Source organism: Rhodovulum sp. ES.010, from assembly GCF_900142935.1.
Classification (GTDB): Bacteria; Pseudomonadota; Alphaproteobacteria; order Rhodobacterales; family Rhodobacteraceae; genus Rhodovulum.
The window spans coordinates 397,159-508,279 of record NZ_FSRS01000001.1; the positions used below are offsets into that span (position 1 = coordinate 397,159).

Genomic DNA, 111,121 nt, shown 5'->3' on the forward strand with positions numbered 1-111,121 from the left:
TGGTGCTGGCGCTCGCGGCCAGGGCCCGGGCAAGGGGCGCGCGCCGGCCGGGCACAAGGACAAGGGGCGGCCGCGAACGACCGAGTCGGGGGCGCTGGGCGCCGCGCTACAGGCCGCGATGACCGGCAAGAAGCGGTAGGCCGCGGCGTGGATCAGGAGTCCACGGGGCCCCGATCGGCGCGCGCGCCGGCTGCTTGCCCCATGACGTAATGTCGGGTGCCCGTCATGGCTGCAAGATCGGACATCGCTGCGAGGAAGGGGGCGGCGGGATTGCCCTCGCAGATCAGCATCGCCGCGGTATGGGCGCGGCTTCGAGCGCCCCGACGCAGCGCACAGAGCACCTCCATGAAATGGCGCTCATGGGCGCAGAGCACGCGGGCGCAGCCCGGGCAATCTGGATTGGAGAAGCGGAAGCCCGAGGGGCGGGCGTGCCGCATCGCCTGCACCGCGCCGAGGATCGCCAGTGCCAACTCAGGGGCGCGGGCCCCTGCCATGCCCGGCGGAAACAGAACCTCGGCCCTGGCAAAGGCGGTGATCCAGGCCTGGCTCTTTGGGAGTGCGAAGCTCTGGAAGAAATGCCGCGCGACGGTCAGCACGGCCTGTTCGGCGGGGTCGAAGCCGGCCTTGGCGAGTATCGTATCGGAGGCGGCGAGGACGCGGTCGCAGCGCGGGCCCTTCATGCGCTACGCTCCCGGCGTGTCGGCGCGGGAGAGGCGGCCGGGTCAGCGCGGTCCGCGACCCCCGCGGGTCGGATATCACCGTCCACGCGGCATGCGCGCGCCTCGGCAGCGGGGATGTCTCTGAAAGCTGATGGTCATCGGCGTCGTCCTCCTTCGTTTCCGGGGAGGCGTCAGGCGCCGACCGACACGGCCTCGCCCGCGGCCTGCCCGAAAGATCGATGCTTCGGTCTCGGCTCGGCGCGGGCGCGTCTGGCGTGAGTTGCAAAACTCCTGACAAAAACGATAGGTTATGGCAAGTGTGCTTTTCCTTGCGCCTGTCCCGGAAGGCGCTTGAGCCGGATAGCCGCCTGTGCGGCGGCCATGCCGAGGCCGGGGACCATGGACGGAATGTCGCGGCCTACGGTTCTTGATAAAAACACTCAGGTAATGTTTGCTGGCCGGTATCCGCACCCCGAGCCGCCGCCAGGGGACTTCATGAAGCCATCCGGCGGCGTTCGTGCCGCCGTTCAGACAAAAGAGGGTTCAATGAGTTTTTCGACGCGTTTTCCGTTTGCCGCCGCTGTGGTGGCATTTGGGCTTGTGGGGGCGGCGCAGGCGCATACGCCGCTTTGCGCCTGCTATGACAACGGTGACGGCACGGTGCTGTGCGAAGGGGGCTTTTCCGACGGGTCCTCGGCGGCCGGTGTGAAGATGGTCGTGGTTGACGGTGCGGGGAGCGTGCTGGTCGAAGGCGTGATCGACGAGAACAGCGAGTTCACTTTCGACAAGCCCGGCGGCGAATACCGCGTGCTGTTCGACGCGGGCGAGGGCCACAAGATCGAGATTCCCGCCGACGAGATCTACTGAAGGAGCGCGCCGATGAGACCTCTGTTTGCTGCCGCCGCGCTTGCGGCCCTGACCGCCGGGCCGGCCGCGGCCCATTTCCAGCTGATCTACAGCCCCGACCCCAATCTCGACCGCCCGGGCGACTTGCCGCTCAAGCTGATCTTCTGGCATCCGATGGAGAACGGGCATGCCATGGGCATGGGCGCGCCGGAAGACCTCTTCTATGTCTTCAAGGGCGAGAAGATCGATCTCGGCGAGACGGTTACGCCCATCACCTTCAAGGGCGCTGAGAACGAGGCCGCTGCGTTCGAGGCCACGCTGCCGGTCAAGCGCAACGGTGATTACGTCGTCGGGCTGGTGCCGGCGCCCTATTACGAGGCGTCCGAGGACATCTACATTCAGCAGATCACCAAGGTCTTCTTCAACAAAGGCGGGATTCCGTCCGGTTGGAACGAGGCGGTCGACCTGCCGACCGAGATCGTGCCGCTGAACAAGCCAACCAACGTTCTGACGGGATCGACCTTCTCGGGGCAACTGCTGTCGGCGGGTGAACCGGTGGCAGGCGCCGAGATCGAGATCGAGTATCTCGCCGCCGAACCGGACATGGAGACCGACGCCGCGGGCGAGGCCACGGTCGGCGCGGCGCCAGGGGGTACGCTGGTCGCGATCACCGACGCGAACGGGGTCTTCACTTTCGGCATTCCGCGCGCCGGCCACTGGGGGTTTGCTGCGCTGGGATCGGGGCCGACCACCGAGCACGAGGGCAAGGAACTCAGCCAGGACGCGGTGATCTGGATCAAGGCATACGATCTGGAATGACGAGATAACCGACTCGAAGAGTCAGGAATGCAACAACAGGCAGGACCGTGCCCCCAAGGACGCGGTCCCGCCCCGAACACAAGGACGACGGATGCGACGCGGGGTCTTCGGGCACAAGGGTTTCGGCAAGTGGGGCCGGGGAGGGCGTCACGGCAAGGGGCCGGGCCGCGGCCATGGACATGGGCAAGGCCCGGGCCTCGGCTGCTGCGCGGCCTGTCCCGTCGCCGACAGCCTCAACGACTGTCCGCCCGGCACGACTTGCCGCATCCTGCGCCTGATGGGGTGCGGCGCGGTGCGCCGGCGGCTGCTGGACCTTGGCATTCGTCCGGAGCGTGAGGTCACCGTGCTGCGCAACGCACCTCTCAACGACCCGATCGAGTTGATGGTCGGCGACAGCTACATCGTGATCCGGCGGCGGGAAGCGGCGCAGATCGAGATCGCCCATGTCTGAGCGGCGCCGCGTCGCGCTGGCCGGTCAGCAGAATGCCGGCAAGTCGACGCTGTTCAATTTGCTGACCGGGCTCACGCAGCACATCGCAAACTATCCAGGGGTCACCGTCGACAAGAAGTCGGGTCGCTACGTCCACGGGGTTCGGACGTTTGAGGTGGTGGACCTGCCCGGTTGTTACTCGCTGACCTCCTATTCCCCGGAAGAGCGCGTGGCGCGCGCCTTTCTGCTGGAGGAGGCGCCTGACGCGGTCGTCAACGTGCTCGACGCCAGCAACCTGCGCCGGGGCCTGCCCTTGACCTTCCAGTTGCTCGAGATGGGCGTGCCGGTGATCGTGGCGCTGAACATGATGGACGTCGCCGAAGGCCGGGGGCTGGAGATCGACCTCGCCGCGCTGGAACGCCGGCTTTGCGTGCCAGTGGTCCCCGTTGTCGGGCGCAAGGGGCAGGGGGCCGAGGCGCTGAAAGAGGCCATCGCCGCGGCGCGTGACACCCGCCCCGCCACGCTGAACTACGGCGCGCTGGAGCCTGCAGTCGAGGAGTTGCAGGCCCTGTTGGCTGACCAGCACGCGCTGTGCGATCTCTCGGCGCGCTGGCTGGCCGTCAAGCTGCTGGAGGCGGATGCGGAGGCCGAGAATCTGCTGGCCCGGCGCCTCGACAACCCTCACCCGCTTCTCGACCGCGCCCATCGACTGCGCACGGCCCATGGCGGTGCGGAACGGACGGCCGATCGTATCGCCGCCGCGCGCGACAGTCTGGCCGCCGACATCGTGACTGGCTGCATCACCGCGACGCGGGCGGGCCATGTGCCGATGTCGGAGCGCATCGACCGGGTGCTGTTGAACCGCTTTCTCGCGCCGGTCTTCCTGGTTGCCACGGTCTGGGCGATCTACCAGCTTTCGATCGTGCAGGGCTATGAACTGACCAAGGTCACTTGGCCGCTCTTGGCGGGCTTTCGCAATCTCGCCGCGGGCGTGCTGCCCGATGCGGGCTTCCTGGTGGACCCGCAGTTGCGCTCGCTCGGGCTCTGGATGGTGGACTCCGCCAATACCCTGCTCAACTACGTGCCGATCTTTCTGATCCTCTTCGCGCTGATCGCGATCCTCGAAGATTCGGGCTACATGGCGCGGATCGCCTTCATTCTCGACCGCATCCTCAATCGGTTCGGACTGCACGGGCAGTCAACGCTGCCCTTCATCCTGGCGGGCGTCTTTGCGGGGGGCTGCGCCGTGCCGGGCGTGATGGCGACCAAGGGCATCCCCGATGCGCGCGCCCGGATGGCGACGATCCTGACCGTGCCCTTCATGAACTGCATGGCCAAGATTCCGCTCTACACGCTGCTCATCAACATCTACTTCCCCGAGACCAAGGGGTTGATGCTGTTCTACCTCTCTACGATCACGGTGATCGCGGCGCTTTTGGTGGCCAAGCTTCTGACCACTTCGGTGCTGCGCGGCCACGAGACCGCGCCTTTCGTGATGGAACTGCCGAACTACCACCTGCCGACGCTCCGGGGCGTGGCGCAGCGCGCCTTCGACCGGACATGGCTCTACATCAAGAAGGTCGGCACCGTAGTCGTGGCGATCGCCGTGGTGATTTACGTGCTTCTGCAATTCCCCGGCGTGGCCGCCGAGCGTCAGCTGGCCTACCAGGCGCGCGCCGAGACCGCCATCGCCGGCTTCTACGACGCGCTCGAGGGCAATCCGCACCGCGCCGCCGTGCCGGACCAGGCCGCGCTGGTCGACCTCGTGAACGCCTATACCGCCTACCGCGCGGCGCGGCTGAACGCCGGCGGGCGCGAGGCCGCCATGGCCATCGACGAGCGCTTCGCCGAGACCCATCCCGCCTTCGTGCCCTTTGTTCTGCGCTCCCGTGAAGCGGACGCGAAGAGGGCTGGCCGTGCCCTCAAGGACCTGGCCAACACCCGCACAACCCTTCGCCGCGAGATGCGTCAGGACAAAATCGAGTCGAGTTTCCTCGGCATGATTGGCCGCGGGCTCGAGCCGGTGACGCAGTTCGCCGATTTCGACTGGAAGATCAACGTGGCGCTACTGGCCTCGTTCGCTGCTCGGGAAAGCTCGGTCGCCACCCTGGGCGTGCTGTTCGACCAGGATGACGGGCAGAACCGCACGCTGGAGGACCGCATGGGTGCAGAGCAGGCTGCCGAAGGGCGCACCGCGCTCTCGGCTGTGGCGCTGATGCTGTTCTTCGCGCTCTATCCGCCCTGCCTCGCCACCATCATCATGGTCCGGGTTCAGACCGACAGCTACCGCTGGATGGCGTTTGCCATCGTGTTTCCGACGCTTCTGGGGCTGACGGTGGCAAGTGCGGTATTCACCGCAGGGTCGGCTCTGGCGCTTACCGGGCTGCAGACGATGACCGCGGTCTACCTGTTGGGGCTCGCGCTTCTACTGCTGGTTGCGCTGCCCAAGCCTTGGATGCGCCTGCCGGTACGATCGCCCGTGGCGGAGGATACACCATGACCGGCACGCCGGAAATCGACCTCGCCGCAGAAACCGCCCTGTCAGGCCCCGAGATCGCCCTGGTCTCGGTTGCCGTGGCACTGGCGCTCGGCTTCCTGTTCCGCGGCCTCCTGCGCCGCCGCCGAGGCGCGGCGCCCGCCTGTACTACCTGTCCTGGATGCACCAGCGGCGGCCCATGCAAGGCGGTCGTCCACGACTTCGGCGCACCGCAGGCCGACAGCCACGACTGACCGACATCGCGGGACCCTAGCCTCGGGCCGTCCATGCGTGTCTTCGCGCCGGTGAACGGCTTCGGTGGGTGCCGGGCCGAGGCATCCGTGCGCGCCGCATCGACAGGGCGCACCGGCTTGGCTACCCTGCAACAGCGTCACTTCCTGTCATGGGGCTCGCATGTCGTTCTCGAAGGCCTCCGATCTGTTGCGTCTTGCCGAAATGGCCGCGTCCCGCCACATGGGCGTCGCGTTGCAGGACATCGAGGGGGAGTTCGGGGTCGATCGGCGCACCGCGCAGCGGATGACGCGGGCGCTGGAAGACTGCTTTCCGAACGTCGAGACCCGCACCGACGAGCAGCGCCGCAAGTTCTGGACGCTCCGGGGCGAGGATGCCCGGATCATGCTTGCCCGCGGAATCCGCGACAGCGAGCTTGCGGCGGTCGAAATGGCGATCCGCCGCGCCGAGCGCGAGGGGGCCACGACCGAGGTGCAGGCGCTGTCTTCGCTGCGCGATCGGCTGCTCTCGCTCATGCCGCGCCCGCATGCGCGGCGGGCCGAGGCCGATGCCGAGGCGATGCTTGAAGCTCATGGATTCGCCTCTCGGCCGGGTCCGCGTGTACGCAGCGACCCCGCGGTTCTCGCGACCGTCAGCCAGGCCCTGAAGGCGCCGAACATGCTGACGATCTCCTATTCGGGCAAGGGGGACAACGCGCCCCGCGAACGGCTCGTCACGCCCTATGGTGTGCTCCTGGGCACGCGCCGCTACCTGGTTGCGCAAGAGGCGGGCGGCGATGGCCGAATGCGGCACTTCCGGCTCGACCGGATCGCCGCGGCCCGGCTCGAGCCGGACTCCTTCCGGCGCGATCCGGATTTCGACCTGGAAACCCATGCGGGTCGTGCTTTCGGGTCGTTCCACGCGGAGGATGAATATGGCGAAGTGGCCTGGCGTTTCGCCCCCTCGGCGGCCGGCGTGGCGCGGGACTTCGTCTTCCATCCTGACCAACGGATGAGCGGCGCGCCCGACGGGTCGCTCACCGTGCGCTTCCGCGCTTCCGGCTGGCTTGAGATGGCCTGGCATCTCTACCAGTGGGGCGACCGGGTCGAGGTGCTGGAGCCCGACGGCCTTCGACAACTCGTCGCCGGATACCGGCGCGGCGATTTCGAGGCACTGCCATGATCGATCCTGCAGAATGTCCGTTTTTGTCATCCCTCTGAGTTACATCCTTGATCTGCGGCCGCCCGGACGAGTCGCAGTTACGGGTGCTGGGGGACGAGGTCTGACGGATCGGGGCGGTCGCACCGGTCGGCCGATCCAGGCGCGGGCAAGGCCGCTGGGCGAATGACGGGAAGGGGCAACGATGTTCCGGTTTCTACACAGTTCCGATCTTCATCTGGGCAAGCCGTTCGGTCGGTTTTCGGGCGATCTGCCGGCCCTGTTGCGCGAGGCGCGCTACGGGGCGCTGGGGCGCCTGGCCGAGGCGGCGCGCCAGGGCGGCGCAAGTGCGATCCTGCTGGCGGGCGACACCTTCGATGCCGAGACGCCGGCGCCCGCGACGGTGCGCCATGCGCTACAGGCCATCGCGGCCGCCGACGACCTGACCTGGGTCATGCTGCCCGGCAATCACGACTCGCTGGCCGCGCTCGACCTGTGGCGCCGTGTGGCGGCCGACGCGCCCGCTAACCTCGTCGTGCCGACGGACGCGGAGCCGATCGTGCTCGGCGAGGCCCATGTGCTGCCCGCGCCCTGTACCGCGCGCCGCCCGGGACGGGACCTGACGGCCGCGTTCGACCGGGCCACGCCGGAGGGAAGCCTGCGCATCGGGCTCGCGCACGGGGCGGTTACCGAGTTCAGCGAGGAGGGCAATGCCGCGCTGATCCCGCCCGAGCGCGCGGATCGGTCGGGGCTCGTGTATCTCGCGCTCGGCGACTGGCACGGCCAGACGCGGATCGGGGCGCGCACCTGGTATTCCGGGACGCCCGAGGCCGACAGCTTCAAGCATGACGCGCAGCTGGCCGCGCTGCTGGTGGAGATCGCCGGGCCAGCGGCCGAACTCAAGGTGGCGCCGGTTCAAACCGGGGTCTATCGCTGGGCCTCGGCCGCCCCAGATCTGCGGGCCGACGACGATGTCGAAGCGCGGCTGGCGGCCCTGCTGCCGCCCCCGGCGGAGCGGCGCCGAACGCTGCTGCGCTTCCGGCCAACGGGCCGTTTACACCTCTGCGGCCGCACTCTCCTCGAGACCGCGGCGCGCGCGGTCGCGGACGATTTCGCATGGTTCGAACGCGACCTCTCGGGGCTGGCGGTGCAACACGACGTTACCGATCTGGACCAGATCGACCGCGCGGGCGCGCTCCGCCGCGCGGCCGAGGCGCTCTGGGCCGAGGCGGAAGCGCCGGACCTGACTGCGGAAGAACGCGCCATCGCCGAGGCCGCTTTGGCCCGGCTCTACGCCTTGGCCTCGGAGGTGGCATGAAGCTGCGCGTGCTCGCCCTGACGAATGTTCGCCGCTTTGCCGCCCAGACCGTCCGGCTGGAGGAGATCGGTGACGGCATCACCGTCTTCGCCGCTCCGAACGAAAGCGGCAAGTCTACCTTCTTCGATGCGCTGCATGCGCTGTTCTTCCAGCCGCATGGCAGCCGCGCGCGCGAGGTCCGGTCGCTGCAGCCCCATTCTGGGGGTGCGGTCACGGTTGCTGCCGAGATCGATACGGAGGACGGGCGGTTCCGTCTGGAAAAGACCTGGCTTTCGCGCAAGGGGGCCCGGGTTTTCGACGCGGCGACGGGCCGGTTGATCGCCCAGGATGACGAGGCCGAGGCTTGGATCGGGCGCGTGGTTGCGGGCGGGCTCGGTGGCCCGGCGGGGCTGTTGTGGGTTCGGCAGGGGGCGGCGGGGCTGGAACCTTCCTCCGGCGGTGCGGCCGACAAGCGTGCATGGCAGGATGCTCTTGAGGCCCGGCGTGGCCTGATGTCGACCCTTGCCGTTGAGATCGACGCGATGACCGGCGGGCGGCGGATGGATCATGTGCTGGCCGCATGCCGGGCGGAACTCTCTGATCTTGCTACCGCGACCGGGCGGCCCAGGTCGGGCGGGCCGTGGAAACAGGCCGAGGAGGCCGCCGAGGGGCTGCGCGCCGAGTGCGCGGACCTTGAGGCGAAGGTGGCGGAGCTGGGCGCGGCGCTGGCCGAGCGGCGCCGGGCCGAGGACGAGCGCGCCCGGCTCGATGCCCCCGACGAATGCGCAGCGCGCGAGGCTGCCCTGAGTGCGGCCCGCGCGCGCATGCAGGCAGCCGACGACCATGCCGAAAAGCTGTATGGCGCCGAAAGCGTGGTGCGGATTGCCATGTTGGAACGGGATGCCGCCGCGAACGGACGGGCCGGTCTCGACGCGCTGCAGGACGCCTGTGCCGCGGCCGCTGAGGCCGGTTTGGAAACCGCGCGTCAGGAAGCCGAAGCGGCCGAGGCACACCGCGCCGCACGCGAGGAGGACGCGCAGGCGGCCAAGGCTCACGCGACAGCCGAAACCGTCGTGACCGGGCTGCGCGAGAACCTTGAGGCGGCACGCAAGGCCGCCGAGGCGCGGGCCGCTGCAGGGCGCCTGGCGGAGGTACAGAGGCGGCTGGACCAGGCCGAGGCGCAGGCGCGCATTCGGGTCGAGGCGGAGGCCCGCCTGCGCGGGGCCCGCGTGGACGATTCCACACTGAGCGCCTTGGAGGCGGTCGCGTCCGAAGTCGAGCGGTTGCGAGCGCAGCGCGACGCGCTCGCCGTGACCGTTATGGCGCGGTACGAGGGTGCGATGCGGGTCGCGGTCGATGGCGCAGAACTGGCCGAGGCTCAGCCAGTAGCCCTGCATGGGACCGCGACCCTGGCCCTGCCTGGCATCGGCAGTCTGACGGTAGATACCGGCGGGCGCGGGGCGGACCGGCAAATCGCCGAGCGGCTGGCGACCGCCGAGGCGGACTTGCAGACCAATTTCGATGCGGCGGGCGTGAGGCGGCTGTCCGAGGCGCGGGCCGCGCATGCCGCGCGGGTCGACGCCGCCGGCCGGCTTCACATGGCCGAACAGGTGCTTGCGAGCCTTGCACCTAGGGGGCTCGAAGCGCTTCAGGCCGAAGTGGCGCGGTTGCGCCTTTTGGCGGATGGGGGCGCGGAAGATGTCGAACTGGATCCCGAGGCGCAGGCCGAGTCCTTGAAGGGCGCCTTGGCCGCGTTCGAGGCGGCGGCCTCGGCACGCGAGGCGGCGCGCGCGCGGCTGGGTGCGGCGGAAACGCGGCTGGCAGAGGCCCGCACCGCCAATCGGCTTGCCGAGACCCGTCGGGGGGAGGCCGAGGCGGCGCGTGGTTCGCACGAGGCCCATGCCGCGCGCCGGGCCCGGGCTGCTGGCAAGCTCGCCGCCGCGCAGGCCCGGTTGGACGCAGCGGTCGAGGCGCGCGACGCCTTGGCGGCCACGGCGCCGGACGTTGAGACCGTGTGCGCGGAGCTCGACCGGGCAGAGGGGGCAGCCCGCGCGACGGACGAGCGCATCAAGGCCCTCTCCGACCGTCTGCTGGAGCTTGACGGGCTGATCCGGGCACGGGCCGAGGACGGCGTGGAGGAACGGCTGGCCGACCTGCGCGGCCGGCTGCAGGAGGCCGAGGCGCGGGCCGACCGCTACGGCCGCGAAGCGGCGGCGCTGCAGCGCCTCGAGACCGCGTTGGAGGAGGCCCGCCGGGCGGCCCGCGACACCTATTTCGAACCCTTGAAGCGCGAGCTCCTGCCCCTGCTGACGCTGATCCATGACGAGGCCGATCTCACGCTCGATGATGCGAGCCTCTTGCCGGCGGCCCTAACACGTGACGGGCAGGAGGAGACCATGGAAATCCTCAGCGGTGGCACCGCCGAGCAAATCGCGATCCTGAGCCGCCTGGCCTTTGCCAAGCTTTTCGCGAAGGCGGGCCAGAGTGTGCCCGTCATTCTCGACGATGCGCTGGTCCACTCCGACGACGACCGGATCGAGCGGATGTTCACCGCGTTACACCGTGTCGCTGGCGACCAGCAGATCCTTGTCTTTACCTGTCGGAGCCGGGTCTTTTCCCGTCTCGGCGGCCAGGCGGCGGTCTTCAGTGCCGCTTGAGGATGGCGCCGTCGCCGAGCCATGCGCCGGAAATGCGCGCCATGCCTGTGGTGTTTGCTTAGAGCGCGTCGCATTTAATCGGCCTCATAGCCGGCCGCCTTGAAGTAGTTGTAGCATTCTTGGTCTGAGAAGAGGTCGCAGACATGGTGACCTGCCACTGATCTTTCATCCAGCCGCGACCGGAGCCCGGTTGGTGTTTACGCCAAATGGCGCGGGTTGAGCAATCGCCCGACGCGCGGAGCTCTCATCTCGCGCAGCGGGTCGGGCGATTGCGGTGGTCAGGGTCTGCGCGTAGTCAGCCGGGGTCTGATAGCCCAAGGCCGAATGGGGGCGCTCGGTGTTGTAGTCGGCGACCCAGGCGGCGATCAGGTCGCGGGCATGGGCGAGGTTACGAAACAGCGTCTCGTTCAAGAACTCGTCCCGCATCCGGCCGTTGAAGCTCTCGACAAAGCCATTCTGCATCGGCTTGCCCGGCGCGATGTAGTGCCATTCGATCCGGTTCTCGGCGCACCACTTCAGGATCGCGTTCGAGGTCAGTTCCGTCCCGTTGTCCGACACGATCATTCCCGGCTTGCCGCGACGTTCGATCAGCGCCGTCAGCTCCCGCGCGACGCGCCGGCCGGAGATCGACGTGTCCGGGATCGCGGCGAGGCATTCGCGCGTGACGTCATCGACGATGTTCAGCACCCGGAACCGCCGCCCGCACGCGAACTGGTCATGGACGAAATCCAGTGACCAACGGGCATTTGCGCGCGCCTCGACCAGGATCGGGGCGCGGGTGCCGATGGCCTTGCGCCGCGCGCGCCGCTTGCGGACGGTCAGCCCTTCCTCGCGGTAAAGCCGGTAGATACGGTTGATCCCCGAGGGCTCGCCCTCCCGCCGGAGCAGGACGAAGAGCCGCCGGTAGCCGAACCGCCGACGCTCGTTGGCAAGCTCCCGCAATCGGCCGCGCAGTTCCGTGTCGGGTGCGCGTTGCGACCGGTAGCGGATCGTCTTCCGATCCGCGCCGGCAATCTGGCACGCCCGTCGTTCCGACAGCCCGAACCGGGCCTTCAGATGCGCGACCGCCTCGCGCTTCACGACGGGCGTCACCACTTTTTTGAAACCAGCTCGCGCATCGCGGCCAGATCCAGCATCTGCTCCGCCAGCAGCTTCTTCAACTTGGCGTTCTCGTCCTCGAGCGCCTTCAGCCGTTTGGCCTCTGACACCGTCATGCCGCCGTATTTGGCTTTCCAGTTGTAGAACGTCCCCTCCGACATGCCGTGCTTGCGGCACAGATCGGCACACTTCGCCCCGGCCTCATGCTCGGCCAGGATGCCGATAATCTGCTCTTCGCTGTATCTCGTTCGCTTCATTGTCCGTCCCCTCCTTGGGTCGGACTCTAATCGCAGGTGGAGGAAAAATCCCGTGGCAGGTCATTGGTTGCAGCCTTGCCGAAGTGCCATGGCAGAAGCGCGTCGATGTCCGAGCTGGGATGGCCGGCGGCGATGGCTTCCAGGGTGGCCTTGAGCCAGGCATAAGGCTCGACGCCGTTCAGCTTGCAGGTCTCGATGACCGAGGCGAAGCGGGCCCAGGATCGACCGCCCTCGTCGTGCCCCGCGAAGAGGGCATTCTTTCTTCCGAGAGTCACCGGGCGAATTCGGTTCTCGACAGGGTTGGAGTCCATCTCGACGCGCCCGTCCCGGGTAAAGAGGACGAGGCCATCCCAGTGCTCCAGCGCGTAGGCCAGGGCCCTGCCGAGGTCGGACTTCGTCGAGATGCGGGCCGCCTGCTGTTTCAACCGTAACCACCCGGTTGGCACCGCCTACCAGCTTCCTGCGTGAGCTTCTAAGACACGTGCATAGCGACGTCGTTTGCGACGCCTCTTATGCGCGGAGGGGCGCCACGTTCCGACGCACCATATCGAGTATCGCGCCCGCCTCTCGACCTTGCGGCGCGAGATCGGCCTCGAGGGGTCACGGGACAACCGTGCCCTGCTCGCGGGCGCCGAGGGGCTGAGGACCCTGCCGATCTTCGAGAAGATCGACCTCGAGGCAGGCCAGCGGGCGATCTCTTTCACGCCATCGAAGCGCTGGATCACGCGGATCCTGCCCGGCATGAAAGTCTGGGGCCGGTTCGACATCGCGCTCATCGCCCGGTGCCGGACCCTGTTCGACATCCGCCTCTACGAGCTGATCGCGCTCCACCAGGGCAAGGTAACCCCGAGGTTCTCCCTGCCCGGGATCGATCCCCGGACAGAGGGCATGCGCTGGGAAGACAGTCGCCGGAAATGGCTCGACTCGGCGGTCCGCCTGAGCGCCATGACCGGCAACACGATGCTCTTCGGGGTCGTCGACGACGGCCGCACCCCGGGGGTGCCGGAGGTCATCGTGAAGCTCGAAAATCCGGGGACCACCTGGGAGGAGGGATGCCTCTATCGCTACGGGAAACCGGTCCGGGCGATCGAGGTCGGTCCCGGCGGCTATCGTGCACTCTCTTCCAGGGAGACGGATTCGAAGCGGGACCTCAAGCGGATCGAGCTGCCGTGAAGGCGGCAGCAGGCCAGCGGAAAAATATTTGCCCCACGCGTTTCCGGGTCCGGGGCAACGGCTCAAGGTCCTGTTCGAACCCCAAAGAGGAGACCCCGATGACCCCCATGGACGAGACGGAACCGCTGCTTGCCGCACTGGGCAAGGCGCTCGCCGACATCCAGAACCGTGTCCGGTCGACGCTCGAGGCGCAGGCCGAGGCCCACAAGGCCGAGGTCGAGCGCCTCGAGACGGCCTTGCTGGAGATGCAGGCGAGGGCCGCGGACGCGGAACAGGCGCGGCTGGAGCGCGACGCGGCGCAGGCCGAGGCACGGCTGGCGGCCGACGCGGTCGCGACGATCGCGGCCGAGCGCGACGCGCTTCAGGCCCGTCTCGACCGGGAACTGGAGACGCGGGACCGCACCCTGGCCCGGTTCCGGGCGCTTGCGGCCGAGCTTGCCGCCGCTGGCGATGCTGCGGGTGAGGGCGAGGCCCCGAGCCCCGAGACGGCGTCCGCACCGGACCGCGGGGCCGAGAGCTTGCCCGCTGCCGAAGGCCACGACGTCGACGGGGACACGCCGGAGGCGCATCCGGTGGTCGCCGTGACGCTCGACCCGGACACGGAAGAGGCCTGTGAAACGCTCGTCGCGACCGGCGTTACGCCGGATCTGGCGTCCGCCGTCCTCCATCTTGCCCGCCTCGGCCGAAGTCTCGTCGAGACGGCGGGCCGGAACCAGCGCCTGCGCGCGGGCGCCGAGCCGCCGGTCGTGACCTAGCCCGGGAAACGGTCGTGGAGCGGGGCTACGCATTCCACCGTGGGGGACTGCACAGGGGCCCTCATCGTTCGGTAAGGGGCCCAAGGTGATCTAGGTGCTTGTTGTCAGTTCGGAAAGCCGCTCGGGCTTGTTGGCCAGAAGGCGCAGCGCCGTGTCTGCAGCCTTGCTGACAAGGATGTCTCCAGCCTCGTATTTCTGGAACGCGTTCGGCCCGCCGCCAATGATGCGTCCGGCTTCGCGCTGCGAGAGACCGAGTCTCTTGCGCGCCTTCCGGATCTCTTCGGGGGTCATCAGGCCGGCCGCTCGGGCCTTCATGGTATTGATTGCCCGGTCGGAGACCTGCATGTCCTTTGCATCATGAATGCCATGATCCGCCGTGGGATCGTCGGCAGGATACCATCCTGGCAGCTCGATCGTTTCCGTCTGGGAGCGGAAGGTGAGCGTGACCGTGCGAATACCGCGCACCAGTGTCGCCCCGATCTCCGGGTGGATCCTTGTTTCCTGGGCGTCAGCCACTTCATTTCTCCTTGAAGGACGTGCAGGTGAACTCCGCGACTGTGTCCTGCACGAACTTGATGTAGATTTCATAGCCACCCGCTCGCCCGTGATAGACATCCATCCACACCCTGTGGTTCTGGTACGTCGTCATCGACTTTTAGAAATCTCTTCGTTCCAGGATCTTGATGACACGAACGATATCGGCACGGGTCATCCCCATCCCTGCCGCACCCTGAAGGGCAGAGGTCGTTATCCCCATCGTCGAGCCAGCAGATGCCTGGATCGTCTCCAGATCGTATGTCGGTTTCTTCTTTTCCACGATATGGCACCATAATGGTGTAATGTCAAGGCGTCCAAACCTCTCTCGTGGCGGGCTTGCAGACGATCGATGCGGCCTCTTCGGAGAACGGCTGCGGCTACCGCGCACTGCGGCGTCGTCATCCTGACATTGGCCATTTCGATCAGAGCGAAAATCTGGCGGTACTTTCCCATGAAGTGTTGCCCGTAGGAATACCTACGGGCAGCGCCCCGGCAACATCAGGAAGAAAGTGCTGAAGATCAAGGCTTTGCCGACAATCGGCCGGCAAGGCCATGTCAAATATGAAAACCATGTCTCCTACGGCGGAACGCGTGGGGAGCGGGGGCAGGTATCCTCGATTCCCGGAGTCGGGAACCGCCCGCCGCCGGCTGCGCGCGGCGCGCGCCGAAGCCGGCCCCGTTTTCCGGCCCGACCGTGGCCGACCAGCATGCCCTGATCCCCGGAACGGCCGCGGGCGCCCCGCTTCGGCAGGTGCACCCGGACGCGTTTTGGATCGCGATCTGCGGTCCCTAGGTCCGCGGGATGGAACGGACGTATGACACCCTCGGCGAGAGCGCCAAGCTGGCGGCGGTGCAGCCTTGCGCCGCGCTGGACCCCCCATGGGAATTCGAGATCCTGTCGCGGACCCGCGTCAGGCGGCGCTGGGGACATGGCAGCGACAGCACCCTCTGGCGGCTCGAGGCCGACGGCCTGCTGGTGCCGCGCCGGTACGGGGGGCGCCTCGGGTATACCTGGCGTGACCTGTGGGACTACGAAGGGGGACAGCCACCAGACGGCATGGACGCGGCCTATCGCGAGGATCTGGTCGGACCGGAGGCGATCGCGGCTCTCTGTCCGCTGTCGGCTGCGGCGATCCTCGCACGGGCGAAGCGCGGCGAGATCCCGTCTCGCCGGATCGGCCGGTTCGTGAAATTCGTCCCGGAGGAGGCGCGTCGGTGGCTGCGGCAGTGGCGCTGAGGGGCCGCCGCCCGGGGCCGCACGTGGCGGACGGCGCTGCCGTGCGTGAACGTTCATTCCCCCGGAACGGCCCGGAATTCCCGTCCGTTACCGAAACGCCCCTGCAGGTATATGGCCCATATCTGCGCGACCGTTCCGTTCATTTCGGGCGAATGAACGGCCGGTCGCGCGAACGAGGGCATCCGGCCCGCAACGAAAGGAAAGCCGGATGACCGGAACCCCGAAAGTCTATCTCGACACCGTCCATGCGCTGCTGCCGAGGCTCTACGGCAAGGGGTCCCTGCCGGTCTACGAGAGCGCCTTCGGGCGCATCGAACGTCTGACGAGAAAAAGACTTCGCCAGATCCCGGCAACCGAAAAGGCCTGGGCCGAGACCGCCGCCGGGATCGTCTGGGCTGGGGAGTTCACGTCCCGCGTGCCCGGGGGCGAGGCACGGGTGTTCCGGGACTGGTGCTCGCGGATCAACGGGGCGATCCGCAAGGCGCAGGCTTTCCTCGACGCGCCTGCACCGGTCGACACCGGGATCGACCTCGCCTGGGACCGCCTCCTGGCCTATGTCGCGGAGGTCGAGGGCAAGCCGGACGCGCGCGGGGAGGTCCTGCTCGCGAGCCAGACGTCGCTCTCGGTCCAGACGCTGCGCAAGCGTCTCGGCCACGTCCATCCTGCGATGGTCGATCGCGACACCGCGATCGCCGCCCTTGCCGAAACGCCGCCGGGAAAGGTCGCGAGTTTCCGCAGCGCGCTTCGCGTGTACAACAAGATGATCCGTGAGTCCGGTCGTCATCCGGGGCTGATCGGGCTCCTGCCCGAGCAGGAAATCCCGCCGCTGCCGACCTTGCGCGACGAGAAATTCGACTGGTCGGCCTGCGACCCAGGATGCGTGGACTCCGTCGACCGGGCCATCGCCCTGGCCATCCGCGGGCGCCGGCCGGGGCCCGATCGGTTCGGGGGGCGTCTGGGCGCGGACCGTCTTGCGGAGCGCCGCACGGCGCGGAAAGGCCGCACGCGTCGGGTCCGGAAACCGGACGCCGCCCGCAAGAGCCATCGGCAGGCGCTCTCCTGGCTCGCCCGCCATGGCTTTGCCTCGCGTGACGCGGTGTATGCCATGACCTCGCTGTCGGAGCTTCTCACCGCAGAGGCGGTCGAAACGGCCGCGAGGGCCTTCGCCGAGCGCTCCCGAACCGACCCGGCGCTGCGCGCGGCATCTGGGACCACGTCCCTCGGCACCTACCTGTCGTCGCTCGCTACGCTGGCGCGGGCCAACGCGTTTCCCGAGGAGGTGCTCTGGGCACTCGACGACGCACCGTATCTTCTCGGAGACGAGTATGTCGCCGCGATCGGGAACCGCGATCGGATGTCCGCCGAGCGCGAGACGTTCGTCAAGCTCCTCGATCGCGACAAGGAAACGGTGCTCGCCATCGTCCGCGGTCCGCGTGTTCTCGCGGCGGAGGCGCGGCGGCTTCTGGGGGCCTGGGACATGCTCGGCCTGCATGCGCGGTCCCGCGCGCTGCACCTGTGCATGTCGGCCGCCGCCATGGCGTTGCAGCTCACGCGCGCGCTACGCACCTTCAACGTCAACGAGATGACGATTTCCGGCGATCTGCCGGAACTTCTCCCGCCGGCAAGGGAGGGGGAAACCGCCTGGGTCGACATCGGGCGCGACCGGACGAAGAACCGCCGGGCGCTGGAGCATCCCCTGCCGGACTGGGCCTGGGAGATCCTGACACTGTGGCTGGAGCACGGCCGGCCGCGCTGGATCCAGCACAACAGCCGTGAGACGGTTGGCAACGTACGGTTCAACGCGACCGACAACGACTACCTGTTTCCGGGGGTGGCGCGCGAGGGCGCAATCAGCCGGGGGCTGTTCAACAAGGCCTGGAACCTGGGCGTCCAGGAGTTCCTCGGTCTGCGCGGGCTGACCCCGCATGTCATGCGCCACGTGGCAGCGACCATCTACCTGGCCGCTCACCCCGGCAAATACGCCGATGTGGCCTCCCTTCTCGGCGATACCGAGCGGACGGTCGAAGCCTTCTACTGCCGCGGCGCCGGGCGCGAGGCGGCGGAGCTGTTCGCCGGGGTGCTTGCCGAGCTCGACCCGCTCCTGGACCTCACCACGACGCTGAAAGGGACGGCCTGATGCCGAAAGCCAGCCGGGAAGCGCGGGCGGCCGCGATGGTCGCCCGCATGCCCCACGTGCCGCCAGCGATCGCCGCGCGCATGCAGAATGCCTTCATCGAGGCGGATTTCCCCCAGCGTGGCGTACCGACCGCGATGCAGCGCTTCTTCCGGAACCTTCATGAAACGGGAACGGCCTTCGAGGAGGTGCGCGCGGAGCATTTTGCGGCCGTCACCTCGACCCGAACAGGCTTCCGCACGCTGGTCTGGGGGCTGCGGAGCTTCGCCCCGGAGGTGCCACTGGCGGCCGCGGCACCGGTCAGGCAGGACTGGGACCGGTGGCTCAATGCCACCTACAACGCGAAGCCCCGCAGACCCCGATCCTCCACGCGCATCGGGCTCGCCCCGGAGGAGTGGCCGCCGGCCTGGCGCGCCGCGCTGCCGAAGCTCGACCAGGTGGTGCGCGTCGGAGACCAGCGGTTCAGACCGATGCGTCCGAAATCCCGCGACAACGCGGTTCAGGCGGTCGGCATGCTCTGGGCCGCGCGGGATTGGGCGGCGGGGCGCGGCATCGCCCTTGAGCCGGAGCTGACGCCCGATCTTGTCGAGGTCTTTGCACGGTTCCTGCTGGACGCGCGACGCGAAGGGCGGGGCGCGAGGGGACCGATCAGCTGGCGGAGCGCCCGGGACTACCTCGACCGGGTGCGGTGGTTCGCGCGGCGGGCGGAGTTGCTGGACGCCGCCAGCGCCGAGGTGATGGCCGAGATCCTCGGCGCCCTCTGTGACGCCGCCGAGGATGAGGAACCGCGCAAACGTCGCGCGGTTCGGGCGTTCCGGAAGCGATTCACGATCGCCGACGTGATGCACACGGCCATCCGGCTCTCGACGGAGGCCGACGCCTTGCCGGGATGCAGCGCCGAGGCGATCGGGCTGCGCCGGGACGCGATGATCCTCGCGCTTCTCGTCAACACCGCGGATCGCCAGGGCGATCTCTCGACGCATCGGATCGGGATCGAGATCGGTCGGACTGCGGATGGCCTCTGGGAGCTCGATTTCGCGCAGGGCAAGACCCGCCGGCGGAAATCCACCGGCGCGCTCTGGCCGATCACCTCCGCTCTGATCGATCATCACCTCCTTGGCGACCGGCCGAACATGTGCCTGCCGGGCCTGGTGGCGGATCTCGAAGGGGCGAACCTCGTTGCGCTCGATGCCGCGCCGATGGGGCTCTATTACCCCTCGCGGGTGCTCCAGCGCCATTTCGGTGTTTCCGGCCACCTGGTTCGAACGCTGGTCACCGATGCCGTCCGTGTGCACCGGCCGGATGCTGCCTGGGCGGCCCAGTTCCTCCTCGGCCATTCGAACCGGCAAATGCAGGAAAGCTACCGGACGGACTTTCGGGAACTGGCGGTGCTCCGGGACTACCACAGGGCGCTCGCGGCCTTGACAGCGGACACCCCGCGCAGGCCGCGTGCAGGGGGCTGAGCGGAGGCCCCGGCGTCCCGGATCCCGGGTTTGTTGCTCGCATGACACCATTCAACCGTCCTCGAAAACGGGGAACGGGCGAACCACCTTTCCGAGTTCCGGCTGGGTCGCCTCGATGTGTTGCCATGGCGAAGGTGAGACGAGACGATCCGGAAAACGGTCGCGGGCGATGCCCTGCACGCGCGGCCTCCCGGGTGAGACCGCGCGATGCAGCGCATCGCGGAAACCGAAACCCGGTCCGGTATGACCGAAATCCCCTTTTCTGCTGCCACCGACATACCGGACCCCGAAACTGCCCCGAGAAGGGAGGTGCCCGGGGGCCTGTGACGCCGTCGCACGGGGCGACGGCATGGCCGAGGAGAGCCAACCATGTCGCCAAGACAAAGGAAACCTGCCGCCCGGATGGGCGACGCGGACCTGGGAGCGGTCCGCACCTTCATCGCTGAGCACGCAGACGCCTTGCTGCATGCCAGCCGCCTTCTCGGCGGCCCGCCGGCACGACGGCGGTACGGGGCGCTGATCGGCGAGATCCGGGGCGCCACCAGGCTCACACGCCGGATGCGCCAGGGTCTCGTCGATCTGCACGCGCTGCTGACCCTGCAGAATGTGGGAGATCCCGACAGGATCGAGACCGCATGTTGCGCCGAAATCGACCCGGCGGACCCGGTGGTGGAAGACATCTGCTGCCTGGCCGACGCGCTCTGGGACCTTTTGGCCGAGATCGCGCGGGGCGCCGCGCAGGACGACCCTCCCGCGGACAGTGCGCTGGCAGCCTGACCCTCTCTTTATCCAGCCCGGCCCGCCTCGGGCCGGGACCTTGACGGCCGCGCATGGGGCGCGGTCACCAGAGAGGGAATAACCCATGAAGAACGAACGGGCTCCATCGAAGACACTGGAAGAAACCGCGGCAGACGCGATCCGCCTCGGGCGCGAGGTGGCACTGCTTGCCCGGACCCTGCGCCCGGGCTCGGATGCGCGGGAGGTCGAATTCCTGGACCGCTGCCTCGCACCGCTGCGGAACGGACAGGTCTTCGACCTCCGCCACGAAGGCGGGTTCGAGGCTGCCCTCGGTCGGCTCCGCGTCCTGCGTGACAGTGAAGAGCTTGGCCGCCACCGCGAATTCGTCGGGTTCCACGATCCCGAAGGCGACTCGGTTGGCCTCGTGCAGGAGGTCGTCGAATACAGCGATCGTGGCCGCGCGCTCTCGACCCTCGTCGACCGGCTCGAAGCGTTTCTCGACACCCGGCAGGATGTGCTCGACCGGCTCGAGGCGGAACGGCTCCTCCTCGGCCGGACCTGAGGACCCGGCCGAAGCGGCGAAAACCCCTCGGGGCGGAAGGATGCTTCCGCCCCGAACCGAGATAGTCGGCCACGTGCGGAGGCCCCCACTTGTCCTGGCCCGAAGGCGGCCCCGAAGCAGCCCTGCGGTTCTCTATCCGGCGACCACATGGAGATGGCGCACATCCGCGCTCTGCGTGCCGGCGAACGGTTTCCGGATCATCGAGATGTCGATCTCGATGGCGTCGACCACGTCGCGCAGATGCTCCAGCGTGTATCCGTCGCCACCGTAATGCGTGAAGTTCACATCCGTGATCTCGTGTCCCATGAGCACCTTGCGGACTTCGCTGTCGACGCGGTTGCGGATCATCTCGACATTGAAGGTAGTGCGGAACGCATGGTAGTCGCGCCTCCGGTCGTAGACGCCGTTGTCCGTCCGATACCGCGTGAACCGCTTGGTGAAATTCTCCGAGAGCGTCTTGCGGGTCCGGCCCCGGGTCTGGTGCGGGAAGAGGCGCACCTCGCCCTGGCGGCGCCGAAGCCTGGCGAGGTCGAGAAACCCCAGCGCGATCAGGTTCCCGTGGATCGGCACCCGGCGGCGTGCGGCCGCCGATTTCAGGCTCTGGTTGGGACCCACCTTGATGTCGAGATACGCGATCCCGTGTTCCTCGACGACATCCACGGTCCGGAGCTGGAGCGCCTCCTCCTCGCGCAACCCGCCATGAAGCGAGATCAGCGGTGCCCAGAACAGCGGGTCCCCGGGATCCTCCAGTTCCTCCTGGAAGATCGGCGTGCGGAAGAATTGCGGCAGAAGCGGCGTCCACGGCACGCGGTTGTTGTCCTCTTCCAGGATCGCGCGTTCCTTGAGCTGCTTCTTCGTCCAGATCACGCCGGTCATGTGATTCTCGGCGAGGTGGCCGAGCACGACCATGTAGCGGAGCACGCGCTGGGTGTCCTGCATGTGCCGATAGGTCGTCGCCGCCGTCAGGCGCGGCCTGCGCGCCGCCCAGAGCGCGGCCTCGATATTGCCCGCGCTGCAGCCCCTGCGACGCATGTCCGCCTCGAGCCGCTCGGTCTCGACCGCCTCGCGCCGGTCGGTTTCGGCGGCGAGCTCCGCGACGCCGAGCCGTGCGAGCTCGCCCTTGCCATGGCTCTTGGGCAGGCGCTGGAGCAGGCCGAAGGCCTCCGTGAAGCTGCGCTTTCCGAGTTCGTCGAGCCAGGGATCGCCGGTGGCGTCGACCAGGAGCTTCTTGGTGGCCCGCACGTTCGGAAGCGAGTTCCGGACGTAGCTTTCGGCGAGGACCGGGTCGGCGGTTTCCTCGGCGGCACTGGCTTTCTTGCCGGCGGCGCGCGCCTCCGCGTAGAGATCGAAGGCCTCGCTAAGGCGCAGGCGCCGCCGGGCGGGCGCGGCGGCGGCCGGCGCAACGGGCGCCGGCGGGATGGCGGGGGCGGGCGCGGGTGTCATGGTCGCGGGGATGACCGGCGCCGCCGTTGCCGTTGGCAAGAGGGACGGCGCTGCCGTCGGGCACGGCTCGGGCGCGGCTGGTGCCGCGGGGGGGCCGACGGGCCGGCCATCGCAGGCCGGGCCCGGCGCCGTGGTGACCGGGGCGTCGCCGGCGTCCTGGACGGGGGAAAGGGGCGCGACCGGGGCGGTGGTGGCGTGGGGCCGGATCTCCGGGGTCGCGGGCGCGACCGGGCCCCGGGCCCCGGGGAGCTTGTCCATCCCGGCGGTGGCGGAGCGGAAGAACCGGCAGGGCGTGTCGTAGATCCCCTGCTCGCGGCGCATGCGTTCCTCGCTGAGGTCGAGCAGGACGCGGACCGCGGTCATCGCCAGCGCCTGCCAGTCGGTGTCGTCCTCGGGCAGGGGCAGCCCGAGCCGCCGGGCGACATGGCGCAGCGGGGCACGCGCCACCTCGCGGTCGCGGAGCAGGATCGCCTGGCGCAGCGTGTCCTGGAGCGCCGCCTCGCGGTCCAGCGCGAAGGCGGCGTCCTCCGGGCTTCGGCGCGGCGCCACGGCCCGGGCCTGCTCGAAGGCCTCGAGTTCGAAGCGCACCAGCGCCGTCAGAAACCGGTCCATCAATTCCGGTGCCATCGTCCGTCCCGTCCGTCGCGTCAGGTCGAAGGCGAGGTCGGTGAGGCTGTCCAGCCGCCGGGCGCTCTCCTTCGCGTCGGGCAGGATGTGAGTTCGAAGCGAGACGACGAGAAACGATTTTCCGAAAGAAGATCTCAGGCGGGTCGGGATGCGGCGCCGCCAGTAGAATCCGGTGCGGCGTTCCTCCAGATGGGGCAGGCGGGGTCGGGGGCCCGGCATGTCGCGCGTCTCCTCTTGTGCCCAGGCTGTGCCGAGCGAAGTGACGAGTCGGTGCCGAGACCCGAAAAGAGTCGCATCAAGGCGACTCCGCGCGGGAAAATCTCAAATGAAATCAAGGGCTTGGATGAATTATGGCTCCGGCGGTAGGATTCGAACCTACGACCAATTGATTAACAGTCAACTGCTCTACCACTGAGCTACGCCGGAACGTGGAGGGGCGTATAGCAAGTCGACCGGATGGCGTCCAGAGGAATTCGCAAGGAAAATCGGGGCCGCTATCAGAGCCGGTGCCAGCGTGTTTCGACGCCGATCTCGCCTTCGGGGGCAGCTTCGGATTTATCGGCCAACTCAATGAGATGGGCCAGGACGTTGCGGGTTGCAGCGGGGAGGAGCGCGCGGGGCGTTTCGGTATAGATCGCAGCTGCGATCTGGGCTGCGGTCGCTGGTCCGGCGGCCAGGGCGTCGCGTATCTGAATGGCGCGGGTGCGTCGGTGGGCGGCCAGCGCGGAAATGCGCGCAGGCCCGTCCGCGACCGGGGCGCCGTGGCCGGGGAAGAGCACACGCTCGGGTCTTTCTGCCAGGCGATCGAGTGACGCCATGAAAGCTGCGAGGTCGCCGTCCGGGGGCGAGACCATCGTTGTTGCCCAGCCCATCACGTGATCGCCGCTGAAGAGCGCATTCGCCCACGCGAAACACAGATGGTTGCCCATGTGCCCGGGTGTGTGGAGCGCGGTCACCCGCCAGTCGTCGCCCTCTACGGTCTCGCCGTCGGCCAGCCGGATGTCGGGGCCGAACTCTCGGTCAACACCCTCTCCGCCGCCGAGGCCGGCGAGTGGGGCCAAGTCGGCCCGCCGCCCCGCCGCGCTATCGCCAAAGGCCAGCACTGGGGCGCCGGTCGCCTGCGCGAGCGGCCGCGCCAATGGCGAGTGATCCCGGTGCGAATGCGTGACCAAGATGTGGCTGACCGTCTCGCCGGGGTCGAGAGCTGCGAGGATCGCGTAGAGATGGACGGGCAGGGCGGGGCCTGGGTCGATTATCGCTACGCGGCCTTTTCCCAGAATGTAAGTATTGGTGCCCTTGAAGGTCATGGGCGACGGGTTCGGCGCAAGCACTCGGCGCAGGCCCGGCTGCACCGTCATGCAGGCGCCGGGCGCGGGATCGAAGTCTGACTGGTCGGCCATCCTGGCTTCCGTCTCGGGCGCGGGGCGGCTATGGCTTTAGCATGGCCGAGAGTTGGTTCAAACGGATGTTGCCGCGGGGACTTTATGGCCGGGCCGCGTTGATCCTGCTGGTCCCGATCGTGACGTTGCAGCTTGTCGTCTCGGTCGTGTTCATCCAGCGTCATTTCGAGGATGTCACACAGCAGATGACCCGCGCCATCGTGCTGGAGCTTGCCTATCTCGTGCAGCTCGTGGAGTCGGCGCCAGATCGCGCGGCGGCCGAGGCGCGCGTTAGGGTCGTGGCCGCACCGTTGGCGTTGGGGGCGGCGCTTCCGGGTGACCCGCCCAGGGGCGAGAGCCGGCGGTTCTACGATCTTTCGGGCAAGACGGTGACCGCAACGCTGACCGCGGGGCTGCCGGCGTTCGACGGAATTGACCTCGCCACCAGCACCCGGATCGTGCGGGTCGCGCTGGACACGTCGAAGGGACCGATGGAGGTCGTCTTCGACCGAAGCCGCGTGTCGGCCTCGAACCCGCACCAATTGCTTGTTTTGATGGTGTTTACCGGAATCCTGATGACGCTGATCGCCTATGCCTTCCTGCGAAACCAGTTGCGGCCGATTGCGCGACTCGCCAAGGCAGCCGACGCGTTCGGCAAGGGGCGCGCGGTACCTTACAAGCCCACCGGCGCAACGGAGGTGCGGGCCGCTGGGCGGGCGTTTCTCGACATGCGGGCGCGGATCGAGCGCCAGATCGAACAGCGCACGATCATGCTGTCGGGTGTGAGCCATGATCTGCGCACGCCGCTCACCCGGCTCAAGCTCGAACTGTCGATGGCCGATGAGAGCCCCGAGACCGAGGCAATGCTGCGCGATCTCGCCGACATGGAGCGGATGATCGACACTTTCCTCGAATTCGCCCGCAGCGAGGCGCTGGACGATCCGGTGCCTTGCGACCCGGCCGAGGTGCTGGACCGGGTCGCCGAGCGCGGGGGCGGGCCGGAGGGAGAGGTGCGCGTGGGGGCGGTCGCCCGCGGCGAGACGGTGCTGCTGCGCCCGCTCGCGGTGGAGCGGGCGCTCCAGAATCTTGTCACCAATGCCCTGCGCCACGGCAGCGTGGTGGAGTTGGCGCTGACGGTGCGGCCGGGTCAAGTGGTCTACAGCGTCGAGGATGACGGACCCGGCATCCCCGAAAAGCGGCGCGATCAGGCGCTTCAGCCGTTTCAGCGGCTCGACGCTGCCCGTAGTCAGGAGAAGGGGGGCGGTGTGGGTCTGGGACTGGCTATCGCCTCGGATATCGCGCGTGGGCATGGAGGGGCGCTGCGGCTGGGACGAAGCGCCCGGCTGGGCGGGCTCAAGGCGGATCTGGTGCTTGCGCGCTAGATCGAAGTCGCGGCGACCGTTCGTGTCGACAGGGCGAGCGCGTTTCACCGCTTGGGGGCGTAGCGCGCCTCGTCCTCGAAATAGGCATCGAAGCCGATCCGGCGTTTTAGTTCGGCGAACTCCATAAGCGCCGCCTCGTCCGGCGTGCCGGTCTTGAACGCTTCAAGCGTGTCCGTCATCGCCTGCATCGCGGCCGCCAGCAGCGTGAGCGGGTAGGCCGCGATCTTGTAGCCCATGGCATCCAGATCTGCCGGAGCCAGGGCGGGGGTCAGGCCGCCCTCGACGATGTTGGCCATACACGGCTTGGAGAGTTCGGCAGGAACGCGGGCCATTTCGTCCGCATCTCGGGGGGCCTCGACGAACAGAATATCGGCCCCGAGTTCCGCGAAGCGGGCGGCGCGGGCGATGGCCTCGTCCAGCCCGTGTTCGTGGCGGGCGTCCGTGCGGGCGAGGATCAGGATGTCCGCCCCTTCGACCCTGGCGTCCACCGCGGCCCGTATGCGGGCGAAGGCCTCGTCGCGGTCGACCACGGCCTTGCCCGCCACATGGCCGCAGCGTTTCGGGGACACCTGATCCTCGATCATAATGGCAGCGAACCCGGCGCCGGCGAAGCCCTGCACGGTGCGTTTCACGTTCAGCGCGTTGCCGTAGCCGGTATCGCCGTCTCCGATGACCGGGATCGAGACCGCATTGCAGATGTTTCGGCCCTGGTCGACGATTTCCCCATAGGACAGGAGCCCCGTGTCCGGCAGGCCGAGCCGCGCGGCCGCCGCCGCGAAGCCCGACATGAAGGTGAGCGGGAAGCCCGCCTGGTGGATCAGTTTCGCCGAGAGCGGGTCGAAACAGCAGGGCATCGTGAGCAGGCCCGGTTTGTCGAGAAGGGTGCGGAGGGCGTCGGCAGGAGTGGTCATTGGGCCTTACAGCTTGAACGGGATAAAGAGGGCGAGGTCGGGCCAGGCGTAGAGTATAGCCACCAGCACCAGCATCAGCGCAAGGAAGGGCAGCGTGCCGCGCGAAACGTCGACGAGGCTCGACCGCGTGACCGACTGGATGACGTAGAGGTTGAGCCCGACCGGCGGGGTGATGAGGGCGCATTCGACCATGATGACCATGAAGATGCCGAACCAGATCGGATCGAACCCCATGCCCATCGCGGCGGGCAGCAGCACCGGCGTCATGATCAGGATCATCGACAGCGCCTCGAACACGAGGCCCATCAGGAGCAGGACGAGGCAGATCACGACCACCAGACCGAGCGGCGTAGCCACCGTGTCGGCGAGGAAGGCAGAAATGTCCTGCGGGATGCGGTAGAGGGTGATCGCCTTGCCGAAGACCTTGGCCCCCGCGATGATCAGCAGGATGGCGACGGTCGTGACCATCGACTCCCATACGGCCTGCCAGAGCGCGCGCACGGAGAGGCTGCGCAGGATCAACCCGGTGATGACAAGTGCCACAGCAAAGCCGATGGCGGCGGCCTCGGTGGGGGTGAAGGCGCCTGAGTAGATGCCGGCAAGAACGACGACGGCCAGGAGGATCGAGGGCAGCGCGCGCCAGGACGCGGTGATACGCTCTGCCCGGCTGGCCCGGGGTGCCGGGTCGTAGCCGCCGAGGAACCTGGCGTGGAGCACGGCATATGCGACGAACAGGGCGATGAGCGCGAGTCCCGGGCCGACTCCGGCCATGAACAGCGCGATGACGGACTCCTCGGTGACGAAACCGTAGATGATCAGCGGGATCGAGGGCGGGATCAGGATGCCGAGCGTGCCGCCCGCGGCGAGCAGTCCGTAGACGAAACGCTTGTCGTAGCCACGTGAAATCATCTCGGGCGCGGCGACGGTACCGATTGTGGCCGCGGTGGCGACGGACGAGCCCGAGATGGCGGCGAAGATACCGCAGGAGAGAATGGTGGCGACCGCCATGCCGCCCGGCCAGTGTCCGACCCAAGCCTGCACCGCGGCATAGAGGTCGCGCCCGACGCCGCCCTTCAGGAGGATGTTCGACATTAGCAGGAACAAGGGCACCGCCAGCAAAATGAACCCGTCGAGCGTGGAGAGCACCGCCTGCGGCGCCATCATGGGCGAGAAGCCGCCCAGCCAGAGCATGCCCAGCCCAAGGGCGCCGAGCGCGAAGGCGACGGGAATGCCAGCGAGCAGGAGGCCGAACAGGAGCGCGAGCAGGATCGCGATTGTCATTCCGCCATCTCCGCGTTCTTGGGCAGGGGGCCGGTGGCCGCGCGCCAGGCATTTCCCAGCGCCGACAGGGTCAGCAGCGCAAAGCCGACGGGGATTGCCGCTTCTCGCAGCCAGGCGGGCAGGTCGAGCATGGTGCCGGTCGTTCGACCGCGCACCAGGCTGTCGATGAAGATCTCGTAGCCGAACCAAAGCACGACCACACTGAATCCCGCGACGACCAGCATGGCCAGAACCTCGAGCCAGCGCCGCAACGTCCGGGGCAAGCACTGCGTGACCGCCGTTACCCGGATATGGCGCCGTGCGGAAAGCACCCAGGGCGCGGCCAGCGGGCAGGCCCAAATCAGGCAGAGCTGGCTGAGTTCGGCCGCCCAGATCGTCGGGGCCGTAAAGAAATAGCGTGCCACCACCTCGTATGTGAGCATGGCGCCGGTGGCGACCAGCAGCAGCGCGGCGAACCGCGCAGTCAGGAGTTCCACGGCGTCGAGAAGGCGCATGGGTGGGCTTTCGGAAGGTGCGGCCCGCCGTGCGGGGCGGCGGGCCGGGATCGGGTCAGAAGGACTGGGCGGCCTCGAGCATCGTCTTGCCGGTTTCGCCTGTGCGCTCCACGAAGCCGTCATAGACGGGCTGAGACACCTCACGCCAGGCTTCCATCTCGTCCGTGGTGGGTTCGTAGATGTTCATGCCGTTCTCCTCGGCTGCGGCATAGGCGCGGGCCTCGATATTCGCCATCTCGTCGCGGACGGTATCCTCTGCCAGTTTCGCAGCGTCGGCGATGATCGCGCGGTGCTCCTCGGGCAGGCCGTTCCAGAAGTCGGTGTTCACCACCACGATGAACTCGATATCGGCGTTGTTGGTCTTGGTGATCGTGTCCATCACCTCCCAGAGCGAGCGAGACTGCACCCCTGAGACCCCGGTCATGCCGACATCGACGGTGCCGCGCTGGTAGGCGAGGTATTGTTCCGAGCCCGAAATGATCGTGGGCGCGCCGCCCGCGACGTCGACGAATTCGCCGAGCGTCTTGCCGAAGACGCGGACCTTCTTGCCTTCGAGATCGGAGGGCCCTTTGATCGGCCCGCCGTCCGACAGCATGATCGCACCGCCATAGGCCTGCCACCAGAGCACGGTGGCGCCGGTTTCGGCGATGGCGTCGTCGATGGGCTGGCGCACCGGGCTGCCCGGCGCCACGGCCCTGCGCACCTTTTCTTCGGTGTCGAACAGGAAAGGCTGGTAGAAGATGTCGACGATGGGCGCATCGCCGACATAGCGGGTTAGCGAAGCAACGCCCATCTCGATCGAGCCGGAGCCCACCGCTTGGGGCACCTCGTTGTCCTTGTAGAGCTGGGCGGAGTCGTAGATTTCCACCGCGATATCGCCGTTCGAGGCGGATTCCACCTCGTCCTTGAACAGCACCAGATTCTGACCGAGATGCGATTTCAGCGGCAACTGCAAGGTGATCCTGAGCGTCGTTTCGGCCGCTTGGGCGGCGACGGCGCCGAATGCCAGGGCGGTCGCGGACGCCGCGCCGATGACTATGCGTTTCATGGGTTCCTCCTCCCGTGTGTAGTCGTTTTTCGGGAAGGATGCAGAAACCGTCGGCCGGCACAAGCGAGAAGTGCCGCCGCAGCACCCTACGACGACACCCGTTATCCCAACGCCGGCGGATCAGGCCGCGTGCGTCTTGCGCCGCAGGCCAGACTGCACAAGGGCAGCGGAGCGGACTGGTCAGGCCCCGACCGTCATTGGGAGCGGCAATACGGTGCCGGGTTCGCCGCCCGCTATCGGGTCGTGGTTGGTGAAGGGCAGGGAAACGGAGACAGTGTCATAGTCAGTGCGCCCACTGAGCGTCTTTTTCGCCGGCATGGCCTAAGAGGCCGGAAGACCCAGGGGCGGCAGCGGCCGCATGCAAAAAGGGCCGCACCCGAAAGCGCGGCCCCATCTTGTTCTACCGGCGCGCGGATCAGTGCTGCGTGGGCGTATTCTCGTCCTCGGAAGCGGACTCCTCGCCAACCGCCTCGGCGGGGGCGTTGTCTTCGGCGGCGGCGGAGCCGATATCTTCGAAGAGTTCGGCGATCTCGAACTCTGCTGCGGCCTCTTCCTCGGCGGCGAGGTCTTGGATCGACTTGCCCGAGGCCTGAAGCTCGGCCTCTTCGGACGACCGTGCCACGTTCACCTGCAAGGTGATCTCCACCTCGGGGTGCAGCGTCACCTGCACGTCATGCAGGCCGAGTTCCTTGATCGGTCCCGACAGTGCGACCTGCTTGCGGTCGATCGAGAACCCTTCCTCGGTTGCGACGTCGGCGATGTCGCGGGTGGTCACCGACCCGTAAAGCGCCCCCGAATCGGACGCGGTGCGAATCACGACGAACTGTTTGCCATCGAGGCTTTTGGCGAGTTTCTCGGCCTCTTTCCGGGTTTCGAGGTTGCGCGCCTCGAGCTGCGCCTTCTCGGCCTCGAAGCGGGCGACGTTGGCCTCGTTCGCGCGAAGTGCCTTGCCTTGGGGCAGCAGGAAGTTGCGGGCGTAGCCGTCCTTGACCTGCACCACCTCGCCCATTTGGCCGAGCTTGGCGACGCGTTCCAGCAGGATAACTTGCATCGGTCTGCCTCCTTACTTCACGGCATAGGGCAGCAGCGCGAGGAAGCGCGCGCGCTTGATCGCACGGGCCAGTTCACGCTGCTTCTTGGACGACACGGCGGTGATGCGCGAGGGAACGATCTTGCCGCGCTCGGAAATGTAGCGCTGAAGCAGTTTCGTGTCCTTGTAGTCGATCTTGGGCGCGTTGTCGCCCGAGAAGGGGCAGACCTTGCGGCGGCGGAAAAACGGTTTTGCAGCCATGGTTTGGGCTCCTTAGCTCAGGCGGTTCAACGGCGGTCGCGACGGCCGTCGCGCTCGTCGCGCTTCTGCATCTGGATCGACGGGCCTTCGGGGTGGTCGTCGACCTTGACGGTCAGCACCCGCATCACGTCATCGTGCAGCCGCATCAGGCGCTCCATCTCCTGCACGGCCGGCGCGGGGGCGTCGGTGCGCATGAAGGCGTAGTGGCCCTTGCGGTTCTTGTTGATCTTGTAGGCCATCGTCTTGACGCCCCAGTACTCGCTGCCAACGAGCTTGCCGCCGTTATCCGCGAGGACGGTTCCGAAATGTTCGATGAGCCCTTCGGCCTGCGCGTTGGACAAATCCTGGCGCGCGATGAAGACATGCTCGTAAAGCGGCATGGTCTCTCCAGTTCTCTTTTCGGGTGCGCTTCAAAGGGCGGGGTCTTGTGGCACCTTCCGGCCCGCCCACGAGAGGCCGCACCGGTCACGTTCGGTCGGAAGGACCCGCGCCTTATACAGGTGTGCGCCGCGGATGCAAGCCTGCGGGGCGCCGCTGGCCAGTGAAGCCCGCGCCTCTGGTCTCTTGCAGTCTGCGCAGATAGGGTCGGTGGGACTTCTTCTCAGGACGTAATATAGTGCGGTTTCTTTCCGGACGACCCATCACCAAGCTGGGCCTGATGCCGCCCGCCGCACGGCCGGGCCGCGCGGGCGTCGCGCTGGCCCTGATCGTCCGCGACGAAGAGCGGCATATTGCGGAATGGGCGACCTTCCATCGCGATGCGGGTGTGGCGCGTGTTATCGCCTATGACAATGGCTGCACCGACGCGACGATCCCGCGACTGGCGCAGGCGCTGGGCGACCGGTTGACGGTGATCCCCTGGGACCAGAAGCTGACCGACGCGGGTAGCGGGCGGGAGATCCACAACCAGGTGCTGGCCTATGCCCATGCGATGCGCAATTTTGGCGGGCGGTTCCGGTGGATGGCGGCGATCGATGCCGACGAGTTCCTTGTGCCTAAGCGCGCCGAAAGCCTGGACGGTGCGCTGGCGCATCTGGACGATGTACCATCGGTGTCGTTGCCCTGGCACAACTTCGGCCGCAACGGGCATGAGGAGCCGCCGGAAGGAGGTGTTGTAGCGAACTATACGCGCCGCGCGGCCGACCCGATGAGCGGGGCGCGCGGGGTGACGAATTTCAAGACGGTGGTCGATGCGACGCGGGTGACGGCGGTGAAGGTCCACAGCGTCGAGATCGATGGCGCGGCCGTGACCTGGAACGACCGGGGCGAGAGGGCGACGCTGAGGGGGCGCTTCGACCGCGGCTTCTACTCCTCCGATCATCTGCAGCTGAACCACTACTACACGCGGTCGGAAGCCGAACTTGCCGCCAAGATCGCCCGCGGCTCGAACCAGCGTGTCGGTTCCGCCCGCCACGCCGCTCGGGTGCGCCGGAACGTCGCAAATATCGAGGCCGGCGAGGTCGAGGATCGGGCCGCGCCGGAGTTTCTTGCGCGGGTGCGCGACCGATCCGCACCTGCCGAATCCGGCGGCTTGTGAAGCCGGACCCGAGCCGATAGATCACGCGCACGGAATGGCGGAAGGGTGAAACGCATGCGGGCATTCGTGTTTCCGGGGCAGGGTGCGCAGACGATCGGCATGGGCAAGGCGCTGGCCGATGCCTATCCTCAGGCGCGCGCGGTTTTCGAGGAGGTCGACGAGGCGTTGGGCGAGGCCCTGTCGGTCCTGATATGGGAGGGCGAACAGGACGCACTGACGCTGACGCGCAACGCCCAGCCCGCGCTGATGGCGACGTCGATGGCCGCGATGGCAGCGCTGGGTGCTGAAGGCGTGACGGTGAGGTCCGCCGATTTCGTGGCCGGGCACTCTTTGGGCGAGTATTCGGCGCTTTGTGCGGCCGGGGCGATCAGCCTGGCCGATACCGCGCAACTTCTGCGTGCCCGTGGCGAGGCGATGCAGCGGGCCGTCGCTGTCGGCGAAGGGGCGATGGCCGCGATCCTGGGGCTTGACCTGGAGACCGTGCAGGGCGTTGCGCGCGAAGCGGCAGAGGGCCAGGTCGTCGAAGCGGCGAACGACAACGACCCCGGCCAGGTCGTGATCTCGGGCCACAAGCCGGCCGTCGAGCGGGCCGTGGCGGTGGCGCAGGAGCGCGGCGCAAAGCGGGCTGTCATGCTGCCGGTCTCGGCGCCGTTCCACTGTTCGCTGATGGAGCCGGCCGCGCGGGTCATGGCCGATCAATTGAAGGATGTCGCGATCGAGCCGCCTTTGGTCCCGGTCGTCGCCAATGTCCGCGCCCGTGGAGAGAGCGCCCCGGATGCGATCCGTGGCCTTCTGGTCGAGCAGGTGACCGGCATGGTGCGCTGGCGGGAGTCGATTGCCTGGATGGCCGGTGAAGGTGTCGCCGAGGTCTGGGAAGTGGGTGCGGGCAAGGCGCTGTCGGGCATGGTCCGACGGATCGCGCGCGAGGTGGCCACGCGCCAGGTCGGCACGCCCGAGGACGTGACGGCGGCTGTCGAAAGCATGAGTTGAAGAGGGGCGAGATGTTCGATCTGAGCGGGAAATGCGCGCTGGTGACCGGCGCGTCGGGGGGCATCGGCGGCGAGATCGCGCGTGCCCTGCATGGTCAGGGTGCGAAGGTGGCGCTGTCGGGAACTCGCGAGGCGCCGCTGGAGGCGCTGGCGGCGGATCTTGGCGAGCGGGCCCATGTGGTTCCCTGCGATCTGTCCGATCCCGAGGCGGTGGACGGCTTGCCCGCGCGCGCTGCCGAGGCGATGGGCGCGATGGACATTCTGGTGAACAACGCCGGCATCACCCGCGACACGTTGTTCATGCGGCTGAAGGACGAGGACTGGCAGGCGGTGATCGACCTGAACCTGACCGCGGCTATGCGGCTCTGCCGCGGTGCGCTCAGGGGCATGATGAAGGCCCGCTGGGGGCGCATCGTGAATATCACCTCGGTGGTGGGCCATTCCGGCAATCCGGGGCAGGCCAATTATTGCGCCGCCAAGGCGGGCCTTCTCGGCATGTCGAAATCGCTGGCGCAGGAGGTGGCGGCGCGGGGCATCACGGTGAACTGCGTCGCCCCGGGGTTCATCGAGACGGCGATGACCGGGAAACTGACCGACGAGCAGAAGGCGGGAATCTTGGGTGCGGTACCGGTAGGTGCGATGGGCACGCCGCACGACGTGGCGGCGGCCGTAGTCTACCTGGCCAGCGAGGAGGCCGGATATGTCACGGGCGCCAGCCTGCACGTGAACGGCGGAATGGCGATGATATAACGCCCGTCGCGGGGCAACCGGAGGCTGCGACGCGAAAGCGTTTGCCTTGCGGAAACGATATGCTATAGGCGGCCCGAGTTTGCCGGGGGACCCCCGCGACTGGCATCCCCCGCCCCCGCGGGATTGGAGCGGCACATCGTGGCCGACAGCAAAAACGGGCACGCTGCCTGAACAAATGTGAGGAACTGACATGAGCGACATCGCGGAGCGCGTGAAGAAGATCGTCGTCGAGCATCTCGGCGTCGAAGAGGACAAGGTGACCGACAACGCCTCGTTCATCGACGACCTGGGCGCCGACAGCCTGGACACGGTCGAACTGGTGATGGCCTTCGAGGAAGAGTTCGGCATCGAGATCCCGGACGACGCTGCCGAGACGATCCAGACCTTCGGCGATGCGGTGAAGTTCATCAAGGAAGCCGCCTGAGGCATCCTGATCGGACGGTTCGGAAGCGGCGCCCTCGGGCGCCGTTTTTTTGTTCGAACGGGCCCCCCTCAGAGTGCGTCAGCCAACGGCACGTTCGGCTGCGTATGTCCCTGCATCGGATATGCAAAGGCAGGTGCATCCCACTGGTGGCGGCGCAGCAACTGCTCGAACGTGGCCTGTTCCATGGGCGTGAAGAAGCTGATCCCGGCGAAATGGCTGTTCGACCACAGTACCCGGGCGGGCAGGGCGAGCCCCCCGACCTCGAATACGCAGCGGGTATGGTCGGCGATCTCTTCGCCGACGCGCAGTTTCGCGCCCTTGCGGCTGATATCGACGGCGACGCCGGCGTGCTGTCCACAAGTGGTGTGCAGGTCCGTCTTCATCCGGCAGGGATGGCGGATGTTTCGGCGTCGGTCGAGCAGCGTGAATAGCCCGGCACCCAGCGCGACGATGGCAGCGGCCGTGGTGGCGGCGCCGAGCGCCGCACCAGTTGCCAGGAGCGCGTCGCGCACGGAGTCTTGCCGCGCGTCCTCCGGCAGCTCCGACTCCGTTTCCGCCTTGGGCGGGCGCGCGGTCCAGTCGGGGTCGGCCTCGCAGGCGAGCTCGCCGATGAAGGCGCCCATGCGTATGGCGTCGGGGTGGCGCGGGTCCCGCTTTGCTGCTCGGTTTGGAAGAGGCTCGCTTGCAGGATCGACGAGGTCGATAAGTCGGGCCTTCAGCAGCACCAGATAAGCGGTGACGGTCGGCAAGTGCTGGTCGAGTTCGACTGCGCCCATAACTCGCGTGAGGCTTGTGGACTCAGCTTGCATCACGGCCCGGGCCAGGTCGAGGGGCGCGCGCTCCGCTTCGGGCCCGCCGGAACTGCGGTCAAGACTCTCGCCGGCCGCGTAGACCCAGGCCAGCCAGTCATGCAACGGGCAGGCATCGCTGGCCGGCGCGCTCTGTGCGAACGCTGCGGCGCCCATGAGCTGCGCCGACATCGCTATGGCCAGGCCAAAGGCGCAGCGAGGCCCCGCGCGCTGAGGCAGCGGGGTACAAGGGGAGCTGCTGTGTCGCATCACGTGCCCTCCCGCACCCGTGCGCAGTATCGCGCCGGCGGGTTAACCGAACCTTGCCAAGCGTGTCGTCCGACGCCGCGCCGTGCGGTCGGCGACTTGCCGAGGGATGGCAAAGCACTGTATCAGAGGCGCCGGACGAGGCCGATGGCAGGATCGAGGAGGGGCGGATGCGTCGAGTAGTGGTCACGGGCCTGGGGATGGTCTCCCCGCTGGCCTCGGGCGTCGAGGAAACCTGGAAGCGCCTGATCGAGGGGCAGTCCGGCGTCGGACCGATCACCCGGTTCGATCCGTCGCGCCTGGCGACGACCTATGCAGCGGAGATTCCCTTCGGTGACGGCGCGGAGGGCACGTTCAACCCCGACGACTGGATGGAGCCGAAGGAGCGCCGCAAGGTCGACGATTTCATACTCTACGCGATGGCCGCGGCCAGCCAGGCTGTCAGGGATTCGGGATGGAAGCCGCAGACCGACCGAGAGCGGGAGCGGACGGGAGTGATGATCGGCTCGGGGATCGGCGGCCTGCAGACCATCGCCGAAACGGCCGTCGTGATCCACGAAAAGGGGACGCGGCGGGTCTCGCCTTTCTTCATTCCGGGCTCCCTGATCAACCTCGCCTCCGGGCAGGTCTCGATCCGGTTCGGCTTCAAGGGGCCGAACCACGCGGTTGTTACGGCCTGTTCGACTGGCGCCCACGCGATCGGCGATGCGGCGCGGCTGATCCAGGTGGGAGATGCGGAGGTCATGGTCGCAGGGGGGACCGAAAGCCCGATCTGCGAGATCGGGATCGCGGGGTTCAACGCGTGCAAGGCGCTGTCGACCAAGCGCGGCAACGACCCGCAATCGGCCTCGCGGCCCTGGGACGCGGATCGCGACGGCTTCGTGATGGGCGAAGGCGCGGGCGTCGTAGTCCTGGAGGAGTACGAGCATGCCAAGGCCCGCGGCGCGACCATCTATGCCGAGGTCCTGGGATACGGGCTTTCGGGCGACGCCTATCACATCACCGCGCCCTCGGAAGATGGCGAGGGCGGGTACCGCTCCATGTCCGCCGCTCTGGAGCGGGCGGGGCTGACGCCGGGCGACGTGGATTACATCAATGCGCACGGCACGTCGACTATGGCGGATACAATCGAACTTGGCGCTGTCGAGCGGCTTCTGGGCGACGCGGTGAACAGTGCAACCATGTCCTCTACCAAGTCCTCGGTCGGGCATCTTCTGGGCGCCGCGGGCGCGGTCGAGGCAATCTTCTGCATCCTCGCGCTGCGCGACCAGGTGGCGCCGCCGACGCTCAACCTCGATCACCCGCCCGAAGGCGCGCGACTCGATCTTGCGCCCAAGGTGGCGCGGAAACGTGAGATCGGGGTGGCGCTGTCCAACTCCTTCGGCTTTGGCGGCACGAACGCGACGTTGGTGATGGGCCACGGGGACCGCTGATGTGGCGATCCGTCGCCTCCAACGCCCTGACGCTGTTCATCGCGCTGTTCCTGCTGGGGGGCGGCGTGCTGATCTGGGGGCAGCGACAGTACACGGCCCCCGGCCCGCTCACCGAGGCGATCTGTCTGCGGGTGGAGCTTGGCTCGACGATGGGGCGGGTCTCGCGGCAACTGGCCAGCGAGGATGCGATCTCGAACCCGACGATATTTCGGCTCGGCGCGCAATACACCGAGAAGGCGGCCTTGCTGAAGGCGGGTAGCTTCCTTGTCCAACCCGGCGCCTCAATGGAGGAGATCGTCGATTCGGTCACCCGCGGTGGGCGCTCGACCTGCGGCACGGAACTCAATTTCCGGGTGGGCGTGGTCAGTGCCGAGGTCGAGGTGCGGGAACTCGACCCCGGGACCAGCCGTTATGTACAAGTGTTGTCCTTCGACCCGGCGGGCGACGTGCCTCCAGAATACGCAGAGTTTCGGGACCAGCCCGACCTGCGGTTTCGCGTTACCCTGGCCGAGGGGGTCACAAGTTGGCAGGTGGTGGAAGAACTGAAGGCCGCGGATTTCCTCAAGGGCGACCTGGCCGGTCTGCCCGCCGAGGGCAGCATTGCGCCGGACAGCTATGAGATTGCCGAGGGGACGGCACGCGCCGCGCTCATCGACGAGATGCAGGCGCGACAGGCGGCGATCCTCGCGGCGCTTTGGGCAGAGCGGGCCGAGGGGCTGCCGCTGGAGAGCCCGGAGGAGGCGTTGATCCTGGCGTCCATCGTCGAGAAGGAGACCGGGGTACCGCAGGAGCGTGGCCAGGTCGCCAGCGTGTTTGTCAATCGGCTTGAGGAGGGGATCCGCCTCCAGACGGACCCGACCGTGATCTATGGCCTGACCCGCGGAAAGGAACCCTTGGGCCGGGGCATACGGCAGAGCGAGTTGCGCCGCGAAACACCGTGGAACACATATGTCATCGATGGGTTGCCGCCTACCCCAATTGCGAATCCGGGCCGGGCGGCGATTGAGGCCGCGCTGAACCCGGAAGAGACCGATTACCTGTTTTTCGTGGCCGATGGCACGGGGGGGCACGCATTTGCCGAAACCCTGACCGAGCATAATGAGAACGTCGCCCGCTGGCGCCGGATCGAGGCGGAACGCCAGGAACAGGACCAGAAGTAGTTCGTTAACTATTTGTTTAGAATAAACTTATTGACTCTGCGAGCGGTCTGAGGTATACGTTCAAGCAAGCTGGAAGAAATGGGGCTGGCGGCCCGGGGACACTCCCCGAGGCCGCTTTTTTCGTGCCCTTTCCCGCGTTGGGGGCTTCAGCAATATCAAGCAAGGATGGCATGGCGACGATAACGGCCCCGGAAGCGGGCGAAGCGGCGGCTCGGGCGGTGCTTGAGGAAGCCGAGGAGCATTTCCGGCGCACGATTCGTGCGCTGTACGAAATCATCGATGAGGTCGAGGCCGGCAAGACCGAGCGCGCCCGTGCGCTTCGGGGAGCGCTGATCGATCTCGGCAAGGCGGCCCAGACCGCGTTCGACGAGAGGTTGAGAGTTGAAAAGCGTCTCAGGGAGGAAGCCGGAACCACGCGGGACTACGCCCTCGACCTCGATGCGGCCCGTGTTGAGGTCGGGAGCCGACTGGGTCGCCTGCGCACCACCCGAGGACCAGACGGCCTTTCTAAATAGCCTGGATAACGGGGCATTGCTTGCGCTGCCCTTCCTCTTCGAGTTCTGGGCGATGCCGCATCAATTACCGCCCGAGTACGACTGGCGGGCCTGGGTTGTTATGGGCGGCCGCGGCGCGGGCAAGACGCGGGCGGGGGCGGAGTGGGTCCGCTCCGAGGTCGAGGGGCCGCGCCCCCTCGACCCCGGCCGGTCGCGCCGCGTCGCGCTGGTCGGCGAGACGCTCGACCAGGTCCGTGAGGTGATGGTGTTCGGCGACAGTGGGCTCCTGGCCTGCTCGCCGCCGGACCGTCGCCCGCGCTGGGAAGCGACGCGGCACCGGCTTATCTGGCCGAACGGGGCAATCGCGCAGACCTTTTCGGCGCATGACCCGGAGAGGCTGAGGGGCCCACAGTTCGACGCGGCCTGGGCTGATGAACTGGCAAAGTGGAAGAAGGCGGAACAGACGTGGGACATGCTGCAATTCGGGCTCAGGCTCGGGCCGTCGCCGCGGCAATGCATCACGACGACGCCGCGCAACCTTGGGATTCTGAGATCGATCTTGGCCAATCCGACGACGGTGGTGACCCACGCGCAGACCGAGGCGAACCGGGCAAACCTCGCGGCCTCGTTCCTCGAGGCGGTGCGGGCGCGCTATTCCGGCACGCGGCTCGGGCGGCAGGAGCTTGACGGGATATTGCTAGAGGAGTCCGAGGGCGCGCTCTGGTCGCTCGCAACGCTGGAGGGCGCGCGGATCGACAACGCGCCGGCTTTGGACCGGATCGTGGTCGCGGTTGACCCGCCGGTTTCGGGGCATGCCGGCTCGGACGAGTGTGGACTCGTGGTCGCAGGAGCCGTGACCAAGGGGCCGCCGCAGAACTGGGGCGCGGTGGTGCTTGAGGATGCAAGCCTTTCGGGCGTGGCGCCGACGGTTTGGGCGCAGGCCGCGATCGATGCAATGGAACGTCACGGGGCCGACCGGCTGGTGGCCGAGGTTAACCAGGGCGGCGATCTCGTCGAAACGGTCATACGCCAACTCGACCCGCTGATCCCGTTCCGCGCGTTGCATGCCTCGCGGGGCAAAGCGGCGCGGGCCGAGCCGGTAGCCGCGCTGTATGAGCAGGGCCGGGTGAAACACCTTCGCGGGCTCGACGCGCTGGAGGACCAAATGTGCCGGCTGACCGCGCGGGGCTACGATGCGCCCGGCAGTCCCGACCGCGTGGACGCTTTGGTCTGGGCGATCCACGAACTGATGATCGCCCCGGCCGCGCATTGGCGGCGTCCGCGGGTGCGGAGCCTGTAAGCACACGACGGTCGCGACGCGCGCGGCCACTGAACCTCAGAAGGCCCGGCCCCGGCACATCCGGGGTCCGGGCCTTCTTGTTGGGCCCTTGGACGGGCGGCGACAGCGAAACCGGAGGAGCTTTGCCCATGAAATTCGACATCTTCCGACGTGCGGAAAAGACCGTTCCCGAGTCCAAGGCCTCGGCCTCCGGACCCGTTATCGCCTGGGCCGGCGCAGGCCGCGTGGCCTGGAGCCCGCGCGATACGGTTTCGTTGACGCGCAATGGCTTCACCGGCAACCCGGTGGGGTTCCGCGCGGTCAAGCTGATCGCCGAGGCCGCCGCCGCCCTCCCGCTCGTCTGCCAGGATGCGGCGCGCCGGTATGAAGCGCACCCGCTGCTCAACCTGGTTGCGCGGCCCAATCCCGCCCAAGGCCGGGCCGAGCTGTTCGAGGCGCTATACGGCCAGCTTGTGTTGTCGGGCAACGGGTATCTCGAGGCCGTGGGTGCGGGCGAGGACCTGCCACTTGAGTTGCACGTGCTGCGCTCCGACCGGATGCATCTGGTGCCGGGGCGCGACGGCTGGCCCGTGGCCTACGAGTACGCGGTCGGCGGCCGAAAGCACCGGTTCGACATGACCGTAGCCGCGCCGCCGATCTGCCATATCAAGAGCTTTCATCCGCAGGATGACCATTACGGCCTTTCGCCGATGCAGGCGGCGGCGACCGCGCTCGATGTGCACAACGCGGCTTCGCGCTGGTCCAAGGCACTGCTCGACAACGCGGCGCGGCCTTCGGGCGCGATCGTCTACCGGGGGACCGATGCCGGTCAGTCCCTCAGTGACGAGCAATATGCAAGACTGCAGGACGAGATGCTGGCCCATCACCAGGGCGCGGCCAATGCCGGGCGGCCGATGCTTCTGGAAGGTGGGCTTGATTGGAAGCCGATGGGGTTCTCGCCCTCGGACATGGAGTTTCAGAAGACCAAGGAAGCGGCGGCGCGCGAAATTGCGACGGCGTTCGGAGTGCCACCAATGCTCTTAGGGATCCCGGGCGACGCGACCTATGCCAACTACCAGGAAGCCAACCGGGCATTTTACCGGCTGACCGTGTTGCCGTTGGTGGCCAAGGTCGCCGGCACGGTGGCCGATTTCCTGTCGCGCCATTCCGGCGAGGCGGTCAACCTGGCGCCCGATCTCGACAAGGTGCCGGCACTCGCCGCCGAGCGGGAAGCGCAGTGGAACCGGGTCGCCGCCGCAGATTTCCTCACGGAGGATGAGAAACGCGCCCTTCTGGGCCTGCCGAAGCGGCCGGAGGGCGCATGAAACCCCCGACCGAAAGGTCGGGTTCCCGGTTTCTCTATGCGCCCTTCGAAGTTGCGAATGCTCGGATCGATGCCAACGAGCGGGTCTGGGAGGAGCGCTGGACGGCGCTCGAGTTTCGCCTGGTCCGGATCGAGACGGCGCTCGAACGGCTGGAACGACGATTGTGGCTGACCGTCTACGGGGTCGTGGCGGTGATCTTGACGGAAGGCGTGGCGTCGCTCCTGACGTCGGCGCCGTGAAAGGGGAGTTCGCATGAACGCATATGACTGGGACATCGGGCTCGAGCGCAAGTTCTGCCCGCCGGAGGCGCCGCTTGCTTTGAACGACGGCGCGACGATCGAGGGCTATGCCTCGCTCTTCGGCGCGATCGACCATGGCGGCGACATCGTGCAGGCCGGCGCCTATGCCAGTTGCCTGACGCGGATGCTGGCCGAGGGTCGGCGGGTCAAGATGCTTTGGCAGCACGATCCGGGCGAACCCATCGGAATCTGGGACGAGGTACGCGAAGACGGCAAGGGCCTGTACGTGAAGGGCCGCCTGCTGACCGACGTGGCGCGGGCCCGGGAGGCGGCCGCGCTGATCGCGGCCGGTGCGATCGACGGACTGTCGATCGGCTATCGCACCAAGCGTGCCGAGAGAGATGCAAGCGGGCGAAGGCTCCTGTCGGAGCTCGAACTCTGGGAAGTGTCGCTGGTGACCTTTCCGATGCTTGCCGATGCGCGGGTGGGCGGCAAGGCGGAAGAACCCGCCGAGGCGCTGATGCGCGACTTGGCGGAGGCCTTCGCGGGCGCCCGTCACATTCTGGCCGAGGGCTGATCGCCGAAGGCCGCGAGGACCGATCTCAAGAAGGACAGACGAGATGATCGAGACCGAGACCAAGTCCGGCGGGCACCAGGCCCCGGCGGCGGAAGTGAAACAGGCGCTGAACTCCTTTCTGGGCGATTTCCGGGAGTTCCAGGCCGATGTGAAATCGAAACTGCAACAACAGGAAGAGCGACTGACCATGCTGGACCGTAAATCGCAAATGAACGCTGCCGCGGGCCGTCCTGCGCTGTCCCGCGCCGCCGATGTCGACGCGCCGCACAAAAAGGCCTTCGCGGCCTACCTGCGCAACGGCGACGATGACGGGCTGCGGGGGCTCGAAATGGAGGGCAAGGCGCTGGGCACCTCGGTCGCGGCCGACGGCGGCTATCTCGTCGATCCCGGGACCTCGGACACGATCAAGTCGGTGCTGCAATCGACTGCCTCGATCCGGTCGATCGCGCAGGTCGTTACCGTCGAGTCCACGTCCTACGACGTGTTGGTGGACCATTCGGATATCGGGTCGGGTTGGTCCAGCGAAACCGCCACCCAAGTCGAGACCGACACGCCCCAGATCGAGCGCGTCTCGATTCCACTGCACGAGCTTTCGGCGATGCCGAAGGCCAGCCAGCGGCTTCTGGACGACTCGGCCTTCGACATCGAGGCATGGCTGGCGTCGCGCATCGCCGACAAGTTCGCCCGCGCCGAGGCGGCGGCCTTCGTGGCAGGGGACGGTGTCGACAAGCCGATGGGCTTTCTCAGCCACCCGCAGGTTGCCGAAGCTGCTTGGTCCTGGGGCAGCCTCGGCTATGTCCCGACCGGCAGCGATGGCGATTTCGACGCGGTGGCGCCGTCGGACGCCATCCTCGACCTCGTCTACTCGCTGGGCGCGGAATACCGCGCGGGCGCCAGCCTTGTCATGAATTCGCGTACCGCCGGCGCCGTGCGCAAGATGAAGGATTCCGACGGCCGGTTCCTGTGGGCGGACGGGCTGGCGGCGGGCGAACCGGCGCGTCTGCTGGGCTATCCCGTACTCATTGCCGAGGACATGCCGGACATCGCGCCCGACGCCGCGGCGATCGCCTTCGGCAACTTTCAAGCCGGTTACACCGTCGCCGAGCGTCCTGACCTGCGCGTGCTTCGCGACCCGTTCTCGGCCAAGCCGCATGTCCTGTTCTACGCCACCAAGCGCGTGGGCGGCGACGTGAGCGACTTTGCCGCGATCAAGCTGCTGAAATTCGCGGCCTCCTGAGGTCCTGACCGAGACGTCGTCCCCGGGTGATCCCGGGGGCGGCCGGGCGCGCGCCGGGAGCCGCCGGCCTGTCCAACTGTTCCCTCCGTCGGGGCGGGGCGGACCGGCGCGCGTCACCGTGATGCGCGGGGGCCTAGCGGAGAGATGACGAGATGATGCTGATCGAGCAGACGACGGTGCCTCCCGAGGCACTGCCGCTGGAGCGTTTCAAGGCGCATTTGCGCCTCGGCACGGGTTTCACCGACGACGACGCGCAGGACTCGCTCTTGCGTGCGTTTCTGAGCGCGGCAATCGCTGCGATTGAGGCGCGCACCGCCAAGGCGCTGCTTTTGCGAAGCTTCACCTGGACTCTGAGCGCCTGGCGCGACGGAGCGCGGGAGCCGTTGCCAGTGGCGCCGGTCCGCGCAATCACCGCGCTGCGTCTGGGCGACCGAAACGGCACCACCTGCGTGTGTGACCCCGCGAGTTACCGGCTGGAGCGTGATACGCATGTCCCACGGCTCGCATCGGTCGGATTGACGCTACCCACGATTCCGACGGGCGGAACGGCGGAGGTGGATTTCGACGCCGGGTTCGGTGCCGACTGGAACGGCCTGCCCGCCGATCTCGGCCAAGCCGTCTTCCTGCTTGCGGCCCATTACCATGAGAACCGCCACGAGGCCGGGTTCGGCGACGGCCAAATGCCCTTCGGTGTGCTCGCGCTGATCGAACGCTGGCGTCGGCTTCGGCTTGGCACCGGGGGCGTAGCATGAGCCGGCCGCCAAAGCTGAATCGCCGGATGGTTCTCGAGGCGCCGGAACGGGCGCCCGATGGTGCGGGCGGCTTTCGGGAAACCTGGGTGGCCCTGGGCGTGCTCTGGGCCGAGATCAAGCCTCGCACCGGCCGGGAGAGCTCGGGTCAGGAACTCACGCTCGCGCGTGTGCCCTACCGGATCGTGGTGCGAGGTGCGCCGCAGGGGGCCGAATCCCGACCCGCACCCGGCCAGAGATTTCGTGAGGGCGGGCGGCTGTTTCACATCCGCGCGGTGACCGAGGCGGACGCGCGCGGACAGTACCTGACCTGCTTTGCCGAAGAGGAGGTTCCGGCATGAGCTACGGTGCGGCGGCCGCGCTGCAGACGGCGATCTACCAGCGGCTTTCTGGCGATGCGGCGCTTGCAGCGCTGGTGGGAACCGCAATCTACGATGTGGTGCCCGCGGGCGAGTTGCCGGCCACGTATGTCAGCCTCGGCCCCGAAGAGACCCGCGATGCCTCGGACAAGACCGGGGCGGGCGCGCTTCACCACGTGACGATCTCGGTGGTGACGGCGCAGGCGGGATTCGCCCAGGCCAAGGCGGCAGCGGGCGCGATTTCCGACGCGCTGGTGGGCGCGCCGCTTTCACTTAGCCGGGGCCGGCTGGTCGGGCTGTGGTTCGACCGGGCCCGGGCCAAGCGGGTCGGCGACAAGGACGAACGCCGGATCGACCTGCGCTTCGCGGCCCGGGTTGCGGATGATTGAAAAGAACCTAACGGAGATCACGAGATGACGGCGCAGTATGGCAAGGACCTTCTGATAAAGCTCGACATGACCGGGTCCGGTCAGTTCGAGACCATCGCGGGGCTCAGGGCCACGCGGATCAGTTTCAACGCGGAGCAGGTCGATGTGACCAGCATGGAAAGCCAGGGCGGCTGGCGTGAGTTGCTTGGCGGCGCGGGCGTGAAATCCGCGCAGATATCGGGGTCTGGGGTATTCAAAGACGAACAGACCGACGCCCGCGCACGCCAGGTTTTCTTCGATGCCGAGATTCCGAACTTCCAGCTCGTGATTCCCGATTTCGGCGTGGTCGAGGGGCTCTTTCAGGTCGGCACGCTGGAGTACTCCGGCAATCACAATGGCGAGGCAACCTATGAGCTTACCCTCGCTTCCGCCGGTGTCCTCAGCTTCACGGCGTTCTGACCATGACCAATCCGCATGCAGGCGAAGTGGCGCTGGTTATCGAGGGCGAGCGCCGGGTGATGAAGCTGACGCTGGGGGCGTTGGCCGAACTCGAGGCCGCACTCGGCGCTGACACGCTGGTGGCGCTGATCGAACGTTACGAGAACGGTGAGTTCGCCACCCGTGACGTGCTTGCCCTTCTGCTGGCGGGGCTGCGCGGTGGCGGCTGGGAGGGCTCGGCGACCGATCTTGCGCAAGCCGATATCGCCGGCGGTCCGATTGCGGCGGCGCAGGCGGCTGCGCAGTTGCTCGCGCGCGCCTTTACGTTGCCGGAGACCACCCGTGACGGGCTTTGACTGGGGTACGCTCATGCAGGCCGGCATCCGGGGGCTAGGGCTGAAGCCCGCGGAATTCTGGGGCCTGACCCCGGCCGAACTGATGCTGATGCTCGGGGCCGTTGGCGGCCCGGCGCCGATGACCCGCGCGCGTATGGAAGAACTCGCGCGTGCCTTTCCCGACCGCAAAGAGGACTGAGGACAGGCCATGGCCAAATCAGAGGATTATGAGGCCTTCGAGGACCAGATCGAGGCACTGGAAACAACGCTGGGCGGGGCTCGGGGCACCGCCGCGGCCTTCGAGCTTGAACTGGTCCGCATGCGCGAGAGCCTGACACTGACCAACCGAGAGGTAGGCGCGCTCTCGCGTTCGATCGGCCGCGGGTTGCGCAGTGCCTTCGACGGACTCGTCTTTGACGGGATGAAGCTGTCGGACGCGTTGAAAACGGTCGCCAATTCTATCGTGAATGCGACCTACTCCGCCGCGATCAAGCCGGTGCAGAACCAGTTGGGCGGTTTGATCGCGGGCGGGATCGAGGGGTTGGTGAACGCCGCCCTGCCGTTCGGCAAGGGCGGTGCCTTTACGCAGGGCCAAGTCATCCCCTTCGCGACGGGAGGGGTCGTTGACCAGGCCACGTATTTTCCAATGCGCGGCGCGACCGGGCTGATGGGCGAGGCGGGCCCCGAGGCAATCTTGCCGCTTTCGCGCGGGGCGGATGGTCGGCTCGGTGTTCGGAGCGAGGGCGGCGGGCGGCCCGTGCAGGTGGTGATGAACATCACGACGCCGGACTTGCAGGGTTTTGCCCGAAGCCAGAGCCAGGTCGCCTCCGAAATGAGCCGGCTGATCGCGCGCGGGCAACGCAATCGGTAACGAGGAGGAGGGCAAATGTCATTTCACGAAATCCGGTTTCCGGCAAATCTCAGTTTCGGCTCGCTTGGCGGGCCGGAGCGGCGGACCGAGATCGTGGCGCTGGCCAACGGGTTCGAGGAGCGGAACACGCCTTGGGAGCATGCGCGGCGCCGGTATGATGCGGGCGCCGCGATGCGCTCGCTCGACGATGTCGAGGCGCTGATCGCGTTCTTCGAGGCGCGGCGCGGCCAGCTTTATGGGTTCCGCTGGAGGGACTGGTCCGACTACAAGTCCTGCCTGCCCTCGCACGCGCCGGGAGCGGCCGACCAGACGATCGGTCACGGCGACGGGGCGACGGCAGAGTTCCAACTGGCGAAGACCTATGTCTCGGGTGACCATTCCTACCGGCGTCCGATCGCCAAGCCGGTAGCGGGCACGGTGAAGGTGGCAGTCGACGGCGCGGAACTTGTCGAAGGGGGCGGGTTCGAGGTTGATACCGCCGCCGGCATGGTCACCCTTCAGGCCGCGCCAAAGCTGGGCGCGGCGGTCACGGCCGGTTTCGAGTTCGACGTCCCGGTGCGTTTCGATACCGATCGCATCCACACCTCGGTCGCGAGCTTTCGCGCGGGTGAAGTGCCCTCTGTGCCCGTCGTGGAGGTGCGGGTCTGATGGCGATTCCCGAGGCATTCCAAAGCCACCTTACCGGCGGTGCCACGACCCTGACGCGGGCCTGGGCAATTACCCGGCGCGATGGGGTGGTGCTGGGTTTCACCGACCATGACTGTGACCTTGCCTTCGAGGGCATCACCTTTCGTGCCGAGACGGGCATGAGCGCCAAGGCGCTCAGCCAGACCACCGGGCTTTCGGTCGACAACTCGGCCGCGGTCGGTGCGCTCAGTTCCGAGGCCATCAGCGAGGACGACGTGGCCGCGGGCCACTATGACGGGGCCCACCTGCGTATCTGGCTGGTGAACTGGACGGACGTCGCCCAGCGCGTGGCGCTCTTCGACGGATCGCTGGATGAGATTACCCGCTCGGCCGGGGCATTCGAGGCGGAACTGCGAGGACAGGCCGAGGTGCTGAACCAGCCCCAGGGCCGCGTTTACCAGGCACCCTGTGGTGCGGTTCTTGGCGATGCCGCCTGCGGCTTCGATACTTCCCAGCCGGGGTTTTCCGCCGATCTTGTGCCGGATGCGGTGGAAAGCCGGCGCATCTTCCGGTTCGAGGAGTTGGCCGGATTGCAGACCCGCTGGTTCGAACATGGCCGTCTCGAGGTGTTGTCGGGGCCGGCGGCTGGTCTCTCGGGCACGATCAAGTCCGACCGCGAAGAGAACGGGGTCCGCATCGTCGAGCTCTGGTCTTCTATCCGCGGGCCGTTGTCTGCCGGCGATACGGTGCGGCTGGTCGCGGGGTGCGATCGCCGCCCCGACACCTGCCGCTGGAAGTTCAACAACTTCGAGAATTTCCGCGGCTTTCCCCACATTCCGGGCGAGGACTGGCTGATGACCTATCCGACGAGTTCGGGAGTGAATGACGGCGGGAGCCTGAAATCATGAGTGCGATTGGAAACCGGGTGGCCATGGAGGCGCGGCTGTGGATCGGCACGCCCTATCGCCACCAGGGCTCGCGCATCGGCGCGGGGGCGGATTGCCTTGGGCTGTTACGCGGGGTCTGGCGGGCTCTCTACGGCACGGAACCCGAGGCGGTCCCGCCCTATACGCCGGACTGGTCTGAGCCACAGGGCGAGGAAACACTCTGGGAGGCGGCCCAGCGCCACCTCGTCGACAAGCCCGTGGGGAACGCCGCGCCCGGTGACGTGATCCTCTTTCGCCTTCGCGATACGGGCGTGGCCAAGCATCTTGGCGTGCAGGGGCGTGCGGGCGCGCAGGCAAGCTTCATTCACGCCTACCAAGGCCACGGTGTGGTCGAGAGCCCGCTTTCAGCCCCTTGGGCGCGGCGCATCGTGGCGCGCTTCGAATTTCCCGAAAGGACGTAAGGCATGGCGACAATCGTTTTGTCGGCGGCTGGCGCGGCCGCGGGCTCGGCACTCGGTGGCTCCGTGCTCGGCTTGTCGAGTGCGGTGATAGGTAGGGCCGTCGGCGCGACCATCGGCCGGGTGATCGACCAGCAGCTTCTGGGCACCGGCTCGCAGGCCATCGAGACCGGCCGGGTCGACCGTTTCCGGCTGTCGGGCGCGAGCGAAGGCATGCCCTTGATCCGGCTCTGGGGGAGGTCGCGCCTGTCAGGGCAGGTCATCTGGGCCTCACGCTTCCGCGAGCAGGTTACGACATCGGGCGGCGGCAAGGGGGCGCCCTCAAAACCCAAGACGCGCGACTACAGCTATACGGTCAGCCTGGCCATTGCACTCTGCGAGGGTGAGGTTGCGCGGGTGGGGCGCATCTGGGCCGACGGGACCGAGATTGCACCCGACGAACTGAACATGAGGGTCTATCGCGGCAGCGAGGACCAGTTGCCCGATCCGTTGATCGAAGCGATCGAGGGCGCAGGACAGGCGCCGGCATATCGGGGTGTGTCATACGTGGTGATTGAGGACCTCGATCTCGGCCGCTTCGGCAACCGCGTGCCGCAATTCTCGTTCGAGGTGGTGCGCGCGGCAAAGGGCGAGACCGAGGACCTTGCTCATCTTGTGCGGGGGGTCGCGCTGATCCCAGGCACCGGGGAGTATTCGCTCGCCACGACGCCGGTGCATTTCGAGGACGCGCCCGGCGTGGCCCGGTCTGCCAACGTGAACAGCCCCAGCGGTCGGACCGACTTCGCCTCCTCGCTTGAAACCCTGCGCGGCGAGTTGCCGAACGTGCGCTCCGTGTCATTGGTGGTCAGTTGGTTCTCGGGCGACTTGCGTTTGGGCGAGGCCCAGGTTGCTCCGAAGGTCGAGCAGGGCACGCATGAAGGCAAGCCGATGCGTTGGCGCGTAGCGGGGCTGTCGAGGTCCGATGCAGAGGTCGTTCCCCGCATCGATGGGCGTGCGATCTATGGTGGCACGCCGGCCGATCAAAGCGTGATCGAGGCCATCGAAGCGCTGCGAAACGGCGGGCAGGGGGCGGTGTTCTACCCGTTTATCCTGATGGACCAGTTGTCCGAAAACGTGCTGACCGACCCCTACACGGGAGAGGTGGGCCAGCCGCACCTGCCCTGGCGTGGCCGGATGACGCTGTCGCACGCGCCGGGACATCCCCTGTCGCCCGATCGCACCGAGACCGCTGCAAACGAGGTCGCTGCGTTCTTCGGCACGGCGCATCCCGACGATTTCACCTTCGATGGGGAGACCGTGCGCTTCACCGGAATCGACGGGTGGAGCTATCGCCGCTTCATTCTGCACTACGCGCATCTTTGCGCCGCGGCCGGTGGCGTGGAGGCGTTCTGCATCGGGTCGGAACTGCGTGGAATCACCACAATACGGGGTCTCGGCAACACATTTCCGGCAGTCGAGGCGCTGCGCGCTCTGGCGGCCGATATACGTAGCGTGCTGCCGGATTCGAAGATCGGCTACGCCGCGGACTGGAGCGAGTATTTCGGCTATCACCCCTCCGACGCACCGGGCGACGTTTTCTTCCATCTCGATCCGCTTTGGGCCGACCCCAACATCGATTTCGTCGGCATCGACAATTACATGCCGCTGTCGGATTGGCGCGAGGGCGAGGCGCATGCGGATGCCGACTGGGGCGCGATCCATGCTCTGGACTATCTCAAGGCAAATATCGAGGGCGGCGAGGGCTTCGACTGGTAATACCCCCGTCCGCAGGCCCGCGACGCGCAGAGCCGCGTGCCGATCACAGACGGCGCCCATGGCGAGCCTTGGGTATGGCGCTACAAGGACATCCGCAACTGGTGGACCAATCCGCACCATGACCGCGTGGACGGCCTGCGCCTGGAAAGTCCGACCCCCTGGATGCCGCGGTCCAAGCCGATCTGGTTCACCGAGTTCGGCTGCGCGGCGGTCGACAAGGGAACCAATGCTCCGAACCTGTTCAGCGACCCGAAATCGTCCGAGACCGCCTTGCCTCCTTACTCCACCGGCGGGCGCGACGACCTGATCCAACGGCAGTACCTGCGGGCGATGCTGACCTATTGGGCCGCCCCCGGTAACAACCCGGTTTCGGATGTTTATGGCGGTCCGATGGTCGACCTGTCGCGCGCCCATGCCTGGGCCTGGGACGCACGACCCTTTCCGAGCTTTCCTGGGAACCGGGAACTCTGGGCCGATGGCGATAATTATGACTGCGGGCATTGGTTGAATGGACGCGCTTCGGCGCAGGCACTGGATGCTGTAGTTCGTGACATCTGTCTTGCGTCAGGTGTCGCCGATCCCGACGTAAGGGGGCTGTACGGCTTGGTGCGCGGCTATGCGGTCAGCGAGATCGATGGTGCGCGCGCCGCCCTTCAGCCGCTGATGCTTGCCTATGGCGCGGAGGCGGCCGAGCGGGAGGGGCGACTGGTCTTCTTCAATCGAGATGGTCGTCCTCGGACCGAGATCCATCCCGGCGATATCGCCGTGGGGGATGGCAAGGGCGGCGATATCGAACTGATCCGCAGCCCCGAGGCAGAAACGGCCGGCCGGGTGCGTCTGAGCTTCGTGGAATCGGATGGCGCCTACGAGACGCGCGCCGCCGAGGCAATCCTGCCCGACGAGGAAAGCCGTACGGTCTCGGCGAGCGAACTGCCGCTGGTGCTGACGGGCGGCGAGGGGCAGGCCGTTGTCGAGCGCTGGCTGGCCGAGGCAGGGGTCGCTCGCGACCGCGCTCGGCTGTCGCTCCCGCCCTCGACGCTGGGGCTCGGCGCAGGCGACGTCCTGCGCCTGCCCGACGGGGATTTCCGCATTGACCGGGTCCACCTAGCCGGCCTGCGCGAGATCGAGGCGGTACGGGTGGAGCGCGGGATTTATCCGCCGCCGAATCGCGATGCGGCGCCTGTGCCCCAACCCGCCTTCGTCGCGCCGGTGCCGGTGCATGCGGAATTCCTCGACCTGCCGTTGTTGACCGGCGAAGAGGTGCCGCACGCCCCTCATCTTGCGATCTCGGCCAAGCCCTGGCCCGGAAGCGTGGCCGTCTATTCCGCCGTCAGTGACGCTGGCTACGCGATGAACACGCTGATCGGACAGGCCGCGGTGATCGGCGTGACCGAAAACCCGCTCGCCGCCGCCGAACCCGCCCGTTGGGATCGCGGCCCTGCCCTGCGGGTCAGGCTGTCGGATGGGGCGCTCTCTTCGGTGGGGGAGGCCGAGTTGCTTGCCGGTGCCAATGCGGCAGCCATCGGGGACGGCAGCGCGGCCAACTGGGAGGTCTTCCAATTCGCCGAGGCCGAACTGGTCGCGCCGCTCACCTATGACCTGCGGTTGCGGGTGCGGGGGCAGGCGGGCACCGACGGCACAATGCCCGTGCTCTGGCCCGAGGGCAGCCGTTTCGTGCTGCTTGACGGGCGGGTCGGGCAGATTCGCTTGTCGCTTGCCGCGCGGGGACTCGACCGCCACTACCGCATCGGGCCGGGCTCGCGGCCCTACGACGACGCCTCGTATACGCACAGGGTGGCTGGGTTCGATGGGGTCGGCCTTAGACCCTACGCGCCCGGACACCTGCGCGCGCGCCGGGACGGCGCGGGCGGGCTGACCGTCACCTGGATCCGCCGCACCCGGATTGACGGCGACAGCTGGACCTCGGTTGAAGTTCCGCTGGGCGAAGAGCGGGAGGCCTATCACCTGCGTGTCCTCGGTGCGGGCGATGCGGTGCTGCGGGAGGCCCAGATGGAGGCGCCTTGCTGGACATACACCGCGTCGATGCGAGCGGCGGACGGGGCGACGGGCCCCGTCGCGCTCGAGGTGGCGCAACTGTCCGACCAGTTCGGACCCGGACCCTATCGGAGGATCGATATCGATGAGTGACACCGCGAACCTGTCCCTGCCGCTGGTGCAGGCCGCCCAGGCACAGAAACACGTGACCGTGAACGAGGCGCTGGTCCGGCTCGACGCGCTGGTCCAGCTCAGGCTTGAAAGCGTGAGCCTGTCCGTACCACCGCTTGGGGCCCCGGACGGGCTGGCCTTCGGCGTGGCCGCCGGGGCGTCCGGTGACTGGACGGGGCGTACGGGACGTATCGCGATCGCCGATAATGGGGGCTGGCTCTTCGCCACGCCGCAGGACGGCTGGCGGGCCTGGGTCGCCGACCGGGGCGCGGAAATGCGCCATGACGGCAGCGGTTGGCGGCCTGTGCCGCACGTGGGGGCGATCTCGCCTTCCGGGGCGGTCTTCGCGCCCCGGGTGTTGGAATTCGAGCATGTTATCCTGCCGGGCGGCGCGCAGCCGACGGCGGAGATGATTCCGTCCCACGCCATGCTTTTCGGTGTGACCGCGCGGGTCGTCGACCCGATCACCGGCACGCTTTCGGCCTGGAGCCTCGGCATCGAGGGCGCTGAAAACCGCTTCGGCGCCGGCCTGGGCCTGGACCTCAACTCCTATGCGCATGGCGTGCTTGGCAGCCCGATGACCTATTACGGGCCAACGCCTCTTACCCTGACCCCCGAAGGGGGCACGTTCACGGTCGGCACCGTGCGGCTCGCGCTGCACTACGCCGAACTCGGCTTACCGGGCACGGTCTGAGCCGATGCGCCCGGTTCTGCATGGCGACGCCGTGTGCGCCGCGCGCGCGCTTCATGCGCGTCCGCCCGCCGAACGCCCATTCGCGCTGGCGCGGCTGATGGCCCGCGCCGAGGCGGCCGATGCCTATCGTAAGCGGTTTGGCCGGGCGCATCCGGCTTGGGGGAACGGCTCGCTGATGGCGCTTGCGGCGCGCGAGGATTTGCCGCCGGAGCCGCCGTTGGACGATCCCGACTACTGCCGCTGCCTGGCCCGCGTCTTTGCCGCCATCGCGGAGTGGCGCGAGGTCAAGGCCCGGCTCAGCGGGCGCAATTGATGCAGGTCGGTGCCGTGGGGTCGAGATCTAGCCGGCGCGCCCCGATCCCTTCCCCGCACTCCGTGCAATAGCCGAACTCCCCGTTCTCGATCCGAGCGAGTGCCGCTTTGATGCGCCGCTCTGCGCCGGCGCGGCGGCCCTGCTGCGCCTTGGCCATCGCCTGCTGTTGTAGAGCATCCATCCGGCTGAGCCGGCCGACCGACTGCTGGTCGAGTTCGACAGTCCGCGTTCCCTCGTTCCCCAGCGCCGCGTCAGTCTCGAGTTCGGCCAGTATCGCCTCGAGCCTTTCACTGTAGCGGGCGACTTGTTGTGCGTCCATTGTCACATCCCCGCGCGCGGCTCCTGGCGGACTTGGTCTTGCCAGGATATCTGGTGTAGCCTTGTGCTGCAACGAAAGGGAACGCGCATGGCCGAGACGAAACCGCGCCTGACCGAACTGGATCCGGTCTGGAAACGCATTTGCGAAGAGGCCGAAGAGGCTGTGGCGGACGAGCCGCTGCTTGGCGGCTTGATGCATTCCAGCCTTCTCCACCATGGGGGGCTCGACGACGCGCTGGCCTATCGCTTCGCTCTGAAACTCTCCAACGGCGAGATGTCCGAGCAACTCTTGCGAGAGATTGCGGATGCCGCCTACGCCGCCGATCCGGCGCTGGGCAAGGCCGCGCGGGCCGACCTGGTGGCGGTCCACGACCGCGATCCGGCATGCCATCGCTACATCCAGCCGATCCTGTTCTTCAAGGGCTATCAGGCGCTTCAGGCGTATCGTGTGGGCCACTGGCTGTGGCAGCAGGGGCGCCGCGACATGGCCTATTTCGTGCAGATGCGCGTGTCCGAGATGTTCGGCGTCGACATCCACCCGGCCGCCCGCATGGGCCGGGGGCTCATGATCGATCATGCCCATTCCATCGTGATCGGCGAGACGGCGGTCGTCGGCGACAACGTGTCGATGCTGCACTCGGTGACACTGGGCGGCACCGGTAAGGAAGAACAGGACCGCCACCCCAAGATCGGCGACGGCGTGCTGATCGGCGCGGGGGCCAAGGTGCTGGGCAATATCCGCGTCGGCTGCTGCTCGCGTATTGCCGCGGGCTCGGTCGTGCTGCAGGACGTGCCCGAGAAGTCCACCGTTGCGGGCGTGCCCGCACGCATCGTCGGTGAGGCCGGATGCGAACAGCCCTCGGTGACGATGGACCACCGACTGAATGGCGGCAGCTCGGGCTGACTGCGCCTTGGGCACCGATGCGTGACCGGCACGGGCGTGGCTTTCCTCCCCCGTGCCTCCCCCACGACCGGTTCGCCTCTGCGCGCCGATAGGGGTGCAATTGTGCATTCCGACCGCTCTGGTCGTCTCTTTTCCCTCGTCTTTGCCGTCTTGTCGCCGGTCGTCCTGAGATGTCCGTGCCGATCTGACCGCGCGATGTCCTGCGGGAAATCCCTCGCGTTGAGCCGAGCAGTCTGCTAGAATTTCGTTTAACGTTAAACTAGTTGCCGCGCAGGGAGGCGCTGCCTGATGGCCACGCGAAGGACCCCCGCAAAAACGACGTCGAAATCGGGTGATAAATCAAATAGTTCAAAGGAAGAGCTGCTGAAGTTCTACCGCGAGATGCTGCTCATCCGACGATTCGAGGAAAAGGCCGGGCAGCTTTACGGCATGGGGCTGATCGGAGGGTTCTGTCATCTCTATATTGGTCAGGAGGCGGTCGTCGTCGGGCTCGAGGCGGTTGCCGAAGAGGGCGACAAGCGCGTCACCTCCTACCGCGACCACGGCCACATGCTGGCCTGCGGCATGGACCCCAAGGGCGTGATGGCCGAGCTTACGGGCCGCGCCGGCGGCTATTCCAAGGGCAAGGGCGGCTCGATGCACATGTTCTCGAAGGAGCGCCATTTCTATGGCGGCCACGGGATCGTTGGCGCCCAGGTTCCCATCGGGGCCGGTCTCGCCTTCGCCGATCAGTATCTCGGCACCGGCCGCGTCACCTTCACCTATTTCGGCGACGGCGCGGCCAATCAGGGCCAAGTCTACGAAACCTACAACATGGCGGAACTCTGGGATCTGCCGGTGATCTTCGTGATCGAGAACAACCAGTACGCGATGGGCACGGCCGTCAAGCGGTCCACCAAGTCGCCCAATCTATGGGAGCGCGGCGCAGCCTATGGCATCCCGGGCGAGGAGGTCGACGGGATGGACGTGCTTGCGGTGAAGGCGGCCGGCGAGAAGGCGGTAGCCCACTGCCGCGCGGGCAAGGGGCCCTACATCCTTGAAATCATGACCTACCGCTATCGCGGCCACTCGATGTCGGACCCGGCCAAGTACCGCTCGCGCGAGGAGGTGCAGAAGATCCGCGAAGAGCGCGACGCGATCGAGCATGTGCGCGAACTGATCCTGCAGGGCAAGCATGCCTCGGAAGACGAATTGAAGGCCATCGACAAGGAGATCAAGGGCATTGTCAACGAGGCGGCCGAGTTCGCCAAGGACAGCCCCGAGCCGGCGGTCGACGAGCTCTACACCGACATCTACGCAGACACCGCACCGCAGAACGTCTGAGGGAGGCTGTCGCATGGCGACCGACGCGATAGGGCCGCGAGGCCGAGGGGCGCGCCGATGCCGACGATAATCTGCGACGAAAAGCGCTTCGTGTTCATGCACATCCCGCAGACGGCGGCAACGACAGTGGGCAGTCAGCTTCGATATCTGTTGCCGCACGATCCGGCGTTCGCGATTGGAACCGGGCATCATCCCCAACTCGGCGAATTCTGCAACGACCACCGGACCCTCCGGCAAATCGAGATCACCGATCCTGCGGCGCGCGACTGTATCCGGTGCTACGAGGCCGTGGCGGTGTGCCGCGAACCGGTTTCGCGCTTTCGGTCGGCGCTGGGCCAGTTGTGGCTCAACACGAAGGACGGCGCGCTTGCTGAACTCTCCCGCCCGGCGCTCGAGACCTTGGTGGACGAGGATATCTCTAATCTGGCGAACGCGCGGCTCGACACGCTCCTGATGATCTTTTTTTCGGCGTCGGCGCGACTACGTGTTCCTCGATGGCGAGCAACTGGTGGATCAGGTGTTCGGCATGAACGAACTCGAGCGGTTGGCCGGGTTCCTCGCCGATCGCATCGGCGTGCATGTAGAGGTAGGCAAGTCGGATCGAAGCGCCGTCGATCAAGCTTGCAAACAGCACAAGCAGAAAAGCGTGTACGGTCCTTTGATCCCCATGCTGCGCCGCACGCCGCCGCCGTCCGTCATCCGCGTGCTCCGAAAGTCTGCGATGTCGAGGATCGACCAGAATGCCGCACGGTGCTTTTCTGCAGTCATCGAGGCGGGCGGGCGCCTAGCCTTTCTCAAGAACTACTACGCACCCGATTTCGAGCTCTTGGAACGCGCCAGATCCGCCCCGACCGGGGTGGAAGACGTTCCCCGGGCCGCATCCTAAGGAGACCGACGAATGGCAACCGAAATCCTGATGCCCGCGTTGTCGCCCACGATGGAGGAGGGTACGCTCGCCAAGTGGCTGGTGAATGAGGGTGACACGGTGTCCGCCGGCGACATCCTAGCCGAGATCGAGACCGATAAGGCCACGATGGAGTTCGAGGCCGTGGACGAAGGCATCCTTGGCAAGATCTTGGTCGAAGCCGGCACCGACGGGGTCAAGGTCAACACGCCGATCGCGGTTCTCGTCGAGGAGGGCGAGGATGCGGAGGCCGCGGCGAAGGACGCGCGGGAGACCGCGCCGGCGGCCGACGCGGGCGGCAAGGCGGCCCCCGACGGGGGCTCCGCGCCGGTCGCAGCCCCGGCCCAGCCGAAAAGCGCGACGTCGGCCGCCGAGCCCGAAGTGCCCGACGGCACCGAGATGAAGACCACCACCGTGCGCGAGGCGCTGCGCGATGCCATGGCCGAGGAGATGCGCCGCGACGACACGGTGTTGCTCATGGGCGAGGAGGTCGCCGAGTACGAAGGCGCCTACAAGATCAGCCAGGGGCTCCTCGACGAGTTCGGCGCGAAACGCGTGATCGACACCCCGATCACCGAGCACGGGTTCGCGGGTCTCGGTGTCGGCGCGGCCTTCGGGGGCCTGCGTCCGATCGTCGAGTTCATGACCTTCAACTTCGCGATGCAGGCGATGGACCAGATCGTGAACTCGGCGGCCAAGACGCTTTACATGTCGGGTGGCCAGATGGGCTGCCCGATGGTCTTCCGCGGCCCCAATGGCGCGGCCGCCCGGGTCGCCGCCCAGCACAGCCAGGACTATGCCGCCTGGTATGCACACATCCCCGGCCTCCGGGTCGTCCAGCCCTATTCGGCGGCCGACGCAAAGGGCCTTCTGAAAATCGCGATCCGCGATCCGAACCCGGTGATCTTCCTGGAAAACGAAATCCTCTATGGCCGCTCCTTCGAGGTGCCGCAGCTCCAGGATTTCACCGTGCCGCTCGGCAAGGCGCGCGTCTGGCGCGAAGGGTCCGACGTCACCTTGGTCAGCTTCGGCATCGGCATGACCTATGCGCTAGAGGCGGCCGAGGCGCTCGCCAAGGACGGGATCGAGGCCGAGGTGATCGACCTGCGCACCCTCCGCCCGATGGACACCGCCACCGTCATCGAAAGCGTGAAGAAGACCAACCGCTGCGTGACCGTGGAAGAGGGCTTCCCGGTCTGCTCGATCGGCAACCACATCTCGGCGGTCCTGATGCAGGAGGCGTTCGACTGGCTCGACGCGCCCGTGATCAACTGCACCGGCAAGGACGTGCCGATGCCCTACGCGGCGAACCTCGAACGGCTCGCGCTGGTGACCACGAAAGAGGTCATCGAGGCGGTCCGCCAAGTCACCTATCGCTGAGGAGAGTGGCATGCCCACGGAAATCCTGATGCCCGCCCTCTCGCCCACGATGGAGGAGGGCACGCTCGCGAAATGGCTGGTCAAGGAGGGCGATACCGTGTCGGCGGGCGACCTCCTGGCCGAGATCGAGACCGACAAGGCCACGATGGAATTCGAGGCCGTCGACGAGGGCACGCTGGGCAAGATCCTGATCCCTGGCGGCACCGAGGGGGTCAAGGTCAACACGCCGATCGCGGTGCTGCTGGAGGAAGGCGAAAGCGCCGAGGACATCGCCGCCGACGCGCCTGCGCCGAAGCAGCGCCGTGAGGCCGAACCGGCCGACGCGGGCGGCGAGGCGGCCCCCGAAGGGAGCTCCGAGCCGGCCGCCGCCCCGCCCGCGCCGACGACCGACACGGGCGAGCGCATCTTCGCCTCGCCGCTCGCCCGAAAAATCGCCGAGGAAAAGGGGCTGGATCTGTGCCAGATCAAGGGCTCCGGGCCCCGCGGACGGATCGTCAGGGCGGACGTGGAGAATGCCCGGCCTGCGGCGGCGACGGACGCCCCTGCCGCGCGGGATGGCGCGGCCCTCCCCGCCGCCGCCAGCCAGCCCACGGGACTCTCGCCCGACGCGGTGGCGAAGATTTATGCCGACCGGGCACATGAAGAAGTCACGCTCGACGGCATGCGCCGGACCATCGCCCAGCGGCTCACCGAGGCCAAGCAGACGATCCCGCATTTCTACCTGCGGCGCGACATCCGCATCGACGAGCTGCTCGCCTTGCGCGCGCAGATCAACCGCCAGCTGGAGCCCCGCGGCGTCAAGCTCAGCGTGAACGATTTCATCATCAAGGCCTGCGCGTTCGCCCTTCAGCAGGTGCCCGCGGCGAACGCCGTCTGGGCCGGGGACCGCATCCTGCAACTGCAACCCTCCGACGTGGCCGTTGCCGTGGCCATCGAGGGCGGCCTGTTCACGCCGGTGCTCCGCGATGCCGAGACCAAGTCGCTCAGTCAGCTCTCGGCCGAGATGAGAGACTTCGCCGCGCGTGCCCGCGAGCGCAAGCTCGCCCCCCAAGAATACCAGGGCGGCAGCTTCGCGGTCTCCAATCTCGGCATGTACGGGATCGACAACTTCGACGCGGTCATCAATCCGCCCCACGGCGCGATCCTGGCGGTCGGCGCGGGCGTGAAGAAGCCTGTGGTGACCGAGGCGGGCGAGGTCGCGATCGCCACGGTGATGTCGGTCACGCTCAGCGTGGACCACCGGGTGATCGACGGTGCGCTCGGCGCCGAACTTCTGCAGGCGATCAAGGACAATCTCGAAGCGCCCATGGCGATGCTCGCCTGACCCGCGGCAACGAACGCCCGCCGCCGACGTTACCATGGCGTGGTAAACGCCAAGAGGGGGACGTTCGATGGACTGGAAACAGGCGCTCACCGAGGGTCAGACCCATAGCGAGGATTACGTGGGCCGGCAGAAGGAGCCGGCAGAGGGCTTTTTCGCGCTGCATCGCGCGACACTCGACCCCGGTGCGCTGGACACCCGGCAGAAGGAGCTGATGGCGCTGGCCATCGGCATTTCGAAGCAGTGCGTCGATTGCATCGGGTTCCACACCAAGGCGGCGATGGAAGCTGGCGCCACGCGGGCCGAGATCGAGGAAACCGTCTCGGTCTGCATCATGATGGGCGGGGGACCGGCCCTGATGTACGGCACCAAGGCGTTGGAAGCTTTCGACCAGTTGCACGGCTAGAGCGCTAGAACCAGCCCGCTGCCGGGCCGCGTGCCTTAACGGATGACGATCTCGTCGGCGCGGATCAGTCCGAGCACCGCGCGGGCGCGTTCGTCCAGCAGGTCGAGATCGAGGTAGCCGTCCGACAGGCGCCGGGTCTTGTTTTGCAGCGCGAGCAGTTCCGCCTCGAGGGCGGCCTTCTGTGCGCGTAACCTCTCGGCATCGGCCTCGATCTGGATGCGGCGGAACAGCCCGAAATCGCCCTGCACCGCGGCGAAGGTGAAATACATCGCCAGCGAGCACCCGATACCTAGGAAAATCAGCGCGCCCAAGGCCGGGCGCTTGCGCGGTCCGCTCATGTCATCAGCCTCTGCCACCGCCTCTTCCGTGCGGCTGGCAGAAGTCTAGAGCATGGGCGCGCGCAAGGGAATCCCCCAATTCCGGCGAGGTCCGGGGGTCACTCCTCCAGCGCAGCGACGCCGGGCAGGGTCTTGCCCTCCATCCATTCCAGGAAGGCGCCGCCCGCGGTCGAGATGTAGCTGAAATCCTCTGCCACGCCCGCGCCGTTGAGCGCGGCCACCGTGTCGCCGCCCCCCGCGACCGAGACGAGGCTGCCCGCCTTCGTCAACTCGGCCGCCTTCCTTGCGGCCGCGTTGGTCGCCGCGTCGAACGGGTCGATCTCGAACGCGCCGAGCGGGCCGTTCCAGATCAGCGTCTTGCACTGCCCGAACACCTCTTCGATTTTCGCGACGGTTTCGGGGCCGGCGTCGAGGATCATTGCGTCCGCCGGGCATGCATCGGCGCCGACCGTCTCGTTCTCGGCGCCGGCCTTGAACTCGCGCGCGCAAACCACGTCGACCGGCAGAACGATCTCGCAGCCCGCCGCGCGGGCCTTGTCCATGATGTCGCGTGCGGTGCCGGTCATGTCGTGCTCGCAGAGCGACTTGCCGACATTGATGCCCTGCGCCGCGAGGAAGGTGTTGGCCATGCCGCCGCCGATCACCAGGTGATTGACCTTCGCCACGAGGTTGCCCAGGAGGTCGAGCTTGGTCGAGACCTTGGCCCCCCCGACAACGGCCGCCACCGGGCGCACCGGGTCCGACAGCGCGCCGTCCAGCGCCTTCAACTCGGCCTCCATGTTGCGCCCGGCGCAGGCGGGCAGGAGCTTGGCGATCCCTTCCGTCGAGGCATGCGCGCGGTGCGCTGCCGAAAAGGCGTCGTTGACGTAGACATCGCCGAGTGCGGCGAGCGCGGCGGCCATCTGCGGGTCGTTCTTCTCTTCGCCTTCGTGGAAGCGGGTATTCTCCAGCAGCAGGATATCGCCCTCGCTCAGTGCGGCGACGGCCTGTTTCGCGGGCAGCCCGATGCAGTCCTCGGCGAAGATCGCGCCGCGGCCGAAGGCGGCCTCCAGCGCCGGCAGGGTGACTTTCAGGCTCATCTCGGGCACGACCTCGCCCTTCGGCCGGCCGAAATGCGCCAGAAGGACCGGCTTGCCGCCCTTGTCGAGAATGTCCTTCACCGTGGGCACGATCCGCTCGATCCGGGTCGCGTCGGTGACGCGGCCATCCTCGACCGGCACGTTGATGTCCACGCGCACCAGCGCGACCTTTCCGGCGAGGTCCATGTCGTCGAGTGTCTTCCAGGCCATGCGTCATCCTCCCGCAGGTTCAGCTTGCGCGCTTGATCGCGCGAAACGCGGCCAAAGGTCAATGCTCGCGCGGCCGGCGCCCCTTTCCTTCGCCAATCGGTCGCACTAGGCTCTCGCGCGAACATTGCAGGCAGGAGGCGCCGGAATGGCCGAGATCAAGGACCCCGAGAATACCATCGTGATCGAGCTGAAGGACGGCCCCGTCACCGTCGAGTTGCTGCCCGACGTGGCGCCCCAGCATGTCACGCGGATGAAGGAACTGGCCCGCGCCGGGGCCTACGACAACGTCGTCTTCCACCGGGTGATCGACGGCTTCATGGCCCAGACCGGCGATGTGGCCCATGGCAATGCCGAAAAGGATTTCGATCTGCGCCGGGCGGGCACCGGCGGCTCGGACCTGCCCGACCTGCCGGCAGAGTTTTCCAGGCTGCCCCATGACCGGGGCACGATCGGCGCGGCGCGGGCGCAGAACCCCAACTCGGCCAATTCGCAGTTCTTCATCAACTTCACCGACAACCATTTCCTGAACGGCCAGTACACCGTCTATGGCCGGGTCATCGAGGGGATGGAGCATGTCGACGCCATCACCCGTGGCGAGCCGCCCGCCAATCCCGACCGGTTGCTCAGCGTGAAGGTGGCCGCCGATGCGTGAACTGGCCCTCGTCCTGATGCTCGCCGCCGGCCCGGCCGCCGCCACCGGCCTCGAGATCGAGATCGCCGGAGAGGGTGCGAACGGCTCCGTCCATATCGACCTTTTCGAAGAGATCGCGCCGAACCACGTCGCCCGCATCACCGACCTGGCAGGGCAGGGCGCCTATGACGACGTGGTCTTCCACCGCGTCATCGAGGGCTTCATGGCGCAGACCGGCGATGTGGCCTTCGGCAAGATGGGCGGCGACATGCGCCGCGCGGGCATGGGCGGGTCCGACGGGCCCGACCTCGCTGCGGAGTTTTCCGACGAGTCGTTTCAGCGCGGCACGGTGGGCATGGCCCGCGGGCCGGACCCCGACAGCGCCAATTCCCAATTCTTCATCATGTTCGCGCCCGCGCCCCATCTCGACGGGCAATATACCGCGGTGGGCGAGGTGACCGAGGGCATGGAGGTGGTCGACGCGATCAAGCGCGGCACTGGGCGGAATGGCGCCGTCGTGGGTCCGCCCGACCGCATGGTGACGGTGACCGTCACCGAATGAGGCAGCGCCCCTGACACGAAACCTTCAAACGCCGCTGCTAGGCGTCAGCAGGGTTTAGGCAAAGGGGGTAACGCCATGAAACGGATTCTGATGACGACCGCGCTTGCCGGTCTCCCTGTCGTGTTCGCCGACGCCGCGCTCGCGCAATGCGTGCCGGACAATCCGGGCGACGGCGCGGCGGTGGTCTGCGGCGGCGATGACACCGACGGTTTCAACCAGGACGATTTCAGCGAGGACAACCTCGACGACATCGATCTCACGGTGCTGCCTTTCGCGACGGTGACGCGCAGTGGCGGCGACGCGGTGAAGGTGGATGACGGGCTGGTGCTGCTCAATGACGGGCGTGTCGAGGTCCTGGCCGCATCGCCCGACCCGGACTCCAGCGACAACGCGATCAGCGCGGACAACGACGCCGACATCACGAACCGTTTCGACGGCCTCATCGCCGCGACCGACACGGCGGTGAATGCCGGCGACGGCCTGTATCTCACCAATGACGGCCTCATCAGTTCCAGCGGCGACGAGGGCGTCGAGGCGGGCGACGACGCGACCATCCTGAATGGCGGCATCATCTCTGCCGTAGACAAGGCAATCGATGTCGGCGACGTGCTGACGCTGACCAATGACGGCTTCATCGAGTCGCTCGCGGACGAGGGCGTGCAGGCCGGGGACGGGTCGTTCATCGAGAACTACGGGTCCATTTCCGCGCCGGACAAGGCCCTGGACCTCGGCAACGGCGTGACCCTGATCAACGACGACTTCATCGAGTCGACCGCGGATGAGGGCGTCGAGATGGAAGACGATGCCGCGGTCACCAACTATGGCACGATCAAGGGCTTCGATGACGCGCTTCAGGTGGGCGAGAATGCCGTGATCGAGAATTACGGCACGATCGAGAACACCCAGGCGCCCGGCAACCCCGACCCACAGGACGCGATCGATATCGATTCGGGCCGCATCACCAACGGGTCGACCGGGGTCATCAAGTCGGTCACCGACGCGGCCATCGATTTCGACGAGGCCGAAGGGGACGGCCTCATCGTGAACCGCGGCCGCATCGAGGGCACCCGCGCGGTCGAGACCGACTCGGCGAACGCGCGCTCCCAGATCGTGGACAACCACGGCCAGATCATCGGCACGAGCGGGCTGGCGCTGAACCTTGGCGCCGGCGCGGATGCGCTGAACATGTATCGCGGCGGAACGGTCGATGGCGGTGCCGATTTCGGGGTCGGGATCGACAGCCTCTGGTTCGCGTCTGATTTCTTCGAGGATGCGGTCGGGCTCTTCGGCGGCGGCGCGATCTTCGACGGGGCGGGCAGTTTCGACACCGTGGAGTTCGCGGGCGTGATGGAATCCGACATCACCGGCGTCTCGTTTTCGGGCGACGTGCTCAGCCTCGGGCTTTTCGGCACGGCCGAGTTGCGGTTGACCGCTTGGGAGCGTTACGTCTTCGAGGACGTGACCCTGCGGTTCGATGGAGCCGCGGGCTTTGCCCCGGTCCCGCTGCCCGCGCCGCTCTTGATGCTGCTCGGGGCGCTGGGCGGGCTTGCCCTGGTCCGGCGGCGCGCGGCCTGAACCCGCGGGCATTCCGCTCCCTTCGGATCGCGGCGCCCAGCGCCGCGGTCATGGCATTTTTCTTGCGCCATATGGGCTGAGGCCGGCGCGCCCCGGCGCTTCGTCGCCGCCGTCCGGCAGGCTTCTTCTTGGTCCAAATACTCCGGGGGTCCGGGGGCAGCGCCCCCGGCGTGTCGGCTTGGCGTCGCCAAGCCGACACCGCTCCGCCGCGGTCCTGTTCATCGGTCGCGATATCGCCGGGAAGGGGGCCGCATGCCCGCGACCTCTGGACCTTCCACCCCGCTTGCGCCATATCTCGGGAAAGCGGCGCGGAGGATCCGATGGGCGCGATCGATACCCTGATGAAATACGTCACCTGGTGGCATGGCCAAACGCTGGGCACCCGTCTCTTCACGGCGCGCCACGGCCAGAAGGTCGGCGAAGATGCGCAGGGCAATGTCTTCTACCAGTCCCGGGCTGGCAAGCGCCGCTGGGTGATCTATGACGGCGAGGTCGAGGCGAGCCGCATCTCGCCCGACTGGCACGGCTGGCTGCACCACACCTATGATGCGCCCCCCAGCGAGAAGCCGCTGCCGAAGAAGTCCTGGGAAAAGCCGCACCGGCCCAACCTGACGGGCACGCCGCAGGCCTATGCGCCGCCGGGCTCGATCCGCCGGCCCGAACCGGCGCCGCGGCAGGACTACGAGGCCTGGCAACCGGAATAGGCGCATGGCTGAAAGCTACACCACCACCGAGGTACTGACCGGGGGCGCGGTTCTTGCCGTCGCCCTTGGCTTCCTCGTCTATGCCGGCAACGCGACCGGGCTCGGCGGCGGCACGGCGGGACAGTACGAACTGACCGCCAGCTTCCGGTCGGCCGAGGGGGTGAGTGTCGGCACCGACGTGCGGCTGGCCGGCGTCAAGGTCGGCACGGTCACCGATCTCACGCTCAATCCCGAGACGTTCCGCGCGGACGCGCGCTTCACCGTCGACGACGGCGTGGCGCTGCCCGACGACAGCGCGGCGCTGGTCGCCTCGGAGGGGCTCCTGGGCGGGACCTTCGTCGAACTCGTCCCCGGCGGCTCGCCCTTCGAGCTCGAACCGGGGGACGAGGTGCTCGACACGCAAGGGGCGGTGAGCCTGATCTCGCTTCTCATGAAATTCGTTACCTCCTCGGCCGAGGAGGGCGGGTGATGGTTCTCCGCCCGGCGCTTTTCGTGCTCGCGCTCGGCGTAGCGCCCGTGACCGCCCAGGACGTGACCTGGGACCCGGACAGCTGGACCGAGGACGGCTGGACGGTGGAGGGGCTCGACGATCTGCCCTCGGGCGAGGAGATGCTGCAGAACCAGCTGAACGGCACGGCGCCCGGGACCGGCGCGGACAGGGCCCGGCCGCGCGGCAGGCCCCTCGACACCGTCGAGCGTGAGGACCCCCTCCAGATGTATTCGACTGAGAGCGCCCCGCGGGCGGAACCGGTGGTCGTCACCGAGATGGCCGGTGGGGGCGCGGTGCTGCGCGGGCTCGACAAGGTCTCGGGCACGACGGCGGATCTCGCCCTCGGGCCGGGTGGCCGCGCGACCTTCGGGCGGCTCGAGGTGATCTTGCAGGAATGCCGCTATCCCGCGGACAACCCCGCCTCCGATGCCTTCGCCTTCGTCGAGATCGCCGAGCCGGGCGCGGCGGGGCGGCTGTTTTCAGGCTGGATGCTGGCCTCCAGCCCCGCGCTCAACCCGCTCGACCACGCGCGTTACGACATCTGGGTTCTGCGCTGCAACAATGCCTGACCGGTGGCGGGTGTCTCGGGCGCGGTGAAGTCGGCCGGCGTCTCCAGCGCCTCTTGCAGTCGGGCCATGTAGGCCGCGCGGGAGACCTCGATGGCGCCGAGCCGGCTGAGATGCGGGGTGACGAACTGCGTGTCGAAGAGCCGGAAACCGCCCGCCCCCAGCCGGTCCACCAGATAGGCCAGCGCGATCTTCGAGGCGTCGGTGCGGCGCGAGAACATGCTTTCGCCGAAGAAGGCGCCGCCCAGCGTCACGCCATAGACGCCGCCGACCAGCAGATCACCCTCCCACACCTCCAGCGAGTGCGCGTGCCCGAGAGCGTGAAGCTCGCGGTAAAGCGCGAAGATCGTCTCGTTGATCCAGGTCTCGTCGCGGTCGGCGCAGCCCGCGACCACCCCCGCGAAATCGCGGTTCACCCGGATCGTGAACGGGTCGCGGCGGATGCGGCGGGCCAGGCTGCGCGAGATGTGGAAGTCGTCCAGCGGGAAGATGCCGCGCCGCCGCGGATTGACCCAGAACAGGCCGGGGTCGTCGCGCGATTCCGCCATCGGAAAGATGCCCGTGGCATAGGCGGAAAGCAGCATGCGGGGCGTCAGATCGTCGACCGCCATCCTTCCTTCCCGCGGGCCCGCAGGCGTCGGGTCCCTCAGAGGTCGGGCCCGGCCTCCAGCCAGCGCTCCAGCCAGTGGATGTTGTAGTCGCCCTTCTGGATGTCGGGCTCCAGGAGCAGCGCACGGAACAGCGGCGCGGTGGTGTCGATCCCGTCGACGATCAACTCGCCCAGCGCCCGGTCGAGCCGGGCCAGCGCCTCGCCCCGGTCGCGGCCATGCACGATCAGCTTGCCGATCAGGCTGTCGTAATAGGGCGGGATCGAATAGCCGTCGTAGAGCGCCGAATCCATCCGCACGCCCAGCCCCCCCGGCGCGTGATAGGCGGTGATCTTGCCGGGGCAGGGAGAAAAGTCGGGAAGCCGCTCGGCGTTGATCCGCACCTCGACCGCGTGGCCGTTCAGGTGCAATTCGTCTTGGTCGAAGGACAGCGGCCGGCCCTCGGCCACCCGGATCTGTTCGCGCACGAGGTCGACGCCGAAAATCGCCTCGGTCACGGGATGTTCCACCTGCAGGCGGGTGTTCATCTCGATGAAGTAGAACTCGCCGTCCTCGTAGAGGAACTCGATCGTGCCGGCGCCGGAATAATTGATCCGCGCCACGGCGTCGGCGCAGATCTTGCCGATTCGCGCCCGCGTCGCGGCGTCGATCGCCGGGCCCGGCGCCTCTTCCAGCACCTTCTGGTGGCGGCGCTGCAGCGAGCAGTCCCGCTCGCCCAGATGTACCGCGCGGCCCTGGCCGTCGCCGAAGACCTGGATCTCGATATGCCGCGGTTTTTGCAGGTATTTCTCGATATAGACCTCGTCATTGCCGAAGGCCGCCTTGGCCTCCGACCGCGCGGTCTGGAAGGCGCGTTCCAGGTCGTCCGCCGTCTTGGCCAGCTTCATGCCGCGCCCGCCGCCTCCCGCGGTGGCCTTGACGATGACCGGGTAGCCCATCTCGTCGGCCAGCGTTCGCGCGGTTTCCAGATCGGGCACGCCGCCTTCCGAGCCGGGCACGCAGGGCACGCCAAGCGCCTTCATGGTTTCCTTGGCAGTGATCTTGTCGCCCATCATGCGGATATGTTCCGCCGACGGCCCGATGAATGTCAGGCCGTGATCCTCGACGATCTGCACGAAGCGGGCGTTTTCCGACAGGAACCCGTAGCCCGGGTGGATCGCCTGCGCGCCGGTGATCTCGCAGGCCGAGATGATCGACGGGATCGACAGGTAGCTGTCGGTGCCCGGCGGCGGGCCGATGCAGACGCTTTCGTCGGCCATCCGCACATGCATCGCGTTGGCGTCCGCGGTTGAATGGACGGCGACCGAGTGGATGCCCATCTCGCGGCAGGCGCGGATCACGCGCAGCGCGATTTCCCCGCGGTTGGCGATGAGGATCTTGTCGAACATGCGCCCGCCTTATTCGATGATCAGGAGGGGCGCCCCGAACTCGACCGGGGCGCCGTCCTCGACGAGGATTCGCTTGACCGTTCCGGCGCGCGGGGCGGGGATGTGGTTCATCGTCTTCATCGCCTCGACGATCAGCAGCGTCTGGCCCTCGGTCACGGTGCTGCCGACACCGACGAAGGGGTCGGCGCCGGGCTCGGGCTGGAGGTAGGCCGTGCCGACCATGGGCGACGTCACCGCCCCGGGATGCAGGGCGGGGTCGTCCTCGGCCGGCGCCTCGGCTGTCGGGGCAGGGGCCTGCGGTGCGGGCGCGGCGGCCGGCATCGGTGCCGCCGGTGCGGCGACGGGGGCCGGCGTGGCGCGCGAGACCCGCACGTCCATCGAGTCGTCTTCCCCGTATTCCCGCTTGACCTGCAATTCGGTCAGGTCGTGCTCGCGCAGCATCTCCGCCAGCGCCTGGATGAAGGCGACGTCTGCCTCGTGGGTCGTCTTGGTCATGCCTGTCCTCGATCGGTGCCGGATGGGCCCTCGGGCGCCCCCTGTCGTGAATTGGGCCGCTTATACGCGAGCCGAAACCCCATGGAAAGCGGGTGCGGCGGTTTTTGCCAGCGCATGCGGAAACGGCACGCCGCACAATACGAGGGCAGGGTATGGCCCGGGACTCGCGCATATTCGGTACCGGCTGCGGCCCCGGAATTTACCTTTTGATAAAATTTGCGGTTGTGGCAGGCTGTTGCGAACGGAGAAGGCAGCAGGGAGGGCCGGAATGGCCAACACGCCACTCACCCCCGGGGTCGTACCCGGGCGCCTCGGGGCCGAGGCCTATCGCGACAATTTCGCCGACAAGGCGCCGCCCCTCACCGGGCACGAGGCCGCGGTGGCCGCCGACCGCTGCTATTTCTGCCATGACGCGCCCTGCGTCGCCGCTTGCCCGACCGAGATCGACATCCCGCTCTTCATCCGCGAGATCGCGACCGGAACGCCCACCGCGGCCGCCCGCACGATTTTCGACCAGAACATCCTGGGCGGGATGTGCGCCCGCGTCTGCCCGACCGAACAGCTTTGCGAGGAGGCCTGCGTGCGCGAGGTGGCCGAGGGCAAGCCGGTCGAGATCGGCCGGCTGCAGCGTTATGCGACGGACACGCTGATGGGTGAAAACGCCCATCCCTTCACCCGTGCGGCCCCCACCGGCAGGCGCGTCGCCGTGGTTGGCGCCGGGCCGGCCGGGTTGGCCTGCGCGCACCGGCTCGCGATGAAGGGGCACGAGATCGACCTGTTCGACGCGCGGCCCAAGCCCGGCGGGCTCAACGAATACGGAATCGCCGCCTACAAGACCGTCGACGGCTACGCCCAGGCCGAGGTGGACTGGCTAATGGGCATCGGCGGCATCACGTTGCACAACGGCAGGGCGGTGGGGCGCGATATCCACCTCGACGGGCTGCGGGCGGAGTATGACGCGGTGTTCCTGGCCATCGGCCTTGGCGGCGTGAACGCGCTCCGCGCCGAGGGTGAGGACAAGTCCCATGTCCACGACGCGGTCGATTTCATCGCCCAGCTCCGGCAGGCCGAGGACCTGTCGACACTGCCCGTGGGGCGCAACGTCGTGGTGATCGGCGGCGGGATGACGGCGGTCGATGCCGCGGTTCAGTCCAAGCTCCTGGGCGCGGAAAACGTCACCATGGTCTACCGCCGCGGACGCGAGGCGATGGGCGCCTCGGAAGAGGAACAGCATCTTGCCAGTTCCAAGGGCGTGCGCATCGTCACCGGCGCGGCGCCGGTGCGGATCTTGGGCGACGGCGCGGTCGAGGCCGTGGAATTCGCCTACACGCGCGAGATCGAGGCGGGCCTGGAACTCTCGGACGAGACCTTCCGGCTGAAGGCCGACCAGGTGTTCAAGGCTATCGGACAGAGCCTTGAGGGCGCGCCCGAGGGGGTGGCGTTGTCGGGCCGCAAGATCGCCGTGACCGGGCCGGGCCGCACCAGCCTGAAGGGTGTCTGGGCCGGGGGCGACTGCGCCCAGGGCGGCGACGACCTGACCGTGACGGCGGTGGCCGAGGGCCGAGACGCCGCCGAGGACATCCATGCAACCCTGATGGCGGAGGGCTGAGCCATGGCCGACCTGAGAAACGATTTCGTGGGCATCAAGTCCCCCAACCCGTTCTGGCTGGCCTCGGCGCCGCCGACCGACAAGGAATACAATGTCCGCCGCGCTTTCGAGGCGGGCTGGGGCGGCGTCGTGTGGAAGACCCTGGGCGAGGACGGCCCGCCCGTGGTCAACGTCAACGGCCCGCGCTACGGCGTGGTCTACGGCGCCGATCGCCGTGTGCTGGGGCTCAACAATATCGAGTTGATCACCGACCGCCCGCTGGAGGTGAACCTGCGCGAAATCAAGCAGGTGAAACGCGACTACCCCGACCGGGCGATGGTCGTGTCGCTCATGGTGCCCTGCACCGAGGAGGCCTGGAAGGCGATCCTCAAGCGCGTCGAGGAGACCGGCGCCGACGGGGTGGAGCTGAACTTCGGCTGCCCCCACGGCATGAGCGAGCGCGGCATGGGCTCCGCCGTCGGGCAGGTGCCCGAGTATATCGAGATGGTCACCCGCTGGTGCAAGGCGAACACGCGGATGCCGGTGATCGTCAAGCTGACGCCCAACATCACCGATATCCGCCTGGCCAGCCGCGCGGCGCACAAGGGCGGCGCGGACGCGGTCAGTCTCATCAACACGGTCAACTCGATCACCGCGGTCGATCTGGACCAGATGTGCCCGGAGCCCACGATCGACGGCAAGGGCACCCATGGCGGGTATTGCGGGCCCGCGGTGAAACCCATCGCGCTGAACATGGTGGCCGAGATCGCGCGCGACCCGGAGACCCGCGGTCTGCCGATTTCGGGCATCGGGGGTGTGACCACCTGGAAAGACGCGGCCGAGTTCATGGCGCTGGGGGCGGGCAACGTCCAGGTCTGCACGGCGGCGATGACCTACGGGTTCAAGATCGTGCAGGAGATGATCTCGGGGCTCTCGGGCTGGATGGATCGCAAGGGATTCTCAACCCTGTCCGACTTTACCGGCATGGCCGTGCCGAACGTAACGGACTGGCAATATCTGAACCTTAACTATGTGACCAAGGCGCGCATCGACCAGGAGGCGTGCATCAAATGCGGGCGTTGCTATGCGGCGTGCGAGGATACCAGCCACCAGGCGATCGAGATGACGCCCGAGCGGCAATTCGTGGTGAAGGACGAGGAATGTGTGGCCTGCAACCTGTGCGTCAATGTCTGCCCGGTCGAGGGCTGCATCACGATGGAACGGCTCGCCCCCGGCGCGGTCGATCCGCGCACGGGCGAACAGGTTCCCGCGGAGTACGGGAACTGGACGATGCATCCCAACAATCCGGGCGCCTGCGCCGCGGAGTGAGGTCTCAGACCTCGATATCGAGTGCGCGGGCCGGCGGTTCTTCCGGCGGCGCGCCGCTGTTGCGCCAAAGCACGTTCGCCTCGCTCTGGCGCCGCTCGGCCTCGAGCTGCAGCGGCGTGGTGTCGAAGGCGGGCGGCGGGCCGGCCGGACGATCCGGGTCGGGCTGCGGAAAGGCCGGCCGATACGGGGTCTGTCCGCGTTCGCCGGTCTCGCTCCGGGTCTGGCCGGCCGATGCGCCGTTCGACACCGCCGCGATGGGCGCCGCCGGGGCCGCGGGCGCGAGGGCCTGGCTGCCGCTGTCCTGATATCCGACCACCGGGATCGGGCCGATGATCTGCATGGTTCCCTAGCTCCAATACGAGCCCCCACCAGTCATTCATTATGCGTTAAGAGCGCGGTTTCGGGAAGTGGTCACCCAAGGAAATCGGCGGCTATGGTTAACGCGCATCCTCCGGCGCAAGGAGGCGGCCGAACAACGTCGCGAGATGCCGTTCGGCCCCTTCGTAGGGGTCGGGCGTCCCGGGGCCTAGAACGGCGCGCACCTGCACCTCGAAATCGGCATAGTGCTGGGTCAGGGCCCAGATCGAGAAGATGAGGTGATAGGGATCGACCTCCGCGATGCGCCCCTCCGCGGCCCAGCCCGCGATCACCGCCGCCTTCTCGTCGACCAGCGTCTTCAACGCGCCCTCCAGCGTCACTCCGATCCGCGGCGCGCCTTGCAGGATCTCGTTCGCGAAAAGCCGGCTTTCACGGGGATAGTCCCGGCTCATCAACAGCTTGCGCCGCACGTAGCCGAGGATTTCGGGGACAGGTTCGCCCGCGGCGTCGAGCGCCTTCAAAGGTGCGAGCCAGGTCTCCAGCAGGCCCGAGAGAAGGGTCTCGTGGATCGCCTCCTTAGACGGGAAGTAGTAGAGCAGGTTGGGCTTCGACAGGCCCGCTTCGGTCGCGATCCGGTCGAGCGTGGCGCCACGGAAACCGTGCTGCGAGAACACCTCGAGCGCCGCCTCGAGGATCGCGCGGCGGTTGCGGCGCTGGATGCGGGTGCGGGCCTGCTCGGGGCTCATCTGCGTCAAGGACTCGTTCGAATGCGTATCTTATTCTATGCAAGACATCGTGCCGGCGAACCGTCGGTCCGGCCGGGGCGCAGCGCGCGGGGGGCTTCTTGACTGCGCCCAAGCCTCTGCTAGCGTGATCCTGACCGCCCGGTCAAACGGTTTGGCCGCCGCGATGCGGCCCCTGACGGAGAACCCCCATGGCACTCGACCGCAATGCCGGCCCCAACGATTTTTCCGCCTTCTGGATGCCGTTCACCGCGAACCGCCAGTTCAAGAAGGCGCCGCGGATGTTCGTGGGCGCGAGCGGAATGTATTACAAGACCGCCGACGGCCGCGAGGTGCTGGACGGCACCGCCGGGCTGTGGTGCTGCAACGCGGGCCATTGCCGGCCGAAGATCACGCAAGCGATTCAGGCCCAGGCGGCCGAACTCGACTACGCCCCCGCCTTCCAGATGGGCCACCCCAAGGCGTTCGAACTGGCCAGCGCGCTGCGCGACATGGCGCCCGAGGGGATGGAGCACGTGTTCTTCACCAATTCCGGGTCCGAGTCGGTGGAGACCGCGCTGAAGATCGCCATTGCCTATCACCGTGCGCGGGGCGAGGGGCAGCGGACGCGCTTGATCGGGCGTGAGCGCGGCTATCACGGGGTGAATTTCGGCGGCATCTCGGTCGGCGGCATCGTCAACAACCGCAAGGTCTTCGGCTCGCTCCTGACCGGGGTCGACCACCTGCCGCACACGCATATCCCCGAAAACGCCTTCACCCGCGGCCAACCCGAGCATGGCGCGCACCTGGCGGACGAGTTGGAACGGATCGTGGCGCTGCACGGGGCCGAGACCATCGCCGCGGTTATCGTGGAACCGATGGCGGGCTCGACCGGCGTGCTGCTGCCGCCCAAGGGCTACCTGGAGCGGCTGCGCGAGATCACCGCGAAGCACGGCATCCTGCTGATCTTCGACGAGGTCATCACCGGCTTCGGCCGGCTGGGCTCGGCCTTTGCCGCCGATCATTTCGGCGTGCTGCCCGACATGATGACCACCGCCAAGGGCCTGACCAACGGGGTCATTCCGATGGGCGCGGTGCTGACCACGCCGGCGATCCACGACGCCTTCATGCAGGGTCCCGAGCATCTGATCGAGCTGTTCCACGGCTACACCTATTCCGGCAACCCGATCGCGTCCGCCGCTGGGCTCGCAACGCTCCAGACCTATCGCGAGGAGGGCCTGTTCGAGAACGCGGCCAGCCTCGCCCCCTACTGGGAGGACGCGCTGCACAGCCTCAAGGGGCTGCCCCACGTCATCGACATCCGCAACATGGGGCTGATCGGCGCGGTGGAACTGGAGCCGATGGCGGGCGAGCCGACGAAACGCGCCTTCACGGCGTTCCTGAACGCCTACGAAAAGGGCCTGCTGATCCGAACCACCGGCGACATCATCGCGCTGTCGCCACCGCTGATGATCGACAAGGCGCAGATCGACGAACTTTTCGGCAAGCTCGGCGACGTGCTGAAGGCGCTCGACTGAGACGCGGGACCCGCCCCGCGGTGCGGGGCGGGCGCCCGGCCGTCAGGCCCCGCAGGCGTAGCCGAAGGTGGCCCGGTTGGCCTCGACCCCGCTGACCGACAGGGCGCAGCCCCCGCCGGCATCGGCGGAGTCTCCCACGGCGATGGTGGTTGTCTCGAGCCCGTTCAGGGCAATGCGGGCGCGGCCCGCCTCGGCGTCGACCCGCGCCAGAAAGACCCGCACCGCGCCGTCGCCGAAGAGGGCGGTCTCGCCGACCGCGACGGTCGTGCCATCGCCGGTGGCGGCCGGGGCGGCCGCGCTGTCCGTTGCCGCCTCGCCCGTGTCCTCGGGCGCGCCGCAGGCCGCGCTCAGCGCCGCCTGACCGCCGCCGACCGCGTCCAGCGTCACCGCGCAGTCCTGGCCGTCGGCCGCAACGGTCATGCTGTCGCCGACCGCGAGGTCCTGCATCGTGCCGTTGACCGAGACGCGCGCGCGCTGGCCCTCGGTGTCGATCCGCGAGACGAAGGCGCGCACCGCGCCGTCGGCCAGGATCGCCGTGCCGCCCACGGCGGTGCCGCCGTCGGGCGCGGCGGTTTCAGCCTCGGCGTCGGGGGCCGCGGCCTCGAACGCGGGCTCCGGCACGGCTGCGGCCATCTCGGGGCTTGCCGCGGTGCCGGCGCCTTCCGACGCTGTGCCGATGCCGCTGACCGTTTTCGCCAGACGGCTGCCGAGTGCCGCGCTCTCGGCCAGAGCCTCGGCCTGGGCATCGGCCCGCGCCGAAACGGCGGCCAGTTCCGCCTCAAGCCCCTCGACCTGCTCCGTCAGCCCCGCGATGCGTTGTTCGAGCGCGGTCTCTTCCGACCCGCTCCGCTGCTGCATGACCAGCAGCGCGAAAGCCGCAACGACGACCGCGCCGCCGATCCATATCGTCTTTCCTTCCATCATTCGTCCTCCCTGATTGGCGTTCCGACTGCCTGCCCGATCCCGCCTCGGAGGTGTGGTTCGCGCCGGGTCTGTGCCCGGGTTGACCGAACTCTAACCGCTACCGCCGCGAATCGCGCATTTTTTTCTTTTGCATGCCCGCGCCGCTTGAAACCGTTGCGGGGGGACGCAAAAGTGATCGCGTCGCCGGCCCGGACCGGCGGGAACAGGCCCGGCACGAGGCCGTAACAGGTGAGGTCGACGCGCATGACAGCCCCCGGCGAGAATCTGAAGATCGATGGCGAGCGGCTCTGGGACAGCCTCATGGAAATGGCCAGGATCGGCCCCGGCGTCGCGGGCGGCAACAACCGCCAGACGCTGACCGATGCCGACGCCGAGGGCCGCGCGCTGTTCCAGCGGTGGTGCGAAGCGGCGGGCTGCACGATGGGCGTCGACGAGATCGGCACGATGTTCGCCCGGCGCGAGGGCACCGACCCCGACGCGCTGCCGGTCTATGTGGGCTCGCACCTCGATACCCAGCCGACGGGCGGCAAGTATGACGGGGTGCTGGGCGTCCTCGGCGCGCTGGAGATCGTGCGCACGCTGAACGACCTCGGCATCAGGACGAAACACCCCATCGTGGTCACGAACTGGACCAACGAGGAGGGCACGCGCTTTGCCCCCGCGATGCTGGCCTCGGGCGTCTTCGCGGGCGTGCATGAACAGGGCTGGGCCTATGGGCGCCAGGACGCCGAGGGGAAGAGCTTCGGCGACGAGTTGGAGCGGATCGGCTGGAAGGGCGACGAGCAGGTCGGCGCCCGCAAGATGCACGCCTTCTTCGAGTTGCATATCGAACAGGGCCCGATCCTGGAGGCCGAGGGCAAGGAGATCGGCGTCGTCACCCACGGCCAGGGGCTCAGCTGGACGCAGGTCACGATCACCGGCAAGGAGAGCCATACCGGCTCCACCCCGATGCCGATGCGCAAGAACGCAGGGCTCGGCATGGCGCGGGTCCTGGACCTGGTCGACGAGATCGCCTGGTCGCACAAGCCCGATGCGGTGGGCGCGGCGGGCCATATCGACATCTCACCCAACTCGCGCAACGTGATCCCCGGCAAGGCGGTCTTCACCGTCGATTTCCGCTCGCCCGACCTCGCCGTGATCGAGGACATGGAACAGCGCCTGCGCGAGGGGGCGCAGAAGATCTGTGACGAGATGGGCTTGCAGGTCGAGTTCGAGAAGGTCGGCGGCTTCGACCCGGTGGAATTCGACCCGGCCTGCGTGAAAGCCATCCGCGACGCGGCCGAGCGGCTGGGCTATTCCCACAGGGACCTGATCTCAGGCGCGGGCCACGACGCCTGCTGGATCAACCGCGTGGCCCCCACCGCGATGGTGATGTGCCCCTGCGTCGACGGGCTCAGCCATAACGAGGCCGAGGAAATCTCGCCCGAATGGGCCACCGCCGGCGCGAACGTCCTGTTCCACGCGGTGGTGGAAACGGCGGGGATCGTGGAGTGATGAGGCCCCACGCCCCCCGGCAACCGTGGCGTCCCCCGGCGCCTCTTGCGACCGCGTGCCGGGGTCCGGCGCGGGGGCGGGGCCGGGTGCCGGCGATGGAGCGGGGGGCGTGATGCGGCGATCCCGTCTTGCCGGGAAGCTGGCCGCGAGGGGCCGGCGCCGCCTCGATACCTGGAAGCTCGCTCGCGAGATGCGGGTGCTGTCCGGCCCGAACCATGTCACGCTGGCCGAGAACGAGGTCGCGCTGGTGATGCTGGGCCGGAACGTCGCCTATTACCTTCGGGACTTCTACGACTACCACATGGCGCTTGGCGTCCGGCATTTTCTTTACATCGATAACGGGTCCGAAGACGGGTCTGCCGAAATCGCGGCCGCGCTGCCCGACACCACGGTCGTGTCGACCGGGGCCGACTTCGCCACCCGGGAAAGCATGATGCGCCGGACCGCGATGCAGCGCTTTCTCAGCGGCGGCTGGCGGCTGGCCCTCGATTCCGACGAGATCCTCGACTACCCGGGCCGCGAGACGCTCTCCCTTCCGGAGTTGGCGCGGCGCATGGACCGGGCGGGTTATACCGGGCTGGTGGGCCAGATGCTCGAATGCGTCTCCGACGCGCCGCTTTCCTCGGTGCAGGACGCGCCGTTCTCGGAGGTGCGCCGGACCCATACGCTGTGTAGCGTCGAAGACATCACCGCCGTGCCCTACCATTCTGACGCGATCCGTCTGGGCTACCACCTCAGGCAGAACAGGCTGACCTCGGACGCGGTCCAGGTGCTGTTCGGCGGGCTGCGGCGCACCCTCTTCGGCGAGGAGTGCTGCCTGACCAAACACCCGTTCTTCAAGCCGTCAGCCGGGGTGGTTCCGATGGTGCATCCGCATGTCACCACCGGGCTGACCATCGCGCCGGCCAGCGTCCTGATCCGCCACTACAAATTCGCCGGCGGCGTGCTGCAGCGGGAGCGGGACTATATCTCGAAGGGGGCGGTCGCGGGGGGCGAGGTTCTGCTGCGCGCGTCGCGGCTGGAGACCGCGCCGGAGATGACGCTGACGGTGCCCGGGATGCTCGACGCCCCCGGTATCGAGGAGCTTTTCGAAAAGGATTTCCTGGCGATGACCGCGGCGGGCCGGCCGCTCTTTGCGGCATGATGCCGGCCAACCGAGAAAGGAGCGTGGAAGGGAACACGTCAAAGCGGAGCGGAAAGAGAATGCATCGGCGATGCAGAATTGAAGCCCGAGAATGCGCAACAGGGAGCGAAGAATGACCACTCTCATCAAGAACGGCACCATCGTCACCGCCGATTTGACCTACAAGGCCGATGTCCTGGTCGAGGGCGGCAAGATCATCGAGATCGGGCCGGACCTGAGCGGCGACGAAACCCTCGACGCCACCGGCTGTTACGTCATGCCCGGGGGCATCGACCCCCATACGCATCTGGAGATGCCCTTCATGGGCACCTATTCCAGCGACGATTTCGAATCCGGCACCCGCGCCGCACTTTCGGGCGGGACCACGATGGTCGTCGATTTCGCGCTGCCCAACCCGGACGGGCAGGGGCTGCTCGATGCGCTGCAGATGTGGGACAACAAGTCCACCCGCGCCCATTGCGACTATTCCTATCACATGGCGATCACCTGGTGGGGCGAGCAGGTCTTCGACGAGATGCAGACCGTCGTGCAGGACCGGGGCATCACCACCTTCAAACATTTCATGGCCTACAAGGGCGCGCTGATGGTGAACGACGACGAGATGTATGCCTCGTTCAAGCGCTGTTCCGAGCTTGGCGCGATCCCGCTGGTCCATGCCGAGAACGGCGACGTGGTGGCGGAACTTCAGCGCAAGTTGTTGGAAGAGGGCAATAACGGCCCCGAGGCGCATGCCTATTCGCGGCCGCCGGAGGTCGAGGGCGAGGCGACCAACCGCGCGATCATGATCGCCGACATGGCCGGCGTGCCGCTTTACGTCGTCCATGTCTCCTGCGAGGAGGCGCATGAGGCGATCCGGCGCGCACGGATGCTGGGCAAGCGGGTCTGGGGCGAGCCGCTGATCCAGCACCTGACGCTGGACGACAGCGAGTATGCGCACCCCGACTGGGACCATGCGGCCCGCCGGGTTATGTCGCCGCCCTTCCGCAACCAGCGCCACCAGGACAGCCTGTGGAACGGGTTGGCGAGCGGGTCGCTGTCGGTCGTCGCGACCGATCATTGCGCCTTCACCACCGAGCAGAAACGCTATGGCGTCGGCGATTTCACCAAGATCCCGAACGGCACCGGCGGGCTGGAGGACCGTTTGCCGATGCTCTGGACCTATGGCGTGGGCACCGGGCGGTTGACGCCGAACGAGTTCGTGGCCGTTACATCAACGAACATCGCCAAGATCCTGAATTGCTATCCGAAAAAGGGCGCTGTGCTGGTGGGCGCCGATGCCGACCTTGTGGTCTGGGACCCCGAAAAGGAAAAGACCATTACCGCGGCCAGCCAGCAATCTGCCATCGATTACAACGTGTTCGAGGGCAAGAAGGTCAAGGGTCTGCCGCGCTTCACGCTGACGCGCGGGCTTGTGGCGGTGAATGACGGCGCCTTCGTCGGGCAGGAGGGGCATGGCGCCTTCGTCAAGCGCGACCCCGACGGGCCGGTCAACAAGGCGCTGTCGTCGTGGAAGGAACTGACCGCCCCGCGCAAGGTGGAACGGTCGGGCATCCCGGCGAGCGGCGTGTGAGGCAAGGACCATCCCGGCGCCCGCGGGCAGGGCGCCGGGTCACGAGGGGCAAGGCGTGAAACAACCGGTAATCAGGGCGGATCACCTCGATCTGGTGTTCCAGACGAATGACGGTCCCGTGCATGCGTTGAGCGACGTGTCGCTCGACATCATGAAGGGGGAGTTCGTCAGTTTCATCGGGCCGTCGGGCTGCGGGAAGACGACGTTTCTGCGTTGCGTGGCGGCGTTGGAGCATCCCACCGGGGGCGGGCTCAGCGTCAACGGCATGACGCCGGACAACGCGCGGCAGGAGCGCAGCTACGGTTACGTGTTCCAGGCCGCGGGGCTGTATCCGTGGCGGACGATTGCGAAGAACATCAAGCTACCCCTTGAAATCATGGGATTTTCGAGGGCGGAACAGGACAAGCGGGTGGACCGGGTGCTGGAGCTTGTCGACCTCAAGGGCTTCGGCAAGAAATATCCCTGGCAGCTCTCGGGCGGCATGCAGCAGCGCGCCTCCATCGCCCGCGCGCTGGCCTTCGATGCCGATATTCTGCTTATGGATGAACCCTTTGGCGCGCTCGATGAAATCGTGCGCGACCACCTGAACGAGCAGCTTCTGGCGCTCTGGGCGCGGACGCAGAAGACCTGCCTGTTCGTCACCCACTCGATCCCCGAGGCGGTGTACCTGTCCACCAGGATCGTGGTGATGAGCCCGCGGCCGGGGCGGATCGCGGACGTGATCGACAGCCCGCTGCCGAAGGAGCGCCCGCTCGATATCCGCGACACGCCGGAGTTCCTGGAGGTCGCGCACCGGGTCCGCGAAGGGTTGCGCGCAGGACATGCCTATGACGACTGAGCCCATGACCCGCGATCGGAATTCCATCGGACTTCCATCGGACTTTCATCGGACTTTGCGTCTTGCGCGTGGCGCATGGGTCGGGAGGCCGCCCGCCGGTCTTCCGCGGCCCCGGCGGGGCGTGCGGCCGGCCGCCGGGGCGCTGGCGGGACGGTCGATCGCGTCGGCACGCGCGGGCGGCCGGGCGCTCGGTTCATGGCGGGGGCGCCGCGATGCGTAGCGTTCTGCCCATCCTCACGGTCGTCATGGCCATCGTCGCGCTGTGGTACGCCGCGGCGGTGCTGATGAACAGCCGCTGGACGCTGGACCAGGCGGAACGGGCGGGGCAGGAACTGACGGTCGGCCAGATCGTGGCCGACACCCTGGCCCAGGAGCGGCCCAAGCTGCCCGCCCCCCACCAGGTGGGCGCGGAGCTGTGGAAGACGACCGGCGCGATGGCGCTGGACGGCCGGCCGTTCTCCAAGCGCAGCCTGATCTTCCATGGCTGGATCACGTTGTCGGCCACGCTGCTGGGCTTTGCCATCGGCACCGGGCTGGGCATCCTGCTGGCCATCGGCATCGTCCACAACCGGGCGATGGACATGAGCGTGATGCCCTGGGCGATTGCCAGCCAGACCATCCCGATCCTCGCCATCGCGCCGATGATCATCGTGGTCCTGAACTCCGTCGGCGTGACCGGGCTGATCCCCAAGGCGATCATTTCGGCCTACCTGTCGTTCTTCCCGGTCGTGGTGGGCATGGTGGCGGGCTTGCGCAGCCCCGACCGGATGCAGCTCGACCTGCTGGCGACCTACTCGGCCAGCCCCGCGCAGGTGTTCTGGAAGCTGCGCTGGCCCGCGGCGATGCCCTACCTGTTCACCTCGCTCAAGGTCGGCATCGCCGCCAGCCTCGTCGGCGCCATCGTCGGCGAGTTGCCCACCGGCGCGGTGCGGGGCCTTGGCGCGCGGCTGCTGGCGGGCAGCTATTACGGCCAGACCGTGCAGATCTGGAGCGCGCTGTTCGCCGCGGCGATCCTGGCCGCGGCGCTGGTGGGCCTGATCGGGCTGATCCAGCGGATCACGCTGGCGCGGATGGGGCTGGCGCGATGAGCTGGCTCGTCTTCGCGGCACTGTTCTGGGCGGGGGCGCTTGCGCTGAACGTGGCGCTGTCGAACTCGCCCTGGCGCCGGAGTTGGCCGGTGCGGCTGGCCGTGCCCGCGATCTTCGGCATCACCGTGCTGGTGGTCTGGGAAGGGCTGGTGCGGGGGCTGGGCGTGCCCGGCGTGATCCTGCCGCCGCCAAGCGCGATCGGCGCACGCATCGCCACGAGCACCGACATCCTGTGGACCGATTTCGTGCAGACCTTCGTCAAGGGCGCGCTGTCGGGCTATGCGATGGGCTGCAGCGCGGCGATCCTGACGGCGATCCTGATCGACCGGTCGCCCTTCCTGCAGCGCGGCCTGCTGCCGGTGGGCAATTTCGTCGCCGCCCTGCCGATCATCGGCACCGCGCCGATCCTGGTGATGTGGTTCGGTTTCGACTGGCAGTCGAAGGCCGCGGTGGTCGTCGCGATGGTGTTCTTCCCCGTGCTGGTGAACACCGTCGAGGGGCTGGCCGCCGCAAGCGCGATGCAGAAGGACCAGATGAAGACCTGGTCGGCGAGCTACGGCCAGACGCTGATGAAGCTGCGCCTTCCGGCGGCGATGCCGTTCATCTTCAACGGCCTCAAGATCGCGACCACGCTGGCGCTGATCGGGGCCATCGTCGCCGAATTTTTCGGCAGTCCGATCAAGGGAATGGGATTCCGCATCTCGACCGAGGTGGGGCGCCTGGCGCTCGACATGGTCTGGGCGGAAATTGCCGTGGCGGCGCTGGCCGGCTCGGCATTCTACGGCCTCGTGGCGATGGCCGAGCGGGCGGTGACCTTCTGGCACCCCTCGCAGCGGGGCGGATAACAAGTGAAAACGGAGGTGAAGATGAAACTGAAACTGACCCTGGCCGCGAGCGCGCTGGCGCTGGCCGCGGGCGCGGCGCAGGCGGCCGACGAACTGACCCTGCAACTGAAATGGGTGACCCAGGCCCAGTTCGCGGGCTACTATGTGGCGCTCGACAAGGGCTTCTACGCCGACGAGGACCTGGACGTCACGATCCGGCCGGGCGGGCCGGACATCGCGCCGACCCAGGTGATCGCGGGCGGCGGCGCCGACGTGACGGTGGAATGGATGCCCGCCGCGCTGGCGGCCCGCGAAAAGGGCCTGCCGCTGGTCAACATCGCCCAGCCGTTCAAGGCGTCGGGGATGATGCTGACCTGCCTGAAGGAGACCGGCATCGAGAGCCCGGACGACTTCCCCGGCAAGACGCTGGGCGTCTGGTTCTTCGGCAACGAGTACCCGTTCCTGAGCTGGATGAGCCAGCTCGGCATCCCGACCGACGGGTCGGACGGGGGCGTGACCGTGCTGAAACAGGGCTTCAACGTCGACCCGCTGTTGCAGAAACAGGCCGACTGCATCTCGACCATGACCTATAACGAATACTGGCAGGTGATCGATGCCGGGATCGCGCCCGACGAGCTGGTGACCTTCAAGTACGAGGACCGGGGCGTGGCGACGCTGGAGGACGGGCTTTACGTGCTGGAAGAGAAGCTCGACGACCCGGAGGAGGTCGACAAGCTGGCGCGGTTCGTCCGGGCCTCGATGAAGGGCTGGAAATGGGCCGAGGAGAACCCCGACGCGGCGGCGATGATCGTGCTCGACAACGACGAGACCGGGGCGCAGACCGAAAAGCACCAGAAGCGGATGATGGGCGAGGTGGCCAAGCTGACCGCGGGATCGAACGGGGCGCTGGACCCGGCCGATTACGACCGCACGGTGGCCTCGCTCTTGTCCGGCGGGTCGGACCCGGTGATCACCCGCGAACCCGAGGGCGCCTGGACCCACGCGATCACCGACGCGGCGCTGGACTAGGGGCGCGGCGCCCGGCGCCGCAGGCCGAAGCAGGAATGGGGCATCCGGTCCGGGGCGCGGCTTGATCACGATCAATGCCGCCCCCAACTGAACCGGATAGTTCAGATGGCCGGGCGCCGATGCCCGGAGGGAGTAGGGAGACTGCGATGACACGGATGACGGGATGGGCCCGGCTGGCGGCCGGGATCGCGCTTGCGGGCTTGCTGGCGGGCTGCGTTTCCGAGCTGGTGGAGGAATGCGAGCCGGGCGTGGGCGAGATGAGCGAGATGGCGACGATCTGTGCGCCGCCGCCGTCCTGATCGCGCCGCCCCGTGCGGGGCGTTCGGCCAGGGCTGAAAACACGGCGGGCCGGGAGACGATCCCGGCCCGTCCGTTCCCGCGGCTTGGCGGGCGCCCGCGCTACTTGTTCATCCTGTTTTCGATGAGGTCGTCGACCACCGAGGGGTCGGCGAGGGTGGAGGTGTCGCCTAAGGTGCCGTAGTCGTTCTCGGCGATCTTGCGCAGGATGCGGCGCATGATCTTGCCCGAGCGGGTCTTGGGCAGGCCCGGCGCCCACTGGATCAGGTCGGGCTTGGCGATCGGGCCGATCTCGGTGCGGACCCACTTCTCCAGCTCCTTCTTCAGCGCGTCGGTGGGGTCGACCTCGTTCATCAGCGTGACATAGGCGTAGATGCCCTGGCCCTTGATCTCGTGCGGGTAGCCCACGACCGCCGCCTCGGCCACCGCGGCATGGGCCACCAGCGCGGATTCGACCTCCGCGGTGCCCATCCGGTGGCCGCTCACGTTGATCACGTCGTCGACGCGCCCCGTCACCCAGTAATACCCGTCGGCATCGCGCCGGCAGCCGTCGCCGGAGAAGTAGTAGCCCTTGTAATGGCTGAAATAGGTGTCCTGGAAGCGCTCGTGATCGCCCCAGACGGTGCGCATCTGGCCGGGCCACGAATCCTTCAGGCACAGCACGCCCTCGGCCACGGTGTCTTCGATCTCCTTGCCGGATTCGGGCTCCAGCACCACCGGCTGCACCCCGAAGAACGGCCGCGTGGCCGAGCCGGGCTTGGTCGGCGTGGCGCCGGGCAGGGGCGTCAGCAGGTGGCCGCCGGTCTCGGTCTGCCACCAGGTGTCGACGATCGGGCAGCGCCCCTGGCCGACATGGGTGTTGTACCACTCCCAGGCCTCGGGGTTGATCGGCTCGCCGACCGTGCCCAGCACCTTCAGCGACGACAGGTCGTATGTCTCGACCCACTCGGTGCCCTGGCCCATCAGCGCCCGGATCACCGTGGGCGCGGTGTAGAACTGGTTGACCTTCAGGTCCTGGCAGATCCGCCAGAAGCGGCCCGCGTCGGGGTAGGTGGGCACGCCCTCGAACATCACGGTGGTGGCCCCGTTCGCCAGCGGCCCGTAGACGATGTAGCTGTGCCCGGTGACCCAGCCCACATCGGCGGTGCACCAGAACACGTCGCCCTCGTGATAGTCGAAGACGTATTCATGGGTCATCGCGGCATAGACGAGATAGCCGCCCGAGCTGTGCACCACGCCCTTGGGCTTGCCGGTCGATCCGCTCGTGTAGAGGATGAACAGCGGATGCTCGGCGCCCAGTTCGCGGGCCGGGCAGTCGGGCGAGGCATGGTCCATCAGCGCCAGCACGTCGACGTCGCGCCCGTCGATCCAGGTGGTCTGGTCGCCGGTATGCTTGACCACCATGCAGCGCACCTTGTCCGAACAGTGCAGAAGGGCCGCGTCGGTATTGGCCTTGAGGTTGGTCTTGCGCCCGCCCCTGGGCGCGGTGTCGGCGGTGATGACGACCTTGGCGCCGCAATCGTTGATCCGGTTGGCCAGCCCGTCCGAGGAGAACCCCGCGAAGACGATGGAATGGATCGCGCCGATCCGCGCGCAGGCCAGCATCGCGTAGGCGGCCTCGGGGATCATCGGCAGGTACAGCACCACCCGGTCGCCGCGCATCACGCCCTGGCTGAGCAGGACGTTGGCCATCCGGTTCACCTTCTCGTGCAGCTCCCGGTAGGTGATGTGCAGGGTTTCCGCGTCGGGCTCGTCCGGCACCCAGATGATCGCGTCCTGGTCGCCGCGGGTCTTGAGGTGGCGGTCGATGCAGTTGGCGGCGACGTTCAGCGTGCCGTCGCGGAACCAGTGGATCTCGACCTCGCCCATCCTGAAGTTGGTGTTCTTGACCTCGGTATAGGGCTTGATCCAGTCCAGCCGACGCCCGTGCTCCCCCCAGAACGCCTCCGGATCCGCGACCGACGCGCGATACATCTCCTCATACCGCGACGCGTCGATATGGGCGGCCTTCGCGATTTCGTCGCTCGGGGGATAGATGTGCTCTTCGGTCATGTGTGCTCCTCCCGTGGAATGCGTCAACATGTAAAAAGGCCCCGCCGGTGGGGCGGGGCCGTCGGCGGTCAGATGGCGAGATATTCCGAGCGAAGCGCCTCGTTCTGCAAGACCTCGGCCGCGGACCCGTCATAGACGATCTGGCCGGTATCCAGGATCACCGCCCGGTCGGCGAGTTCGAGCGCGCGGATCGCGTTCTGTTCCACGATCACCGTGGTGATGCCCTGTTCCTTGATGTGGATCAGCGTCTTCTCGATCTCGTCCACGATCACCGGGGCGAGCCCCTCGTAGGGTTCGTCGAGCAGGAGCACCTTGATGTCGCGGGCCAGCGCCCGGGCGATGGACAGCATCTGCTGTTCGCCGCCCGACAGCGTCACGCCCTCCTGCTTGCGGCGTTCGCCGAGGCGGGGGAACAGGTCGTAGAGCCGGTCGAGCGTCCAGCCGACGGGCGGCGCGATCTGGGCGAGCTGCAGGTTTTCCTCGACCGTCAGGCCGGGGATGATGCGCCGGTCCTCGGGCACCAGCCCGATGCCGACGGAACTGGCCTCGTGCGAGGCCATCCGGTGCAGCGGCTGGTGGTCGAGCCAGATCTCGCCATAGGTGACCTGCGGGCTGTCGAGCCGGGCGATGGCCCTGAGCGTCGAGGTCTTGCCCGCGCCGTTGCGGCCGAGCAGCGCGAGGATCTCGCCCTCGTGGACGTTGAAGTTCACGCCCTGCACGATGTAGCTCTCGCCGTAATAGGCGTGCACGTCGTAGACCGACAGGAAGGCCGGCGCGGTGGCCGCCTGGTTGGCGTGCTTGTTGAAGTCGGGTTTGACGTTCATGGCGTCCCCTCCCTAGTTGGCCTGGCCGAGATAGGCTTCCTGCACCTTCGGGTGGCCCTTGATGTTCTCGGGCACATCTTCGACCAGAGGCGTCCCCTGGGCAAGCACCGTGATGCGGTCGGCGAGGCTGAACACGACATGCATGTCGTGTTCGATGATCGCCATGGTGATGTCGCGGCTTTCGTTGATCTGGCGCAGCAGGTCGATGGTGTTGTTGGTGTCGGCCCGCGCCATGCCGGCGGTGGGTTCGTCCAGCAGCAGCAGTTTCGGCTCCTGCACCAGGCACATCGCCATTTCCAGCCGCCGCTTGTCGCCGCGCGAGAGGCTGGCGGCGTGCATCTCCGCCTTCTCGGCCATGTTGACGTCGTCGAGCATGTGCATCGCCCGGTCGACGATGTCGCGTTCCTGGCCGACGGTCTCGAAGGCGTGCATGCGGAACGCCCCGTCGCGCTTGGCGAAACACGGGATCAGGACGTTCTCCAGCACCGTCAGGTCGCCGAAGATCTCGGGGGTCTGGAACACCCGCGAAATGCCCATCTGGTTGATCTCGTGCGGCTTGCGGCCGAGCACGCTTTGCCCGTCGAACATGACCGAGCCGGTGTCGGGGATCAGCTTGCCGACGAGGCAGTTGAGCAGCGTCGACTTGCCCGCCCCGTTCGGCCCGATGATCGCGTGCACTGAGTTCTCCTTGACCGAGAGGTTCACGTCCCCCAGCGCCTGCAACCCGCCGAAGCGCTTGTTGACGCCTTTGACTTCGAGAATTCCCATCTGTCAGACCTCCTTACTCGGCCACGTGGGGGGCGGGGTCGGGGCGATGCTCGGGGTCCTTGGACCGCGGGCCGTCCTTGGTGCGCTTCTTGCGGAACAGCCGCGCGAGGCGCTGGAAGCCCTCGACCAGGCCGCCGGGCAGGAAGATCACCACCAGCATGAACAGGATGCCCAGCGTGAGGTGCCAGCCCTTGCCGACGAAGGGGTAGATCAGCGCGACCACGAAATCCTCCAGCCCGTCGGGCAGGAAGGCGAACCAGGCGTGCAGGACGTTGTCATTGATCTTCGAGAAGATGTTCTCGAAATACTTGATGAAGCCCGCGCCGAGGACCGGCCCCATCAGGGTGCCCGCGCCGCCCAGGATGGTCATCAGCACGACCTCGCCCGAGGCGGTCCACTGCATGCGTTCGGCGCCGGCCAGCGGGTCCATGGAGGCCATCAGCCCGCCGGCGAGCCCGGCATACATGCCCGAGATCACGAAGGCCGCCAGCGTGTAGGGCCGCGCGTTCAGCCCGGTGTAGTTCATCCGCTGCTGGTTCGACTTGACCGCCCGCAGCATGATGCCGAAGGGCGAGCGGAAGATGCGCATCGACAGGTAGAAGGCCGCGATGGCGATCACCGCGCAGAAATAGTAGCCGGTGTTGAAGGTGAAGTCCCAGCCGCCGAGCGAGAGTTCGACGCTGTTGCGCATCTCCAGCCCGAAGAGGTGCGGCGCGGGGATGTTGCCGCCCTCGGTCTGGCTGATGCCGAACCAGCGCGGGTCGTTCAGCGACAGTTGCAGGCCGGTCTCGCCGCCGGTGATCGGGGTGAGCACCGAATAGGCCAGCGCGAAGGACATCTGCGCGAAGGCCAGCGTCAGGATCGAGAAGTAGATGCCCGACCGCCGGAGCGAGACGTAGCCGATCAGCAGCGCGAACAGCCCCGAGACCGCGACGGCCAGCACCAGCGCCGGGATCACGTTCATCGAGAGCAGCTTGAACATCCACACCGCCGAGTAGGAGCCGACCCCCAGGAAGGCCGCGTGGCCGAAGGAGAGATAGCCCGTCAGGCCGAACAGGATGTTGAAGCCGATGGCGAAGATGCCGAAGATCGCGAAGCGCTGCATCAGGTCGGGGTAGCCCGCGTTGAACTGCGCGAGGCTGGAGTCCGAGGGGAAGGGTTGCAGCAGGATCGGCGTCGCCAGCGTCAGGAAGACGACGATCAGCAGGAAACGGGTGTCTTTCGGGCTCAGTCCGAACATGGTCTCAGTCCTCCATCACGCCCTTGCGCCCCATCAGCCCGCGCGGACGGGTCAGCAGGATCGCGATGGCGACAAGGTAGATGATGATCTGGTTGATGCCGGGCAGCAGTTCGATCACGCCCTGCATGGAGGCGAAGCTTTGCAGGATGCCCAGCACGAAGCCCGCCAGCACCGCGCCCGCGAGCGAGCCCATGCCGCCGACGACCACGACGACGAAGGACAGCACGAGGAAGTCCATGCCCATGTGGTAGTTGGGCGCGAGGATCGGGGCGTACATCACCCCGGCCAGCCCCGCCACGATGGCGGCGATGCCGAACATGATCGTGAAGCGGCGGTCGATGTTGATGCCCAGCAGGCCCACCGTCTCGCGGTCGGCCATGCCCGCGCGCACCACCATGCCGAAGGTCGTGTAGCGCAGGAAGGCGAAGACCGCGCCGATCACCACCGCGGCGAACAGGAAATAGACCAGCCGCCAGTAGGGATACATGATCGTGTTCGGCTCGAAGCCCAGCAGCGTGCCGAAGTCGAACGAGCCGACGAAGGCGTCGGGCGCGGGCATCTGGATCGGGTTGGCGCCGTAGAAATACTTGACGATCTCCTGCAGCACGATCGCCAGGCCGAAGGTCACCAGGATCTGGTCGGCATGGGGGCGCTTGTAGAAATGCTTGATCAGGCCGCGTTCCATCGCCAGCCCGATCAGCGCCATCACCGGCACCGCGACCAGCAGCGACAGCGGCACCGACCAGTCGATGATCCATTCTCCGGCGGCCTCGCCGAACCAGGCCTCGACATAGGGCACCTGCACCTTCAGCGGGTTGCCGAGGAAGTCGGTCCGGGTCGGATCGATCTCCTCGAAGGACAGGCCGGCGATCTGGTGGAACGTCACGGCGACGAAGGCGCCCAGCATGAACAGCGCGCCGTGGGCGAAGTTCACCACGCCGAGCGTGCCGAAGATGAGCGTCAGTCCCAGCGCGATCAGCGCGTAGGCCGATCCCTTGTCGAGACCGTTCAGAATTTGCAGGATGATCCCGTCCATGCGTTACGTCCTTGCGGTGGTTCTGGGGGCGGGGCCGGCGCCGGCGTCGCGGCCGGGCCGGAGCGCGAGGCGGGCGGGCCGCCTCGCGCAAGCCGAGGGCGCGCTCAGGCGCCGTTGTTGCAGGTGCCGAGATCGCCGCCGGCGAATTGCGGGTGATCCGCCGGGTAGGTGACCTGGTCCATGGGCGTGATCTCGACGATTTCCAGCAGGTCGAACTCCGATTGCGGGTTCTCCTTGCCCTTCACCACGAGCACGTCCTTGAAGCACTGGTGGTCGTCGGCCCGGTAGAGCGTGGGGCCGTTGCCCAGCCCGTCGAACTCGAAGCCTTCCAGCGCCTCGACCACGGCGCAGGGCTCGAAGCTGCCGGCCCGTTCCACCGCGTCGGCATAGAGCAGCGTCTGCACGTAGCAGGTATGCGCGGCCTGGCTGGGCGGGAAGCCGTATTTCTCGCCGAAGGAGCGGGTGAAGGTCTGGCTGCCCTCGTCGGTCAGCGACCAGTGCCAGTTGGTCGAGCCGAAGATGCCCTTGATGTTCTCGCCCGCGCCGCGCGCCATCAGGCGCGAGAACAGCGGCACGACGATCTGGAAGTCCTTGCCGTTGGCCTGCGCCTCGCGCAGCCCGAACTGCACCGCGTTGGTCAGCGAGTTGACCATGTCGCCGCCGTAATGCACCAGCACCAGCGTGTCGGCGCCCGAGCCGAGGACCGGCGTGATGTAGGACGAGAAGTCGCCCGCGCCGAGCGGCGTCTTGACCTTGGCGACGGTTTCCCAGCCGACCGCCTCGGTCGCGGTGCTGATCGCTTCCTCGGTGGTGTAGCCCCAGTTGTAGTCGGCCGTCAGGTAATAGGCCTTGCGGTCGTTGCCGTAGGCGTTGGCCAGCACCGGGGCGAGCGCGGCGCCCGACATGTAGCTGTTGAAGAAGTGGCGGAAGCCGTTGGCGCGCTTGTCCTTGCCGGTGGTGTCGTTGGCGTGCGTCAGGCCGGCCATGAAGATCACGCCCGCCTCCTGGCAGAGCGCCTGCACCGCCACCGCGACGCCCGAGGACGAGCCGCCGGTGATCATGACCGCGCCGTCCTTCTCGATCATCGAGCGGGCCGAGGCGCGGGCGGCGTCCGACTTGGTCTGGGTGTCGCCGGTGACGTATTCGACCTTCTTGCCGAGGATGCCGTTGCCCTGCAGCGCCTTGGAGCTGAAGGTGTTGAGCATGCCGCCGTCGCCTTCGCCGTTCAGGTGCTCGACGGCGAGTTCGTAGGCGCGCAGCTCGTCGGCGCCCTCGTCGGCATAGGCGCCGGTCTGGGGCACGTTGAAGCCGAGCGTGACGGTGCTGCCGGTGGGTTCGTTGGTGAAGGCCGAGGCCCGCGAGGTGAACATCGTCGGCAGGGCGAGCCCCGCCCCGGTGACGGCACCGGTCTTGAGCACGCCGCGGCGTGTCAGCTTCGAAATCGTCATGGACTTCCTCCCGTGAAGTTGGCTGCGACCCGGGCCGGGGCGCGGGCCGCGTGCTTTACAAAGCCTGTGCATTATCGCAGTGGCAGCGAAAACCTGACAACAAGCGCTTTTCTTCAAACACTTTTTTTGTAAAGGTATGAACAGGTCGCATGGCGGCTATGTAAAAAAATTATCCCGCAGGTGCAGAAAGTCCTGCCAGCACAAGGGTTTTTCGATGCCGCGCAGCGCGCTGACGGGCACCCGAATCCGCGAACGCCGCACCGTTCTCGGCCTGCGCCAGGCCGAGCTTGCGCGCCTTTCGGGAATCTCGCCGTCCTACCTCAACCTGATCGAGCACAATCGCCGGAGAATCGGCGGCAAGCTCCTGGTCGAGATCGCGCGCCACCTGGGCGTCGAGGCCTCGGCGCTGACCGAGGGCGCGGGCGCGGCGCTGATCCAGACGCTGCGCGAGGCCGCCGCCGGGCAGGAGGGCGCGGAGGCCGAGCGCGACCGGATCGAGGAATTCGCCGGCCGCTTCCCGGGCTGGGCGGAGCTTCTGGCGGACCGGCACCGCCGGGTGCGTGAACTGGAGCGCACCGTCGAGATGCTGACCGACCGGATGACCCACGACCCGTTCCTGTCGGCCTCGCTGCACGAGGTGATCTCGACGGTGACCGCGATCCGCTCGACCGCGGCGATCCTGGCCGAGACCGAGGATATCGACCCCGACTGGCAGCGCCGGTTTCACCGCAATCTCAGCGACGACAGCCGCCGGCTGGCCGAGGGCGCGCAGGCGCTGGTCGCCTATCTGGACGCGGGCGCCGAGGACAAGGGCGCGCAATCCTCGCCGCAGGAGGAGGTCGAGGCGTTCCTGCGCGCCCGCGACTACCACCTGCCGGAGCTGGAGCGCAGCCTGCCGCGCAACCCCGAGCGCATCGTGGCCGAGGCCGGGGAGCTGACCTCGGCGCCGGCGCGCGAACTGGCGCTGGCGCATCTGCGCCGCTACCGTCGCGATGCCGAGTTCATGCCGCTCGACCCCTTCGCCGAGGCCGCCGCCCGCGCCCGGCTCGACCCCGGCCGGCTGGCCCGCGAGTTCGGCGTCGACCCGGCCGCGGCGTTCCGCCGGCTCGCCGCGCTGCCGCCGGGCAAGGCGGGCGGGCCGGTGGGGCTGGTGACCTGCGACGGCTCGGGCACGCTGACCTTCCGCAAGCCGGTCGAGGGGTTCACGCTGCCCCGGTTCGGCGCGGCCTGTCCGCTGTGGCCGCTCTACCAGGCGCTGGCCCGGCCGATGGCGCCGTTGCGCGCGGTGGTGGAACTGGCCGCGCCGGTGCCGCCGCGGTTTTTGACCTACGCGCTGTGCCAGCCCGCGCTTGCGGGGGGCTTCGACGGGCCGCAGGTGCTGGAGGCGGCGATGCTGATCCTGCCCGAGGAGACCGCGCCGATTCCCGAGGCCGCGCCGCAGCCCATCGGCACCTCCTGCCGGATCTGCCCGCGGCGCGACTGCGTGGCGCGGCGCGAGCCCTCGATCCTGGCCGAGGGGCTGTGAGGGGGGTTTTGACACCGGCGCGCTTTGGCCCGATAGTCGGGCCAAAGCCGGGCGAAAACGCCCGCAGGGGGAGGAAACACGGGTCCATGGACAAGCGCGTCCTGCTGATCGAGGACGAACCGAACATCATCGAGGCGATCCGCTTCATCCTTTCGCGGGACGGATGGCGGGTCGATACCCATGCCGATGGCACGACGGCGGTGCGCAAGGTGACCGAGCTGCGCCCCGATATCGTGATCCTCGACGTGATGCTGCCCGGCCGGTCCGGGTTCGACATCCTGCGCGACATCCGCGCCGAGGCGGCGCTGAACGGGCTGCCGGTGCTGATGCTGACCGCCAAGGGCCAGGTCAAGGACCGCGAGATGGCTGAGCGGATGGGCGCCAGCCGGTTCATGGCCAAGCCGTTTTCCAACACCGAGGTGCTGGCCTCCGTGCGCGAACTGACCGGGGCCTGAGGGCATGGGCCGGGCGCCGCTCTTCCTCGCGCGCGAGGGCTACCGGCGCCGGCGTCTGGCCGACATGGCGCGGTTCCTGCCGGTGCTGGGCGCGGCGCTGTTCCTGGTGCCCGCGCTCGACGCGCGGGACGGGCTGTCGGCGGCGATGCTGATCTACCTTTTCGGGGCCTGGGGCGGGCTGATCCTGGCCTCGGGCCTGCTTGCCCGGCGGCTGTGCCGTTCGGCCGGGACGGGCCAGGCGGCGGAGGCGCGGGAGGAGGGCCCATGATCCCCTTCGACGTGCTGGTCGCGATCTGCCTGCTTTACGTGGTGTTCCTGTTCGGCGTGGCTTTCCTGGCCGAGCGGCGGGCGGACCGGGGGCAGGGCGGCTGGCTGCGCTCTCCGGCGATCTACACGCTGTCGCTCTCGGTCTACTGCACGGCATGGACGTTCTACGGCGCGGTGGGCTATGCGGCGCGGTCGGGGCTGGAATTCGTCACGATCTACCTGGGGCCGACGCTGGTGCTGATCGGATGGTGGTGGACCCTGCGCAAGCTGGTCCGCATCGGCCGCACCCAGCGCATCACCTCGATCGCCGACCTGATCTCGTCGCGCTACGGCAAGTCGAACACGCTGGGGGTGATCGTGACGCTGATCGCGGTGGTCGGCACGACGCCCTACATCGCGCTGCAGCTGCAATCGGTCACGCTGTCCTTCGCGGTCTTCGCGCCGTCGGTCGAGGGGCCGTGGGCGCCGGGCGACCTGAACGCCACGGCGCTGGTGGTTGCCGCGGGGCTGGCGCTGTTCACCGTGCTGTTCGGCACCCGCAACCTGGATGCCAACGAACGCCACCATGGCGTTGTCACCGCCATCGCGGTGGAGGCGGTGGTCAAGCTGGTGGCGCTGATGGCGGTCGGCGTCTTCGTGGTCTGGGGCGTGGCGGGGGGCGTCGGCGACATGCTGGCGCGGATCGACGCCTCGCCGCTGGCCGGCATGCCCATCGCGCCGGGGCGCTGGATGGGGCTGACCTTCCTCGCCGGCGTCGCGATCCTGACGCTGCCGCGGATGTTCCAGGTGCTGGTGGTCGAGAACGAGGACGAGCGGCACCTGGCCACCGCGTCCTGGGCGTTTCCGACCTACCTGTTCCTGATGAGCCTGTTCGTGGTGCCGATCGCTGTGGTCGGGCTGGCCGAGATGCCCGCGGGCGCCAACCCCGACCTCTTCGTGCTGACCCTGCCGCTGGCCCAGGGCCAGGACGGGCTGGCGACGCTGGCGTTCCTCGGCGGGTTCTCGGCGGCGACCTCGATGGTGATCGTGGCGGCGATCGCGCTGTCGACGATGGTGTCGAACCACATCGTCATGCCGCTCTTTCTCAACCTCAAGGCCCCGGGGGCCACGGTGTCGGGGGACGTGCGCACGCTGGTGCTGCGGGCGCGGCGGCTGTCCATCGCGGGCGTGCTGCTGCTGGGTTACCTCTATTACCGGCTCACCGGCGGGTCCGAGGCGCTGGCGGCCATCGGCTTGATCGCCTTCGTCGGCGTGGCGCAGGTGCTGCCCGCGCTGCTTGGCGGGCTGTTCTGGCGCGGGGCCACGCGGGCCGGCGCCATCGCGGGGCTGAGCGTGGGCTTCGCGGTCTGGGCCTATACCCTGTTCCTGCCCAGCTTCGGCGACGACGCGCTGATGAGCGCGCGGCTGATGGCCGAGGGGCCGTGGGGCCTCGGCTGGCTGCGGCCGCAGGCGCTGTTTGGGCTGGGCGGGCTCGACCCGTTGCTGCATGCCATGGTGTTCTCGATGGGCGCCAACGCGCTGGCCTTCGCCACGGTGTCGCTGCTGACCTTTCCCGGCCCGATGGAACGGCTGCAGGCCGCGCAGTTCGTCAACGTGTTCGACTATTCGACCGCGGCGCAGGGCTGGAGCCAGGGCCGGGCCGAGGCCGAGGACCTTCTGCTGATGGCGCAGCGCATCCTCGGCCCGGACGAGGCGCAGGGCCTGTTCCAGGGCGCGGCGGCCGACCAGGGCAAGGGCGGCTACCTGCCCGACATCACCCCGGAATTCCTGCAACGGCTGGAGCGCGAGCTGGCCGGGTCGGTGGGCGCGGCCACGGCGCATGCGATGGTCGGCCAGATCGTCGGCCGCTCGTCGGTGTCGGTCGAGGACCTGATGAAGGTGGCCGACGAGACCGCGCAGATGATGGAGTATTCCAGCCAGTTGGAGGCCAAGTCCGAGGAACTGGCCCACACCGCGCGGCAGTTGCGCGAGGCGAACGAGAAGCTGACCGAGCTGAGCGTGCAGAAGGACGCCTTCCTCAGCCAGATCAGCCACGAGCTGCGCACGCCGATGACCTCGATCCGGGCGTTCTCGGAGATCCTGATGGCGGGTGACGGGATGTCGGCCGAGGACATGCGCAACTACTCGCGCATCATCCACGAGGAAAGCCTGCGGCTGACCCGGCTTCTGGACGACCTGCTTGACCTGTCGGTGCTGGAGAACGGGCAGGTGTCGCTGAACGCGCAGCCCGTGGCGCTGGGCGAGCTGATCGACCGCGCGGTGGCGGCGACGGGCTGCCTGCAGGGCGGGCTGACGATCCGGCGCGACGCGGCGGCCGAGCAGGTGGTGCTGTTCACCGATGGCGACCGGCTGAGCCAGGTCTTCATCAACCTGATCTCGAACGCGCGCAAGTATTGCGACGCCGCGGCGCCGGAACTGGCCATCCAGGTGCGCGCGGGGCCCGGCACCGTCGCCGTCGATTTCGTCGACAACGGCTCGGGCATTCCCGAGAAGAGCCAGGCGATCATCTTCGAGAAATTCGCGCGGCTGACCGACCCGCGCAAGGCCGGCGGCGCGGGGCTGGGGCTGGCGATCTGCCGCGAGATCATGGCGCGGCTGGGCGGGTCCATCGCCTACCTGCCGGGGCAGGGCGGCGCGGCGTTCCGGGTGACCCTGCCTCTGGACCGCGCCGCGGCCGCCTGAGCCGGCGGAAACGGTTTATCAACCTCGTTGCGGCAAGACGGCGGGGAGGCTGATCGGACGGACGCCAGATGACCGACGACGCGCATCGCGCGATACTCAGGCAGATCGTGGGGGATTCCCGCGTCGAGGTGCCGCGCGCCCTGTCCGGCGAGGGCGGGGCCGACGGGCGTATCGCCCTGCGACTGGAAACCGCGCGCGCGGTGCGCGAGGATTTCGGCCTGACCGCGGTGGTCGAGGCCTGCACGCCCTTCCGCCCGCGGCTCGAGGAACTGCAGGGCGAGGTGCTGCCCGAGCGGCTGGCGATCACGCTGGCCGGCGGCGAGGAGCGGACCGGGCTTCTGGTGCTCTCGCCCGAGCTGGCGCTGGCGCTGCTGGAGTGGCGGCTTCTGGGCATGCTGGCCGAGGAGGCCCCGGCCGCGCGGCCCTTCACCGGCACCGATGCCGCGATCCTGGCCGATCTCGTCGATCCCTGGCTGACGCGCTTCGCCGCGGCCATGGCCGAGCGCGCGGGCAGCGACTGGGCGCAGGGCTACCGGCAGGGCGCCCGCGTCGAGGATGCGCGCCACGTGCCGCTGATCCTCGCCGAGGGGGGGTATCACGGCTTCCGCATGACCCTGTCGCTGGGCGCCGGGACCCGCGGCGGCGAGATGCTGCTGGCGCTGCCCGAGTCGCATGCACCCGCGCCTGCCAAGCCCGCCGAGGGTGCGGGTATGCCCTGGCCGCAGGCGATGCGCGCGGGCGTGCTGGGGGCGGAACTGGCGCTGACGGCGGTGCTGTGGCGCACGCGCCTGCCCGCCGCGGCGCTGGGCCAGCTGCGCCCCGGCGACATGGTGCCGATCCCGGCCGCCGCGCTGACGGCCGTCCGGCTGGAGGCGCCGGGCCGGGTTGCCGTGGCCGAAGGCCGGCTCGGGCAGGCCAACGGCGAACGCGCGGTGCGGATCGAGACGATCGAGGGAGACCCGCCCGGCCTTGCCGCTCCGTCCGCCGCGCCGGGCCTGACCGCGCCGGAGCCCGACCTGCCCATGGCCGCCGCGCCGGCCGATCCGGGCGCGGACATGCCGTTCCCCGCAAGCGCCGCGCCCGGCGCGCCGGAGGAAGAGGACGGCGGCTTCCCCGTGGCCGAGGCCGGGGGCTTCCCCGCCATGGCCGACCTGCCCGAGGACCTCGCCGCCGATTTCCCGGCGATGGCCCCGCCGAACGACTAGCGCGCGCGGGCCATCGCCTCGATCTGCGTCTTCAGCCCCGGCATCGCGAAGCCCGCCCGCGCCAGCGCCTGCATGATCTCGTCGGTGTCCCGCGCCCCGGCCGAGGCCAGCGCCCAGACCACCGACGACCGGAACCCGGCGCGGCAATAGCCGAAATGCGGCCCCGGCAGTTCGGCCAGCGCGCGGCGCTGCGCCTCGATCGTTTCCGGCGCGAGTCCGGCATGGGTGACCTCGACCACCGCAAAGTCCAGGCCCGCCGCCCGGGCCGCCGCTTCCATGTCTGCGGCGCGCTCGCCGGGCGGCACCTCCGCGTCGGGGCGGTTGCAGATCACCGTGCGGACCCCGGCCGCGGCCAGGGCCGCCATCGCCTCGGGGCCGGGCTGCGGCGCGGCCGCGAAATCGGCGGTCAGCCAGACCATCGGCGGAAGATCGCTCATCGCGGCCCCGCCCCGGCCCGCTGCGGCCGCCGGCTCCGTTTCCGTTCGGAAATGTCGCGCATTCTCAAGCCTCTCTTTGGAATCGTTCCAGACCTTCCCGGCTTTCGCGCCCGGAATCAATGGCCCCCCGCAACCTTCCCGTCGGTCATTTGACGTGGGTCAATGTGCGCCGCCGCCGGGGCATGCAAATCTCGACGGGCAGCGAACGGGAGACACAGATGGCAACGCTTCGCGATAGAAAGCGTCAGCTTCTGAAACGATTGGCCGAACTCGACCACCGGCTCCACGACATCGACGCCGAACTCGATGCCCACCAGTCCAAGGATTGGGGCGAGCTCGCCGTCGAGCGGGAGGAAGACGAGGTGCTCGAAGGCATGGGCGCGTCGGGTTTGGCCGAGGTGAAGCAGATTCGTGCAGCTCTCGCGCGAACCGAGGACGGCAGTTACGGTTTCTGCGTGCGCTGTGGCGAAGAGATCGCCGACGAGCGGCTGGATGTGCTTCCGGCCACGCCATTTTGTCGCATCTGCGCCCGGTGAGGGCAGGTGTAAAGGGAACGACCAGGATGAGCCAAGCGAGCCAGATCAGCCGTATGCCAACCTTTGCCAACAGCCGCCACCACCACGACGAGTCGCGCGCCCTGCTGCGTGCGCGGATCGAGTCCTTGCTGACCAGCGGCGCCGTCGCCAGCCAGGTCAGCCGCCGCCTTGACACGAAGGGCTGCCGCAGCCCCTGGGCCGAGGCGGACGCGGGCGCCCCCGAAAGCGCGCCGAGGCCCTGCGCCCGGCCCGCGGAACGCATCACTTACGGGAGGATCGGATGGCGTTCGAACAGCTCAAGGCGGGAATCGCTCTGATCCTCGACGAGATCGAGAAGCGTCCCGAAGACCGACACATCCTGCAGGAGGAGCTGCGCGAGAAGATCGCGGAGTTCCGGGCGCTCGGGCTGCCGGTGCCCGAGGATATCCTGCGGCTCGAGCAGCAGCTCGAGGACGACGACTCCGACGACCGGTACGACAACATGCCCGTCTGAGGCGCGGGACCCGCCGCCCCCATGGGGCCGGGTCCGCCCACGGGGTCATCCAGATATTGCGTTTTCGCCGTGCCTGCCCCCTAATGGTGGCAGGATGCGGGGCCGGTCGGCATGCGGTCCCGTCCCTTGGGACGGGGCGCGGCACGGCCGTCGCGGCAAAGCGCGGGGGCAGGGCGGATGACGGGTCGTGTTTCGCAGGAAGAGGCGGCGCCGGGCATCGTCCGGCTGACGCTGGGCAACGGGCCGGCGAACGCGCTGGATGCCGGGACGCGCGCCGCGCTCGACGCCGCGCTGGCCGATGCGCTGGCGGCGCCGGGGGTGCGCGCGGTGCTGATCGCGGCGGAGGGACCGGTGTTTTCGCTGGGCCTCATGCCGCCGGACCACGAGGCCGCGCTGGAGGGCGTGCCGCTCTCGGCGATCTGCGCCCGGCTCGACGGGGCCGCGGTGCCGGTCGTGGCGCTGCTGAACGGCATGGCGCTGGGGGCGGGCTGCGAACTGGCGCTGGCCTGCCACTACCGCGTCGCGCTGCGCGGCGCCCGGCTCGGCCTGCCGGACATCGCGATGGGGCTGCCGCCCGTGGCGGGCACCACGCAGCGCCTGCCCCGGCTGACCGATATCGAGACCGCGCTGGAGATGCTGTTGTCGGGCCAGCCGGTGGAGGCGTCGCGGGCGCAGGCGCTGGGGCTGGTCGATGCCGTGGTCGAGGACGACACGGGCGGGGCGGGTCTGCGCTTTGCCGAGGCGCTGATCGCCGAGGCGGCCGGGCCGCGCCCGGCGCCCGCGCGCCCGCTGCCGGACTTCGCCACGCTGCACGCGGCCGTCGCGGCGCGCCGGGCCGAGTTGACCGACAGCCCCGTCGAGGCGCCCGCGCGGGTGCTCGACTGCGTGGACGCTGCGGCGATGCTGCCGGTGGACACGGCCTTCGCCTTCGAGGGCGCGGCCTACGAGGATTGCCGCGACAGCGCCGCGTTCCGTGCCCTGCGCCACGTCGCGCTGGCCGAGGCGCGGGCCGCGCGCCAGGCCCGCGCCTGGGAGGGGGCCGCGCGGCCGGTGCAGAGCGTCGGCCTCTGGGGCTGGGGGCCGGGCGCGGCGGCGCTGGCGGCGACGCTGCTGACCGCGGGCGCGGCGGTGCGGATGGCCGCGCCCGACGAGGCCAGCCTGAGCCGGGGCGTCGCCCGCGTGGAGGCGCTGCTGGCGGCGGCCGGGGGCGACGGTGCGGCGCGCCGGGCGCGGTTCGCGGGGGCGGCCGGGGTCGCGGCGCTGGCGCGCTGCGAGATCGTGATCGAGGCGGGGCAGGGGCCGTGGCCGGCGCGCGCGCGCGCCTTCGCGGCGCTGGCCAGTGCCGCGCCGGGGCGGGCGGTGCTGGCCGCGACCGGGGCGCCGGGCAGCCCCGCGGCGCTGGCCGCCGCCGGCCGGCGCCCCGCCGACACGCTGTGGCTCAGCCTGCCCGACCTCGTGCCCGGCGCGCGGCTGGCCGAACTGCTCTGCGGCCGCGACACGGCGCCGGATGCGCTGGCCACGCTGGGCCAGCTGATGGGGCGGATGCTGCGGGTGTCGCTGGTCGCCGCCGGCGAGAGCCCGCTTCTGGGCCTGCTGGTCGGCGCGCTGGAGGCGGGGGACGCGATGCTGCAGGAGGGCGCCACGCCCCAGGCGGTGGACGCCGCGCTGCGCGACTGGGGGTTTCGGCTCGGCCCCTACGAGATGGCCGACCGGCTGGGGCTCGACACCCTGCTTGCGCTGCGGGCGGGCCTGCCCGCCGGCGACGATCCGCGGGCGCGGCCGATCCTGGTGCTGGGGCAGCTGGTGGCCGAGACCCGCCGCGGGCGCGCCGAGGGCCGCGGGTATTACCGCCACGACGCGGGCGGCGCGCGGCCCGATCCCGAGATCGACGCGCTTCTGGACAGCGCGCGCGAGGTCCTGGGTCTGAGCCCCCGCCGGTTTTCCGCCGAGGAGATCCGCGACCGGGTGCTTGCCGGGATGGCGCAGGCGGGCGCGGGGCTGTTGCGCCGGGGCGTCGTGGCGCGGGCGGCGGACCTGGATCTGGCGATGGTGCATGGCGCGGGCCTGGCGCGCTGGCGCGGCGGGCCGATGCGCGCGGCGGACGAGCGGGGCCTGTTGTGGCTGCGCCGCACGCTGCGCGGGATGGCCGAGGCGCCGGGCGGCTCGGAAATCTGGATGCCGGACCCGCTGATCGGCGAACTCATCAAGGAGGGGCGCGGCCTCGCCGAGGCCGAACCCGCCAGGGGCGCCCCGCTCAGCTGAGCAGGATTCCGACGACGACCATCATCAGCCCCAGCGCCGAGAGCCCCAGCGCGGCCATGTTCTGCGCCACCGCGCCCTGAAGCCGGGTGCGCATCTCGTCCTCGGACAACCCCTCGCGGCGCGCGTTGCGGACCGCGAAGATCACCTTCACCAGCCAGACGAGCCCCGCGAGCGAGACCGCCGCTCCGATCCAGACCAATGCCTCCATGGCGTCCTCTCCGGTGATCCAGCGCCCCCGCGCCTAGTCGATGGGGGACGCCCGCGCAAGGGGGCTTGCGGGGAGGCGGGCCGGGCGATAGGTCGAGTGCCCGAGCCGAGCAAGGAGTTCGCCCATGGACGACACCGCCCCCGACGCCCCCGCGACCGATGCCAGCTACCGCGTCACCGCGGACGAGCTGCGCCAGTTCATCGAGCGCTTCGAGCGGCTGGAAGCCGAGAAGAAGGACATCGCCGACCAGCAGAAGGAGGTGATGGCCGAGGCCAAGGCGCGCGGCTACGACACCAAGGTGATGCGCAAGGTCATCGCGATGCGCAAGCGCGACCGCGACGAGATCGCCGAGGAAGAGGCGGTGCTGGAACTCTACAAGCAGGCGCTCGGCATGTGAGACGCGGGCGGGTGCCTCAGGGCAGGACCAGCGTCACCCCCTCGATGCTGCCGATCTCCGCGACATCGGCCTCGTAGCGCGCGGTCAGGTCCTCGACCAGCGCCCCGGTCCAGCCCGGCGCGTCGAGTTCTTCCTCCATCGCGTCGGGCAGGGCGTACTTGTCGAGAAAGGCCGCCACGATTCGCCGCCGGTGGGCCTCGTTGACCGGCGGGTTCTCCTCCAGGTAGATGCGCATCCGGTCGAACCCGGCGGGCAGCATGATCGCGGCCAACAGGTCGTCGGTACCGCGCAACACGGTGCCGGGCGCGTGATCCGACAGCCGCGCCAGAAGCTCGGGCCAGATCAGCGGCGTGTCCTCGTTGCACCAGACCGTCAGCCGGGCCTGCGGGACCGCGCTGAGGATGCGCCGCACCACATCGGCCCAGCTGAGCGCGCGCGGGTCGACGCCCGCGAGGAAGGCGGCGAAGTCGAGCTCGCGCGACCGGGCGAACAGGGCGGGGATGAAGGTCGCCGGGTTGCGCAGGCCCAGGAAGAAGGCGCAGGGCTGGCCGGGAAAAAGCTGCGCGAGCCAGTGCACCTTCTCGCCGGCCATCGGGTAGAGCATGTGCTGGCCCAGCACCTTCTGCGGCATGCACAGGAAGGACTGGTGCGCGAAGACCAGTCGACGGGCCGTGTCCTCGTCCATCGCCGCGTCGAGCATCACCTGCTGCATTTCGGGCGTCGCCGGCGCGCCGCGCAGCGTGGCCATCATTTCGCGCAGGACCGGGCGATAGCGGCTCGGCCCGGGAACGATGACGCCCTGTTTCGCCAGGATGCCGCGGCTCTTGAGCAGACCTTTCAGGAGCCGGTCGTCATCCGTGCAATGGGCCCCGATGTGATAGACCATCTCCATGATGCAGGGTGCGCTCCGGCCGTTACCTCACCAACGGGATATAGCAGCCATTCTGGACAGTAAAACCGCTTTCCTGTAAGCGCGACCTATGGTCGAGCAATTGACTCAACTACAGCGCCCCGAGGCGGCCGGGCGCGCCCGCCGCCGGGTCCGGGGGCTGCCCGACCCGTGGTCCGTGGGCGCCGTGCTGATCGCCGCGCTGGTGCTGATGCCGATCGCCTCGGTGATCTGGATCGCGTTCAATCCAAGCGAGAACATCTGGCCGCACCTGATCTCGACCACCCTGCCGCGCTACCTGGGCAACACGGCGCTGTTGATGGCCGGGGTCGGGACGCTGGCCGCGGCGGTTGGGGCCGGGGCGGCCTGGCTGGTGTCCATGTACCGGTTTCCCTTCGTGCGCTGGCTGGACTGGCTTTTGCTGATGCCGCTGGCGATCCCGGCCTATGTGGGGGCCTACGCGCTGGTGGATTTCCTGGAATATGCCGGGCCGGTGCAGTCGGGGCTGCGCGCGCTGTTCGGCTGGGAGAACGCGCGCGACTACTGGTTTCCCGAGATCCGCTCGCGCGGCGCGGCGGTGGTGGTGCTGGCCGCGGCGCTCTACCCTTACGTCTACCTGCTGTCGCGCGCCGCCTTCCGCGAACAGTCCGGCTGCGCCTACGAGGTGGCGCGCGCGCTCGGCGCAGGGCCGTTCTCGCTGTTCCGCCGGGTGGGCCTGCCGCTCGCCCGGCCGGCCATCGCGGCCGGCGCGGCGATCGTGATGATGGAGACCGTCAACGATTTCGGCGTGGTCGAGTATTTCGCCGTGCAGACGCTGACCGCGGGCATCTTCTCGGTCTGGCTGGAAAGCGGCAATGCGGGCGGCGCGGCGCAGCTCGCCACCGTGATCCTGGCGCTGATCCTGGTGCTGGTCGCGCTGGAAAAGATCAGCCGGCGCAACCTGCGCTTTCACAATCTCGGGCGGCACCACCGCCCGCTGGTGCCCGCCCGCCTGACCGGCCCCGCCGCCTGGGCCGCCACCGCCGCCTGCGCGCTGCCCGTCGCGGTGGGGTTCGTGCTGCCCGTGGGCGTGATCCTGTCGCACGCGCTGGCCAATACCGAGGCCTGGCTCGACCCCGGGCTGACCCGCGCGCTGGCGCACACGCTGTTCGTGGGGGGCGCGGCGGCGCTGGTGACCGTCGCGGCCGGGCTGTTCCTGGTCTACGGGGTGCGGCTGACCGGGCGCAGCCTGCCCAAGCTGCTGTTGCCGGTGACCACCATCGGCTATGCGGCGCCGGGCGCGGTGCTGGGGGTGGGCATCCTGATCCCGATGGCGGCGGCTGACAACGCGCTGGCCGACGGCATCGAGGGGCTGTTCGGCGTCGATCCGGGGCTGATGATGACCGGCACCGCCTTTGCCATCGTCTATGCCTACGCGGTGCGGTTCTTCGCCATTGCGCAGGGGGCGGCGGACGCGGCGATGGGCCGGATCGCGCCGAGCCTGCCGATGGCGGCGCGCTCGCTGGGCCGGACCGCGCGGGGCACGCTGGGGGCGGTCTACCTGCCGCTGATCCGCGCCTCGGTCGGCACCGCGCTCCTGCTGGTTTTCGTCGATTGCGTGAAGGAACTGCCCGCGACGCTGCTGCTGCGCCCGTTCAACTACAACACGCTGGCGACGCGCGTCTACGAGAAGGCCAGCCTCGAGAACCTGGGCGATGCCGCGCCCGCGGCGCTTCTGGTGATCGCGGTCGGCCTGGTGGCCGTGGGGTTCCTGGCGCGGGCCAACCGCTGATCCGAACGCTTGCGCCGGCACGTCCGGCCCGCTAGATCAATGCCAGCGCCCCTATAGCTCAGCTGGTAGAGCATCTGATTTGTAATCAGAGGGTCGGGAGTTCGAGTCTCTCTGGGGGCACCATCCCAACAGGTAACCTCCTGTTTCCCTTCAGTTTTCGCTAATGAGAGCTGGAGGCGTAGACCATGCTGGAGACCAAATCTGCACCCTTCACATTTGTGAAGCAGGGCATCTACTACTTTTCGCGACGGGTCCCGAGCGACCTTTCCCACCACTACACCGCCGACAGAATTTGCTATTCGCTGCGCACCAAGTCGGCCATTGTCGCGAATTCGCGGGCGCAACGGGCGGCACAGCAGCTCGACGAACACTGGTATCATCTTGACCTGCCACTGATCTTTCATCCAGCCGCGACCGGAGCCCGGTTGGTGTTTACGCCAAATGGCGCGGGTTGAGCAATCGCCCGACGCGCGGAGCTCTCATCTCGCGCAGCGGGTCGGGCGATTGCGGTGGTCAGGGTCTGCGCGTAGTCAGCCGGGGTCTGATAGCCCAAGGCCGAATGGGGGCGCTCGGTGTTGTAGTCGGCGACCCAAGCGGCGATCAGGTCGCGGGCATGAGCGAGGTTACGAAACAGCGTCTCGTTCAAGAACTCGTCCCGCATCCGGCCGTTGAAGCTCTCGACAAAGCCATTCTGCATCGGCTTGCCCGGCGCGATGTAGTGCCATTCGATCCGGTTCTCGGCGCACCACTTCAGGATCGCGTTCGAGGTCAGTTCCGTCCCGTTGTCCGACACGATCATTCCCGGCTTGCCGCGACGTTCGATCAGCGCCGTCAGCTCCCGCGCGACGCGCCGGCCGGAGATCGACGTGTCCGGGATCGCGGCGAGGCATTCGCGCGTGACGTCATCGACGATGTTCAGCACCCGGAACCGCCGCCCGCACGCGAACTGGTCATGGACGAAATCCAGTGACCAACGGGCATTTGCGCGCGCCTCGACCAGGATCGGGGCGCGGGTGCCGATGGCCTTGCGCCGCGCGCGCCGCTTGCGGACGGTCAGCCCTTCCTCGCGGTAAAGCCGGTAGATACGGTTGATCCCCGAGGGCTCGCCCTCCCGCCGGAGCAGGACGAAGAGCCGCCGGTAGCCGAACCGCCGACGCTCGTTGGCAAGCTCCCGCAATCGGCCGCGCAGTTCCGTGTCGGGTGCGCGTTGCGACCGGTAGCGGATCGTCTTCCGATCCGCGCCGGCAATCTGGCACGCCCGTCGTTCCGACAGCCCGAACCGGGCCTTCAGATGCGCGACCGCCTCGCGCTTCACGACGGGCGTCACCACTTTTTTGAAACCAGCTCGCGCATCGCGGCCAGATCCAGCATCTGCTCCGCCAGCAGCTTCTTCAACTTGGCGTTCTCGTCCTCGAGCGCCTTCAGCCGTTTGGCCTCTGACACCGTCATGCCGCCGTATTTGGCTTTCCAGTTGTAGAACGTCCCCTCCGACATGCCGTGCTTGCGGCACAGATCGGCACACTTCGCCCCGGCCTCATGCTCGGCCAGGATGCCGATAATCTGCTCTTCGCTGTATCTCGTTCGCTTCATTGTCCGTCCCCTCATTGGGTCGGACTCTAATCGCAGGTGGAGGAAAAATCCCGTGGCAGGTCAGATACTTCCTCGCTCTTCACACGCTGGTGGACGAGACCACTCGAACAGCGTTGGTCCACGACATGGTGAAAAAAAGGCCGCGCGGCGTGATCGCATCCGAAACCGCGCTCACGGGCGGTGGCAGGGTCTAGGCCTCGGAAGACGAGAGACGACCGCTTCCCTCGGTCGGCCCAGCGCCGGGGGCAGGTCGCAGGCCACCGTAGACCAAACCGTAGACCAAATGGCGCCTCTTGACGGGACGACTCGGCAGCGGATACCCCTTGTTTCGTTGAAGGGAGACCCGTCGAGGGTGCCTGTAACGGGAATAGAACAACCCTCTGGGGGCACCACGCATCTCGTCGACGGGCCCTGCTGGACGTGCCGGTCAAGGATGCCCGCGGCCGGGGCGGCGAAGGCGGGGCGTGACAGCCGGTGCCGGGCCCGGAGGCCGCTGGCGGTCACGGTCGTCTCTACCCTCAAGGCCTCTGGAGCAGCGAAATACATCCACAAATTGTGTGGATATCTCTGTGAGCACAAGCGTTACCAATTTATTAAACGGCGCTATTCCAAATACTTAATATGCCTCGCCCAATAATTGGGCAACACCCTTAAGGTATTGGAACAAATCATGTATTCGCGCCTTGCGAAGGATTGACGCGGCACCCGTCCCGCGTGTTGCAAGACGCGTTACGCTTACCTAACGTCAGTGGATTCTTCTCCGGGCCGCCCGTCCGCGCGGGCAAGCCTGCTCTCCCATAGCGGGCAAGGGGCCGGCGCCGTGTCGCCCGGGGCGTGCCGCGCGGGGCGGGTCTGTGGCCAGGGGCGCGACCGGCCGCTGCCGGTCGGCCCCGCGCTTCTGGCCGCGGGGTCATGCCGCGCGGTCGGCCGCCGGCGTGTCGCGCCAGCGGAGGCCGGGGCGGTAGCGCGCGGCGATGCGGCCCTGCTCGAGCGCGAAGAGGTGCAGCCAGCCATTGTCGAACAGGGCGCGCAGGTCGGGGTGCTTGTCCAGAACGTCCGCGATGGCCTGGCGCGGGGCCTCGATCAGCACCGACAGCCGCAACGGGTCATGCGCCAGCCGGGTACCGTCATGGACCGCCTGCCGGGGAAGGCCGCAGCGCAGCCGCCCGCCATTGCCCTGCACCACGCCGATGCCGCCCACGGGGTTGTGGATCAGCTTGTTGCCGCCGCCGAAAGCCTCTGGCGCCACGGCGGAGCCGTAATATTGCAGACTGATCCAGCTTGCCACGACGACCGGCGCGGTCAGGATCAGTTCCAGCGTCGCGAAGCCCGCGTCGTCCTGCCAGTCGTAGCTGTGCAGGAACGCCCGCCCGCCGAGGTCGACCCCGGCGGTCGCGGCGCGCGGGGCGGCGATGAAGGCGGCGCAGCCGGCCAGCCCCCATTCCGGCCGCGGTTCCGCCCAGTTCCGGGCGCGCGCCGCCACCGTTCCGGCCTCCGCGCCGGGCAGCCGCTGCGCGCGGTCGGCGCGGGCCAGCGCGCCCGCGCGGTCCAGCCAGGTGCGCACCGCGTCGAGACCGGCGCGGTCGCCCGCGGGCAGGTCGTCGGCGAACAGCGTGACCGCGTCGGTGGTGGTATCGTGCAGGCCGGCCACGAAGCGGGTGTCGGCGGGCAGGTCGATCCCGTGGGCGGGCAGGCCCGCGCGAGTGTCGGGATCGTTCAGCAGCCGGGCCAGCAGCCGGGCCGAGACCTCGCCGGTCTGACCGCCGCAGGCCCCGCAGTGATAGGCGCTTTCGTGCGGATTGTTGGTGACGGTCGCGCCATGGCCGAGCAGGAGCACGAGGCGGCCGTGGCCGCGGGTGAGGCTCATCGCCGTGAGCACCCGCGCCGCAGTTTCGGCCCGCGCCTCGGGCGGCATGTCGTCCGTCAGCCGGGGGGCGGGGTCCGCCGGCGCCGCCTTGCCGGGGCGGCCGAGCGCGTCCTTCACGAGCTTTGCGCCGTAGAGCGGGCCCGCGGCCTCGACGAAGGCGAAGGACGAGACCGCGGCCTGCCGGAACCGGCCCCAGGCGCGGGCCGTGCGCGCGGCGATGCGGTGGGCCCGGTCGGCCGCGTCGCTTTCGCGGCTCTCGGAGGTCATGGCGGGTTTCAGGAGCACCGGAAGATGCGACTCGACCACGTCGGAGCCATGCGCGCGGTGCGCCAGCGGCAGCCCGAAGAACCCGGCGAAGCCGATCGTCTCGATCTCGGGGCTCTGGCTTTCCAGCGCGCGGCGGAACACTTCCGACCGGACGTCGATGCAGAAGGCCGCCTGCACCGCCGGCCGCCGCGGCCCGGCCGCTGACGGGCCTTGCAGCGCCGCGTCGAGCCGGCGCTGGTGGGCGCGCTCGGCGGCGTCCTGCAGGATGGTGTCGATCACCTGGTCCTGCGTGGGGGCGACCGGCGCGGCGTGGGCGTCGACCGTCTCGGCCCAGCGGCGCTCGACCTCGGGCGACCGGTCCAGCAGCGCCTCCTCCCAGACCAGGCGGATCGCCAGCAGGTCGGCCAGCGTGCGGTCGGTCCCGCCGGACTGTTCGGCCTGCCAGAGCAGCCAGCGCGCGTGCTGGGCCCAGCCGTGGAGATCCATCAGAAGGCGATGGAATGCGGTTTGCGCGGCCGGTTGCGAAAGCCCCAGCCGCTCGGCCGCGCGCAGGATCGCGCGCTCGGCGGTGTCGGGCGCGTCCGCCACATGCGCGCAGAAGCCCGCCAGCCCGGCGATCTCGGGCGTCAGGTCGTGGGTCGCCCATTCGCGCCAGGCGGCATAGGCGCCGCGCCCCGGCGTGGGCGTCCAGGGCGCCTGGCCCCGGTCGAACTGCCCCGCCGCCCAGAGCCCGAAGCTTTTGGCGAAGACCGAGGGCCAGTCCGTCCCCGTGGCCGTCGCCGCGAGGTCGGCCACGGTGGGCAGGGGCCGGGGGGCGGGGCTTTCGCCGCGCGCCTTGGCCTTGAGCATGGCAAGATCGGCGGGCTTCAGCGGCGAGGGGCAGGCGATCAGCGCGGCGGCGAGGTCGTCCTCGGTGATCCGGCCGGCCGCGATCCCGGCCATCATCTCGGCGCGCGGCCGGGTCAGCCGCACCCCCGCGACGCGGGCAAGCCGGGCGGCGGCGGTGGCAAGGTCCTCGCCGGTCTGGCCGAGGAACGGGTTGACCGCGACGGTGGCGTCCAGCGGGAAGGCCGGCGGGATGGCGCGGGCGGCGGCCTCGGCGGCATCGAGCAGGCCGGAGACGCGGGCGGGGGCGATCTGCGCGTGGTTCAGGAACATGGGTCGTCTCCCGTGGATCAGTCGTGTTTCGCGAGCCGGAAGCCGCCGATCAGGCGGTCGAGCAGCGCGTTGAGGTAAAGCCCGTTGGCGAGGTGGACGCGAAGCCCGGCCGTGGCGGGGTGGTGCGCCCAGAGCGGGAACAGGGCCTGGGCGACGGCGACCACGCCGAAGGAGAGCACCGCCAGCGCGATCAGCGCCCATTCCAGCGGGCCGGGCGCCGGGGCCGGGGGCAGGGCGGGGCCCCAGACCCAATGCGCCGCCTGCTGGAAGGTGAAGTAGGCGAGCGCCGCGCCCAGCGCGGCAAGGCCCGTCCGCCGGGTCAGCGCGGCGGGCGCGGTATCGGCCAGCCCCTGCGCCACGAGGTAGGCGACGCCGAAGATCAGCATCGCGCCGAGCGCCAGCGCCTGCGGCGATTTCGGGCCCGCGACGACGGTGAAGACGGCAGCGACCGCGCCGTAGAGGACGAGCGCGAGGCCGAAGGACCGCGCCACCGCGCCGGGGCTCGGCACCGCCACGGGCCCCGGCCGCCGCATCCCCGCCACCGCGCGGATCGCGCCGCCGGAGGCCAGGAAGGCATGCGCCTTGTAGAGCGAATGGGCCACGATATGCAGCAGCGCCAGCGCCCAGAGCCCCAGCCCGCATTGCAGCAGCAAAAAGCCCATCTGCGCCACCGTGGACCAGGCCAGCGCCGTCTTGATCGCGCTTTGCGTCAGCATCACGACCGCGCCGAACAGCGCGGTGAAGCCGCCCAGCATCACCAGGGCGGCCATCGCCCCGGGGCTTGCCTGCACGAGCTCTGCGGTGCGCAGCAGGAGCACCCCGCCGGCATTGACGATCCCCGCATGCAAGAGCGCCGAGACCGGGGTCGGGGCCTCCATCACCTCGGTCAGCCAGCCGTGCAGCGGGAAGGCCGCGGTCTTGAGCGCCGCGGCCAGGACCAGGAGGGCCGCGGCGGCCTGCGCGGCGGGGGGCAGGCCCCCGGCCGCGACCGCGGCGCCCATGGCGGCCAGGTCGGCCGTTCCGAAGGCGGCGAGGCACAGCGCGGCGGCCGCGAGCAGCGCCGCGTCGCCGGCGTGCCAGACCAGGGCGAACTTCGTCGCCGCGCGCCGGGCTTCGGGGCGGTCGGGGTAGAACAGCAGCAGCCGCCGCAGCGCCGCGCCGATCGCGACGAAGGCGAGGATCAGGGTCGCGAGGCTGCCCGCCTGCACGAGGACCAGCACCGCGGCGAGCGTGGCCAGCATCAGCCCGTGAAACGCGCCTTCGCGCGCCTCGCCGTCGAGGTAGCTGCGCGAATAGCGCGTCACGATCCAGCCGATGAAGGCGACGAGCAGCGCCATCGTGGCGCCCAGGCCGTCGAGGCGCAGCGCCAGGAGCACCGGCCCGTCGAACAGGGCGCGCTGGGCGGGCCCGGCGACGAGGAGTTGCGCGAGCCCCAGCCCCGCCAGCGCCAGCGCGGCGAGGGCGGCGATCTCGGCGAGGCGCGGAAGGGCGCGGGGGCGGCGCCCGGGATGGCGGAGGGCAAGCGCGGCGACGGCCAGCAGGACGAGCGGCGCGAGAAAACCCATCGGCGGGATCGAGGACATGGCGTGGCCTCCCTGTCGGTTGCGGTCGCCCAGCAATTAGCGCTGGCCATGCCGCAAAAAAATTACATATTTTGCGGAAAGACGTTCGTTTTGATCGAAGGGTCGGCATGCTCAACCTGCATCACCTGCGTCTGTTCCGGGCGGTCGCCCGCGACGGAACGCTCACCGGGGCGGCCCGCGCGCTCAACCTGTCGCAATCGGCGGTGTCGGCGCAGATACGGACGCTGGAGGCGGCGCTGGGCCACGACCTGTTCGAGCGGCGGGGGCGGGGGCTCGTGCTGACCGAGGCGGGCCGGATCGCGCTGGACCATGCCGAGGCGATCTTCCGCACCGCCGACGACCTGAGCGCCACCCTGCGCGAGGCGGGGCGGGCGCGGCGGGCGCTGCGGATCGGGGCGCTGGCCACGCTGTCGCGCAACTTCCAGATGGCGTTCCTGCGGCCGCTCGTCGGGCGGGCGGATGTCGAGCTCGTGCTGCGCTCCGGCTCGCAGGCGGAGCTGCTTCGGGGGCTCGACGCGTTGTCGCTGGACGTGGTCCTGACGGACCTGCTTCCCGCCCGCGATGCCGCCAGCCCCTATCTCGTGCACCGGCTGGCGGAGCAGCCCGTGGGGCTGATCGGCACGCCGGCGCGGGTCGGCGCCGGGGGGCGGTCGCTGGCGGACGTGCTGAACGCCGAGCCGGTGATCCTGCCCACGCCCGAATCCGCCCTGCGGGCGGGCTTCGACGCGCTGGCCGAACGGCTGGGAATCGTGCCGCGGATCGCCGCCGAGGCCGACGACATGGCGATGATGCGGCTTCTTGCGCGCGAGGATGCGGGCCTGGCGGTGATTCCGCCGATCGTGGTGCGGGACGAGTTGACCGCGGGCACGCTTGTCGAATGCGCGCAGCTGGACGGGATCAGCGAAGCCTTCTGCGCCGTGACCCTGCAGCGGCGGTTCCCCAATCCGCTGCTGGCCGAGGTGCTGCACGCGGAGGGGTTTCCGGCGGTGTGACGGCGCCGCGGCCGGCGCGGGTTTGACAGGTCGTGTGTCGCGTGAAAGCCTGCCGAAGGGGGGAAGGCATGGACGCCGAACGCAAGACGAACATCTTCGTCGCGGGGCTGGATCCGTTCAACCTGCGCCTGCTGCAAAGCGTGCGCCGTGCCGATCGCTACGCGTTCCACCCGCTCTACGAGCTTGAGGAGATCACCTACGCGCCGAGCTTCGACATCGAGGCGCTGCTGGACAAGGGCCGGGCGATCCTGCGCGATTTCGACGGGCCGGTCGACGCCATCGTCGGCTACTGGGATTTTCCCTCGATCGTGATGCTGCCGATCCTGCGGCGCGAGATCGGATTGCCCGGCCCCAGCCTGGAA

General features: G+C 68.3%; 111 protein-coding genes, 2 tRNA genes and 3 pseudogenes (2 of these 116 running past the window's edge). 79 read left to right on the forward strand and 37 right to left on the reverse strand.

Annotated features, from left to right (window positions below; translation table 11 throughout):
* Positions 1-139, forward strand: the 3' end of a protein-coding gene (locus tag BUR28_RS01980; RefSeq protein WP_074218592.1) for a Tex family protein. Its footprint begins 2,168 nt before the window's first position; the window shows 139 of its 2,307 coding nt (coding positions 2,169-2,307); its start codon lies beyond the left edge, outside the window; its stop codon occupies positions 137-139.
* A 13-nt stretch (positions 140-152) separates the two neighbouring features.
* On the opposite strand, the gene BUR28_RS01985 is transcribed toward BUR28_RS01980, so the two are convergent.
* Positions 153-680 (reverse strand): hypothetical protein, encoded by a 528-nt coding sequence (locus BUR28_RS01985; protein ID WP_083626353.1) that lies wholly within the window; start codon positions 678-680, stop codon positions 153-155.
* 525 nt (positions 681-1,205) lie between these two features.
* Between BUR28_RS01985 and BUR28_RS01990 the strand changes: the two genes are divergently transcribed.
* The 8 genes from BUR28_RS01990 (at position 1,206) to BUR28_RS02025 (ending at position 10,573) form a co-directional block, all read left to right on the forward strand.
* The gene (locus tag BUR28_RS01990) at positions 1,206-1,526 is read left to right on the forward strand and encodes a hypothetical protein (RefSeq protein WP_074218593.1); all 321 of its coding nucleotides are present in this window, start codon (positions 1,206-1,208) and stop codon (positions 1,524-1,526) included.
* Positions 1,527-1,538: 12 nt separating this feature from the next.
* Positions 1,539-2,324 carry a DUF4198 domain-containing protein gene (locus tag BUR28_RS01995; RefSeq protein WP_074218594.1) on the forward strand — a complete coding sequence of 262 codons (786 nt, stop codon included), beginning with the start codon at positions 1,539-1,541 and terminating at the stop codon, positions 2,322-2,324.
* Positions 2,325-2,415: 91 nt separating this feature from the next.
* Positions 2,416-2,775, forward strand: a complete 360-nt coding sequence (locus tag BUR28_RS18850; RefSeq protein ID WP_083626356.1) for a FeoA family protein — start codon at positions 2,416-2,418, stop codon at positions 2,773-2,775.
* Positions 2,768-5,254: a ferrous iron transport protein B gene (feoB, locus tag BUR28_RS02005; RefSeq protein WP_074218595.1), complete on the forward strand. Its 2,487-nt coding sequence runs from the start codon at positions 2,768-2,770 to the stop codon at positions 5,252-5,254. The genes BUR28_RS18850 and feoB overlap by 8 nt, the downstream gene beginning before the upstream one ends.
* Complete coding sequence (locus tag BUR28_RS02010) at positions 5,251-5,484, forward strand: hypothetical protein (protein WP_074218596.1); 234 nt, start codon at positions 5,251-5,253, stop codon at positions 5,482-5,484. The genes feoB and BUR28_RS02010 overlap by 4 nt, the downstream gene beginning before the upstream one ends.
* 160 nt (positions 5,485-5,644) lie before the next feature.
* On the forward strand, positions 5,645-6,643 hold the full coding sequence (locus BUR28_RS02015; RefSeq protein ID WP_074218597.1) for a helix-turn-helix transcriptional regulator: 999 nt from the start codon (positions 5,645-5,647) through the stop codon (positions 6,641-6,643).
* 181 nt (positions 6,644-6,824) lie between these two features.
* Complete coding sequence (locus BUR28_RS02020) at positions 6,825-7,937, forward strand: metallophosphoesterase family protein (RefSeq protein ID WP_074218598.1); 1,113 nt, start codon at positions 6,825-6,827, stop codon at positions 7,935-7,937.
* Complete coding sequence (locus tag BUR28_RS02025; RefSeq protein WP_074218599.1) at positions 7,934-10,573, forward strand: AAA family ATPase; 2,640 nt, start codon at positions 7,934-7,936, stop codon at positions 10,571-10,573. The genes BUR28_RS02020 and BUR28_RS02025 overlap by 4 nt, the downstream gene beginning before the upstream one ends.
* 165 nt (positions 10,574-10,738) lie before the next feature.
* On the opposite strand, the gene BUR28_RS02030 is transcribed toward BUR28_RS02025, so the two are convergent.
* Positions 10,739-11,928 (reverse strand): IS3 family transposase gene (locus BUR28_RS02030; protein ID WP_139307446.1). Its coding sequence is split into 2 segments (ribosomal slippage): positions 10,739-11,676 and positions 11,676-11,928, totalling 1,191 coding nucleotides; the frame shifts between segments, so codons are not numbered across the junction.
* Positions 11,929-11,954: 26 nt separating this feature from the next.
* A pseudogene (locus BUR28_RS02040) lies at positions 11,955-12,353 on the reverse strand (transposase); the annotation flags it as partial.
* Positions 12,354-12,501: 148 nt separating this feature from the next.
* On the opposite strand from BUR28_RS02040, the gene BUR28_RS02045 reads away from it, so the two are divergent.
* Entirely contained in the window at positions 12,502-13,101 is a 600-nt protein-coding gene (locus BUR28_RS02045; RefSeq protein WP_074218601.1) for a hypothetical protein, read from the forward strand.
* Between the two features lie 98 nt (positions 13,102-13,199).
* Positions 13,200-13,856 carry a hypothetical protein gene (locus tag BUR28_RS02050; protein WP_074218602.1) on the forward strand — a complete coding sequence of 219 codons (657 nt, stop codon included), beginning with the start codon at positions 13,200-13,202 and terminating at the stop codon, positions 13,854-13,856.
* Between the two features lie 90 nt (positions 13,857-13,946).
* Here the strand turns inward: BUR28_RS02050 and BUR28_RS02055 are convergent, their stop codons facing one another.
* Positions 13,947-14,372 (reverse strand): type II toxin-antitoxin system MqsA family antitoxin, encoded by a 426-nt coding sequence (locus BUR28_RS02055; protein ID WP_074218603.1) that lies wholly within the window; start codon positions 14,370-14,372, stop codon positions 13,947-13,949.
* Between the two features lies 1 nt (position 14,373).
* A pseudogene (locus BUR28_RS20505) lies at positions 14,374-14,781 on the reverse strand (type II toxin-antitoxin system MqsR family toxin).
* Positions 14,782-15,195: 414 nt separating this feature from the next.
* On the opposite strand from BUR28_RS20505, the gene BUR28_RS02065 reads away from it, so the two are divergent.
* The 5 genes from BUR28_RS02065 (at position 15,196) to BUR28_RS02085 (ending at position 20,527) form a co-directional block, all read left to right on the forward strand.
* Positions 15,196-15,630, forward strand: coding sequence for a hypothetical protein (locus tag BUR28_RS02065; protein WP_074218604.1), 435 nt, complete (start codon positions 15,196-15,198; stop codon positions 15,628-15,630).
* Positions 15,631-15,838: 208 nt separating this feature from the next.
* Entirely contained in the window at positions 15,839-17,767 is a 1,929-nt protein-coding gene (locus tag BUR28_RS02070) for a site-specific integrase (protein WP_074218605.1), read from the forward strand.
* The gene (locus BUR28_RS02075; RefSeq protein ID WP_074218606.1) at positions 17,767-19,227 is read left to right on the forward strand and encodes a hypothetical protein; all 1,461 of its coding nucleotides are present in this window, start codon (positions 17,767-17,769) and stop codon (positions 19,225-19,227) included. Before BUR28_RS02070 ends, BUR28_RS02075 begins: the two co-directional genes overlap by 1 nt.
* Positions 19,228-19,629: 402 nt before the next feature.
* Positions 19,630-20,004, forward strand: a complete 375-nt coding sequence (locus tag BUR28_RS02080; RefSeq protein WP_074218607.1) for a hypothetical protein — start codon at positions 19,630-19,632, stop codon at positions 20,002-20,004.
* A gap of 85 nt (positions 20,005-20,089) precedes the next feature.
* A complete protein-coding gene (locus tag BUR28_RS02085; protein ID WP_074218608.1) occupies positions 20,090-20,527 on the forward strand; it encodes a hypothetical protein in 438 nt (145 codons plus the stop codon).
* Between the two features lie 132 nt (positions 20,528-20,659).
* On the opposite strand, the gene BUR28_RS20735 is transcribed toward BUR28_RS02085, so the two are convergent.
* From BUR28_RS20735 to BUR28_RS02100, 3 genes are all read right to left on the reverse strand, one after another.
* Positions 20,660-22,816, reverse strand: coding sequence for a site-specific integrase (locus BUR28_RS20735; protein ID WP_074218609.1), 2,157 nt, complete (start codon positions 22,814-22,816; stop codon positions 20,660-20,662).
* Positions 22,817-22,948: 132 nt separating this feature from the next.
* Positions 22,949-23,023 (reverse strand) — tRNA-Asn (locus BUR28_RS02095).
* A gap of 71 nt (positions 23,024-23,094) precedes the next feature.
* Complete coding sequence (locus BUR28_RS02100) at positions 23,095-23,997, reverse strand: MBL fold metallo-hydrolase (protein ID WP_074218610.1); 903 nt, start codon at positions 23,995-23,997, stop codon at positions 23,095-23,097.
* A 65-nt stretch (positions 23,998-24,062) separates the two neighbouring features.
* Between BUR28_RS02100 and BUR28_RS02105 the strand changes: the two genes are divergently transcribed.
* Positions 24,063-25,358 carry an ATP-binding protein gene (locus tag BUR28_RS02105; RefSeq protein ID WP_254813671.1) on the forward strand — a complete coding sequence of 432 codons (1,296 nt, stop codon included), beginning with the start codon at positions 24,063-24,065 and terminating at the stop codon, positions 25,356-25,358.
* Between the two features lie 44 nt (positions 25,359-25,402).
* Here BUR28_RS02105 and BUR28_RS02110 read toward each other — a convergent pair whose 3' ends face one another.
* The 7 genes from BUR28_RS02110 to rpsF all read right to left on the reverse strand — a co-directional run bounded on the left by BUR28_RS02110 (position 25,403) and on the right by rpsF (position 30,763).
* Complete coding sequence (locus tag BUR28_RS02110) at positions 25,403-26,269, reverse strand: isocitrate lyase/PEP mutase family protein (protein WP_074218612.1); 867 nt, start codon at positions 26,267-26,269, stop codon at positions 25,403-25,405.
* A 6-nt stretch (positions 26,270-26,275) separates the two neighbouring features.
* The gene (locus BUR28_RS02115; protein ID WP_074218613.1) at positions 26,276-27,550 is read right to left on the reverse strand and encodes a TRAP transporter large permease; all 1,275 of its coding nucleotides are present in this window, start codon (positions 27,548-27,550) and stop codon (positions 26,276-26,278) included.
* Positions 27,547-28,044 (reverse strand): TRAP transporter small permease, encoded by a 498-nt coding sequence (locus BUR28_RS02120; RefSeq protein WP_074218614.1) that lies wholly within the window; start codon positions 28,042-28,044, stop codon positions 27,547-27,549. The genes BUR28_RS02115 and BUR28_RS02120 overlap by 4 nt, the downstream gene beginning before the upstream one ends.
* A 55-nt stretch (positions 28,045-28,099) precedes the next feature.
* Complete coding sequence (dctP, locus tag BUR28_RS02125; RefSeq protein WP_074218615.1) at positions 28,100-29,092, reverse strand: TRAP transporter substrate-binding protein; 993 nt, start codon at positions 29,090-29,092, stop codon at positions 28,100-28,102.
* A gap of 415 nt (positions 29,093-29,507) precedes the next feature.
* Positions 29,508-30,143, reverse strand: coding sequence for a 50S ribosomal protein L9 (gene rplI, locus BUR28_RS02130; RefSeq protein ID WP_074218616.1), 636 nt, complete (start codon positions 30,141-30,143; stop codon positions 29,508-29,510).
* Between the two features lie 12 nt (positions 30,144-30,155).
* Complete coding sequence (rpsR, locus tag BUR28_RS02135) at positions 30,156-30,383, reverse strand: 30S ribosomal protein S18 (protein WP_020040241.1); 228 nt, start codon at positions 30,381-30,383, stop codon at positions 30,156-30,158.
* Between the two features lie 26 nt (positions 30,384-30,409).
* The gene (gene rpsF, locus BUR28_RS02140) at positions 30,410-30,763 is read right to left on the reverse strand and encodes a 30S ribosomal protein S6 (protein WP_074218617.1); all 354 of its coding nucleotides are present in this window, start codon (positions 30,761-30,763) and stop codon (positions 30,410-30,412) included.
* A gap of 236 nt (positions 30,764-30,999) precedes the next feature.
* On the opposite strand from rpsF, the gene BUR28_RS02145 reads away from it, so the two are divergent.
* The 4 genes from BUR28_RS02145 to BUR28_RS02160 all read left to right on the forward strand — a co-directional run bounded on the left by BUR28_RS02145 (position 31,000) and on the right by BUR28_RS02160 (position 34,083).
* Entirely contained in the window at positions 31,000-31,920 is a 921-nt protein-coding gene (locus BUR28_RS02145; protein ID WP_254813672.1) for a glycosyltransferase family 92 protein, read from the forward strand.
* A 54-nt stretch (positions 31,921-31,974) separates the two neighbouring features.
* Complete coding sequence (gene fabD / locus BUR28_RS02150) at positions 31,975-32,910, forward strand: ACP S-malonyltransferase (RefSeq protein WP_074218618.1); 936 nt, start codon at positions 31,975-31,977, stop codon at positions 32,908-32,910.
* A gap of 11 nt (positions 32,911-32,921) precedes the next feature.
* The gene (fabG, locus tag BUR28_RS02155) at positions 32,922-33,659 is read left to right on the forward strand and encodes a 3-oxoacyl-[acyl-carrier-protein] reductase (protein ID WP_074218619.1); all 738 of its coding nucleotides are present in this window, start codon (positions 32,922-32,924) and stop codon (positions 33,657-33,659) included.
* Between the two features lie 190 nt (positions 33,660-33,849).
* The gene (locus BUR28_RS02160) at positions 33,850-34,083 is read left to right on the forward strand and encodes an acyl carrier protein (protein WP_074218620.1); all 234 of its coding nucleotides are present in this window, start codon (positions 33,850-33,852) and stop codon (positions 34,081-34,083) included.
* 68 nt (positions 34,084-34,151) lie between these two features.
* Here BUR28_RS02160 and BUR28_RS02165 read toward each other — a convergent pair whose 3' ends face one another.
* On the reverse strand, positions 34,152-35,063 hold the full coding sequence (locus tag BUR28_RS02165; protein ID WP_175566874.1) for a PilZ domain-containing protein: 912 nt from the start codon (positions 35,061-35,063) through the stop codon (positions 34,152-34,154).
* 245 nt (positions 35,064-35,308) lie between these two features.
* On the opposite strand from BUR28_RS02165, the gene fabF reads away from it, so the two are divergent.
* The 21 genes and pseudogenes from fabF to BUR28_RS02270 all read left to right on the forward strand — a co-directional run bounded on the left by fabF (position 35,309) and on the right by BUR28_RS02270 (position 52,902).
* The gene (gene fabF / locus BUR28_RS02170) at positions 35,309-36,571 is read left to right on the forward strand and encodes a beta-ketoacyl-ACP synthase II (RefSeq protein WP_074218622.1); all 1,263 of its coding nucleotides are present in this window, start codon (positions 35,309-35,311) and stop codon (positions 36,569-36,571) included.
* Complete coding sequence (gene mltG / locus BUR28_RS02175) at positions 36,571-37,731, forward strand: endolytic transglycosylase MltG (protein WP_074218623.1); 1,161 nt, start codon at positions 36,571-36,573, stop codon at positions 37,729-37,731. The genes fabF and mltG overlap by 1 nt, the downstream gene beginning before the upstream one ends.
* A 170-nt stretch (positions 37,732-37,901) precedes the next feature.
* A complete protein-coding gene (locus tag BUR28_RS02180; RefSeq protein WP_074218624.1) occupies positions 37,902-38,246 on the forward strand; it encodes a hypothetical protein in 345 nt (114 codons plus the stop codon).
* Positions 38,170-39,525, forward strand: a complete 1,356-nt coding sequence (locus tag BUR28_RS02185; protein ID WP_083626371.1) for a DNA-packaging protein — start codon at positions 38,170-38,172, stop codon at positions 39,523-39,525. The genes BUR28_RS02180 and BUR28_RS02185 overlap by 77 nt, the downstream gene beginning before the upstream one ends.
* Before the next feature lie 128 nt (positions 39,526-39,653).
* Positions 39,654-40,829 carry a phage portal protein gene (locus tag BUR28_RS02190; RefSeq protein ID WP_074218625.1) on the forward strand — a complete coding sequence of 392 codons (1,176 nt, stop codon included), beginning with the start codon at positions 39,654-39,656 and terminating at the stop codon, positions 40,827-40,829.
* A complete protein-coding gene (locus BUR28_RS02195) occupies positions 40,826-41,068 on the forward strand; it encodes a GTA head formation protein, RCAP_rcc01685 family (protein WP_074218626.1) in 243 nt (80 codons plus the stop codon). The genes BUR28_RS02190 and BUR28_RS02195 overlap by 4 nt, the downstream gene beginning before the upstream one ends.
* Before the next feature lie 13 nt (positions 41,069-41,081).
* Positions 41,082-41,645, forward strand: coding sequence for an HK97 family phage prohead protease (locus BUR28_RS02200; protein WP_074218627.1), 564 nt, complete (start codon positions 41,082-41,084; stop codon positions 41,643-41,645).
* A gap of 43 nt (positions 41,646-41,688) precedes the next feature.
* A complete protein-coding gene (locus BUR28_RS02205; RefSeq protein WP_074218628.1) occupies positions 41,689-42,882 on the forward strand; it encodes a phage major capsid protein in 1,194 nt (397 codons plus the stop codon).
* A 152-nt stretch (positions 42,883-43,034) separates the two neighbouring features.
* Positions 43,035-43,634, forward strand: a complete 600-nt coding sequence (locus BUR28_RS02210) for a head-tail connector protein (protein WP_074218629.1) — start codon at positions 43,035-43,037, stop codon at positions 43,632-43,634.
* Positions 43,631-43,972, forward strand: a complete 342-nt coding sequence (locus BUR28_RS02215; protein WP_074218630.1) for a head-tail adaptor protein — start codon at positions 43,631-43,633, stop codon at positions 43,970-43,972. The genes BUR28_RS02210 and BUR28_RS02215 overlap by 4 nt, the downstream gene beginning before the upstream one ends.
* Positions 43,969-44,379, forward strand: a complete 411-nt coding sequence (locus BUR28_RS02220) for a DUF3168 domain-containing protein (protein WP_074218631.1) — start codon at positions 43,969-43,971, stop codon at positions 44,377-44,379. The genes BUR28_RS02215 and BUR28_RS02220 overlap by 4 nt, the downstream gene beginning before the upstream one ends.
* Before the next feature lie 24 nt (positions 44,380-44,403).
* Entirely contained in the window at positions 44,404-44,817 is a 414-nt protein-coding gene (locus BUR28_RS02225) for a phage major tail protein, TP901-1 family (protein ID WP_074218632.1), read from the forward strand.
* A 2-nt stretch (positions 44,818-44,819) separates the two neighbouring features.
* A complete protein-coding gene (locus tag BUR28_RS02230) occupies positions 44,820-45,152 on the forward strand; it encodes a gene transfer agent family protein (RefSeq protein WP_074218633.1) in 333 nt (110 codons plus the stop codon).
* Positions 45,139-45,330 carry a rcc01693 family protein gene (locus BUR28_RS02235; protein WP_074218634.1) on the forward strand — a complete coding sequence of 64 codons (192 nt, stop codon included), beginning with the start codon at positions 45,139-45,141 and terminating at the stop codon, positions 45,328-45,330. Before BUR28_RS02230 ends, BUR28_RS02235 begins: the two co-directional genes overlap by 14 nt.
* Before the next feature lie 9 nt (positions 45,331-45,339).
* Complete coding sequence (locus BUR28_RS02240; protein WP_074218635.1) at positions 45,340-46,002, forward strand: phage tail tape measure protein; 663 nt, start codon at positions 45,340-45,342, stop codon at positions 46,000-46,002.
* A gap of 15 nt (positions 46,003-46,017) precedes the next feature.
* The gene (locus BUR28_RS02245; protein ID WP_074218636.1) at positions 46,018-46,650 is read left to right on the forward strand and encodes a DUF2460 domain-containing protein; all 633 of its coding nucleotides are present in this window, start codon (positions 46,018-46,020) and stop codon (positions 46,648-46,650) included.
* Positions 46,650-47,537: a DUF2163 domain-containing protein gene (locus BUR28_RS02250; protein ID WP_074218637.1), complete on the forward strand. Its 888-nt coding sequence runs from the start codon at positions 46,650-46,652 to the stop codon at positions 47,535-47,537. Before BUR28_RS02245 ends, BUR28_RS02250 begins: the two co-directional genes overlap by 1 nt.
* Positions 47,534-47,977, forward strand: a complete 444-nt coding sequence (locus tag BUR28_RS02255; protein ID WP_074218638.1) for an NlpC/P60 family protein — start codon at positions 47,534-47,536, stop codon at positions 47,975-47,977. The genes BUR28_RS02250 and BUR28_RS02255 overlap by 4 nt, the downstream gene beginning before the upstream one ends.
* Before the next feature lie 3 nt (positions 47,978-47,980).
* Positions 47,981-51,877: pseudogene (locus BUR28_RS02260) on the forward strand (glycoside hydrolase/phage tail family protein).
* Complete coding sequence (locus BUR28_RS02265) at positions 51,870-52,589, forward strand: DUF2793 domain-containing protein (RefSeq protein WP_074218639.1); 720 nt, start codon at positions 51,870-51,872, stop codon at positions 52,587-52,589. Before BUR28_RS02260 ends, BUR28_RS02265 begins: the two are co-directional and overlap by 8 nt.
* A 4-nt stretch (positions 52,590-52,593) precedes the next feature.
* The gene (locus BUR28_RS02270; RefSeq protein WP_074218640.1) at positions 52,594-52,902 is read left to right on the forward strand and encodes a DUF7742 family protein; all 309 of its coding nucleotides are present in this window, start codon (positions 52,594-52,596) and stop codon (positions 52,900-52,902) included.
* Here BUR28_RS02270 and BUR28_RS02275 read toward each other — a convergent pair.
* Positions 52,886-53,221, reverse strand: a complete 336-nt coding sequence (locus BUR28_RS02275; RefSeq protein WP_074218641.1) for a TraR/DksA family transcriptional regulator — start codon at positions 53,219-53,221, stop codon at positions 52,886-52,888. The genes BUR28_RS02270 and BUR28_RS02275 overlap by 17 nt on opposite strands.
* Before the next feature lie 87 nt (positions 53,222-53,308).
* Between BUR28_RS02275 and cysE the strand changes: the two genes are divergently transcribed.
* From cysE to BUR28_RS02305, 6 genes are all read left to right on the forward strand, one after another.
* The gene (gene cysE / locus BUR28_RS02280; protein ID WP_074218642.1) at positions 53,309-54,124 is read left to right on the forward strand and encodes a serine O-acetyltransferase; all 816 of its coding nucleotides are present in this window, start codon (positions 53,309-53,311) and stop codon (positions 54,122-54,124) included.
* A gap of 288 nt (positions 54,125-54,412) precedes the next feature.
* Positions 54,413-55,447, forward strand: a complete 1,035-nt coding sequence (gene pdhA / locus BUR28_RS02285; RefSeq protein WP_074218643.1) for a pyruvate dehydrogenase (acetyl-transferring) E1 component subunit alpha — start codon at positions 54,413-54,415, stop codon at positions 55,445-55,447.
* Between the two features lie 484 nt (positions 55,448-55,931).
* On the forward strand, positions 55,932-56,333 hold the full coding sequence (locus BUR28_RS20515) for a hypothetical protein (protein WP_083626374.1): 402 nt from the start codon (positions 55,932-55,934) through the stop codon (positions 56,331-56,333).
* Between the two features lie 12 nt (positions 56,334-56,345).
* Positions 56,346-57,731, forward strand: a complete 1,386-nt coding sequence (locus BUR28_RS02295) for a pyruvate dehydrogenase complex E1 component subunit beta (protein ID WP_074218645.1) — start codon at positions 56,346-56,348, stop codon at positions 57,729-57,731.
* 10 nt (positions 57,732-57,741) lie between these two features.
* Entirely contained in the window at positions 57,742-59,055 is a 1,314-nt protein-coding gene (locus BUR28_RS02300; RefSeq protein ID WP_074218646.1) for a pyruvate dehydrogenase complex dihydrolipoamide acetyltransferase, read from the forward strand.
* Between the two features lie 67 nt (positions 59,056-59,122).
* Entirely contained in the window at positions 59,123-59,458 is a 336-nt protein-coding gene (locus BUR28_RS02305; protein WP_074218647.1) for a carboxymuconolactone decarboxylase family protein, read from the forward strand.
* A gap of 35 nt (positions 59,459-59,493) precedes the next feature.
* Here BUR28_RS02305 and BUR28_RS02310 read toward each other — a convergent pair whose 3' ends face one another.
* Together BUR28_RS02310 and pgk are read right to left on the reverse strand one after the other, a co-directional pair.
* A complete protein-coding gene (locus BUR28_RS02310; protein ID WP_074218648.1) occupies positions 59,494-59,796 on the reverse strand; it encodes an FtsB family cell division protein in 303 nt (100 codons plus the stop codon).
* A 98-nt stretch (positions 59,797-59,894) separates the two neighbouring features.
* A complete protein-coding gene (gene pgk / locus BUR28_RS02315) occupies positions 59,895-61,085 on the reverse strand; it encodes a phosphoglycerate kinase (protein ID WP_074218649.1) in 1,191 nt (396 codons plus the stop codon).
* A gap of 145 nt (positions 61,086-61,230) precedes the next feature.
* Here pgk and BUR28_RS02320 point away from each other — a divergent pair, with 145 nt between their 5' ends.
* The 6 genes from BUR28_RS02320 to BUR28_RS20520 all read left to right on the forward strand — a co-directional run bounded on the left by BUR28_RS02320 (position 61,231) and on the right by BUR28_RS20520 (position 65,616).
* Positions 61,231-61,737, forward strand: a complete 507-nt coding sequence (locus BUR28_RS02320; RefSeq protein WP_074218650.1) for a peptidylprolyl isomerase — start codon at positions 61,231-61,233, stop codon at positions 61,735-61,737.
* The gene (locus BUR28_RS02325; RefSeq protein ID WP_074218651.1) at positions 61,730-62,278 is read left to right on the forward strand and encodes a peptidylprolyl isomerase; all 549 of its coding nucleotides are present in this window, start codon (positions 61,730-61,732) and stop codon (positions 62,276-62,278) included. Before BUR28_RS02320 ends, BUR28_RS02325 begins: the two co-directional genes overlap by 8 nt.
* 75 nt (positions 62,279-62,353) lie before the next feature.
* Entirely contained in the window at positions 62,354-63,853 is a 1,500-nt protein-coding gene (locus BUR28_RS02330) for an autotransporter outer membrane beta-barrel domain-containing protein (RefSeq protein WP_074218652.1), read from the forward strand.
* A 320-nt stretch (positions 63,854-64,173) separates the two neighbouring features.
* Positions 64,174-64,557, forward strand: coding sequence for an NADH:ubiquinone oxidoreductase subunit NDUFA12 (locus BUR28_RS02335; protein ID WP_074218653.1), 384 nt, complete (start codon positions 64,174-64,176; stop codon positions 64,555-64,557).
* Positions 64,558-64,561: 4 nt separating this feature from the next.
* Positions 64,562-65,026: an outer membrane lipid asymmetry maintenance protein MlaD gene (gene mlaD / locus BUR28_RS02340; RefSeq protein WP_074218654.1), complete on the forward strand. Its 465-nt coding sequence runs from the start codon at positions 64,562-64,564 to the stop codon at positions 65,024-65,026.
* Entirely contained in the window at positions 65,026-65,616 is a 591-nt protein-coding gene (locus BUR28_RS20520; RefSeq protein ID WP_254813673.1) for a DUF2155 domain-containing protein, read from the forward strand. The genes mlaD and BUR28_RS20520 overlap by 1 nt, the downstream gene beginning before the upstream one ends.
* Here the strand turns inward: BUR28_RS20520 and aat are convergent.
* From aat to accB, 3 genes are read right to left on the reverse strand one after another with little or no spacing between them, the layout of a single operon-like run.
* Complete coding sequence (aat, locus tag BUR28_RS02350; protein WP_074218655.1) at positions 65,580-66,224, reverse strand: leucyl/phenylalanyl-tRNA--protein transferase; 645 nt, start codon at positions 66,222-66,224, stop codon at positions 65,580-65,582. The two genes, BUR28_RS20520 and aat, sit on opposite strands and share 37 nt — an antisense overlap.
* A 35-nt stretch (positions 66,225-66,259) precedes the next feature.
* Positions 66,260-67,609: an acetyl-CoA carboxylase biotin carboxylase subunit gene (accC, locus tag BUR28_RS02355; RefSeq protein WP_074218656.1), complete on the reverse strand. Its 1,350-nt coding sequence runs from the start codon at positions 67,607-67,609 to the stop codon at positions 66,260-66,262.
* A gap of 9 nt (positions 67,610-67,618) precedes the next feature.
* Entirely contained in the window at positions 67,619-68,104 is a 486-nt protein-coding gene (gene accB, locus BUR28_RS02360) for an acetyl-CoA carboxylase biotin carboxyl carrier protein (RefSeq protein WP_074218657.1), read from the reverse strand.
* Positions 68,105-68,372: 268 nt separating this feature from the next.
* Here accB and BUR28_RS02365 point away from each other — a divergent pair, with 268 nt between their 5' ends.
* The gene (locus BUR28_RS02365; RefSeq protein ID WP_074218658.1) at positions 68,373-69,713 is read left to right on the forward strand and encodes an NAD(P)-dependent oxidoreductase; all 1,341 of its coding nucleotides are present in this window, start codon (positions 68,373-68,375) and stop codon (positions 69,711-69,713) included.
* Positions 69,714-69,716: 3 nt separating this feature from the next.
* The gene (preA, locus tag BUR28_RS02370) at positions 69,717-71,021 is read left to right on the forward strand and encodes an NAD-dependent dihydropyrimidine dehydrogenase subunit PreA (protein ID WP_074218659.1); all 1,305 of its coding nucleotides are present in this window, start codon (positions 69,717-69,719) and stop codon (positions 71,019-71,021) included.
* 4 nt (positions 71,022-71,025) lie between these two features.
* On the opposite strand, the gene BUR28_RS02375 is transcribed toward preA, so the two are convergent.
* Complete coding sequence (locus tag BUR28_RS02375; RefSeq protein ID WP_074218660.1) at positions 71,026-71,361, reverse strand: hypothetical protein; 336 nt, start codon at positions 71,359-71,361, stop codon at positions 71,026-71,028.
* 97 nt (positions 71,362-71,458) lie between these two features.
* Positions 71,459-72,085, reverse strand: coding sequence for a TetR family transcriptional regulator C-terminal domain-containing protein (locus tag BUR28_RS02380; protein WP_074218661.1), 627 nt, complete (start codon positions 72,083-72,085; stop codon positions 71,459-71,461).
* A gap of 188 nt (positions 72,086-72,273) precedes the next feature.
* Between BUR28_RS02380 and BUR28_RS02385 the strand changes: the two genes are divergently transcribed.
* Positions 72,274-73,599, forward strand: a complete 1,326-nt coding sequence (locus BUR28_RS02385) for an omega-aminotransferase AptA (RefSeq protein ID WP_074218662.1) — start codon at positions 72,274-72,276, stop codon at positions 73,597-73,599.
* A gap of 42 nt (positions 73,600-73,641) precedes the next feature.
* Here the strand turns inward: BUR28_RS02385 and BUR28_RS02390 are convergent, their stop codons facing one another.
* Positions 73,642-74,520 carry a hypothetical protein gene (locus tag BUR28_RS02390; RefSeq protein ID WP_074218663.1) on the reverse strand — a complete coding sequence of 293 codons (879 nt, stop codon included), beginning with the start codon at positions 74,518-74,520 and terminating at the stop codon, positions 73,642-73,644.
* A gap of 246 nt (positions 74,521-74,766) precedes the next feature.
* On the opposite strand from BUR28_RS02390, the gene BUR28_RS02395 reads away from it, so the two are divergent.
* From BUR28_RS02395 to BUR28_RS19800, 8 genes are all read left to right on the forward strand, one after another.
* The gene (locus tag BUR28_RS02395) at positions 74,767-76,017 is read left to right on the forward strand and encodes a Zn-dependent hydrolase (RefSeq protein ID WP_074218664.1); all 1,251 of its coding nucleotides are present in this window, start codon (positions 74,767-74,769) and stop codon (positions 76,015-76,017) included.
* A gap of 112 nt (positions 76,018-76,129) precedes the next feature.
* Positions 76,130-77,161, forward strand: a complete 1,032-nt coding sequence (locus tag BUR28_RS02400; protein ID WP_074218665.1) for a glycosyltransferase family 2 protein — start codon at positions 76,130-76,132, stop codon at positions 77,159-77,161.
* A 112-nt stretch (positions 77,162-77,273) separates the two neighbouring features.
* A complete protein-coding gene (gene hydA / locus BUR28_RS02405) occupies positions 77,274-78,731 on the forward strand; it encodes a dihydropyrimidinase (RefSeq protein WP_074218666.1) in 1,458 nt (485 codons plus the stop codon).
* Positions 78,732-78,786: 55 nt separating this feature from the next.
* Positions 78,787-79,569 carry an ABC transporter ATP-binding protein gene (locus BUR28_RS02410; protein WP_175566875.1) on the forward strand — a complete coding sequence of 261 codons (783 nt, stop codon included), beginning with the start codon at positions 78,787-78,789 and terminating at the stop codon, positions 79,567-79,569.
* A 212-nt stretch (positions 79,570-79,781) separates the two neighbouring features.
* On the forward strand, positions 79,782-80,657 hold the full coding sequence (locus BUR28_RS02415) for an ABC transporter permease (RefSeq protein WP_074218668.1): 876 nt from the start codon (positions 79,782-79,784) through the stop codon (positions 80,655-80,657).
* Entirely contained in the window at positions 80,654-81,502 is an 849-nt protein-coding gene (locus tag BUR28_RS02420) for an ABC transporter permease (RefSeq protein WP_074218669.1), read from the forward strand. The genes BUR28_RS02415 and BUR28_RS02420 overlap by 4 nt, the downstream gene beginning before the upstream one ends.
* Before the next feature lie 21 nt (positions 81,503-81,523).
* Positions 81,524-82,510 (forward strand): ABC transporter substrate-binding protein, encoded by a 987-nt coding sequence (locus BUR28_RS02425; protein ID WP_074221480.1) that lies wholly within the window; start codon positions 81,524-81,526, stop codon positions 82,508-82,510.
* Between the two features lie 146 nt (positions 82,511-82,656).
* Positions 82,657-82,809, forward strand: a complete 153-nt coding sequence (locus BUR28_RS19800) for a hypothetical protein (RefSeq protein WP_175566876.1) — start codon at positions 82,657-82,659, stop codon at positions 82,807-82,809.
* A gap of 100 nt (positions 82,810-82,909) precedes the next feature.
* Here the strand turns inward: BUR28_RS19800 and acs are convergent, their stop codons facing one another.
* From acs to BUR28_RS02455, 6 genes are all read right to left on the reverse strand, one after another.
* Complete coding sequence (gene acs, locus BUR28_RS02430; RefSeq protein ID WP_074218670.1) at positions 82,910-84,859, reverse strand: acetate--CoA ligase; 1,950 nt, start codon at positions 84,857-84,859, stop codon at positions 82,910-82,912.
* A gap of 68 nt (positions 84,860-84,927) precedes the next feature.
* Complete coding sequence (locus BUR28_RS02435) at positions 84,928-85,683, reverse strand: ABC transporter ATP-binding protein (protein WP_074218671.1); 756 nt, start codon at positions 85,681-85,683, stop codon at positions 84,928-84,930.
* A gap of 12 nt (positions 85,684-85,695) precedes the next feature.
* Complete coding sequence (locus BUR28_RS02440) at positions 85,696-86,451, reverse strand: ABC transporter ATP-binding protein (RefSeq protein WP_074218672.1); 756 nt, start codon at positions 86,449-86,451, stop codon at positions 85,696-85,698.
* A 13-nt stretch (positions 86,452-86,464) separates the two neighbouring features.
* The gene (locus BUR28_RS02445; protein WP_074218673.1) at positions 86,465-87,691 is read right to left on the reverse strand and encodes a branched-chain amino acid ABC transporter permease; all 1,227 of its coding nucleotides are present in this window, start codon (positions 87,689-87,691) and stop codon (positions 86,465-86,467) included.
* A 4-nt stretch (positions 87,692-87,695) separates the two neighbouring features.
* Positions 87,696-88,727: a branched-chain amino acid ABC transporter permease gene (locus BUR28_RS02450; RefSeq protein WP_074218674.1), complete on the reverse strand. Its 1,032-nt coding sequence runs from the start codon at positions 88,725-88,727 to the stop codon at positions 87,696-87,698.
* Between the two features lie 104 nt (positions 88,728-88,831).
* Positions 88,832-90,175: a substrate-binding protein gene (locus tag BUR28_RS02455; RefSeq protein WP_074218675.1), complete on the reverse strand. Its 1,344-nt coding sequence runs from the start codon at positions 90,173-90,175 to the stop codon at positions 88,832-88,834.
* A 214-nt stretch (positions 90,176-90,389) separates the two neighbouring features.
* Here BUR28_RS02455 and BUR28_RS02460 point away from each other — a divergent pair, with 214 nt between their 5' ends.
* The 5 genes from BUR28_RS02460 (at position 90,390) to BUR28_RS02480 (ending at position 96,309) form a co-directional block, all read left to right on the forward strand.
* Positions 90,390-91,700, forward strand: a complete 1,311-nt coding sequence (locus tag BUR28_RS02460) for a helix-turn-helix transcriptional regulator (RefSeq protein ID WP_074218676.1) — start codon at positions 90,390-90,392, stop codon at positions 91,698-91,700.
* Positions 91,701-91,786: 86 nt separating this feature from the next.
* On the forward strand, positions 91,787-92,155 hold the full coding sequence (locus tag BUR28_RS02465) for a response regulator transcription factor (RefSeq protein WP_074218677.1): 369 nt from the start codon (positions 91,787-91,789) through the stop codon (positions 92,153-92,155).
* Positions 92,156-92,159: 4 nt separating this feature from the next.
* Positions 92,160-92,423, forward strand: a complete 264-nt coding sequence (locus BUR28_RS02470) for a hypothetical protein (protein ID WP_074218678.1) — start codon at positions 92,160-92,162, stop codon at positions 92,421-92,423.
* Positions 92,420-95,104, forward strand: coding sequence for an ATP-binding protein (locus tag BUR28_RS02475; RefSeq protein WP_139307467.1), 2,685 nt, complete (start codon positions 92,420-92,422; stop codon positions 95,102-95,104). Before BUR28_RS02470 ends, BUR28_RS02475 begins: the two co-directional genes overlap by 4 nt.
* Before the next feature lie 68 nt (positions 95,105-95,172).
* Positions 95,173-96,309 carry a FliM/FliN family flagellar motor switch protein gene (locus tag BUR28_RS02480; RefSeq protein WP_074218679.1) on the forward strand — a complete coding sequence of 379 codons (1,137 nt, stop codon included), beginning with the start codon at positions 95,173-95,175 and terminating at the stop codon, positions 96,307-96,309.
* Here the strand turns inward: BUR28_RS02480 and BUR28_RS02485 are convergent.
* Entirely contained in the window at positions 96,306-96,746 is a 441-nt protein-coding gene (locus tag BUR28_RS02485) for a protein tyrosine phosphatase family protein (RefSeq protein ID WP_254813674.1), read from the reverse strand. The genes BUR28_RS02480 and BUR28_RS02485 overlap by 4 nt on opposite strands.
* A 218-nt stretch (positions 96,747-96,964) precedes the next feature.
* Here BUR28_RS02485 and BUR28_RS02490 point away from each other — a divergent pair, with 218 nt between their 5' ends.
* The 3 genes from BUR28_RS02490 to BUR28_RS02500 all read left to right on the forward strand — a co-directional run bounded on the left by BUR28_RS02490 (position 96,965) and on the right by BUR28_RS02500 (position 100,037).
* The gene (locus BUR28_RS02490; RefSeq protein WP_074221483.1) at positions 96,965-97,282 is read left to right on the forward strand and encodes a TraR/DksA family transcriptional regulator; all 318 of its coding nucleotides are present in this window, start codon (positions 96,965-96,967) and stop codon (positions 97,280-97,282) included.
* Positions 97,283-97,562: 280 nt separating this feature from the next.
* Positions 97,563-97,775, forward strand: a complete 213-nt coding sequence (locus BUR28_RS02495; protein ID WP_074218680.1) for a hypothetical protein — start codon at positions 97,563-97,565, stop codon at positions 97,773-97,775.
* A 177-nt stretch (positions 97,776-97,952) separates the two neighbouring features.
* Positions 97,953-100,037 carry an enoyl-CoA hydratase-related protein gene (locus BUR28_RS02500; protein ID WP_074218681.1) on the forward strand — a complete coding sequence of 695 codons (2,085 nt, stop codon included), beginning with the start codon at positions 97,953-97,955 and terminating at the stop codon, positions 100,035-100,037.
* On the opposite strand, the gene BUR28_RS02505 is transcribed toward BUR28_RS02500, so the two are convergent.
* Positions 100,030-100,245, reverse strand: a complete 216-nt coding sequence (locus BUR28_RS02505) for a hypothetical protein (RefSeq protein WP_074218682.1) — start codon at positions 100,243-100,245, stop codon at positions 100,030-100,032. The genes BUR28_RS02500 and BUR28_RS02505 overlap by 8 nt on opposite strands.
* A gap of 124 nt (positions 100,246-100,369) precedes the next feature.
* On the opposite strand from BUR28_RS02505, the gene BUR28_RS02510 reads away from it, so the two are divergent.
* On the forward strand, positions 100,370-100,642 hold the full coding sequence (locus BUR28_RS02510) for a DUF2312 domain-containing protein (protein ID WP_074218683.1): 273 nt from the start codon (positions 100,370-100,372) through the stop codon (positions 100,640-100,642).
* A gap of 16 nt (positions 100,643-100,658) precedes the next feature.
* On the opposite strand, the gene BUR28_RS02515 is transcribed toward BUR28_RS02510, so the two are convergent.
* Complete coding sequence (locus BUR28_RS02515) at positions 100,659-101,528, reverse strand: hypothetical protein (RefSeq protein ID WP_139307468.1); 870 nt, start codon at positions 101,526-101,528, stop codon at positions 100,659-100,661.
* 94 nt (positions 101,529-101,622) lie between these two features.
* Here BUR28_RS02515 and BUR28_RS02520 point away from each other — a divergent pair, with 94 nt between their 5' ends.
* The 3 genes from BUR28_RS02520 to BUR28_RS02530 all read left to right on the forward strand — a co-directional run bounded on the left by BUR28_RS02520 (position 101,623) and on the right by BUR28_RS02530 (position 103,757).
* Positions 101,623-103,302, forward strand: a complete 1,680-nt coding sequence (locus BUR28_RS02520) for an ABC transporter permease (protein ID WP_083626382.1) — start codon at positions 101,623-101,625, stop codon at positions 103,300-103,302.
* Between the two features lie 47 nt (positions 103,303-103,349).
* A tRNA-Thr gene (locus BUR28_RS02525) sits at positions 103,350-103,425 on the forward strand.
* 62 nt (positions 103,426-103,487) lie between these two features.
* Positions 103,488-103,757, forward strand: a complete 270-nt coding sequence (locus BUR28_RS02530; RefSeq protein ID WP_175566877.1) for a DUF6538 domain-containing protein — start codon at positions 103,488-103,490, stop codon at positions 103,755-103,757.
* On the opposite strand, the gene BUR28_RS02535 is transcribed toward BUR28_RS02530, so the two are convergent.
* The 3 genes from BUR28_RS02535 to BUR28_RS02550 all read right to left on the reverse strand — a co-directional run bounded on the left by BUR28_RS02535 (position 103,703) and on the right by BUR28_RS02550 (position 109,767).
* Positions 103,703-104,892, reverse strand: a protein-coding gene (locus BUR28_RS02535) for an IS3 family transposase (protein WP_139307446.1) whose coding sequence is annotated in 2 segments (ribosomal slippage) — positions 103,703-104,640 and positions 104,640-104,892 — 1,191 coding nt in all. Because the reading frame shifts where the segments join, the coding sequence is not laid out codon by codon here. The two genes, BUR28_RS02530 and BUR28_RS02535, sit on opposite strands and share 55 nt — an antisense overlap.
* A 910-nt stretch (positions 104,893-105,802) precedes the next feature.
* Complete coding sequence (locus BUR28_RS02545) at positions 105,803-108,184, reverse strand: YbcC family protein (protein WP_074218685.1); 2,382 nt, start codon at positions 108,182-108,184, stop codon at positions 105,803-105,805.
* A 17-nt stretch (positions 108,185-108,201) separates the two neighbouring features.
* Entirely contained in the window at positions 108,202-109,767 is a 1,566-nt protein-coding gene (locus tag BUR28_RS02550; protein WP_083626386.1) for a proton-conducting transporter transmembrane domain-containing protein, read from the reverse strand.
* A 107-nt stretch (positions 109,768-109,874) separates the two neighbouring features.
* Here BUR28_RS02550 and BUR28_RS02555 point away from each other — a divergent pair, with 107 nt between their 5' ends.
* Together BUR28_RS02555 and BUR28_RS02560 are read left to right on the forward strand one after the other, a co-directional pair.
* Positions 109,875-110,759, forward strand: a complete 885-nt coding sequence (locus BUR28_RS02555; protein ID WP_074218686.1) for a LysR family transcriptional regulator — start codon at positions 109,875-109,877, stop codon at positions 110,757-110,759.
* 68 nt (positions 110,760-110,827) lie between these two features.
* A protein-coding gene (locus BUR28_RS02560) for an ATP-grasp domain-containing protein (protein ID WP_074218687.1) crosses the window boundary here: on the forward strand, positions 110,828-111,121 show its 5' portion. The gene runs 1,023 nt beyond the window's last position; 294 of the gene's 1,317 nt are visible here — the first part of the coding sequence; the start codon lies at positions 110,828-110,830; its stop codon lies beyond the right edge, outside the window.

Coding starts and splice junctions, on each gene's coding strand:
- fabF (WP_074218622.1), top strand. CDS start 35,309: ATGCGTCGAGTAGTGGTCACGGGCCTGGGGATGGTCTCCCCGCTGGCC.
- BUR28_RS02470 (WP_074218678.1), top strand. CDS start 92,160: ATGGGCCGGGCGCCGCTCTTCCTCGCGCGCGAGGGCTACCGGCGCCGG.
- BUR28_RS02115 (WP_074218613.1), bottom strand. CDS start 27,550: ATGACAATCGCGATCCTGCTCGCGCTCCTGTTCGGCCTCCTGCTCGCT.
- BUR28_RS02505 (WP_074218682.1), bottom strand. CDS start 100,245: ATGGAGGCATTGGTCTGGATCGGAGCGGCGGTCTCGCTCGCGGGGCTC.
- mlaD (WP_074218654.1), top strand. CDS start 64,562: ATGGCTGAAAGCTACACCACCACCGAGGTACTGACCGGGGGCGCGGTT.
- BUR28_RS02015 (WP_074218597.1), top strand. CDS start 5,645: ATGTCGTTCTCGAAGGCCTCCGATCTGTTGCGTCTTGCCGAAATGGCC.
- dctP (WP_074218615.1), bottom strand. CDS start 29,092: ATGAAACGCATAGTCATCGGCGCGGCGTCCGCGACCGCCCTGGCATTC.
- BUR28_RS02210 (WP_074218629.1), top strand. CDS start 43,035: ATGATGCTGATCGAGCAGACGACGGTGCCTCCCGAGGCACTGCCGCTG.
- BUR28_RS01995 (WP_074218594.1), top strand. CDS start 1,539: ATGAGACCTCTGTTTGCTGCCGCCGCGCTTGCGGCCCTGACCGCCGGG.
- BUR28_RS01985 (WP_083626353.1), bottom strand. CDS start 680: ATGAAGGGCCCGCGCTGCGACCGCGTCCTCGCCGCCTCCGATACGATA.
- BUR28_RS02495 (WP_074218680.1), top strand. CDS start 97,563: ATGGCGTTCGAACAGCTCAAGGCGGGAATCGCTCTGATCCTCGACGAG.
- aat (WP_074218655.1), bottom strand. CDS start 66,224: ATGGCGGTCGACGATCTGACGCCCCGCATGCTGCTTTCCGCCTATGCC.
- BUR28_RS02385 (WP_074218662.1), top strand. CDS start 72,274: ATGGCACTCGACCGCAATGCCGGCCCCAACGATTTTTCCGCCTTCTGG.
- BUR28_RS02240 (WP_074218635.1), top strand. CDS start 45,340: ATGGCCAAATCAGAGGATTATGAGGCCTTCGAGGACCAGATCGAGGCA.
- BUR28_RS02325 (WP_074218651.1), top strand. CDS start 61,730: ATGCGTGAACTGGCCCTCGTCCTGATGCTCGCCGCCGGCCCGGCCGCC.
- BUR28_RS02205 (WP_074218628.1), top strand. CDS start 41,689: ATGATCGAGACCGAGACCAAGTCCGGCGGGCACCAGGCCCCGGCGGCG.
- BUR28_RS02100 (WP_074218610.1), bottom strand. CDS start 23,997: ATGGCCGACCAGTCAGACTTCGATCCCGCGCCCGGCGCCTGCATGACG.
- BUR28_RS02530 (WP_175566877.1), top strand. CDS start 103,488: ATGCTGGAGACCAAATCTGCACCCTTCACATTTGTGAAGCAGGGCATC.
- BUR28_RS02245 (WP_074218636.1), top strand. CDS start 46,018: ATGTCATTTCACGAAATCCGGTTTCCGGCAAATCTCAGTTTCGGCTCG.
- BUR28_RS02250 (WP_074218637.1), top strand. CDS start 46,650: ATGGCGATTCCCGAGGCATTCCAAAGCCACCTTACCGGCGGTGCCACG.
- BUR28_RS02520 (WP_083626382.1), top strand. CDS start 101,623: ATGGTCGAGCAATTGACTCAACTACAGCGCCCCGAGGCGGCCGGGCGC.
- BUR28_RS20520 (WP_254813673.1), top strand. CDS start 65,026: ATGGTTCTCCGCCCGGCGCTTTTCGTGCTCGCGCTCGGCGTAGCGCCC.
- BUR28_RS02220 (WP_074218631.1), top strand. CDS start 43,969: ATGAGCTACGGTGCGGCGGCCGCGCTGCAGACGGCGATCTACCAGCGG.
- BUR28_RS02180 (WP_074218624.1), top strand. CDS start 37,902: ATGGCGACGATAACGGCCCCGGAAGCGGGCGAAGCGGCGGCTCGGGCG.
- BUR28_RS18850 (WP_083626356.1), top strand. CDS start 2,416: ATGCGACGCGGGGTCTTCGGGCACAAGGGTTTCGGCAAGTGGGGCCGG.
- BUR28_RS02335 (WP_074218653.1), top strand. CDS start 64,174: ATGGGCGCGATCGATACCCTGATGAAATACGTCACCTGGTGGCATGGC.
- BUR28_RS02460 (WP_074218676.1), top strand. CDS start 90,390: ATGCCGCGCAGCGCGCTGACGGGCACCCGAATCCGCGAACGCCGCACC.
- BUR28_RS02490 (WP_074221483.1), top strand. CDS start 96,965: ATGGCAACGCTTCGCGATAGAAAGCGTCAGCTTCTGAAACGATTGGCC.
- BUR28_RS02550 (WP_083626386.1), bottom strand. CDS start 109,767: ATGTCCTCGATCCCGCCGATGGGTTTTCTCGCGCCGCTCGTCCTGCTG.
- hydA (WP_074218666.1), top strand. CDS start 77,274: ATGACCACTCTCATCAAGAACGGCACCATCGTCACCGCCGATTTGACC.
- BUR28_RS02455 (WP_074218675.1), bottom strand. CDS start 90,175: ATGACGATTTCGAAGCTGACACGCCGCGGCGTGCTCAAGACCGGTGCC.
- rplI (WP_074218616.1), bottom strand. CDS start 30,143: ATGCAAGTTATCCTGCTGGAACGCGTCGCCAAGCTCGGCCAAATGGGC.
- BUR28_RS02450 (WP_074218674.1), bottom strand. CDS start 88,727: ATGGACGGGATCATCCTGCAAATTCTGAACGGTCTCGACAAGGGATCG.
- mltG (WP_074218623.1), top strand. CDS start 36,571: ATGTGGCGATCCGTCGCCTCCAACGCCCTGACGCTGTTCATCGCGCTG.
- BUR28_RS02365 (WP_074218658.1), top strand. CDS start 68,373: ATGGCCAACACGCCACTCACCCCCGGGGTCGTACCCGGGCGCCTCGGG.
- BUR28_RS02485 (WP_254813674.1), bottom strand. CDS start 96,746: ATGAGCGATCTTCCGCCGATGGTCTGGCTGACCGCCGATTTCGCGGCC.
- BUR28_RS02270 (WP_074218640.1), top strand. CDS start 52,594: ATGCGCCCGGTTCTGCATGGCGACGCCGTGTGCGCCGCGCGCGCGCTT.
- BUR28_RS02080 (WP_074218607.1), top strand. CDS start 19,630: ATGGGCGACGCGGACCTGGGAGCGGTCCGCACCTTCATCGCTGAGCAC.
- BUR28_RS01990 (WP_074218593.1), top strand. CDS start 1,206: ATGAGTTTTTCGACGCGTTTTCCGTTTGCCGCCGCTGTGGTGGCATTT.
- BUR28_RS02320 (WP_074218650.1), top strand. CDS start 61,231: ATGGCCGAGATCAAGGACCCCGAGAATACCATCGTGATCGAGCTGAAG.
- BUR28_RS02375 (WP_074218660.1), bottom strand. CDS start 71,361: ATGCAGATCATCGGCCCGATCCCGGTGGTCGGATATCAGGACAGCGGC.
- BUR28_RS02105 (WP_254813671.1), top strand. CDS start 24,063: ATGTTGCCGCGGGGACTTTATGGCCGGGCCGCGTTGATCCTGCTGGTC.
- BUR28_RS02445 (WP_074218673.1), bottom strand. CDS start 87,691: ATGTTCGGACTGAGCCCGAAAGACACCCGTTTCCTGCTGATCGTCGTC.
- BUR28_RS02480 (WP_074218679.1), top strand. CDS start 95,173: ATGACCGACGACGCGCATCGCGCGATACTCAGGCAGATCGTGGGGGAT.
- BUR28_RS02310 (WP_074218648.1), bottom strand. CDS start 59,796: ATGAGCGGACCGCGCAAGCGCCCGGCCTTGGGCGCGCTGATTTTCCTA.
- BUR28_RS02160 (WP_074218620.1), top strand. CDS start 33,850: ATGAGCGACATCGCGGAGCGCGTGAAGAAGATCGTCGTCGAGCATCTC.
- BUR28_RS02515 (WP_139307468.1), bottom strand. CDS start 101,528: ATGGTCTATCACATCGGGGCCCATTGCACGGATGACGACCGGCTCCTG.
- BUR28_RS02190 (WP_074218625.1), top strand. CDS start 39,654: ATGAAATTCGACATCTTCCGACGTGCGGAAAAGACCGTTCCCGAGTCC.
- BUR28_RS02555 (WP_074218686.1), top strand. CDS start 109,875: ATGCTCAACCTGCATCACCTGCGTCTGTTCCGGGCGGTCGCCCGCGAC.
- BUR28_RS02025 (WP_074218599.1), top strand. CDS start 7,934: ATGAAGCTGCGCGTGCTCGCCCTGACGAATGTTCGCCGCTTTGCCGCC.
- BUR28_RS02085 (WP_074218608.1), top strand. CDS start 20,090: ATGAAGAACGAACGGGCTCCATCGAAGACACTGGAAGAAACCGCGGCA.
- BUR28_RS02400 (WP_074218665.1), top strand. CDS start 76,130: ATGCGGCGATCCCGTCTTGCCGGGAAGCTGGCCGCGAGGGGCCGGCGC.
- BUR28_RS02500 (WP_074218681.1), top strand. CDS start 97,953: ATGACGGGTCGTGTTTCGCAGGAAGAGGCGGCGCCGGGCATCGTCCGG.
- accB (WP_074218657.1), bottom strand. CDS start 68,104: ATGACCAAGACGACCCACGAGGCAGACGTCGCCTTCATCCAGGCGCTG.
- BUR28_RS02225 (WP_074218632.1), top strand. CDS start 44,404: ATGACGGCGCAGTATGGCAAGGACCTTCTGATAAAGCTCGACATGACC.
- BUR28_RS02390 (WP_074218663.1), bottom strand. CDS start 74,520: ATGGAAGGAAAGACGATATGGATCGGCGGCGCGGTCGTCGTTGCGGCT.
- BUR28_RS02050 (WP_074218602.1), top strand. CDS start 13,200: ATGACCCCCATGGACGAGACGGAACCGCTGCTTGCCGCACTGGGCAAG.
- cysE (WP_074218642.1), top strand. CDS start 53,309: ATGGCCGAGACGAAACCGCGCCTGACCGAACTGGATCCGGTCTGGAAA.
- BUR28_RS02265 (WP_074218639.1), top strand. CDS start 51,870: ATGAGTGACACCGCGAACCTGTCCCTGCCGCTGGTGCAGGCCGCCCAG.
- BUR28_RS02305 (WP_074218647.1), top strand. CDS start 59,123: ATGGACTGGAAACAGGCGCTCACCGAGGGTCAGACCCATAGCGAGGAT.
- BUR28_RS19800 (WP_175566876.1), top strand. CDS start 82,657: ATGACACGGATGACGGGATGGGCCCGGCTGGCGGCCGGGATCGCGCTT.
- preA (WP_074218659.1), top strand. CDS start 69,717: ATGGCCGACCTGAGAAACGATTTCGTGGGCATCAAGTCCCCCAACCCG.
- pdhA (WP_074218643.1), top strand. CDS start 54,413: ATGGCCACGCGAAGGACCCCCGCAAAAACGACGTCGAAATCGGGTGAT.
- BUR28_RS02110 (WP_074218612.1), bottom strand. CDS start 26,269: ATGACCACTCCTGCCGACGCCCTCCGCACCCTTCTCGACAAACCGGGC.
- BUR28_RS02465 (WP_074218677.1), top strand. CDS start 91,787: ATGGACAAGCGCGTCCTGCTGATCGAGGACGAACCGAACATCATCGAG.
- BUR28_RS02440 (WP_074218672.1), bottom strand. CDS start 86,451: ATGGGAATTCTCGAAGTCAAAGGCGTCAACAAGCGCTTCGGCGGGTTG.
- fabD (WP_074218618.1), top strand. CDS start 31,975: ATGCGGGCATTCGTGTTTCCGGGGCAGGGTGCGCAGACGATCGGCATG.
- BUR28_RS02510 (WP_074218683.1), top strand. CDS start 100,370: ATGGACGACACCGCCCCCGACGCCCCCGCGACCGATGCCAGCTACCGC.
- BUR28_RS02185 (WP_083626371.1), top strand. CDS start 38,170: ATGCGGCCCGTGTTGAGGTCGGGAGCCGACTGGGTCGCCTGCGCACCA.
- BUR28_RS02215 (WP_074218630.1), top strand. CDS start 43,631: ATGAGCCGGCCGCCAAAGCTGAATCGCCGGATGGTTCTCGAGGCGCCG.
- pgk (WP_074218649.1), bottom strand. CDS start 61,085: ATGGCCTGGAAGACACTCGACGACATGGACCTCGCCGGAAAGGTCGCG.
- BUR28_RS02200 (WP_074218627.1), top strand. CDS start 41,082: ATGAACGCATATGACTGGGACATCGGGCTCGAGCGCAAGTTCTGCCCG.
- BUR28_RS02435 (WP_074218671.1), bottom strand. CDS start 85,683: ATGAACGTCAAACCCGACTTCAACAAGCACGCCAACCAGGCGGCCACC.
- BUR28_RS02425 (WP_074221480.1), top strand. CDS start 81,524: ATGAAACTGAAACTGACCCTGGCCGCGAGCGCGCTGGCGCTGGCCGCG.
- BUR28_RS02295 (WP_074218645.1), top strand. CDS start 56,346: ATGGCAACCGAAATCCTGATGCCCGCGTTGTCGCCCACGATGGAGGAG.
- BUR28_RS20735 (WP_074218609.1), bottom strand. CDS start 22,816: ATGCCGGGCCCCCGACCCCGCCTGCCCCATCTGGAGGAACGCCGCACC.
- accC (WP_074218656.1), bottom strand. CDS start 67,609: ATGTTCGACAAGATCCTCATCGCCAACCGCGGGGAAATCGCGCTGCGC.
- BUR28_RS02020 (WP_074218598.1), top strand. CDS start 6,825: ATGTTCCGGTTTCTACACAGTTCCGATCTTCATCTGGGCAAGCCGTTC.
- BUR28_RS02415 (WP_074218668.1), top strand. CDS start 79,782: ATGCGTAGCGTTCTGCCCATCCTCACGGTCGTCATGGCCATCGTCGCG.
- BUR28_RS02070 (WP_074218605.1), top strand. CDS start 15,839: ATGACCGGAACCCCGAAAGTCTATCTCGACACCGTCCATGCGCTGCTG.
- BUR28_RS02230 (WP_074218633.1), top strand. CDS start 44,820: ATGACCAATCCGCATGCAGGCGAAGTGGCGCTGGTTATCGAGGGCGAG.
- BUR28_RS02010 (WP_074218596.1), top strand. CDS start 5,251: ATGACCGGCACGCCGGAAATCGACCTCGCCGCAGAAACCGCCCTGTCA.
- BUR28_RS02275 (WP_074218641.1), bottom strand. CDS start 53,221: ATGGACGCACAACAAGTCGCCCGCTACAGTGAAAGGCTCGAGGCGATA.
- BUR28_RS02120 (WP_074218614.1), bottom strand. CDS start 28,044: ATGCGCCTTCTCGACGCCGTGGAACTCCTGACTGCGCGGTTCGCCGCG.
- BUR28_RS02395 (WP_074218664.1), top strand. CDS start 74,767: ATGACAGCCCCCGGCGAGAATCTGAAGATCGATGGCGAGCGGCTCTGG.
- rpsR (WP_020040241.1), bottom strand. CDS start 30,383: ATGGCTGCAAAACCGTTTTTCCGCCGCCGCAAGGTCTGCCCCTTCTCG.
- BUR28_RS02380 (WP_074218661.1), bottom strand. CDS start 72,085: ATGAGCCCCGAGCAGGCCCGCACCCGCATCCAGCGCCGCAACCGCCGC.
- BUR28_RS02300 (WP_074218646.1), top strand. CDS start 57,742: ATGCCCACGGAAATCCTGATGCCCGCCCTCTCGCCCACGATGGAGGAG.
- BUR28_RS02195 (WP_074218626.1), top strand. CDS start 40,826: ATGAAACCCCCGACCGAAAGGTCGGGTTCCCGGTTTCTCTATGCGCCC.
- acs (WP_074218670.1), bottom strand. CDS start 84,859: ATGACCGAAGAGCACATCTATCCCCCGAGCGACGAAATCGCGAAGGCC.
- BUR28_RS02255 (WP_074218638.1), top strand. CDS start 47,534: ATGAGTGCGATTGGAAACCGGGTGGCCATGGAGGCGCGGCTGTGGATC.
- rpsF (WP_074218617.1), bottom strand. CDS start 30,763: ATGCCGCTTTACGAGCATGTCTTCATCGCGCGCCAGGATTTGTCCAAC.
- BUR28_RS02065 (WP_074218604.1), top strand. CDS start 15,196: ATGGAACGGACGTATGACACCCTCGGCGAGAGCGCCAAGCTGGCGGCG.
- feoB (WP_074218595.1), top strand. CDS start 2,768: ATGTCTGAGCGGCGCCGCGTCGCGCTGGCCGGTCAGCAGAATGCCGGC.
- BUR28_RS02165 (WP_175566874.1), bottom strand. CDS start 35,063: ATGTCGGCGCAGCTCATGGGCGCCGCAGCGTTCGCACAGAGCGCGCCG.
- BUR28_RS02545 (WP_074218685.1), bottom strand. CDS start 108,184: ATGTTCCTGAACCACGCGCAGATCGCCCCCGCCCGCGTCTCCGGCCTG.
- BUR28_RS02420 (WP_074218669.1), top strand. CDS start 80,654: ATGAGCTGGCTCGTCTTCGCGGCACTGTTCTGGGCGGGGGCGCTTGCG.
- BUR28_RS02330 (WP_074218652.1), top strand. CDS start 62,354: ATGAAACGGATTCTGATGACGACCGCGCTTGCCGGTCTCCCTGTCGTG.
- fabG (WP_074218619.1), top strand. CDS start 32,922: ATGTTCGATCTGAGCGGGAAATGCGCGCTGGTGACCGGCGCGTCGGGG.
- BUR28_RS02075 (WP_074218606.1), top strand. CDS start 17,767: ATGCCGAAAGCCAGCCGGGAAGCGCGGGCGGCCGCGATGGTCGCCCGC.
- BUR28_RS02475 (WP_139307467.1), top strand. CDS start 92,420: ATGATCCCCTTCGACGTGCTGGTCGCGATCTGCCTGCTTTACGTGGTG.